Below are 113,096 nucleotides of genomic sequence, written 5' to 3' on the forward strand. Positions count from 1 at the left end.
ACCAGGGCACCGACGACGGCCGCGTACCCGATGACCGAGCCCGCGATCCACAGCGACGGCCGCTTTCCCAGCTGCCGCAACGTCGCCGCGCGGTACCCGATGTCGTACGGCCCGGCCTTCAGCCCCGGCGCGACCGCGATGTCGACCTTCGCGTGCACGTGGTCCTTGACCCGCCGCACGTACGCGACGAACTCGGTCGGGTCGTCGGGGTCGACGTCCTCGCGGTACTGCTCGCGCACCAGCACGGCCTGTGAGGCGCTGATCCCGCGCGCCCACTGGTCGTCGCGGTACCTGCCCGGGTCGACCGCGCCGAGCAGGTCGAGCGCGGCCACCGTCGGCAGGTCGCGCGGCACCAGGTCGACCAGGTCCGCGTCGGTCTCCCACGAGCCTTCCGGGTGGACCCCGGTGGCGGTGAGGAGCGAGTGCTCACCCACTCCCGAAGGGAGCACTCGCAGCTTGGACGCGCGGGACCGCAGGCGCAGGACGTCGAGGACGACGACGAGCACCACCAGCACGGTGAGGATCACCCTGCCACCACCTTTTCCAGTCGGTCGGCCGCGGCGGCTGCGCCACCCGCCTCGGAGAACGATGCGCGCACCCGTTCCGCGGCGGCCGCGTACTCCGGCTCGTCCAGCACGGATTCCAGTGCGCTGCGGATGTCTGCCGCTCTTGCGCGCGAGTACGTCAGCCGCACACCCGCGCCCGCCTCGACGACCTGGGCGGCGACGGTCGGCTGGTCGTCCCGGATCGGTGCCACGACGAGCGGCAGGCCGTGGGCGAGGGCCTCGCAGACCGTGTTGTGGCCGCCGTGCGTGACGACCGCGTCCAGGTGCGGCATGAGGGCGAGTTGGGGCACGGACGGGAGGATCAGGACGTTGGGAGGTGCGGGGCGCGGCTCACCGACCACGACGGCGCGGACGGGCAGGTCGGCCACGGCTTCGAGGGCCTGCGTGAGGAAGCGCTCCCCGGCGGGGCCGTTGAGGGTGCCGAGGGAGACCAGGACGCTCCGCTCCGCCGCCCCACCGCCCATTCGCCCCGCTACAGCGCTGTCCCGCCCCGCCCCGCGCACCAGCCACTCCCACGGGAACCCACTCCGCTCCACCCGGTGCTCCAGCGCCGGCCCGACGAACGCCACCTCGTCGCCGAACTCCCCCGCCACCAACGCCTTCGAGCTGTAGACCAGCACCAGCCGCTCCGAGAACCTGATGTCCCCACCGGCGAAGTCGTGCAGCAGGTCCCGCACCCAGGCATCGACCTTCGGCATCGTCCTCAGTGGATTCACCAGCTCCGCCGACGTCGACGCCGACGTCACCCACGGCAGCCCGGCCTCCCGCGCCACCACCGGTCCCGCGAGCGCCTGCTGGTCCGCGACGACCACGTCCGGCTGGAAGGCGCGCACCGCGTCCGCCACCCCGGGCACCATCGCGTGCCCCAGCGGGATCAGGAACTCCTCCCAGAAGAACTTCAGCACCGCCATCCCGCGCAGCGCGAGCCATCGCTCCCGCTTCGCGCGGATCTCGGCTTCCAGGTCGTCGTCGATCGCCGGGAGGATCCTCGCGTTGTCCGGCAGCAACGGCGCCAGGGTCGCGGGGTGCCCGACCCACGCCACGTCGTGCCCGCGCGCCAGCAGCTCGCCGCCCACCGAGGCGGTCGGGTTGACGTGGCCGGTCAACGGCGGCACCACGAACAGGAACCGGCTCATGACGGCAGCCAGTCGAAGAGCACGTCCAGCAGTTCGGCCGTGGCCTCGCGCAGGACCGTGTGCCCCAGCCCGGAAACCACGTGCAGGCGGCACGACGGGATGCGTTCGCGCAGCTCGGCGGCGGCGCCGATCAGTTCGGACTCGGCGCCGTAGACCCCGAGCACCGGGCACCGCACCTCGCTCAGGTCGAGCTTCGCGCCGGAGCCGAGGTCGTCGATCAACGTCGTGCCGTTCAGCAACGCGTTGGCGTTCACCGCGAGCTTCGCGATCTTGCGCTGCCCCAGCGCCATCAGCTGGTCCTGCGTGCGGTCGAACTCCAGCCCCAGCGCCGCGACCGTCAGCGTGTTGGTGATGTCCTCGAACCACGCGTCGCCGACCACACCGCCGACCGCCGACTCGACCAGCACGACACCGCCGACGCGGTCGGGTGCCTGGACGGCCGCGTGCATCGCGACGACCCCGCCGTAGCTGTTGCCCAGCAGGTAGACCGGCTCGGTCACGCCGATCTCGTCCAGCACGGCCACGAGGTCGAGGGCGCTCTCCTCCGGCGTGTAGCCGGAGGGCGGCCGTTCGGACAGGCCGTGGCCGCGCAGGTCGAAGAGCACCGTGCCGAACCCGGCCTGGGCCAGCGGCGCGGCGAGCGTGTAGTAGAAGCTCGACAGGTTGTCCATCACCAGGCCGTGCACGAACACCACGGTCGGCACTCGGTTGTTGATGTCAGCTGTCGGCCCGAGCCGCTGCACGTGGAAGCGCAGCCCTCGGGCGTGGACCTCAGACACGGGCCGTGATGTGGTCGACGAGCCGGCCGACGGACATCGCCATGATCTCGTCGATGTCCATGTCCGCCAGGAAGGCCACGAGGTCGACGCCGTAGTGGGCGTTGAGCTTGTCGGCCAGCGCGACGAACTCGATCGACTCCAGGCCCAGGTCGTCGCTGAACGTGGTGTCGCGGGTGATCTCCACGCCCAGCAGGAAGTCGGGCCCGACCACCTCGGTGATCAGCTTGCCGACCTGCTGCAGCACCTCGTCCATCAGATCTCCGTTCGCACGCGGGCCGCGGCTCGCCCTTGTTCGCTGGTCACTTCGGTGCGCGGGACGGCGAAGGCCCCGCGCACCCGTCCGTCGGCGGACACGGTCAGTTCGGCCGGGTAGACCGGCCCGGCGCCGCGTCCCCACAGCCACGACCGGACGGCGTCCTTGGTCGCGATCACGCGCAGCAGCCAGTCGCGCTGGGCGGGCACGGCCAGGCCGCCGTAGTGCAGGCGCTCGGCCGAGTTCAGGTAGCGGCGCATGATCAGGTCACGGGTGGCGCTGTCGGACCAGTTCTCGGTGACCCGCAGCCACTCACCGTCCACGACGGACAGCATCTCGGTGCCGGGCCTGAGCTTCACCTGCCAGATCCGGTCGTCGGTGGTGAAGCGGCGGGTGGTCCAGCCGGTGATCCGGCACCACAGCGCGCCGTCCACGGTCAGCTCGGCGTCCGCGACCATGGTCTGGCCGGTGACCTCGCGGATCCACGCGGTGCAGTGGACGTCGCCGGTCGGCACCGGCCCGTGGAACGTCACCTGCTCGATCCCGGTCGGCAGCACGGTCTGGTCCTCCGTGCGGCAGACCTGCATCCAGTGCCCGATCAGCTGTCCCGCGCTGTCGAGCAGCGCTCCGGGCGCGGGCAACGGCGTCAGCACGCCCGCGATTCCGTTGTCCGCCAGGCAGTCGATCTTCGTGACACCCGCGAACGCCGGTCCGTGGAACATCCAGTTGTCGCTGTACAGCTCGGCGGCGCTCACGGGTGCCTCGCGGACGCCTTCCAGCTCCTCGCCGACGCGCCGCGGTGCCTGCGGGGACATCAGCACGACGCCCTCGGCGTAGTCGCCGACCCGGACGGCCACGCGGTCCGCTGCTTCGGCACGGGCGGAGATCTTCACAGTCGTCGCGGGCAGCGCCGTGAGCCAGCGCTTGGCCCTGACCTGGGCGAACCCGTGCACGGTGCCGCCGGTGAGCCGGCGCGCGGCGTCCGCGAACACCTCCAGCAGACCGGTCGCGGGCACGATCGGGAACCCGTCCTCGCGGTCAGGCCAGCCGGGCGCCTGCGGGAACACCGAGTGGTCGACCAGTTCCGGCATGGTCCGCAACGAGAACTCGCGGGTGAACCCCACCTCGTTCGGCCGGAGCGCGCTCACGACCTCACGCGCGACGGCGTTGGTGTGCGCCAGGAGTTTGTTGACCGCGGCGGACATCGGGCTGTCGTCCGCCACCGGCACGGGTTCGGTGCCGAGCGGCTCCACCTCGATCCGGGGCGTGCCGAGCCGGAGCTTGACCCCGTGGGCGGTGCCGCGCTTGAGCCCGAACGCCCACAGCGCTTCCGGCGCTATGTCGGCGTTGACGGCGATGTGGGGCTTGCCGGACAGCGTGTCACCGATGAAACCCGGCAGGCTGCCCTGTCCGATCTGGACGAACGCGCGGAAGCCCGCGCCGTGCAGGCGTTCGAGCAGCGGCCGGAACCGGACGGGCTCGACCAGGTGGCGCAGGACCAGGTCGCGGACGTCGTCGGCGGCCATGGGTTCGAGGGAGTTGGCCGACCAGACGGGGATGTCCGACGTGCGGACCGGCAGCGCGTCCAGCACCTCCCTGGCCCGCCCCAGGTGGGGAGCGAGCGCCGGGGTGTGGAAGCCCGTGCGGAACGGCATCAGCTGCGCCATCACGCCGTCGGCCTTCAGGGTGCCCAGCACCTCTTCGAGGCGGTCGACCGGACCGCAGATCACCGACTGGTGCGGGCAGTTGTCGTGGCTGATCGTCACGCCCTCGACCAGGTACCGCTCGGCGGTGCCGGCCGAGCACCCCAGTGCGGCGTAGGCGATGTCGACCACCGCGACCGCGCCGGGACCGAGCGCTCCGACGAACTCGTCGATCGTCGGGTAGATGCCGCCGACGACCATCGCGGTCCACTCGCCCATGCTGTGCCCCGCCAGCGCTCCCGGCGTGATGCCGAGCGCCATCAGTTCGCGGGCCTGCGCCCGGCCGTCCTGCAGCAGTCCGACGGCGTGGTCGACGACCTCACCGCTGAACTCGCGCTCGAAGCCGGGGAACACGAACGCGACCTGGTCGGTGTCGGTCAGCAACGGCTGCGGGCTGAACCAGATGTCGTGGCGGCCGGGCCAGGCCTTGCTCTGCGCCAGCACGCGTTCGGCGAGCTTGAGCTTGCGGTCGTCCGGGTCGCCGATGGCCAGCCGGAACGCCCTGTCCGCGGTGGACGTCCGGCGGTCCTTCAGCGCCGTGGCCAGTTCCTCGGCGGTGTCGGCGGCGAACGTCATCACCGGCTTGCGCGGCCGGGCGATGGTGTGGCCGTCGAGCACAGCGTGGGCGTTGATCCCGCCGAACCCGAACGCGTTGACGACCGCGCGATGCCGTCCGGTCCACTCGCGAGCACTCGTCACGGGCGTGAACCTGGTGCCGGTCAAGCTGCCGTGCGGGTTCTCGACGTGCAGGGTCGGCGGAAGCGTGTTGTGGTGCAGGGCGAGCGCGGCCTTGATCAGCCCGGCCATGCCGGCGGCGGGCATCGCGTGGCCGATCATCGACTTGACCGTGCCGATGCCGATCTCGTCGCCGTCCGCGCCGAACGCGTTGATCATCGTCTGGAGTTCGGCGGCGTCACCGGCGGGGGTGGCGGTGCCGTGCGCCTCGATCAGCCCCGGCGCCTGCGTCCGTGGATCGAGACCGGCGTTGGCCCAGGCCCGGTGCACGGCGAGGAGCTGGCCCTCGGGGTTCGGCGTCATCATGCTGGTGGCGCGGCCGTCGCTCGCGGTGCCGACACCGCGGATCACCGCGTAGACGCGTTCGTCCCGGACGTCCTCCACCCGCTTCAGCACGACCATGCCGACGCCCTCGGACAGCAGGGTGCCGTCGGCCTCCGCGTCGAACGGCCGGATCCGCTGCTGCGCGCTCAACGCCCTGAGCTGCGTGAACACGCTCCACAACGTCGGGTGGTGGCAGACGTGGACGGCGCCGGCGATCATGGCGTCCGCGCGGCCCTCCTGGAGTTCGCGGACGGCGTGCTCGACGGCGACGAGTCCGGACGCGCAGGCCGCGTCGACCGTGTACGCGGTGCCCTTGAGGTCGAACCGGTTCGCGATCCGCGAGGCCGCGAGGTTCGGCACGAGCCCGATCGACGCTTCGGGCTGCTCGGGTCCGAGTCGCTCGCGAATCGCCTGGCGGACGGTGTCCAGCTCGGTCCCGGAGAGGGCCGGGAACAGGTCCTTCACCACGGACACGACCTCGTCCGCGAGCCTGACCTTCTGGTCGAGCCGCGCACACCCCGGTGTCAGGTAACCGCCGCGTCCGACTACAACGCCGACTCGGTCCCGCGACGGCAGGACGGCCTCACCTCCGGCGTCCGCAAGCGCTTCCGCGGCCGTGGCGAGGGCGAGCAGCTGATCGGGCTCCGCGCCGTCCACAGTGGACGGCATGATGCCGAAGCGGGTCGGGTCGAACTCCGCGAGGTCGTCGACGAACCCGCCGCGGCGGCAGTAGAACCGGTCGCCGGTCCTGCTGTCCTGGTCGTAGTAGGTGGCCGGGTCCCAGCGGCCGGGCGGGATCTCCCCGATCGCGTCGACACCGGCGGCGATGTTGCGCCAGAACGCCGCCGCGTCGGGGGCACCGGGGAAGACGGCGCCGATCCCGACGATCGCTATGCCTCCCATCGGTAGACCACCTGCACGTCGCGGCCGTTCGCGATCTCGTCGAGCAGCGCAGACACGCCCTGGCGCGGCTCGATCAGCGGGATGCCGCGCCGCGCGTACTCGTCCGCGAGCCCGACCGCCATGCCCGCGCCCGCCCAGGGGCCCCAGTCGACGGCGACGACCCGGCGTTGCGCGCCCCAGAACCGCGCCATCCGGTCGAGCGCGTCGTTGGCCGCCGAGTAGTCGGCCTGCCCGCGGTTGCCGAACACGCCGCTGACGCTGCCGAACAGCACGAGGAAGCCGTCACCGAACGCCTTGGCACCGTTGACCTTCGTCGCCCAGACCCGGTCGAACGACTCCTGCGTCTTGGCGTCGATCAGCTTGTCGTCCAGCACCCCGGCGCCGTGGACGACACCGTCGAGCCGGCCGAACCGGGCCTTGATGTCGTCGACCACCTTGCCCACGGCCTCCGCGTCGGTCACGTCGCACTCGTGGTACCGCACGCTGGACGCCTTGGCCCGCAACCGTTCCAGCGTGGCCCGCACCTCACGCTCCGCCAGGACCTTGCGCGCCTTGGCCGGAACGGCGTCGGTCTCCCCCAGCTCGAACAACGCCTTCACGAGCGCGGGCTCGGTCGTGGCGTGGGCGAGCCGGTGGTCCTCCGGCGCGATCGGCGTGCGGCCGATCAGCTCGACGTGGCACCCGGTCCGGTCGGCGAGCTCCTGTGCCGCCAGGGCGGTGATGCCGCGTGCGCCACCGGTCAGCAGCACCACGCTGTCGGCGTCGAGGGCGAGTGGCGAGGTCTCCTCGAGGTCCTCGGGAACCGCCTCGATGAGCTGACGCTTTCCGGCCTGGTACCCGACGACGGCCGGTCCAGGCCCGATCTCGGCGAGCAGCGCGGTGGCGATGTCGCGGTGGCTCTCCTTGGGGTTGACGTCGACCGAGCGCACCACGAGGTCCGGGTACTCGAGCGCGGCCGTGCGGATCAACCCGTGCAGGCCGATGTCCGCAGGCAGCTCGTCGGGCTGGTGGTCGAAGCCGAACGTGCCGCCGCCCGTGGTGACCACGACGAGCGCCACACCGTTCGTCACACACGCCTTGACCTCGCTGAACGCTTCCGGCAACCGGGCGCCGAGCCTGACGACGACGTCGATGCCGGTCAGGTCCGCCGGGAACGCCGGTTCGACGCGCGGGCGGGCGGTGTGGCGTTCGAGGAGGTCGGCGAGTTCGAGGCCGATGCCGTTGTCGTCGACGATGAGGACGGTCTTGCCGGTGAGGTCGGGAGGGGTGGCGGGCCCGGTGGCGACCACCCGCGGCACGAGCCTGACCAGCCTGCCCGTTCCCGCCTCGATCGCCTTCGGCTTCGGGGGTTCGGCGAGAGCCGGAGCCTCCCCGAACCAGCCCACGATGGCGTCGATCGTCTTCAGCTGCGCCAGGTCGTCCACCGACCCCGTCGCCCCCAGCTCCGCCGCCAGCTCGCCCACGATCTCCGTGCGCTTGATCGAGTCGATCGACAGATCGGCTTCCAGGTCCAGCCCCGGCAACAGCATCTCGACCGGGTAGCCGGTGCGGGTGCTGATCGTCTGGAGCACGACCGCCCGCACGTCCTTGGCCGCGGGCGTGGCCACCGGTGCCGAGCCGAACCACCCGACGATTCCCTCGATGGTCTTGAGCTGCGCCAGCTCGTCCACGGACCCGGCGGCCCCCAGTTCGGCCACCAGTTCGCCGACGATCTCGGTCCGCTTGATCGAGTCGATCGACAGGTCCGCTTCCAGGTCCAGCCCCGGCTGCAACATCTCGACGGGGTAGCCGGTGCGCGTGCTGATCGTCCGCAGCACGACCGCGCCCACGTCCTCCTGCGGCTTGACCACCGCCACCGGCTCCGCCACGACCACGGGCTGGTCGATCACCTGCGGGGGCGCTGCGGCGGGTGCGGTGCCGAGGTAGCTCAGCAGCACGTCGCGCTGCGCGCTCACCGCGTCCCGCATGCCGTCCAGGAACTTCTCGACGATCTCGTCCCGGCCGAGTCCCGAGCCCACCCGCAGCGTCGGGAACTCCGTCGCGGGTCGCAGCCCGCCGGGCAGTGCGTCGCCGTTCGCGTCGCGCACGAGTCCTCCATCCACGTACCAGCCCGGCCGTGGCGGCACCGCCGTGGCGGGTTCGGCCCTGTCCTCGAACAGCGGTGCGGTGTCGACCTCGACACCGGCGACCGCGAGTGCTGCCAGCGTGCGCAGGAACGTCACGTGGCCGTCGCAGCGCAACGCCTGGTGCGGGCGGTCGCCCAGGGTCTTGCCGACGAGCGACGTCAGCACGCCGCCGGGGCCCGCCTCGACGAAGATCCGCGCTCCCGCCGCGTACATCGACTCGACCTGCTCCACGAATCGCACCCGGCCCGCGAGTTGCGCGGAAAGCCCGTCCGCGATGTCGTGGTGCGGCTCGGCGGACACGTTCGACCACACGGGGAACCGCAGCTCTCCCACCGGAAGGTCCTCCAGCCGAGCGGCGAACCGCGACCGCGCACCGGCCATCAGCGGGCTGTGGAACGCGGCGGCGACCGGGATGTCCTTCACGGTCAGCCCGGCGCTCCTCAACGCCTCCACGGCACCGCGGACGGCCCCGGTCGGTCCGGAGATCACGACCTGGTCGGGCGCGTTGTGGTTGGCCACCACGACATCGGACGGCAGCAGCGCCTCGACCTCGGCCACCGGCGCGGTCACCGCCGCCATCGTGCCGGGGTCCTCGCCGACGGCCTCCAGCATCGCCTCGGCACGGGCGGCGCTGAGTTCCAGCAGCTCGGTGGAGCCGAACGCACCGGCCGCCGACAGCGCGACCAGCTCGCCGTAGCTGTGGCCACCGGCGAGATCCGGCCGCACGCCGACGGACTCCAGCAGCGAGGTCACCATCAGGCCCGCGATGCCGAGCGCGGGCTGGGCGTTGCGGGTGTCGGTGATCTCCGCGCGCTGGCGTGCCACGTCGTCGGCGGTCAGCGCGGCCGGTGGGTACATCACGCGCTCGTAGCGCTCGTCGAGGAAGTCCTGCAGCCGCGGGAAAGCCGTGACCAGGTCGAGCAGCATGCCCGGCCGCTGGCTGCCCTGGCCGGGGTACAGGAACGCGACCTGGGGCCGCTCCCCCGTCCGCAGCGACACCACGTCGGAAGCGCGCCAGGCTTCGACGTCCGTCAGCGCCGCCAGCAGCGCGGTGTGGTCGCTCACCACGAACGCCGCCTGCACCGTGCCCTCACCACAGGCCGCGGCCAGTGACCGCAACGGGGTCCGTTCGTCGACCAGGGCGCGGAGCCGGGCGGCTTCCCGTTGCGCGGCAACGGGGTCGTCGCCGCGGATCAGGAACAGTTCGGCGGGCCAGGCGGTCAGGCCGTGGCGAGGTTCGTCGGCGCCGGTGTACCCCGCGATCACGGTGTGGAAGTTCGTGCCGCCGAAACCGAACGCGCTCACGCCCGCGACCCGGTTCCTGCTCGCCCACGTGCGGTGGCCGAAGGTGAACGGGCTCGTGCCGGCGTCCCAGAACGCGTTGGGCCGCTGGACGTGCAGCGTGCCGGGCCGCAGTCCGGTGTGGACGGCCAGCGACGCCTTGATCAGGCCGGCGAGTCCGGCCGCGCACTTGGTGTGGCCGATCTGCGACTTGACCGAGCCGATCGTGCACGTGCCGGGTTCAACGCCGGAGAACATCTCGGTCAGCGACGCGAGCTCGGTCCGGTCTCCCACCACGGTTCCCGTGCCGTGCGCCTCGACCAGACCGACGTCGGTGACCGGCAGCCCAGCCGCCGTGTAGGCGCGGCGCAACGCGCGTTGCTGACCTTCCGGACGGGGTGCGGTCAGGCCCCTCGACCGGCCGTCGCTCGACGCGCCGATGCCCTTGATCACCGCGTAGACCCGGTCTCCGTCGCGTTCGGCGTCGGCGAGCCGCTTGAGCACGACCGCCGCCACTCCCTCACCGAGCGCGATGCCGTCCGCCGCCGAGTCGAAGGTGGCGCAACGGCCTTTGGCGGACAGGGCTTTCACCGAGGCGAACATCTGGTAGTCGTGTGCACTGTTGTGCAGGTCGACCGCGCCGCACAGCACCATGTCACTCGTGCCGCCGACGAGTTCCTTGCACGCCACGTCGAGCGCGGCGAGGCTGGACGCGCAGGCCGCGTCGACCGTGTAGTTCGCGCCACCGAGGTCGAGGCGGTTCGCGACGCGTCCGGCGATCACGTTGCCGAGCACCCCCGGGAACGAGTCCTCGGTGAGCGCCGGCAGGTGGTCGTCCAAGCCGCGAATTCCCAGCGCGGGCAACGCCGTGCGGACCGTGTAGGCGTTCGCGAGGTCGGCTCCGGCCTCGGCACCGAAGATCACCGACGTGCGCTCGCGGTCGAACACCCGCGTCGCGTAGCCCGCGTCCGCCAAAGCCTTCGCCGACACCTCCAGCGCCAGCAGCTGGGCCGGTTCGATCGAGGTCAGCGAGGCGGGCGGGATGCCGTACGCGAGCGGGTCGAAGGCCGTGCGCGGGAGGAAGCCGCCCCAGCGGAACGGGCTGCCGTAGCGCTCCGGCGACCAGCGGTCCGGCGGGACCTCGGTGACGGAGTCGGTGCCCGCCAGCACGTTCGCCCAGAACTCGGCGACGTCCCGCGCGCCGGGCATGATCGCGGCCATGCCGACGATGGCGACGTCCAGCGGCTCGGGTTCGACGGTCTCCTCGTCGACCCCCGCGACCACACCGGACACGATGTCCTCGTGCAGCGCGGCGATCGTGGTGCGCTCGGAGCGCAGCGTCGCCACCTGGCCGATCATGAACATGCCTTCGCGGCGCTGCTCGTCCTCCCCGACCTCCTTGAGCACGCCCTCCTCGCGCACGAGGCCGCGGCTCGCGAGCCGGAGCCGTCCGAGGTTGAGCTGTTCGAGCCTCTCCCAGCTCTCCTGCTTCGACAGGCCGGTCAGCTCCGCACGCGCCTGCTCGAACATGTCCACATAGGACGTCTGCGCGCAGCGGACCGCGTGGCCGGGCGAGGTCTCCAGCAGCGCGGTGTCCTCGCACGCCAGCGCGACCTGCTGGAACACCGGCTGGATCGCGCCGTGCGTCACGGCCTCCTCGGTGAACAGGTAGGCCGTGCCGACGAGAACGCCCACGGCCGCACCCCGTGCCGCGATCGACGCGGTCATGGCGGAGATCATCGCCGCGGAACGGGCGTCGTGGATGCCGCCCGCGAACAACGCGACAACGTCCTTCTCACGGCCGCGCAGCACGTCGATCTGCTGCTGCCACAACGTGAAGCTGGTGCGCGGGCCGGTGTGGCCGCCGCACTCGGAGCCCTCGAAGACGAACTTGCGCGCGCCCTCGTCGAGGAACCGGCGCAGCAACGCGGGCGACGGCACGTGCAGGAACGCCTCGATCCCGGCGTCCTCCAGCTCGCGGGCCTGCGCGGGCGCGCCACCGGCGACGATCGCGTACTTCGGACGAACGGCCAGCACGGCCTCCATCTGCCGCGCCCGCAGCTCCGCCGGCGCGAACCCGAGCAGCCCGACGCCCCACGGCCGGTCGCCGAGCTTGCCGGCGGTGGTCTCCAGCAGTTCGCGGACCGCCGGGCCCTCCATCAACGCGAGCGCGAGGAACGGCAGCGCGCCGCCCTCGGCGACGGCCGCGGCGAACGCCGGCTGGTCGCTGACACGGGTCATCGGCCCCTGCGCGATCGGGTAGCGCAGACCGGGCACGCGGTCGCAGAACGGTCCGGCCGGCCGGACCGACCGGTGCTCACCCACGAGGGTGAGATTGTCCCGAATGCCCCGCGCAATCGCGCCGACCACACCGCCGACGGTCCCGAACGAGGTACGGTAAGAATCAGCCAAGGAACCTTCTTGACCAATTTCGAGCGCGTTTTGACGAACATGCACGCGTAACCCGTCGTTCACGACGGTGTCGGCGCCGTCCATCAACCGGACCGCGTTGACAAATTCGCCGGAAATATGTTTTCGGGCCTCCGCGACGAGCGCGAGCTGGCCCTCCAGCACCACGCCGCGAGCACCGCCGGCGATAGCGGCGGCGGCCGTGTCGGGCCCGATCGAACCGGCCACCCAGACCGGCAGATCGGTCAGCGCGAGCACCTGCTGAAGCAGCACGAACGCGGGCGAGCCACCCACTCGGCCGCCCGACTCGGCACCCTTCGCGATCAGCCCCGTCGCCCCGAACTCGATCGCCGCAGCCGCTTCCGCCACCGAGGTGACGATCACGAGGACACGGCGTTCACCCAGCTCAGCGCGGCTCGGCGCGTACCGGGCGAGATCCACCACGACGGTGTCGACGACCTGCGGCAGAGGCGCCGCCAGCGGCCCGTGCAGTCTCACCCCGAACGCACGCGGGTGACGCGCGGCGACCCGCGCGAGGTCGGCGGCGGCATCGGGCCCGAGGTCGAGCACGCCGAGCCCGCCCGCCCGTTCGGCGGCGACCACGAGGGCCGGGTTGGGGGCGTTGAACGGACTCAGGCACAGCACCCGTTCTCGATCCGACAGCATCTTCACTGCGCTCACTTCCTCACCCTGCAGGGGTGGGGAGAAAGGAATTCAGCTAGGGTTCCTACTGGTCGGTACGGTTACGATGCGCTCACCGTACGCACAAACCCGAGGTGCCGTCGAGAGGGTGATGAAAATTTCTCACGTACGTAACCTGACGAATGGACCCGGATGGCGGGGCGCCTTACTCCGGATCGCGGCTAGCGCGATGTGCTATGGCCGGGCGAGCACCTCCAGGACGTCCGCCCGGACAGACATCGCCCGTTCACCGAGATCGGCGGGCACGTCCGCGTGGTCCCGGTTGATCCGCACCAACCGAGCGCTTGGCAGGGTGCGCACGAGCGACTCGACCGGTGAGCGGATGACCCCCGGAGTGCTGTACCCGGCGCCGATCTCGAGCACGAGCACACCGTCGCGCACCCAGTCGCGCATCCTCCTTCCGGCAGGAACGTAGTGGTCGGGGACGTACTCGGGCCCCTTGTGCACGTTCAGGAACACCGCTCCCCCACAACGCGGGCACGACGGCACGGCGGTGACCTCGCCCGTCGCCGCGTCGTAGGTGGCCAGCGCCGCCTCGACGACCGGCCTGCTCGGCCACGTCTCCCGCGTGCACGGTGTTTCGCACTGGTAGCGGCCGTAGTCGCCCTGAGGCGTCCAGATCCGGTCTTCGACGAACCCGTTGCGCGCGAACAACCCGTCCACATTGGACGTCACGACGAAGTGGTCGCGATCGCCGACCAGGTCTCGCAGCCCCTCGTACACCGGGTTCGGCCTCGCACCGAACCTGATGTCGTCCACGTGCACGGACCAGTAACCCCACAGCAACCGGGGCGGGAGCGGCAGCCCGATCAGCTGGTACCGCGCCCGCAGCCCCCAGGCGTGCAGGAACGGGAACAGCTCCGCGAACCGCGCCGCGTCCGAGTAGTCGTACCCGGCCGCCGCCGAGAGCCCCGCGCCCGCCGCGATCAGCACCTGATCGGCCTCGTCCAGCCACCGCCGCAGCGTCACAGCAACTCCCGGTACGCAGCCTCGTCCTCGTCACCGAAGACCACGAACACCACCCGGTCGAACCGGCAGGGGCGCAGGGCGAGCCAGTCCTCGACCGCGCCCACGGCGACGCGGGCGGCCGGTCGTTTCGGGAACCCGAAGATCCCCGTGCTGATGCCGCAGAACGCGATCGTGCGGATCCCTGGGACCTCGGCGGCGAGGTCGAGGCACGCCCGGTAGGAGTCGGCGAGCGCGGCGACGTGCGCGGGCTCCAGCTCGCCGTGCACGACCGGCCCCACGGTGTGCAGCACGAACGACGCGGGCAGGTGGTACCCGCGGGTGATCTTCGCGGTGCCGGTCGGTTCCGGCGTGCCGTGCAGGTCCACGATCCGCCGGCAGTCGGCCCGCAGCCGCGGCCCGGCGGCGTTGTGGATCGCGTTGTCGACGCAGCCGTGCATGGGTTGGAAGCACCCGAGCAGGGCGTCGTTGGCGGCGTTGACGATCGCGTCGGCCCTCAGCCGCGTGATGTCACCGCGCCACACCGCGACCGGCCCGGGCAACGTCCGCGCGTCGGCGTCCACCCGCCGTTCGCCGCCGAGCAACGCGTCCAGCACCGCCATGAGCTCGGGATCGATCGGCGCGGGCTCCCGCACGGTCAGCACCGCGCGCAGGCTCCGCCGATCGCCGCGGCCTCCGAGCATGCGCAGGGCGCGGCTCGTCAACTCCTCGAACTCCTCGGCGGGCGCGGGCGCGCCGAGCGGCCGGAACGGCTCGTCCAGCGCGACCGCGGACCGGTAGCCGAGCACGTCAGAACAGCCCGTTGGAGTGCGGCAGCGCGGCCGGGATCGGCGCGATCACGTCCCAGTGCTCGACGATCCTGCCGTCCTCGACCCGGAACAGGTCCCAGTAGGCGACCGGCTCCCCGAACTCACCCTCCGACTGCAACAGCACGAGATCACCCTCCGCCACGACCCGGTGCACGGTCTTGTAGACGAGGTTCTTGCCCTGCTGCGCCCACTGCGCCGCCGCGGCACCGAACCCGTCGAGCCCGTCGGCGGCCTCCGGGTTGTGCTGCAGGTAGGTCTCGGTGGAGATGTAGTCGGTCAGCACCGAGTAGTCGGCGTCCTGCAGGATCCGCTGCGCGAACTCCGTGACCAGCGCACGACTGCCCTCGGTACCGTCCCCGGCCGGCTGCGCCGCACCGTCCGTCTGGGACCGTCCACTCGCGGTGTCCCCGACCACGGGCGTGAGCGCGTCCCAGTGCTCGGCGAGCTTGCCGTCCTCCACCCGGAACAGGTCGAACGCGACGAGTGGCTCCGGCCCGAACCCGTGGTAGACACCGTGCAGCGCAACGAGATCACCGTCGGCGATCACCCTCGCCAGTTCGTACCGGAATCCCTCGGGCAGGCTCGCGACGAGTCCTCGCAACGCCTCGGGCCCGTCCGCGACGAGCGAGCTGTGCTGCCGGTACCCCGGCGCGACCCAGCGGTCCACAGCGGACGGGTCCCTGTCGCCGAACAGTTCCCCTGCGGCCTTGAGCACGATCTCCTTGTTTCCCATGGCGTAGACGATGCCCCGCCGGCGCCTCCGAGACGAGGTAGGATCACGCCTCACCATGGTCAAAAGTGGACAGGTCGCACACTTCGGCTTCAGCAACCCCGACCGCGGGCAGCTGGGCCTCGAAGCCCTCGACCTCGGCGTGCTCCGCCGCAGGCTCACCGAGGACACGCTCGCCAAGGTGCACCGCACCGACTTCCACCAGCTGTTCCTGTTCACCGCGGGCACCGGCACCACCATGGTCGATTTCGTGGACCACCCGTGCGCCCCCGGCACGCTGCTGCACGTCAGCCCCGGCCGCGTGCTCCGCCTCCCCACGGCCCTGCTCGACGCGTCGATGGTCCTCTTCACCCCGGCGTTCCCGGTCCTGAGCCCGTTCGGCCCGGTGCTCCACGAGGTGCCGCAGGCGGAGCGGCCCGTCTTCACCCGCGCGATGCAGGACCTCCGCCAGGAGTACCGCCGCAACCTGCTGACCGGCGAGCCGGTCAACCTGCTCCGCACCCTGCTGAACGCGCTGCTGCTGCGGATCGCCCGCCTGCCCGGCGCCACCCCGGGCCGGGACCCGCGCTTCGAACGCTTCCAGCAGGAGCTCGAGCGCTCGTTCGCCACGACCCGCAGCGCCGCCGACTACGCGGCCCGGATCGGCTACTCGACGCGCAGCCTCAACCGCATCTGCCTCGCCGCCACCGGGCAGTCCGCGAAGGCGTTGATCGACGCCCGCGTGACGCTGGAGGCCAAGCGCCTGCTGGTGCACACCGACCTGTCGTCGGCGGCGATCGGGCACCGGCTCGGGTTCAGCGAGCCGACGAACTTCACGAAGTTCTTCGCGCGGGAGACGGGGATGTCACCGGGGGCGTTCCGCGAGTAGCTGGCCGAGCGCGTGGCGGGCGATCTCGGCGACGGACGGGATGCTGTCGCCGTGCCGCGCGAGAGCGAGCACGGACAGTTCCAGCGCCCAGCCGCGCGCACGCGCCCACGTGGCGTCGTCGACCCCGCTCAGCTCGCGCCGGAACTGCGCCCGGCCCCGCTGGTCGAGGAACAGCCACGCCGTCATGAGGTCGCCGGCCGGATCACCGGCGGCCGCGCAGCCCCAGTCGATCACGCCGGACAGCTCGCCGTCCGTGAACAGCAGGTTGCCGCGGTGGAGGTCGGCGTGCAGCCAGGTCAACGGCCGATCCCAGCCGGGAGCGCTGATCGCGTCCTCCCAGATCGCCGTGAGCCCCGGGTCACCGCCCAGCTTCGCGATGGCCGCCCGGACACCCAGGTCGCTCACGGCGATGTCACGACGTCCCCGGTAGGTGGTCCACGGCTCGCCGTCCGTGCTGATTCCCTGCAACGCCTGGAGGACCTCGGCCAGACGAGCACCGGTGCGCGGGCCGACGGCGTCGATCGTGGAGATGTCGCCCTCCAGCCACCGGACGACCGACCACCGGTACGGGTAGTCGTCGGTGACCTCACCGAGTTCCAGGGGTTCCGGCAGCGCGACCGGCAGGTGCGGCGCGAGCCGCGGCACCACCTCGAAGTCGCGCTCGGCCTGGTCCCACGCTTCCTTGATCCGCGGCAACCGGACCGCGAGCTCGTCACCGAGCCGGAAGATGGCGTGATCGGTCCCACCGTGCCGGACCTCGGTCAGCGCCAATCCCTTCCACCGCGGGAACTGCGACCGGACCAGATCCTCCACAAGGGACAGGTCGATCCGCATCAGTCGTCCCACCCCGGGCACAACCCGTCCAGCGTGCGGCGCGCGATCCCCGCCAGGAACCTGTTGGTCTCGCGGTAGTACGGCAGCGCCAGCACGGCGAGGTGCAGCGCCCAGCCCCGCGCCCGTGCCCAGTCCGCGTCGTCGAACTCGGCGAGTTCGCGCTGGAACGCCTTGCGCCCACCCGAATCGAGGTACAGCCACGCCGTCATGAGGTCGGCGGCGGGATCACCGACCCCGGCGCTCCCCCAGTCGATCACGCCGGTCAGCGCGCCGCCGGTGAACAGCAGGTTGCCCTCGTGCAGGTCGGCGTGCAGCCAACGGCCCGGCCGCTCCCACCGGGGCGCGGCCAGCGACTCCTCCCAGATCGCGACCAGCCGGGGACTGCCCCCGATCTGGGCGATGCACGAGCGGACGGCCGAGTCGTCCTCGATCCCGCTCACCCGGCCACGACTCGACTTCCACGGCCTGCCCTGAGCGTCCACCGACTGCAACGCCCGGACGAACTCCGCCAGCCTGAAAGGAACGTCCTCGTCGACCGCCTCGACGGGAGCCATCACGCCGTCGATCCACCGCACCACCGACCACTGGTACGGGTAGCGGTCGGTCGGCTCGCCCAGTTCCAGCGGCTCCGGCACCGCGACCGGCAGAGAAGGCGCGACCAGCGGCACGATCAGCGCTTCCTCGGCGGCGTCGTCGGCGGACCACTCCCTGCGCGGGAGCCGCACCGCCAGCGAGTCGCCCAGCCGGTAGAGCGCGTTGCTGGTGCCGCCGTGCGCGACCTCCCGCACCGGCAAACCCCGCCAGCGCGGGAACTGCGTGCTTATCAGGTCCCGCACCAGAGCCACGTCCGTGGCGATCTCGGGCATCGATCAACTCCCCCGGGTCAGCTACGCATGCAACACCGTCCCCACGGGCTCGGCAACTCGTTTCTCGAACGGCAGCGGCCCGGAAGGCGGGACCGTCACGTCGAACAACGGCGTGTAGCCCGCCGCCAGGTAGAGACCGCGTGCCTCGGGCTGGCGCGGTCCGGTGGTCAGGAAGACGCGCCGGTAGCCGAGCCGGAACGCCTCCGCCTCCAGCACCTCCAGCACGCGCCGGGCCAGGCCCTGGCGGCGGTGCGCCGAGTGCGTCCAGATCCGCTTGAGCTCCGCGGTGTGCTCGTCGAGCCGCCGGAACGCTCCGCCCGCCACGGCGACGCCGTCTCGCAGCAACACCACCAGTCGTCCGTCGGGAGGTGTCAGCGACGAGTCCGGGAAGCGTTCCATCCGCTCGCGGGCCGCCGGGCCGTACCTGCTCACGTACTCGTGCAGCAGTTCGGCCATCATCTCGGCGACCTCGGGAGCGTCCGGGCTCGTCCAGTGGACGGAGAGGGTCATCCGGCGCGCCGGTCCGCCAGCCGCACCACGTTGGGTGGGCGTTCCACCCGGAACCGGCTGCTCGACGCGACGAGGTAGCCGACGCCGCGCACGGTCTGGATCACGTCCGCCGCGTCGCCGAGCTTCTGCCGCACCCGCCGGACGTGCACGTCGACCGTGCGGGCGCCGCTGTAGTCGTCGTTCACGCCCCACACCGCGGCCAGCAGTTCACGGCGGCGGTGCACCCGGTCGGTGTTCTCGCACAGGTGCAACAGCAGCTCGAACTCCAGCCTCGTCAGCTCGACCGCGGACTCGTGGAGCAGGACCTGGCGGGTGTCCGGCAGGATCCGGACGTCCACGTCCTCGACCTCCGCCGCCTCGACCGCGGGGACCAGGCCCGCGTCCCGCAGCGCGCCGAGCAGCCGCAGCGCGGTGTCCTCGTCCTCGGTGTCGATGGTGATGCTGAACCTCATGTCCCCCACCCCTCAGCTCTTCGGCAGACCCTGCGGGTTGACCTCCGACGTCGGCACGGCCTCGTCCTCCAGCCCCCAGCGCTTCAGGACCTCGGCGTACTTGCCGTTGGCGATCAGCTGGTTCAGCGCCTCCTGGACCGGTCCCACGAGACCGCTGTCCTTCTTGGTGGTCACCGCGATCTTGCCCTGGACGGTGGCGCCACCGGAGAAGTTGCCGATCACCTCGGTCTGCCCGGACGTCGCGGCGTGGTAGGCCGAGGTGGGGTTCGGGCCGAGGTAGGCGTCGATGCGGCCGGACTGCAGCGCGAGGTAGTAGTCCGACGAGTTCTGGAAGTACTTGATGTCCGTGGCCTTCAGGCCCGCGGCGACGTTCTTGGTGCTCCAGTCGACGAGGATCTTCTCCTGGTTGGTGCCGGACGTCACGGCGATCACCTTGCCCGCCACGTCCTTGGGCTCCTCGACCTTCCAGGTCCCGCCCTTCTTCGCCTCGAACGCCAGGGTGTCGAGGCGGTAGGTGGCGAAGTCGTACTTCTCCTTGCGCGCCTCGGTCACGGTGATGTTCGACAGACCGAGGTCGTAGGCGCCGCTGTCGAGGCCCACGAACAGGTTCTCCCACGACGAGACCTCGAGCTTGGGCTTGAGGCCCAGCACGTCGGCGACCAGCGTGGCGATGTCGGTCTCGACGCCGATCACGGTCTTGTCGTCGGTGGCGTAGAACCGCAGTGGTGGTGCTGTGCCGGCGGATCCGCCGATCGTCAGCTCACCCTTGGTTCTGAACTTCTCCGGCACCTTGGCGGCGATCTTGTCGTCCTTGGTGGCGGTGACCCGGTTCTGGTCGGGACCGAGGTTCACACTGAGGCCGGCGACCTCGGTGGGCTCCTCACCACCGGCGGTGCCGCAGGCAGCCAGACCGAACGCCAGCACGGCGAGAAGTACTTTGCGCACAACGAACTCCTTCTACAGGACCTTGGACAGGAAAGCGCGGGTGCGCTCGTGGACGGGGTGGTCGAGCAACTGGTCAGGCGGTCCCTCTTCGACGATCACGCCCTCGTCCATGAACACGATCCGGTCGGCCACCTCGCGGGCGAAGCCGATCTCGTGCGTGACGACGACCATCGTGGTGCCGGACCGGGCGAGGTCGCGGAGCACGTCCAGCACCTCGCCGACCAGTTCGGGGTCGAGCGCCGACGTCGGTTCGTCGAACAGCACGACCTTCGGCCGCGTGGCCAGGGCTCGCGCGATCGCGACCCGTTGCTGCTGGCCGCCGGAGAGCTGCCGTGGATACGCGGACGCCTTGTCCGCCAGGCCGACCCGCTCCAGGAAGTGGCGGGCGTCGGCGAGTTCCGCGACCTCCGCGACGTTCTCCAGCGCGGTCAGGTGGGGGAACAGGTTGAAGTTCTGGAAGACGAAACCGATGTCCTTGCGCTGCTTGAGGATCTCGCGTTCTTTGAGCTCGTGGAGCTTCCCGCCGCGCCGCCGGTAGCCGATCAGGTCGCCGTCGATCGTGATGTACCCGCGGTTGACCTTCTCCAGGTGGTTGATCGTGCGCAGCAACGTCGACTTGCCCGACCCGGACGGTCCGAGCACCACCACGACCTCGCCGGCGGCGACGTTCAGCGACACCCCGCGCAGCACTTCCAGCGCGCCGAAGCTCTTGTGCACGTTCAGGACCTCGATCACCGGCGGTCTCCTCGCGCGAAGTAGCGCTCGACGTAGTGCTGGCCGATCGAGAGCAGTGTGGTCAGGACGATGTACCAGATGGTCGCGACCATCAGCAGCGCGACGACCCGGGCGTTGCGGCCGTAGATGACCTGCACCTGGTAGAACAGCTCGCCGATCGCCATCACCGAGACGACCGAGGTGCCCTTGAAGAGGCTGATCACCTCGTTGGCCGCGTTGGGCAGGATCGACCGCATCGCCTGCGGCAGAACGATCCTGCGGAACTGGCGGAACCTCGGGATGCCGAGCGCGGCCGCCGCCTCCAGCTGCCCGCGGTCGACGGAGATCACGCCGGACCGGACGATCTCCGCCGCGTAGGCCGCCTGGTGCAGCGCGAGACCGAGGACGGCCGCGCCCATCGGGCTGATCAGCGAGATCGTCTCGAAGCTCACGAACTCCGGCCCGAACGGGATGCCGAGCGAAAGCCGTTGGTACAGATAGGAGATGTTGAACCAGAACAGCAACTGCACGATCAGCGGGATCGACCGGAACGCCCAGATGTAGGTCCAGCCCACCGCGCTCAGGAACGGGCTCTTCGACATCCTCAGCACCGCGACCACGATGCCGAGCGCGAAGCCCAGGACCGTGCCGAACACCGTCAGGAAGATCGTCGTGCCGACGGCGGTGAGGATCGACTGGGCGGTGAAGTACCGCGCGAACGTCGGCCAGTCCCAGGCCGGGTTCGTGACGAGGCCGTGCACGAACTGCGCGGCGAGCACCAGCACGAACGCCACCCCGACCCAGCGCCACGGGTGGCGGGCCGGCACGACGGGTAATGCGGAGAGATCATCGTCCTTTGTGGACACAAGCGTCAGCGTGCCAGAGGTCATGGCGAGTCCTTGCTGCGGCGGGGAACGTGAGACGAGCGGGAGGAGGTGTCAGCTCGTGCAGTCGGTGCGACAGCGGGAGGACGGGACCAACGCGGCGTTCATCCCGTCCTCCCTTCCCTGCGCTCTTGAGGAGAGCACTCACTCAACGACGCTCACGTTAAATACCGGAGAACCGGCCGGGCAAGGACGTCCACGTGCTGAACAACTATCGGATACCGAGATGATCCCTCAGCGTCGGACCTGAGTACTCGGACCGGAACACACCGCGTTCCTGCAGCAACGGCACGACGGTGTCCGCGAACTCGTCGAGCCCGCCCGGCGTCACGTGCGGCACGAGGATGAAGCCGTCGGCCGCGTCCTGCTGCACCAGGTCGTTGATCTGCGTGGCGACGCTGTCCGCCGACCCGATGAAGTTCTGCCGGGCGCTGACGTCGATCACGAGGTCGCGGATGGACAGGTTCTTCGCCGAGGCTTTCTCCCGCCACTGTTTCACCGTCGCGGCCGGGTCCTTGAACATCCGCACGCTCGCGCGGCCCTTCGCGATCGTGTTCTCACCGATCACCGGCTCGACCTCGGGCAGCGGACCGTCCGGGTCGTACGCGCTGAGGTCGCGGTTCCAGATCTGTTCGAGGAACCGGATCGCGGTCGCCCCGCTGACCTGCTGCCGCCTCACGACCGCGGCTTTCTCCTGGGCGTCGGCGTCGGTGTCGCCGAGCACGAACGTGGCCGCGGGCAGCACCACGAGCTGGTCGTGCGTGCGGCCGTACTTCGCGAGCCTGCCCTTCACGTCGCTGTAGAACTTCTGCCCGGCCTCCAGCGTGCCGTGCCGCGAGAAGATCGCGTCGGCGGTGGCGGCGGCGAACTCCCTGCCCTCGTCGGAGTCCCCCGCCTGCAGGATCACCGGACGGCCCTGCGGCGAGCGCGGGACGCCGAACGTCCCGCTGATGTCGAAGTGCTGGTCCTTGTGCTCGAACTGCCCCACGCCGGTGTCGAACAGCTTCCACGCCGTGCGCAGGAACGACTCCGCGCGCGTGTAGCGGTCCTCGTTCGCGAGGAACCCGCCGCGCCGGAAGTTCTCGCCGGTGAACGCGTCCCACGAGGTGACGACGTTCCAGGCCGCGCGTCCGTCCGAGAGGTGGTCGAGGGACGCGAACTGCCGCGCCACCTCGTACGGCTCGTTGAACGTCGAGTTGATCGTGCCGGCGAGACCCAGCCGTTCGGTCACGGCCGCCAGCGCGGCGAGCACCGTGAACGTGTCGGGCCTGCCGACGACGTCCAGGTCGTAGATCTTGCCACCCTGCTCGCGCAGCCGCAGGCCCTCGGCGAGGAAGAAGAAGTCGAACTTCGCCCGTTCGGCCGTCCGTGCCAAGTGGACGAACGAGTCGAACTCGATGTGGCTGCCCGCCTGCGGGTCGCTCCAGACGGTCGTGTTGTTCACGCCGGGGAAGTGCGCGGCGAGGTGGATCTGCTTGGTCATCTCGCGCTCCCTCAGGCGAACTGGTTGGCGGGCCGGGCGAGGCCGAGGTGGCCGCGCAAAGTCGTGTGCTCGTACTCGGTGCGGAACACGCCGCTCTTCCTCAGCTCCGGCACCACCTCGCGGGTGATCTGGCGGAGGTCGCCGTGCAGCCGGAACCCGGCGAAGCCCTCGGCGTGCCACGCGATCAGCTGCTCCACCGGGGTGGACGCGTCCACGTCCCGGAAGACGAGCCCGCCGGTCGCCGGGACGTCGTCGGAGAACACGATGTCGCCCACCGGTTCGGTCGCGGCGATCAACGGGTGGCCCTGCGGCGGGCGTGGCGTGATCGACGGCCCGCGGACGGAGAACCAGCGGCCCTCGAAGTCGATGTAGTGCAGCTTCTCCCGGTCGATGAACCGCCCGGTGGCCTCGTCGCGGATCTCCGCGTCGTCCTCCCACAAGCCGCCGAGGTCGTCACGACGCCCGAAGTGCCGGGCCACGGCGGGTTCCGGCGCCACGGCCAGCTGCACCCCGCCGCGGCCCTTGCTCACGTAGTCCAGCGTGGCGATCGCCTTGGACAGGTGGAACGGCTCGGTGTGCGTGACCACCGCCGTCGGCACCAGCCCGATCCGCGTGGTGAGCGGGGCGATCCGCGCCGCCGTGAGCACGGCGTCGAGCCCCGGCCGGCCGTCGAGCGAGTCGTCGAACGTGACGAAGTCGAGCTTGGCGTCCTCCGCCGCGCGCACGAGCTCGGCCCAGTGCCGCGCGCTGTACGCCTCGTCGCCGGTCGCCTGGAGTGCCGCGGCCAGGTGCAATGATGCGCCCACCGGTCCCCCTCTCGTCGTTTTCCTCGCATTCTGTTCGCGGTGACGGGCCTCGTGCTGGGGCGGCCACTGGGTGGGAATCCCGGCCGGAACGGGAATATTTCGCGGGCTTGCCTTGACGTGCGCGTGAAGGTTTAGCGTTGGGGTCCATGAGGATCGGCGAACTGGCCAAGCGAGCCGGCACCACCACCCGTGCGCTGCGGTTCTACGAGTCGGAAGGGCTCCTCGAAGCGCAGCGCACGTCGAACGGCTACCGCGAGTACGACGAGCACGACCTGCGACTGGTGCGCGAAATCCAGGCGCTCCAGTCGGTCGGCCTGTCGTTGCAGGACACCCGGCCGTTCGTCGCCTGCCTGCGCGCGGGCCACGAGTCCGGCGACTCGTGCCCGGACTCGCGGGAGGTCTACCGGCGCAGGCTCGCCGAGGTGGACGCCTGCCTGGAGCGGCTCACCACCGTCCGGGAGTTCCTGCTGGCCAGGCTCGCCTTCCAGGACCCGTGCGTCGTACCCGAGGAGATCCAGTGCACCAGTTGACCGATGCCACGTTCGCGGAGAGCACGAGGACGGGCACCGTGCTCGTCGAGTTCTGGGCGCAGTGGTGCGGGCCGTGCCACATGCTCACGCCCGTGCTGGAGGAGATCGACCGCGAACGCGACGACCTGACCGTCGTCAAGATCAACGCCGACGAGAACACCGCCACCGCCCGCGACCACCAGGTCATGTCGCTGCCCACGCTGCTGCTGTTCCGCGACGGCGAGCCGATCCGCCAGATCGTGGGAGCGCGCCCCAAGACCCGGCTGCTGGCCGAACTGGATGACGCGCTGCGGCCCTGATCGGCCTATCTTCTAGCGCATGCTCGGTCTCGAACTCGTAGTGGTGCTGGGTGTGTGCATCCTCGCGAGCAGCGTCGTGTCCGGACGGCTCCGCGTCGCCGCCCCGGTCCTGCTGGTCGCGTGCGGCGCGGTGCTCGGCTTCGTGCCCGCCCTGGAAGAGGTCAGCCTGCCGCCCGAGGCGATGCTGCTGATCTTCCTGCCGGCGTTGCTGTACTGGGAGAGCCTCAACACGTCGTTGCGGGAGATCCGCAGCAACCTGCGCCCGATCGTGCTGCTCAGCACGCTGCTCGTACTCGCGACGGCCGCCGCGGTGGCCTCCGTCGCCCACGCCCTGGGCCTCGACTGGGGCCCGGCGTGGGTGCTCGGCGCGGCACTGGCCCCCACCGACGCGACGGCGGTCTCGGCGATCGCCCGCGGCATGCCGCGCCGCACGACGACCATCCTGCGCGCCGAGTCCCTGATCAACGACGGCACGGCGCTCGTGATCTACGCGATCGCGGTGTCGATCACCATCGGCGAGCAGCAGTTCAGCACCGGCCGCGTCGGCCTGCAGCTGGTGTTGTCCTACGCGGGCGGCGCCGTGGCCGGGTTGCTCGTCGCCTGGCTCGCCGTGCAGGTCCGCAAGCGCCTCGACAGCCCGTTGCACGAGAGCGTGGTCAGCATCCTGACCCCGTTCGCCGCGTTCCTGCTGGCCGAGACGGTGCACGGCTCGGGCGTGATCGCCGTGGTCACGTGCGGCCTGGTGCTGGCCCAGGTCGGCCCGCGCATCGTGCGCGCCGACACCCGCCAGGTCAGCTACGCGTTCTGGGGCATCGCGACCTTCGTGCTGAACGGCGCCCTGTTCGTCCTGATCGGACTCCAGGCCCACAGCGCGCTGCGGTCGTTGAACGGCTCGGAGGCCCTCGCCACGCTCGGCGCCATCGGCCTGGTGTCTCTGACGGTCGTGGGCACCCGCATGCTGTGGAGCTACACGACCCCGTACGTGATCCGCGCCCTCGACCGCCGCCCGCAGCAACGGTTGCGGCGAGTGGGCGCACGCCAACGTCTCGTGTCGTCCGCCGCCGGTTTCCGCGGTGCCGTGTCGCTCGCCGCCGCACTGGCGGTGCCCGTGACCGTGGTGGACGGCGGCCCGTTCCCGTTCCGCGACGAGATCATCCTGATCACGTCCGGTGTCGTCACGCTGACGCTGATCGTGCAGGCGGTCATGCTGCCGTCGATCATCCGCTTCTCGCGACTGCCCGAGGACACCGCGCTGGACGAGGAACTCCACCTCGCCAACACGACGGCGTCCGAGGAGGCCTACGAGGCACTCCCCCGCCTGGCCGACAAGGTGGGCGTCTCGGACGTCGTGTACAAGCGCGTGCTCGCCGAGTACGAACACCACATGGAGGTCGTGCGCGGCAAGCGGGCCGGTGACGAGGAGATCGCGCAGTCGGAGCTCGAGTACACGGCGTTGCGGCTGGAGCTGATCGCGCACAAGCGGGCGACCGTCGTGCGGCTGCGCGACGAGCAGGCCATCGACGACATCGTGCTGCGCACGGTGCAGCGCAAGCTCGACGTCGAGGAGGTCCGGCTCTCCCGGCGCGAGGTGGAGGAGGACTAACGTCGATTCCATGATCACTTCGCGGGAGCACGTGCTGGGCAGGATCGCCGACCACCTCGTCGGTCTCGACCGCCCGTTGCGGGTCGCGGTCGACGGCATCACCGCCTCGGGCAAGACGACACTGGCCCGCGAGCTGACCTCCCTGGTGGCGGCGCGCGGGCGTTCGGCCGCGCACCTGTCGATGGACGGGTTCCACAACCCGCGCGCGATCCGGCACCGGCTCGGACGCTCCTCGGCCGACGGGTACTACCTGGACGCCTACGACTTCGCCTCGTTCGCGCGGCTGGTGCTGGAGCCGCTCGGTCCCGGCGGGGATCGCCGGTACCGGTCGCGGATCATCGACCTGCGCTCGGACGCGGTGGTCGACGAGCCACCCGTTCTCGCCCCGGACGACCTCGTGCTCGTGGTGGACGGCAGCTTCCTGCAGCGGGACCTGGAGTGGGACGAGGTCGTCTTCGTGGACACGCCGTTCGAGGTCGCCTTCGACCGCGGGACGCGGCGTGACGCGGAGCTGCTCGGTGGGCTGGAGGAGGCTTCGCGTGCCTTCGAGCAGCGGTACCACGCAGCTAGCCGCCGGTACCTGGAGGAGGTCGGACCGGTGGACCGGGCTTCGGTCGTGGTCGGCAACTCGGACGTCACCCGGCCCGTGTTGCGGCGGATCGGTGGATCTGCCGGGGCCGTCGTGAACCTGTTCTCGTACGGGACCTCGCAGACGGCGCCGGTGCAGATCGAGCACTTCGGGCGCACGCTCGTGGGCAAGGAGGACGTGCTGCCCGGCCACCACCGGGTGACGACGGACCGGCACCCGATCGTCTCGTTCACCGGCGACCCGGCGGACTCGGTCGCCGGGACGGTGCTGGAGGTGACGACCGCCGAACTGGCGGCGGCCGACATCCACGAGGTGGACGAGTACCGACGCACGCTGGTGACGCTCGGGTCGGGTGCGGAAGCGTGGGTGTACCTGCGGGCGTGACCACGGCGTCGCCGCCCACCCGGCCTAGCCGACCAGCGACAGGCCCCGGTTCGAGGGCTGCTCGGGCGCGACGGCCGGCACTGCCGACGGCACCTCGACCTCCTCGCCGCCGATCTCCCGCGTGATCCACGCCCCGGACTCCACCATCACCTTGAGCGTGCGGGTGTCCATGGCGTTGACGCGGCCGTAGTACCACTCGTCGGTCGCGAGCGGCCCCATCCGGTCGCCCATGCGCTTCTTGATCTCGAGCACGCGCTCGTACAGCGTCTTGACGAGGGCGGCGCGGTCGGCGGGGCCCTGGAGGCCCTCGCGGATGCGGTCCTCGATGCCCCGCGGGGTGCCCTCGGAGTCCGGCATGAGCATGGTGGTCCAGGCGCGTGACTTCTCGCGGTACTGGAGCTGCTGCATGATGCCCTCGTGCTGCGCGAAGTCGGCGGCGCGGAAGGCGTTGCCGCGCCAGCGCTTCTGGAGGTTCACGGCCAGGGAGAGCGCGCTCTTGAGGCCCGTGTTGAGGCCTCGGCCCGGCCAGAAGTGCAGCGAGTTCGCGGCGTCGCCCAGCAGGAAGCCGAACGTCGACGGGGCGAGCTGCGCGGTGAACTTCGACATCTGCTGCATGCCCAGCGTGAACGAGTTGATGCCGACGACGTCCGCCACGCCGACGCCGAAGAAGCGCAGGCCGTCGAGGATCCGGGGCCACAGGTACGAGAGCTTGTCGACGGACGGCTTGAAGACCGAGCGGTGGCGGTCGCAGACGAAGCGGCCGTTGCCGGAGGGACGCATGGTGCAGCCGAACTTGCCGATGCACGAGACCGGGCCGCTCTCGCCGAGCGCGACGATCTCGGACGCCTCCTCGGCGGTCAGGCGCATGTTGATGAAGCCGCCGCCGAGCGAGTTGAACAGGAACCTGTTCTGCGCCACGGTCAGCGGAACGGTGTGCTCGTCGGGCGACTTCGCGGTGACGCGGATGCCCAGGACGCGCTCGTCCAGCGGCGAACCGTCCACTGAGAACAGTTCGCGACTCGGGGTGCCGAACTGTGCCGAGAACGCCTCGCGGGTCGCGGAACGGGCGCCGTCGGCGATGGCGAGGACGTGCAGGCCGTCGAACTTCGCCGGCGGCGCGTAGGCGTCCGCGACGAGCTCGATGCCGTAGACGTCCTGCGCCATGTCGAGCAGGCAGTCCTCGATCCAGCGGATCTTGATGTTGCGCGGCCTGCCCTTGGACGCCGGGGAGTCCGGGCCGAGCGGCCACATCTCCGAGAACTTGCCGGGCGCGAACAGGCGCTGCTGCACGGCGAGCGGGAGCGACGCCCAGACGTTGCTCTGCAGCGTCACGACCTGCTCGCGGCGGTTGTTGCCCTCGGCATTGCCCTTCCACACGACGCGGTCGCCCTGGCGCATCCAGCGGCGGTCGTGCACGCGGATCATCACGCCGTCGCCGAGGAGCGACTTCACGGTGCAGGCGAACGCCAGACCAACCGGCCCGCCGCCCGCCACGTCCACCCGCAGAGGGGCGGCCTGGCGCAGCGGCACGACCCGGCTGCCCTGCTTGGGCAGCTTCACCGTCGGGGCAATCCTGCCCACCAGCACCGTCTTCTCATCCATGGCCACCACACGTGAGGCGGCCCGGGACGGTTCAACGGTTCTCGAGGAATTTTTCCCAGGCGGCGAAACTGAAGGTCAGGACCCCTCCGGCCGGGTTCTTCGAGTCCCGGACGAGGGCGTCGGCGCCGAGCGACACCTCGACGCAGTCGCCGTCCTCCGCCCCACCGCTGTAGCTGCTCTTACGCCAAACGCGTTCCTGCGCCATTGAGGTCCTCTCGCGGTCCGCCGACGTACTCCGCCAGCTTGCTCCGCGATTGTTCCTCATCCAAGGCGACCTCAGCCAAACGGTCGAACAGCAGTCGAGTGCGCACGATGGCACCAGGGTCCTGCACGAACACGTTGGCAAGGTCGGTCTCGATGAACGCCACCGACATCGCCTTCTCGTACTCCCACAGGGCGCAACTGGACGCGATCACCGGCGTGTCAGCCGGGATGATCCGGATCATGTGCACGTTGAACAGCAGCCGGAGGTACTGGTCCTCCATGACGTGGGCATCGCCGATCTGCGTGCGTAGCGCGTTCTCGTGGATGTAGAAGAGGCAGATCGGCCGATCGTGCCGCCGCAGGATCGCCTGACGCTCCATCCGGAGCTGGACCAGTGTCGGGATGCGCTCTTCGGTCACCAGGCCGGCCACCCGGTACACACCGTCGGCGTACTCCGGCGTCTGCACGAGGCCGGTGATGGTCTGCGAGTCGTACCGCATGATCTTCCTGGCGGTCGACTCCGCTATCGCGATCGTGCGGAGGTTGTCCGGTACCTGGACGATGTACTCCTCGAACGCGTTGCGGAAGCGGCGCTTGAAGTCCTCGAAGAAGTCGATGTCCTTACCGCACATCGACAGGTACTGGACCAGGTCGATCTCGCTGGGGCAGTACTTCCCGCGCTCCAGGGTCGAGACCTTGCTCGGGTCCCAGCCCAGGCGCAGGGCGAAGGCGGCGCCCGTGAAGTCAGTGGAGGATTCGCGTACTTTGCGGAGTTCTTCGCCGAGATCCCTGCTGTACACAGTGGAGGGAGTGCTGGTGGCCATTCCTCGACCGTAGGGCTTGCTCGAAGAGCAACAAGGGGCTCATTCGGGTGAAAACGGACGGGATGATCTTCAGCTGGCTCCCAGGAAACTCGCAGCCCCGCCACAGCTTGCCGGACGAGCATCCCGAGCCATGACTCGACGTCGCAGATCCTTGGTGATCAACGGACTGCTGGTGGTGGTGCTCCTCGGCGCCGGTGTGGCCGGCTACCTGGTGTTCTTCGGTTCCTCCGGCAGTGCCCAGCCCACCGCGGCCCGCACGGCCGCCGCCGCGAACCGCGACGTGAGCGAGGTGGTGACGGCCTCGGGGACGGTGCAGAGCTCGTTCAGCGCCGCCGCCTCGTTCGGGGCGAGCGGCACGGTCACCGAGATCAACGTCAAGGTCGGTGACGTCGTCACCAAGGGCCAGCAGCTCGCGAAGCTCGACCCCACGCAAGCGCAGCTCCAGGTCGACATCGCGCAGGGCAACCTGAACGCCGCGCTCGACAAGGGAACGGGCACCACGGCGTTGCTCACGGCGTACCGGCAGGCGCAGCTCGCGCTCCAGCAGGCGAAGGACACGCTCGCCGCCACCACGCTCACCGCGCCGGGCGACGGCACGATCACGTCGGTGACCGGCTCGGTCGGGCAGAAGGTCGGCAGCTCGAACACCACGTCCAGCAGCACGACCTCCACCACCACGACGACGTCCGGGTTCGTCGTCGTCACGGACCTCAAGAACCTGGTGCTGCACGCGAACGTCTCGGAGTCCGACGTCAGCAAGCTCAAGGCCGACCAGGCGGCGACAGTCACGGTCAACGCGATGCAGTCGCAGCCGGTCCAGGCCAAGGTCACGCAGGTCGACCTCACGCCGACGACGGCGAACAACGTCGTGCAGTACGGCGTCACGCTCACGCTGACCTCACCGCCGGAGGGCCTGCGGCCCGGTCAGTCGGCGAGCGTCGAGATCACGGTCGCGGGAGCCACCGGCGTGCTCGCGGTGCCCGCCGCGGCCGTGCAGACGGTCAACGGCGAGAGTTCCGTGCAGGTGCTGGAGAACGGCGCCGAGACGCGCAAGACCGTCGAGGTCGGCGTGCGGGGTGACCAGTACGTGGAGATCAAGTCCGGGCTGTCGGCCGGCGAGGAGGTCGTGCTGCCGCAGGTCACGACGTCCACGAACCAGAACAGGCAGCAACCGGCCGGGCAGTTCCCCGGCACCGGCGGCCAGCGCAACGGTGGCGGCTTCACCGGGACCGGTCGATGAGCCCGGTCATCGAGGTCCGCGACCTCCGCAAGACCTACGGCAGCGGCGACACGGCCGTGCACGCGTTGCGGGGCCTCGACCTGACCGTCGAGAAGGGCGAGTACATCGCGATCATGGGCGCGTCGGGGTCGGGCAAGTCGACGCTGCTCAACATCCTCGGGTGCCTCGACGTGCCGTCGGGCGGCAAGTACCTGCTCGACGGGATCGACACGGGCGAGTTCGACGAGGAGCAGTTCTCGTTGCTGCGCAACAGGAAGATCGGGTTCGTCTTCCAGTCCTTCAACCTGGTGCCGCGGACGACGGCACTCGCGAACGTCGAGCTCCCGCTGGTGTACGCGGGAGTTCGGCGTGCCCAACGTCGCGAACGGGCGCTGGCGGCGCTCGACCTCGTCGGTCTCAAGGACCGCACGCATCACCGGCCCAACGAGTTGTCGGGTGGTCAGCAGCAACGCGTCGCCATCGCCCGGGCCCTGGTGACGTCGCCCGCGATCGTGCTGGCCGACGAGCCGACCGGCAACCTGGACACGGACTCCAGCCGTGAGGTGCTCGGCATCCTCGACCGGCTCAACGCGAGCGGCCGCACGGTCGTGCTGATCACGCACGAGGACGAGGTCGCCGCGCACGCCATGCGGACCGTCCGGGTCGTGGACGGCAGAGTCGCGGGGGTGCTGGTGTGAGGATCTTCGAGATCGCCGCGTTCGCCGTGAGGGGCCTGACCGCCAACAAGATGCGGTCCGGGCTCACCACCCTCGGCATCCTGATCGGTGTCGCGTCGGTGATCCTGCTGATCGCGGTCGGCAACGGCGCGTCGAGCGCGGTGCAGCAGAGCATCGCCGGGCTCGGCACGAACATCCTGACGATCAGCCCGCAGCGCGCCCAGCCCGGCACCACCGCCAAGCCCCTGACCACGGCGGACGCGGCCGCGCTGGTGGGTGCCGACTCCCCCGACGTCAAGTACGCGTCGCCGGTGGTCTCGGCCCAGGCGACCGCGGGCTACGGCGACACCACGCACGACATCGGGCAGTTCATCGGCTCGGACCCGCGCTACTTCGACACGACGAACAGCGCCGTCGCGCAGGGGAACCTGTTCTCCGACAACGACGTCCAGCAGGCGCGCAAGGTCGTGGTGATCGGCGCGACCGTGGCGGCGGAGCTGTTCCCCGGCAGCGATCCGGTCGGGAAGTCCATGCTGGTCAACAACATCCCGTTCACCGTCGTGGGCGTGCTGGCCGCCAAGGGTTCCAGCGGGTTGCAGGACGGCGACGACCTCGCGGTGGCACCGCTGACGACGACGCAGAACGCGTTGACCGGTTACGGCAGCCTGACCCAGATCGTCGTGCAGGCCCGGTCCGCCGACGCGCTGCCGAATGCGCAGGCCCAGGTGACGACGATCCTCAACGGGCGCCATAAAATCACTGGTACGGCCGACTACCGGATCCTGAGCCAGGACCAGCTCCTGACCGCGCGGACGGCGACGACGGAGACGTTCACGGTGCTGCTGGCGTCCGTGGCGGCGATCTCGTTGCTGGTGGGCGGGATCGGCATCACGAACATCATGCTGGTGACGGTCACCGAGCGGATCCGGGAGATCGGCATCCGCAAAGCCGTTGGGGCGCCCCGTTCCTCGATCCTCGGGCAGTTCCTGATCGAGGCGACGCTGCTGAGCCTGTTCGGCGGCGCCCTGGGCGTGGCGGCGGGGATGATCGGCAGCCAGTTCACCATCGCGGGCATCCAGCCCGTGCTCGTGCCGTCGTCGGTGCTGCTCGCGTTCGCGGTGTCGGCGTTGATCGGCCTGTTCTTCGGCAGCTACCCGGCCTCCCGCGCCGCGAAGCTCCGTCCCATCGAAGCCCTCCGGCACGAATAAGGAGTCTTGGACGTGTCCAACCCACTCGACCAGCCGCTCGAGAACGACCTCTCGGCCGAGCTGCAGGAGCGCAAGACGGGCGTCGGCAAGACCACGGTCGTCCTCGGTGTCGCGGTGCTCGCCATCGTGGCGTTCGTGGGCGGGGTGTTCGTGCAGAAGTCCTTCGGTGCCAGCGAAACGCCCACGCGCCAGACCGCCTCCGGCCGCCAGTTCCCCGGCGGCGGCACTCCCCCGTCGGGCGTCAACCGGCAGGGCGGAGGTCAGTTCGGACGAGGCACCGTCGGCACGATCGACCACGTCGACGGCACCACCGTGTACGTGAAGACGCAGAACGGCCAGGTCGTCAAGGTGTCCACTTCGGACTCCACCAAGGTGGAGATCAGCTCGGAGGGCGAGCTGGCCGACCTCAAGGCGGGCCAGCAGGTCGTCGTGCAGGGCCAAGCGGGGTCCGACGGCACCGTGACCGGCCAGACGATCACCCAGCGGCCGGCGACGGGGTGAGGGGACGGCTGCTCGTCGTCGAGGACGAGCCGAGCATCCGCGAACTGCTGTGCGCGAGCCTGCGGTTCGCGGGGTTCGCCGTGTCCAGTGCGGCAACCGGTTCCGAGGCACTGGAGGCCGCCCGTTCGGGCGCTCCGGACCTGGTGCTGCTCGACGTGATGCTGCCCGACCGCGACGGGTTCGAGGTGGTGCGCCGCCTGCGTTCTTCGGGCGTGCGCGTGCCGGTGCTGTACCTGACCGCGCGGGACGGCGCCGACGACCGCGTCACCGGCCTGACGATCGGCGGCGACGGGTACATCACCAAGCCGTTCAGCCTGGAGGAGGTCATCGCGCGGGTGACGGCCGTGCTGCGCCGCACCCGCCCAGGCGAGTCCGAGCAGCTGACGTGCGGTGACCTCTCCCTGGACGTGGAGAGCCACGTGGTGAGGCGTGGTGCGCGAGTCATCGAGCTGTCGCCAACGGAGTTCCGCCTGCTCCACTGCCTGCTGCGCAACAGCGGGCGCGTGCTGTCGAAGGCGCAGATCCTGGACCAGGTGTGGTCGCACGACTTCGACGGCGACGTCGGCGTGGTCGAGTCGTACATCTCGTACCTGCGGCGCAAGGTGGACGCCTCCGAGCCCCGGCTGATCCACACGGTGCGCGGCATCGGGTACATGATCCGCCCATGACGCTGCGCGTGCGGCTGGTGGTCGTGCTCGTCGCCCTGGCGGCCGCGGGCCTGTTCGGCACGTGGCTGATCGGCTCGAAGGTGATGGAGAACTACCTCCTGCACCAACTGGACGCCCGCCTCGACCGCGCGGTCTCCTTGCCGCGCACGCTCCCGTTGCGGGACAACATGCTCCTGCGTTCCCGGGACGGAGTCGTCGCGGGCACGCCCTTGGAGGGGCTGCCGCCGTTCGGCGTCATGACCCCCGGCGAGCACATCACCGTGGGGTCGTCGCGGGTGGTGATGCGGGAGCTGGACGGCTCGGAGCTGATCGCCGCGCTCGACCAGTCGGAGGTGGACCGGGCGGTCGGCGACCTGCGGCTCGCGTTCCTGCTGATCAGCCTCGGCGCGCTGGTGTTGGTGGGCATGGCCGGGTACGCGCTGGTCAGGGCCTCGACGCGCGCCCTGGAGGAGGTCGAGCAGGTCGCCGGGGAGATCGCGGCGGGCGACCTGTCGCGCCGGGTCCCCGTGCACCGGCCCGGCTCCGAGGTAGGACGCCTGGCGTCGGCGTTGAACACGATGCTCGGCCAGATCGAGGCGTCGTTCGCGGCGCGAGTCCGTTCCGAGAGCCGGATGCGCCAGTTCGTGGCCGACGCGTCACACGAGCTGCGCACCCCGCTGACGTCGATCCGCGGCTACGCCGAGCTGTACCGGCAGGGCGCGGCTCCGGATGCCGCGGAGGTGCTGAAGCGCGTCGAGGACCACGCCCAGCGGATGGGTGTGCTGGTCGACGACCTGCTGCAACTGGCCCGCCTCGACTCTGAGCAGCCGCTGGTGTTGTCCTCTGTGGACCTGGTCGTGCTGGTGGCCGACGCGGTGCACGAGATCTGGCGCCCCGTCTCGCTGGAGCTGCCGGCCGGGCCCGTGCTGGTGGAGGCGGACGAGGCGCGGGTGCGGCAGATCCTGACGAACCTGCTGGAGAACGCCGTGGTCCACACTCCGGCCGGATCTTCGATCACGGTCCGGCTGACATCTGGTGCCGTCGAGGTGGCCGATCGCGGGCCCGGGATGACCGCCTCGCAGGCCTCGCGGGCGTTCGAGCGGTTCTACCGGGCGGATCCGGCTCGGGGGCCCGGCGGGACCGGGCTGGGGCTCGCGATCGTGGCGGCGCTGGTGGCGGCGCACGGGTGGCGGGTCGAGCTGGACACCGCGCCGGGTGAGGGCGCGGTGTTCCGCGTGCTATTCCACCCGATTCCGCCTGGTGTGCCGAAAGAGTGAGGCGGGTAACGGTTCTTCTCGCTCGCCCGAAATGCCTTCCGCAAGCGGGCACTCGCGGAAGGAGTGGTGATGAGATCACTGATCGGACTCGTCCTGCTGCTCGTCGCCGGGTGCACGGTCGCGGTGCCGGGAACGGCGCAGCGCGAGCCTTCCGCAGTGCCCATCTCCGCGTCGCGGGGTGGGACGGTGGCAGCCGGCCCCCAGTTGATGATCAGCGTGCCGGACGGTGCCGTGGACGTGGACACCACGTTGGCAGCGGTTCCGTCCTCTGTCGCGCTTCCGGAACGGCCTGGGTTCGTCAACGCGGGAAGGCCGTTCGACGTCACTGTCGGCGCGGCTTTGCGCAAGCCGGTGGCGTTGACGTTCGCCGGCGAAGGCGGTCCGGAGGGTGCGATGCCCGTGGTGTTGCGCCACGACGCGGACCTCGGGTGGTATCCCGTCGAGGTCGGAGAACCCGGACAACCCCTTGTCGCGCAACGGATGGAGCTCTCGACGTACCTGCCGGGGTGGTTCGTCGCGTCAGCCGGGTGGGTCCGCGACCGGCTCGTCGGCAAGAGCGATCCGGCGCAGTGCGGCGCGAAACCCGACTGGGCGCAGTTCACCGCGCCCAAGATCGATGTCGTCACCGGGTGCATCGGTGCGGACGGTGCGGTGGCGGCGCTCTCGGTTCGCAGCAACCGGGCGGTTCCGCTGCAGGTGGCGGTGCCTGCGGGAGACGTGCCGGCCGTGAAGGGGCGATCGGAGCCCTTGCACGGCCTGCTCACCCGGCTCGCCGGGAAGGACCGCGTCATCCTGTTCGAGGGTGAGGAGCTGACGTTGCGGTGGCAGCGGCCCGCGCAGTCCGCCACCAGGACGGTCGTGCCCCATTTCACCGTCGCCACCTCGGTGGCCCGCGCCGCCTCAGTGTTGTTCGACGTCAAGGACTACCGCAGCGCGGTCGGGTTGCTCGTCTTCGTACACGGTTGCCGAGAGGTCGTCGACGCGCGGGACGTCGCGGCCGGGCTCGACGCTCTGCAGAAGTGCGCGTCGCCGTTGATGACGGAGTCGGGGTCGCGCACCGCCGCCCTCGCGATCTTGGCCCAGGTGACCGGCCTCTCGGAGGACGTCATCGCCAGCGACAAAAACTTCCAGAGCAACGTCCTGCAGCTCAAGAGCCTGCTTCGCGTCGCGGGCAAGGTGTTCAAGTTCTACACGGGGCTGAAGCTCGCGGCGGAACTCGCGCAGGCCGTACAGGACGGCTCCGCCACCGAGACCGACCGGGCCGTGGTCGTCCGGCTCAACGGCACCGAACCCCCACCTCTGGAGGCCGCGTTCGTCGGTACGTGGAGCCAGCACGCAGGTGGTCTGGAGATCCGGGCGACACGGACCGGGCGCATCTCCTACCAGGTCCAGTCCGCGGCCCCCGCGAACTTCTACGAGATGGACCTGAAGCTGGAGCAGGCCGGTCCCGGCACGGTGAAAGCCACGGCCACGACCTCCAACGACCCGGAGAAGCCGAAGGGCACGGTGCTCACCCTCCGGCTCCAGCATCCGGGGATCGTGATCACCGGCATGCGGCACGGGAACACGCAATGGTGCAACGCGACCACCCGCGCGAACGGCTTATGCGGGGCGTGATCGGTTCGGCCAGGCGCGCTCGTAGTGTTCCTCCGGGAAGTCGCTCGGGCTCGACCCCGTCGCGTGCGCGCGTTCGATCTCCTCGACGTACCGCTCGTTCCGCGCGCACCACGGCGCGGCCGGGATGTACATGACGTTGCCCCATCCCTGCTGGTCCTGGACGGGCGCGACGCTGTGGATCATGTCGCAGTGCCACCAGACCGAGTCACCCGCGTGAACGTCTGGAATTCCTGTTAGAGCCTCTAGCAACAGTGAGTGGTACTTGCTGTTGACGGGAAACACCTGGTTGACGGTGACGCCGCACATGTCGTCGTCGGCGACGTCGTCGAGGAGTGGACGCAGCATCAGGTAGGCCATGGCGCCAGGGATCGGGACGGTGTGCAGCACGCCCTGGTCGTGGGCCATGTCGGAGAGGGCGGTCCAGCCCTGGAAGGTGCGGAAGACCGAGCACATCGTGGTGCCGGGGTACTGCGGGCCGGTCGTGCGGTGGGCGGCGTCCCACGGGTCGTACTGCTCGGGCGTGCCGTTGAAGAGGTGCCGGAACGCCTGCTGGTACTCGCGGGTCATCCACAGGTCGAGCGTGCCGGGGTCGAGGTGGCTGCCGAGGCCGTTCGAGTCGGTGCCGGGCGGGCGGCGGCGGATGCGGTCCGGGTAGCCGACGTCCCTGGCCGGGTCGAACCAGCCGTCGTGGTGCCACAGGCCGTTCAGGAACCGCTGGACGGTGGCCATGCGTTCGTGGCCTCTCGCCTCGACCTGCGCGGGCGACCAGTAGATCGGGTAGATCTCGGGCTTGGAGCCGACGCTGCCGAAGAAGTCGTCGCCGGGGCCGCGGTAGTTCTCGAAGAAGTCGTTGCTCTCGACGTAGTCGACGATGGACCTGTCCCAGGCCAGGGCCTGTTCGCGGGCGAAGTGGCCGCGCACCACCAGGCAGCCGCGGCGGCGGACGAGGTCGGTGTCCGCGGTGCCGGCCTCGATGTCGGCGTAGTCGATCACCGGCCAGGCCTGGCCGGACTTGACGTCGTCGACCTCGCGGCGGATCCGCTCTTCGACGACCGCGAACACCTCCTCGACGCTGCGGCCCGACGCCTCGATGTTCGCGCGGATCGCCTTCTTGATCTCGCGGACGGCTTTCGGCAGGTCAGTGGGCGTGGTCTCCCAGTTCGGCAGCACGGCGACTCCTTCCAGTAAGGCCTCCTAACTTGGAACCATAGGCGTGTCGCGCAGTTGTAGGCAAGGCCTCTAACTAGAATTCGCGCTCGTGACCAAGCCGTCGCAGGAGCTGCTGCGCTCGATCTCGGACGAGCACGTGCTGCGCTCGTTGATGACCGCGCGCAAGCTGACGCGCGCCGAACTGGCGATCCAGACGGGCCTGTCGAAGCCGACGGTGAGCGAGAGCGTCCGCCGCCTCGTGGAGCAGGGCCTGGTCGCGGACACCGGCGAACGCACGCCGGGCGGGCGCGGCAAGGGCCGGGTCGGCTCGTTTTACGGCCTGGCCGAGGACAGCGGCGTCGCCCTGGTCGTCACGATCGCGCCGGACGGCGTGACGGCCGAGTGCGTCGACGCCTACGGGGACGTCATCAGCCGCACCCACCGCACGATCACCGGCCCGGCCGAGGTCGCCGCCGTGTTGCCGTCGGTGGCCGCGGAAACCGTTGCGGCGCACAACGTCCGGCTCTGCACGGTGAGCGCCGCAGACCCCGTGGACCGGCGCACCGGCCGGCTCGTGCAGCTGCCGGACTCGCCGTTCCTGGTGGGAGACCTCGATCCGGTCGCGGTGCTGGGACCGTTGCTGCACGGACCGGTCGTGGTGGACAACGACGTGAACTGGGCCGCGCAGGCCGAACACGAGGCTCTGGGTGTCGCGGACTTCGCGTACCTGTTCCTGGGCGAGGGCCTGGGTTGTGCCGTCGTCTCCGACGGCGAGGTGCGGCGCGGGCACTCGGGACTCGCCGGCGAGATCTCCCACCTCATCACGGCCGGGCCGACGGGCGCGACGCCGTTCATCGAGGTGTTCGGCGAACTGGGGTTGCGGCAGGACGGCACCACGGCGATCGACGTGGCACGACTGCGCGACGCCGACCCCGCCGTGCTCGCGCGGGCGATCGGCGGGGTCGTCACGGCACTGGTGACGCTGGCCGATCCCGAGGTCGTCGTGATCGGTGGCTCGTGGGGCCCCTCGCTGCTGGACGCGATCACGGCCGAGTGCGCGCGCTCGCCGCGTCCGGTGCCGATCAGGGCCGCCTCGGTGGCGAACCCGTCGCTGACCGGGGCCCGCGCCGCCGCGCTCGACCTGCTGCGGACGGACCTCGTCAGCCGGGCAGGCCCGCGTACTCCTCGATCCGGGTGATCAGGCCGTTCTCGAAGCGGAAGTACACGGCCGCGTCGACCTTGAAGATCCCGCCGTCCTTGGTCTCGACGTTCACGACGTGCTGCTGCAGCACCTCGCCCGGCTGCTCGAACTGCCGCGTGATGTCGTAGCGCATCGACGCGATGGGCTCGATCTGCGCCTCCATGCCGGCGATGTTCTCACCGATCGTGGAGTCACCCTTGCCGTCGTTGTGCCACACCGTGGCCTCGGCCGAGCACATCGCCCTGGCCTCGGTCCACTCGCGGTTCTCCAGGTGGCGGAGGTAGGTGGTGGCCTTGGCTTTGAGGTCGTACACGAGAGCGCGTTCTCCTGCTTCGACTCGCATCGGGAGGTGGTTGCCGGACGGCGCCGTCGGGCACGTGAAGATCGCCGGGGCGATGTGGTGGTGCGACAGCGTCGCCTGGTTGAAGTCGACGGTGAACCTCGTGCCGGGCTCGTGCGGCGGCAGCACGAGCCACCGGCCGATGTCCGGCGTCCCGGTGCCGTTGGTCTCGTCGGTGAAGACGACGAGTCGTTGGCCCGGCATGGTTTCCAGCACCGTGAGCACGTATTCGGTCCCGTTGATCGTGACGGCGAGGTCGACGGGCGCGTGAACGGCTTGCGTGGTGCGCGGAGCAGTCAGATGGTCCACTTCGACGTGGCGGTCCGGCGCCGCGCGGAACTCGCCCTCGAACACCCAGTCCGGGTCGTAGGGGTAGGTGTCGATCCCTTGCAGGCCAGACCGTTCCCACGCCTTCGGGTCCGTGACGACCACCCCGAAGAACCCGTCGGCACCGCCCGCCATCGCCGTCCGCCCGCCGGGAAGGTCAATGGTGCCAACGACTTCCACTCCGTCGTAGGTAAGGGCGCCTTGCTCGGTGACGCGCCACTCCCCCGCCACGCCCGGCAGGCGCGCGGTGCCGGTCACCGTGCCCTTCGCGACGACCTTCGCCTTGTCGGCGATCTCGTTCAGCCTGGCCTCACGCCACTGTTCGTAGGTCATTTCCGGGCCGCCCAGACCGTGCGCTCGGTGCGCAGCGCCAGATCGTCGCGTCGCAACGCGGTTTCGAGTGCTTCGGGGTCTAGCTGCCTGCGCAGAACGATGTGCGCGTAGCGTTCCACGGCGGGCGACCGTTCGATGTGGACGGTGATGGCGCGCTCCGCCTCGACCGCGAACCCGGCCTGCGTGAGCTTCGGTCCCCAGTCCGCACCCCGGTGGGGCAGGCGTTCGTCGTGCCCGTCGGGCGCCTGCTCGGGGAAGAACTGCGGCATGCCGGCGAGCTCGACCACGGCCAGCAAGCCGTTCGGGGCGAGGGTCTTGTAGAGCTGGGCGAGGGTGAGGCCGGGGTCGGCCATGTGGTGCAGGGACGCCGAGGCCCAGATCAGGTCCGGGGTGCCGAGGTCGGGCCACTCGGTGTCGAGGTCGGCCAGCACGGTGTGGACGCGGTCGGCGACGCCTCGTTCACCCGCCTTGGTCCGGAGGCGCTGGAGGTGGTCGAGGGAGGAGTCGACCGCCGTGATGTGGGCTTCGGGGAACTGGGTGAGGAGGGCGAAGGTGCCCGCGCCGGTGCCGGCGCCCAGGTCGACGATGTGGCGGGGGTTGGTGGTGGGGAGCCAGGCGATGATTTCGGCGGTGTGGGTGGTGAGGAGTTCGGCGTCCAGGTCGAGGATTTCGGCCTGGTCGGCCAGGTCGGCTGGGGACAGGTGACCGTGGCCGTGGCCATGTCCGTGGCCGTGTTCGGGGTTGCTGTCATGCGCGGGGTTGTTGTGGTGTGTGTGGTGGCCGCCGTGCGCGTGGCCATGTCCGTGCGTGTGGGCACCGTCTTGCGCGTTGCTGCCGCTGTGCGCGTGGCCGTGCCCGTGCGTGTGGGCACCGTCGTGCGCGGGGCTGCCGCCGTGCGCGTGAGTGCCACCGTGCGCGTGATCGCCGCCGTGCGCGTGATCGCCAGCGTGCGCGAGGCCATCGCCGTGCGCGTGATCGCCAGCGTGCCCGAGACCGTCGCCGTGCGCGTGGGCACCACCGTGCGCGCGACTGTAACCGTGCGCGCCACCGCCGCCATGCCCGTCAGCACGGCCACCGCCATGCCCGAATCCTTGGTCGCTCATGGCACCCAACGTAGGCCCGCCATGCGCCAGATGCACGGCAACTTGCGCGATCGGCAAGACGGTCACTCGCCGGCATGCCAACAGCGCAAGATCAGGCCTTGCGGTCCGCGTTGTGGCCGCGCCGCGCCTCCCGGTCGAAGATCCCGAGGATCTCGCACGGCCCACCCGCGGTGCCGATGGCGTGCGGCAGCATCGTGGGGAACTCGGCCGCCTGGTTCGTCTCCACGCGGAACCGGCGGTTGCCCAGCAACAGCACGGCCACCCCCGACAGCACGACCAGCCACTCGCGGCCCGAGTGCGCGCGCAGCATGGCCGGGTTGTCGGGTGGCGGGCTCGTCATCCGCTGGCGCATGACGGTCATGCCCGGCTCGGCCTTGATCGGCCAGCGCATCGTGCCGTGGGCGCCGTCGAGCATCGGGCTGACGATGACGTCGTCGGTGTCGGTCTCGACCAGCTGGTCCAGCGACGTGTCGAGGGCTCGCGCCAACGTCACCAGCTGGTCCAGGGCCAGGCGGCGCTGGCCGTTCTCGATGCGGCTGAGTGACGACGGGCTGAGGCGGGCACGGCTCGCCAGTTCGTCCAGCGACCAGCCCTGGGCGACGCGGAGGGCGCGGATCCGTTTGCGCACGAGGCCGTCCAGGTCGCCGTCTTCTTGCGTCATGCGCATGATCGTATGCCTCCAAGACAAACCGTGCTTATCGTGGCGGCCATGACGAGAGCAAAAACGCTGGTCGCGGTGTGTGTCGCGCTGATGGCCGTGATCTCCTCGGTGACCGGGCTGAACGTCGCCCAGCCCCATCTCGCGGCCGAGTTCGGCGCTTCGCAGGGCACGGTTCTGTGGATCATCAACGTCTACGTGCTGACGCTGGCCGCCCTCCTCTTGCCGCTCGGGGCGGTCGGGGACCGGTGGGGGCGCAGGCCCGTGCTCCTCGCCGGGCTCGGGGTGTTCGGCGTGGCCAACGTCCTCGCGGGGCTGGCGCCGTCCGTCGAAGTGCTCCTCGCCGCGCGGGTGCTGGCCGGGGTCGGGGCGGCGACGATCATGCCCGTCACGCTCGCCGTGATCACCTCGACGTTCCCGGAGGAGGAACGCGGTCGCGCCATCGGGGTGTGGACCGGGGTCGCGGGTGGTGGCGGGCTGCTGGGGATGTTCCTGTCCGCGCTGCTGGTCGACGTGGCGGACTGGCGGTTCCTGTTCGTGCTGCCGGTCGTGCTCGTGGCCGTCGCGCTCGTCATGGCGGCCGGGCACGTGCCGGACTCGCGGGACGTGCGGCCGTTCGACCTGGGCGGGGCGCTCACCTCGAGCGTCGCGGTGGCCGGGTTGATCTACTTCCTGCACGAGGGCGACCTCGTCGGCCTCGCAGTGGGTGCGGCCGCGGCGGTCGGGTTCGTCGTGTGGGAGCTGAGGCATCGCAGTCCGCTGCTGGACGTCCGGGTGTTCCGCGACCGGCTCGCCACCGGGTCCGTGGTGCTGCTGGTGGTGTTCGGGGTGCAGGCGGGCGTGTCGATCGTGCTGTACCCGTTCTTCCAGACCGTGCTGGGCTGGTCGGGGTTGGTGTCGACGGTCGCGTTGCTGCCGATGGCCGGGCTGATGATGGTCGCGTCCGGCGCCGCCCCCGGGCTCGCCGAACGCGTCGGTGCCCGTGCGACCACGGCGGCGGGGATCGCGTTGTCCGGCATCGGACTGGTGTTGATGGCGTCGCTCGTCACCGACGACTACCTGTCCGTACTGCCCGGCATGATCGCGATGGGGGTCGGAATGGGGCTGTCGATGCCAGGCGCCACCGAGGCGATCACCAGCTCGCTGCCCCGCGAGCAGCAGGGCGTGGCCTCGGCGCTGAACGACGTCACGCGTGAGTTCGGCACTGCGCTGGGGGTCGCCTTGCTCGGGGCGGTGGTGGCGGGTGCCGTGGACTCCGGAGGGTCCTTCGTGGAGGGATGGCGGACCGCCACGTGGACCGGCGCGGCCCTCATGGCGGTCCTGCTGGCCTTCGTCGTCAGGCGTCGATGAGCAGGTCGAGCAGCTTTTGCGGCGGCTCGTCGCCGAACAGGCTCTGCAGCATCTCCTCGGACTCCTCGGCGGTCTCGACCGCGCGCACGAACATCGCCTCCTCGAACGTCGCCAGCGCGGTCTCGACGTCGTCGTGCGAGGCGAGGGCCCGGGCCAGCTCGGCGCCGTCGAGCATGGCCAGGTTGGCGCCTTCACCGTTGGGCGGCATGAGGTGCGCGGCGTCGCCGATCAGCGTGACGCCCGGCACGCGTTCCCAGCGGTGCCCGGAAGGCAGCGTGAAGTGCGGCCGGAACACCGGGGTGGTGTCGGACTCGGTGAGCAACGCGGTCAGCTCGGGCGCCCAGCCCTCGAACTCCGCGGTGATGTGGCTCAGGTCGCCGAACCACTCGACCGGGCGGGTGAACTCCACGTACGCGTGCAGGACGCCGCCCGCCTCCCGGTGCGCGAAGATCCCCTTGCCCTGGCCGGGGGCGAACATCGAGCCGCCGCCGACCGCCTTCGCCACCTCGGGGTGCCGGGTGTCGGCGTCGTGGAGGTACGTCTCGACGAACGACACGCCTGCGTACTCGGGCTTCGCGTCGGAGAGCAGCGGCCGGACGCGCGACCAGGCGCCGTCCGCGCCGACGAGCAGTTCGGCGTCCACAGTGGACCCGTCCGCGAACGTGACCGTCCTGCCGAGGACGCCGGTTACCTTGCACCCCCACCGAACGGTGCCGACGGGCACCGAGTCGAGCAGCATCTGACGCAGGTCGGCGCGCTGGACCTCGGGACGGCCACCCGTGCCGTCGTCGCCCTTCTCGAACAGGACGGCGCCGCCGGAGTCCAGCACCCGCATGGCCTCCCGGCCGGGCAGGACCAGCGCGCCGAACTCCTCCATCAGGCCGGCGGCCTCGACGGCGATCTGCCCGTTGTAGTCGTGGATGTCCAGCATGCCGCCCTGCGAGCGCGCCGTCGGCGACTCCTCCGCCTCGAAGACGGTGGACGGGATGCCGTGGACGTGCAGCACGCGGGCCAGCGTGAGACCGCCGAGTCCGGCGCCGATGATCGTGACGTGCATGAAGTGCTCCCCTGGGGATCGAGCCGCCTCCCTGACGGCACGACCAGGTTCACCCAGCTCGCTGGTACGGCCCGCACACGTCACTGACAGGGACTGGCAACCGCTGTCACCACTCGGCGAACGACCCGTCGTCGTGCCGCCAGATCGGCGAGCGCCACGCGTGCCCGGTCTCGGCCGCGCGCCGCACCGCCGCCTCGTCGACCTCGACGCCCAGTCCGGGGCCGGTCGGGCGCGCGATCCAGCCGTCCACGACCCGCACCGGTGCCATGTCGACCAGGTACGCCGGGTCGGTGCCGTTGTAGTGCATGCCCGCGCTCTGCTCCTGGATCAGGAAGTTCGGTGTGGTGAACGCGACCTGCAGCGACGCCGCCAACGAGAGCGGCCCGAGTGGGCAGTGCGGCGCGATCGACGCCCCGTACACCTCGGCCAGCGACCCGATCCGGCGCAGCTCCGAGATGCCGCCGGCGTGCGACGGGTCGGGCTGCACGACGGCGACGCCGGCGTCCAGCACCGGTTTGAACTCCCAGCGCGAGAACAGCCGCTCCCCCGTCGCGATCGGCACGGTCGACGCCTGCACGACCGACGCCAGCACCTCGTGCGGGAGTTCGGGCAACACCGGTTCCTCGACGAACATCGGCTGCACTTCTTCGAGCATCCGCACGAGCCTGCGCGCCATGGCGGGCGAGACCCGGCCGTGGAAGTCGATCGCGAGATCTCCCTGCGGGCCAAGGGCTTCCCGCGCCTCACGGGCACGAGCGAGCACCGCGACGGTGTCGGCGGGTGAGGCGATCGGGCGCATCTCCGCCGTGGCGTTCATCTTCACGGCGCTGAAGCCCGCCGCGACCTGCCGCGACACCGCCTCGAACACGCCGTCGGGGCGGTCGCCGCCCACCCACGAGTACGCGCGCACGCGGTCGCGGACGGGGCCGCCGAGCAGTTCGTGGACCGGCAGCCCGCGTGCTTTGCCCGCGATGTCCCACATCGCGTGGTCGTAGCCCGACAAGGCGGACGACAGCACCGGGCCGCCGCGGTAGAAACCGCCGCGCCGCAGGACCTGCCACAGGTCCTCGACGCGCAGCGGGTCCTGGCCGATCACCAGCTCGGACAGTTCGTGGACGGCCGCGCGGACCGTCTCGGCCCTGCCCTCCACGACCGGCTCGCCCCAGCCGCTCACCCCCTCGTCGGTGCTCACCTTGAGGAACAGCCAGCGGGGCTCGACCAGGAACGTCTCGACCGCCGTCACCTTCATGAGGAGTCCTTCGCCGCGGACCAGCCGCCGTCGACCAGAAGCTCCGCGCCCGTCACGAACGACGCCGCCGGAGACAGGAGGAAACCGATCACCGAGGCCACCTCGGCCGGGTCGCCGAGGCGTCCGGCCGGGGTGGCTCGGGCACTGCGTTCCCGGTCCTCGGGAGAAACCCGGTCCCACGCCGCCGTCAGCACGGGACCGGGCAGCACCGCGTTGACCCGGACGTCGGGCGCGTACTCGACGGCGAGCTGGCGGGTCAGCGCCACCAGCCCGCCCTTCGAGGCCGCGTAGGCGCCGTGCCCGGGGATGCCGAAGTGCGCGTGCACGGACGAGACCAGCACGACCGAGCCGCGACGTGCACGCAACGACGGCAAGAGGGTTCTCAGGCCGTGGAACGCGCCGCCGAGGTTGACCGCGAGCTGACGTTCCCACTCGTCCGGTGTCGTCTCGTCCAACGGCTTGACCGCGACCGTGAAAGCGTTGCTCACCAACGCGTCCACGGCGCCGTCGCACAGGTCGAGCGCTCGCCGCCAGGTCTCCGGGTCGCTGACGTCCCCCCGCACGGCCACGTCACCACGCAGGTCGACGCCGACGACCCGGTACCCGTCCTCCGCCAGGTACTTCGCCGTCGCGGCACCGATTCCGGCGCCCGCACCCGACACCACCGCGCACTTCATGCACGTTCTCCTAGAGCTTCTGCCGGTAGACCTTGTTGTCGGGACCGCGCACGACCGTCCACGCGGAGCCGTCCGGACCAGCAGTAGCACCGACGGCGCCGACGAGCGAGTTGCTCGGGAACTCCGGCCGGTGGAACCAGCCGCCCCAGACCCCGCCGGACGCGTTGATCTGCCACAGCGTGTAGTCGCCTGCCCGCGCGAACAGGTAGATCCGGTCCTGGAACTCGACCAGGGTCGGACTGCCGGAGATCACGCCTCCGAGTGACGTCCACTCGCCGCCCGCGACGGGGCGCACCCACACGGCGTCGGCGGCGGTCCGCACGGCCACCTGGCCGCCGGCGATGCTGGGCCTGCCGTAGATCGGGGCGTCACCCGGTGCGCCGAGCGAGGTCCAGGTGCCGTCGTAGGACCAGACCCGGCCGTCCTCACCCCGGGCGACGACCGTGCCGTCCGCTGCGACCGAGGGCGCGTCGGTGAGCTTGCCGCCCAACGACTTCCACGGGCCCCAGCGTCCGTTGTGGAGTGTCCGCTGCCAGGCGCGGTCGTCGTTGCCGCGCACCGTCACCTCGACGTCCGTGCCGGTGGTGCGGACCGCGGGCTGGCCCTGGATCGTCTTGCCGAGGCCCGACCACCTGCCGTCACGAAGCACGCGGAGCTCGCCACCCGTGCCGCGGCTGAACACCAGGGCTTCGTCGCCGACCCGGGCGATCGCGGGCGACGCAGTGGCGTCGGAACCGACCGCCTCACCGGGCACGAGGTCGGTGCCGCGCAACTTGAGCATCGCGGTGCCGTGCGGAGGAACCGTCACAGTGTACCTGCCCGTGGCCGTGCCCCGATCGGCGCGAGCGCGCAGGTCGCGCACGGAGACCGTGCCCTTCAGGCCCGCCGCGGCGAAGTCCACCGTCATCTCGGCGGGGACGTCGCGGCGGTTGAGCAGCACGACCGAGCGCTCTCCCCTGTGGGACAACACCTTGCTGTAGACGTCGGTGTCGCCGGTCGTGGCGACCCGGACGCCCTGGATCGCCAGCGGGTCCTGGTCGACCGCGAGGATCTCCGGGTTCTTGAGCGTGCTGACCATCGACGGCGGCAGCGTGCGCGGGTCCGAGCCGATGATCAGCGGCGAGGACATCTGCGCCCACATCACGAACTGCGAGGTCGACTCCTCCTCGTTGAGCTCGTAGGTGCCCTGCTGCGTCTTGCGCATGGGGATCAGGTAGTCGGGGTCGTTGTAGTGGCCGGGTCCGTTCGCCTCGGGGTGCGCGGCGTTGCGGTCCATGTTGCGCAGCACGTCGCGCCAGATGCCCTCGTACGGCGTGCCGAACGCGATGTCCGTGGAGGTGCGCCACGAGTCGCCGTGCAGCGGCCCGAACGTGTAGGAGATGTCAGCGGTCTGGTCCGGCGTGTGCGGGACGCCCCACTCGCTGGTGACCGGGTTGCAGATGTTGAGGATCATCGGCCGTCCGGCCTTCTTCACCGCCTTGCTGAAGTCCGCGTACGCCTGCGCGGGCTTGAGGTTCGCCGCGATGCCGCACAGGAAGTCGACCTTGACCGCGTCGAACTTCCACTCGGCGAACCGCTTCGTGTCCTTCTCGTAGAACCCGCCACCGCTGCCGGCCGCGCAGTTCTTGCCGTCGGAAGGACCCGCGTCGGTGTAGATGCCCGCCTTGAAGCCTTGGGCGTGCAGGTCGCCGACGAGCTTCTTGATGCCGCTGGGGAACTTCGCGGGGTCCTCCTGGAGGTCGCCCTGCGCGGTGCGCGGGGTCGGGGCGGTCCAACCGCCGTCGATCCACAGCAACCGGTACCCGGCGTCGCGCATCCCGCTGCTCACCAGGAAGTCGGCGATGCTCCGGATCTCCTTCTCGCTCGGCGCACCGAGCCCGTAATACGTGTTCCAGCCCATGTACGGGGTCTTGGCAACACCACTGTCGTAGTAGGTGGGCGCTCCCTGGTCGTCACCTGCGTATGCGGGTGTCGCCACCAAGGACATCAAGGCGATGACCAACGCGACTCTGCGAACGGACATGCCGTGAGCCTCCCCGTGCTCGTCGGCAGTGTCAAGAATAATTCCTAATTTATGTGTAGTAGGCTGGCAGGCGTGAGCTACCGGTACGAGATCACCCAGGCAGTCGTGCGGCAGGGCATCATCGCGATCGTGCGCACCGCGTCCGCCGACTCCGCCGTCCAGGCCGCCGTTCCGTTGCTGGACGCGGGCATCACGTCCCTCGAGCTGCCCCTGACCAACCCCGGTGCACTGGACGCGATCCGGCACCTGCGGGCGCACTACCCCGCCGCCACGATCGGCGCCGGGTCCGTGCTGGACGAGGCGTCCGCGGTGGCCGCGGTGCGGGCCGGGGCGCAGTTCCTGGTGGCGCCGAACCTTCAGGAGTCCGTGATCCGGGCCGGGCACCGGTACGGTGCCGCGGTGCTGCCCGGGGCCGGCTCGGTGTCCGAGGTCGTGCAGGCGCTGGAGGCCGGGGCGGACGCGGTGAAGGTGTTCCCCGCGCCGACGCCGCAGTGGGTGAAGGACGTGCTCGCGGTGCTGCCGTACGCGCCCCTGGTGCCCACTGGTGGCGTTGCTCCGGCCGATGTTCCGGCCTGGCTGGAGGCCGGGGCGGTGGCGTGCGGGGTCGGGTCGGCCCTCGCCCGCACGCCGATCGAGGAGATCAAGGCGCTCATCCGCTCCTGAGCACCACCACGTCGGCGTCGTTCGTGGCGGTCCACCCGAACGGCAGCCCGACGTGGGTCAGGTGCGCCGCCGAGTACACCTGACCCTGCTCGTCCACATAGGACTCCGCGGTCAGCCCGCGCAGCTTCACCCGGGACGACTGCCCGGGCACGACCGGCACACCGGTCAGCGAACCGGTGTTCCAGGCCAGCACGACAACCCGACCGTCACCGCAGTACTGGATGGCGTCCTCCCCGAGCAGGTGCGCCTCACCGCCGTGGACGACGTCCCGGATCTCCTTGTACCGGGCGATCAGCCCGGCGGCCTCGGCACGGTCCTCCGGCGACCACTCCCGCACGTCCGCACCGATGCCCAGCACACCGGCCATCGCGAGCACGAACCGGAACTTCAGCGAACGCGGCCGTGCGTCGAACACGCCCGGCGCGTCCGTCACCCACGACGACATCAGGTGTGGTGCATGCATGTGCAGAAAGCCATGCTGGATCTTCAGGCGGTCCAAAGGTGCCGTGTTGTCGCTGGGCCACACGACGTCCACGCGACCGGTCGTGGCGAGGTCCGTGCGGCCGCCGCCGCCCGCGCAGCCCTCGACCAGCACGTGCGGGTGCTTCGAGCGCAGGTGGTCGAGCACGCGCCAGTAGTTGCGGACGTGCGCGCCGTCCAACTCAGGGGCGCGTTCGGTGGCGGGGCGGTTCATGTCCCACTTCAGGTAGTCGATGCGGAACTCGGTCAGCAACCTGTCCAAAGTGGAGACCACGAACTCGTACACCTCCGGCAGACCCAGGTTCAGCAGCATCTGGTTGCGGATCAGCGTGGGCTCGCGGCCGGGAAGCCGGTACACCCAGTCGGGGTGGTCGGCGTAGAGCTGCGACTTCGGGCTGACGGCCTCGGGCTCGACCCACAGGCCGAACTCGAGGCCCATCGCGCGCACGTCCTCGATGAACGCGCCGAAGTCCGGTGATTCCGGGTGCCAGTCGCCGAGGCCGCCTGTGTCGTCGTGGCGGCCGGTGAACCAGCCGTCGTCCACCACGAACAGCTCGGCGCCCAGGTCGGCGGCGATGCGGGCGAGATCGCGCTGCTCGTCCAGGTCGACCTCGAAGCCCGTGGCCTCCCAGGAGTTGTAGAGCACCGGCTTGCGGGTCAGCCGGGAACGCGAGCGGTCGTAGGCGTGCCAGACGCGGGGCAGGTCGTCCGAGCAGGCGAGCGCCAGTTCAGGCGTCGTGAAGGTCTCCCCCGGTGCCACGTCGACCGGGCCGAGCATCCCGGCGCGCACGCGGGTGAGGCCGGACGGTTCCACCTCGGCCGTGATCTCCCAGGAACCGCTCCACGCCAGGGACACGCCCCACGTGTCGTCCACGGACAGCCAGGGCGCGTAGTTGTGCCCGGGAACGCCGTAGGAACTGCCGATGCGGAACCCGCCCGCCGGGAGGGTCACGTGGTCCAGCTGGAACTCGCGCGACCACTCCCCGTGCAGGAACGACAGCGTCGGCCGCCGCACCGGCAGGCACACGCCGGCCGAGCCGATCCTGGTGAGCCGGACCGGTTCGCCTCGCGTGTTCGTCACCTCGACCCAGCGGGCCAGCACGTCGACGCCCGGCTCGGGGCGGTAGCACAGGACGGTCCGCAGACCCGCGACCTCGTCCGCGAACGCCAGCCTCAGCACGCCATCTACCTCCGAGGCTCCCTCGAAGGTGGGCCACGAGTCGCCGTCCACCTCCAGGTCGGCGCCCGTGAACGGGCGCCGGCCGCGCGGCGCGTACTCGACGGGGGCCGCGTCGGCCTCGGTGATGAAGTGGATGTCGCCGAGGTTCGCGTAGGCGGACGGGCCCTGCTCGACGCCGTGCGGGCCCCAGGCCACGAGCTCGGCCCAGCGGCCGCCCGGTTCGACGGCCACCGTGTACGAGGTCGTGGCCATCCGCAGCGTCCACCGGTTCATTTCACCGCTCCCACCGCGAGTCCGGAGATGAAGTGCCGCTGGAACCGCAGGAACACCGCCACGGTCGGGATCGCCGCGATCACCGACCCCGCCGCGATCACGTTCCAGTTCGACACGTACTGGCCCTGCAACGCCAGCAGCGCCGGGGTCACCGGCATGACCGAGGAAGACCGCAGCACGGTGATCGCCCACAGCAGGTCGTTGAAGATCCAGGTGAACGCCAGGGCCGCAAGCGCCGCCAGGGCGGGCCTCGTCATCGGCAGCACGATCCGCCAGAAGATCTGCACGGGCCCGGCACCGTCGATGGTGGCGGCCTCCTGCACCTCGTTCGGCATCGCGCGCATGAAACCCTGCAGCACGAACGTGTAGAAGCCCAGCCCGAAGCCGACCTGGACGACGACCAGCGCGAACAGCGTGTCGTAGATGCCGAGCAGCTCGGTCAGCTTCGACACCGGCACGAGCAGGACCTGCGGGGGCAACAGGTTGCCCGCGAGCATCAGCAGGATGATCGTGCGCCGGCCCGGGATCGCGAAGCGGCTCAACGCGTAGGCGGCCGCCGAGCTCAGCGCGAGCGAGAGGAACACCGTCGGCACGGTGACCAGCACGCTGTTCCACATCGCGCCCGAGCCGCCGTTGGTCCACGCGTCGGCGAACCCGGCGAGGGTGAACGACCGCGGGAACGACGCGAGCCCGTTGGCGGCGATGTCGTCGAAGCCGCGCACCGCGGTGACGAGCACGGCCGCGATCGGCAGCAGCCAGAGCACGGAGATCGTGCCCGCCACGGCGTGGAAGACGCGGCCAGAAGTGCGGCTGGACATCTCAGTTCTCCCGGAACGCGCGGACGAGGTAGGTCACGATCACGCCGAACGCCAGCACGAAGATGACGACGGCCAGCGCCGAGGCGTAGCCGAGCTTCAGCGACTGGAAGGCGGTCGAGTACATGTACGTGCTGAGCAGCTCGGACGAGTGGTAGGGCCCGCCGCGCGTCATCGACCACACCACGTCGAACGACCGCAGCGAGTCGATCACGATCACCGACAGCACCACCGAGTTGACCGAGCCGAGCTGCGGCCAGGTGATGTGCCGGAACCTCTCCCAGGCGGTGGCACCGTCCAAAGTGGCCGCTTCGTACAGACCGGGGTCGATGCCCTTCAGCCCGGCCAGGTAGAGCACCATCACGTACCCGACCTGCCGCCACAGCGCCGGCACCAGCACCGCGTAGATCGCGGTGTCCGGGTCGGCCAGCGGGCTGCTGTCGAAGATCCCGCCCGGCTGGTAGAGCACCTGCCAGATCAGCGAGGTGGCGACCAGCGAGAACACGACGGGCACGAACAGCGCGGCGCGGTAGACGCCGACGCCACGTCGTTCCTTCTGCAGCAGCACGGCCAGGCCGAGGCCGCCCACCGCGGACAGCCCGCCGAAGAGCACGAGCCAGATCGCGGTGTTCGTGGCGGCGGTGTGGAAGACCGGGTCGTCGAGCATCCTGGCGTAGTTGCCGAGCCCGACGAACCGGGGCGGCGAGACACCGTCCCAGTTCGTCAGCGCGAGCCAGAAACCCTGCAGAGCGGGCCAGAAGACCCAGAAGCCCTCCACCGCCAGCGGGACGAGCACGAACAGCAGCAGGATCGGAGGGACCCTGGTGGAGCTCCTGGTCATGTCAGCTCGACCACACCTGCTGCGCGGCCTTCTGCCAGTCCGCGAGGATCGCGTCCAGCCGGTCGGGCTGCTGGAGGAACCTGATCAGCGCGGCGTCGGCGGTGGGCTGCAACGCGTCGCTGGAGTCGCGGTTGAAGAACTGGGTGATCTCCGCGGCCTCCTTGAGGTGTGCGCGTCCCTTTTGGACCAGCGGTGTGCCGGAGTCCTTCGCGCCGGGGTGCGTCGGCAGGACCGTGCCGGACGAGGCCTTGATGTAGACCTCCTGCCCCTCGGCGGTCGCCGCGTAGGTCAGGAACTCCTTGAGCTCCTTCACGTGCGGTGACTTGGCGCTCGCGAAGAACCCGTCGGTCGGGCCCTCCTCGGCCAGTGGAACGTTCGGGTCGATGATCGGGAACCGGAAGAAGTCGATGTCGTCGATCGCGTCCTTCGGCGCCGCGTCGGCGAAGAACGCGCCGGTGAGCAGCATGCCCGTGCGGCCCTGCACCATCGCGGTCGTGGCCTCCTGGAAGCCGATCGCGGTGCCGTTGGGGTCGGTGTACGGCAGCACCTCGCGCCACGGCGTGAAGATCGCCTTGACCTTCGGGTCGTCGAACCTCTTCCTGCCGGCCAGCAGTTCGCGGTGGAACGGCGCGCCGTTGACGCGGATGTTGAAGTAGTCGAACCAGGCGGCGGCCGTCCACGGCGAGTCCGAGCCCGCGCCCATGCCGAGCGGGATGACGCCCTTGCCCTGCAACGCCTCGCAGAGGTCGACGAACTCGGTCCACGTCTTCGGCGGGGTGACGCCCCACTTCGCGAAGTGGGACTTGCGGTAGAAGAAGCCCCACCAGTAGTAAGTCGTCGGCACGAACACCCTGCCGCTCAACGTCTTGAACGACTGGGGGTAGTCGCCCATCGTCTGCCAGACGTCGCTGATGTCGAGCAGCAGCCCCTTCTCCTCGTACCCCTTGAGCAGCGCACCGGGGTACCAGGTGAAGAGGTCGGGCGGGTTCGCCGAGGTGAGGTAGCTCGGCAGCTGGGTGCGGAAGGTCTCGGAGGCCACGGTGTTGACCGAGGCCTGCGCGCCCTTCTTGTCGTTGAACGCCTTCACCAGTGCGTCGATCGCCGCCTTCGCCGCGGGCGCCGACAGGTTCGACTGGATCGTGGCCGTGCCCGCGGTCTGGGCGACCGGGCCGGAGGACGCCGAGGTGGCGCAGGAAGCCGTGCCGCTGACCAGCAGCCCGGCACCCGCGGCGGCGGTGACGCGGAGGAAGTGACGCCTGTCCATGGCGGTTTAGGTTGCGCCCACGTCATGATCATGTCAAGAATAATTCATAATTTATGATGTGCCGTATGCTCTGACCCTATGAACGAGAAGCGGCTGCGCGGCGTGCACGGCCAGACCGTCGAGGCGCTGGCGGGCCGGATCCTGGCCGGCGAGATCGGCGAGGGCGACACGCTCGACCTGCCCGCGCTGCGCGAGGAGCTCGACGTCTCGCTGACGGCGCTGCGCGAGGCCCTGAAGGTGCTGTCGGCCAAGGGCATGATCGACGCGCGCCAGAAGCGCGGCACGTTCGTCCAGCCGCGCTCGTCGTGGAACCTGCTCGACACCGACGTGATGCGCTGGCAGACCCAGGCAGGCCCGGACCAGGGCCTGTTCGGCGAACTGACCGAGATGCGCGTGATCGTCGAACCCGCCGCCGCCCGCCTGGCCGCCGAGCGCGCCTCCGACGCCGACATCGAGGCGCTTTCGGCCGCTCTGGACCGCATGGACGCCGCCCGTGACCTCGCGGCGACCGTCCGCGCCGACCTCGACTTCCACCGGCTGCTGATGGCCGCCACGCACAACACGTTCCTGACCCAGGTCGAGCGGATCATCGCGATCGGTCTGGCGGAGCGGGACAAGCTGGTGCACGGGACCGTGGACGACGACCCGGTGCCGTCGCACCGCGAAGTGCTGGACGCCATCAAGGCCCGCGACCCCGAGGCGGCCTACGAGGCGATGCGGGCGCTGGTCGACAAGTCCGGCGCGGACCTCGACCGGCTGCGCTGAGTCTTGATCGATACGACACCATCGGGTACCGGTAAGACGGTTGTGAAAGACATTCACGTCCGCCAGCATCGGGCCTCATGCGCCTGATCACGCTCGCCGCCGCCGTGGCCCTGACGATCTCGGCAGCGCCCGTCGCCGTCGCGGCCCCCGCCGCGCCGAAGATCGCCACCTACAACGTGTTCATGCTGTCGCGGAACCTGTACCCGAACTGGGGTCAGGTCGCCCGCGCCGACCTGGTCGACAGCACCGGGGTGCTGAACGGCCAGGACGTCGTGGTGCTGCAGGAGGCGTTCGACAACACCGCCTCCGACCGGCTGCTCGCGAACCTGCGCGACACCTACCCGCACCAGACGCCGGTGCTCGGTCGCAGCAAGGCCGGCTGGGACGTGACGAGCGGGCGCTACAGCGACTCGACGCCGGAGGACGGCGGTGTCGCGGTGCTGAGCCGGTGGCCGATCACCACGCGCGTCCAGCACGTCTACCGGGACGGCTGCGGCGCGGACTGGTTCTCCAACAAGGGGTTCGCATACGTGCGGATCGACGCGCCGACCGGGCCGTTGCACGTGGTCGGCACGCACATGCAGGCCGAGGACTCGACGTGCACGAGCGCGCCCGGCGGCTACCGGGCCCGGCAGCGCGCGGAGATCAGGGCGTTCCTGACCGCGCGGAACATCCCGGCCCACGAGCCCGTCTACGTGGCCGGCGACATGAACGTGATCGGGGCGAGCGCCGAGTTCCAGCAGATGATCACCGATCTCGGCGCGCGGACGCCGGAGATCGGCGGGCACCCGTTCTCGTGGGACTGCGCGGACAACAGCGTCTGCCGCGACCAGTACGGGCCGCAGTACGCGTCGGAGCAGCTCGACTACGTGCTGACGGTCCAGGGACCGTTGCTGCGCAACGAGACGCGGCGCGTGAAGAGTCCGGAGTGGTCGATCTGGTCGTGGGGGCGCAAGTACACCTACAACGACCTGTCCGACCACTACCCGGTCTTCGCTAGCTGAGCGCGGACAGGAGCCGCTTCGCCTGCACCACCGCCTTGCTCGCACCCTTGCGGGCGGCCACCTCCCCGAGTCCCTCCACGGTGCCGCCCGGCCGGAGCTGCTGGGCCAGTTCGACGGCGAGCTCGACCAGGTCCGCGACCCTGTTGTGCGACCACGCCTTCGGCAGCGCGGCCGCCACGACGCCCCAGACCTGGGCCGCCGCACCGGACCGGGCGATGTCGCGCAGGCACGGCACGATCCGGTTCGGCGCCAGTCCGCCGTGCTCCAGCAGCCGGCCGATGACCTCGCCCAGTGCCCTGCCGTCGAACTGCCCGCGGGCGGCGAGGACCAGCACCGCGTCGACGGCCTGGGCGCGGCCGACGACCGATTCGGTGCCGAGGCCGTACGCGAGCGCCAGGGTGGTGGCGACACCGATCGGACCGTGGGCCCGCGCGATGCCCGGCAGCATCGCGCCGTCGTTGCCCGACGACCCGCGCCGGTGGGCGAGGTGCGGGACGAGGTGCGCGGCGACGACCTCCCGCCGGGCGGGCAGGACGAGCGGCCACCAGTCCAGCAACGACTCCCAGTCGCTGTGGCCGAACCACTCCTCCTCCGGCTCGGGAAGACCCGGTTCGACCGTGACCAGCAGCCGGACCTCTTCCCTGCGCGGCAGGACGTACGGGTCGGTGCGCCGGCGTTCGACCAGCTCCACCACCGGCTCGGTGACGTCCGCCAGCCACGCGCGCAGCACCTGCCCGGCCTTGCTCGTGAGCGAGGAGAACTCCTCCGGCCGGGTGTCGCGCGGCAGGCGGTGGTAGGCCTGCCTGAGGTCACGCGGGCCCGGTTCCCAGTCCCCCGCCTCGGCCTTCGCGAGCCGTTCGAGCAGCGTCGCGGCGTCGAGCAGGCCGGACGTCTCGGTGGGCGTCGACACCAGGGCCGGGCGCGGTGCCCTCAGCAGGTCCCTGGCGATCTCGCGCAACCGGCCGGCGAGCCGCTGGCCGGGACACCCCGGTTCGTCCCTGCCCAGGTTCTCGGCGTCCACCACCGGTTCCGGGTGGCCGGTCGGCTGCACGACGTCGGCCGCGGCGGTCACGACCGTGGTGAACACCGAGCGGCAGTTGGGCCAGGAGCGTTCGAGGAAGGCCTCGGCGTCCACACGGGTGCGGATCCACGGGTTCTTCTCCCGCAGGGGCGCGAACGCTCGCACGAGCGCTTCCCTGTCCTGCCAGGCGAACCGGACCAGGGCTTCGAGGACCCGTTCCGCGGCCACGGGCTCGATGTGGCTCGCGGTGCGGGTGAGCAGGCCGCCCACCTCGGCGGTCAGCTCGTCGAGCGTGGCGATCGGGTCCGGCCACGGACTGGGCGTGAAACCCGCGAGTTCCGGGGTCTCCCCGGCGGCGGTCTCGACGCCGAACCGGGCGGCGAGGTCGGCCGGGAGCTGCTCGGCCAGCGCCCGCAGCTCGGACCTGGTGTCCGCGCGGATCTTCGTCTGGAGCCCGGAGACCAGGTCGACGGCCTGGCCGCGCAGGTCGTCCGACTCGTGCGCGAACAGCTCCGCGACGGTCAGCACCACCTCGTCCGGCTTCTCCTGCGCGTGCCGGGCGACCCACGCCAGCTGCGCGCGGATGAGCTTCTTCTCCGTGCGGCCGAACACCGACCGGCTCGCCTCCGCGACCAGGTCGAAGTCGAGTTCTCCCGCCTCGTCCACGGACTTCAGCCGCTCCTGGGCGAGTGCCGCCACGGTCGATCGCGAGTCCGGCAGCATCGCGAGGTAGTCCCGGGCGTGCTCGGTGGTCTCCTCGGGCGTGACCCTGATGGCCGCGTGCAGGTCCAGGATCCCCTTCACGTCCGCCTGCACACCGCCCTGCTGCAGGCGCGCCAGGCAGCCGTCGAGGAGCACCCGCCGGTCCGTCCGGGAGCACAGGAACTCCCGCACCGACCTGTCGAAGTGCACGCCGGCGCCCGGAACTTCCAGCAGGCGCGGAAGCAGCACGTCGAACCCCGGACGCCACCGCTCGTGCCCGTCGAACGCCAGCAGGTGCAGCAGGAAACCGTCGGAGTCCGGCGGGTTCTCCCCGCAGAGCTCCATGATCACGCTGTACAGGTCGTGCCGGTCGAGGTCCCGTGTCGGCATCCTGGACGCGAGCCTCGTGACGAGGTCCGCCTTCCAGGGGACGTCGCGGTGGCGCAGCACGTCCAGCAGCACGCCGATGCCGTCGTCCGGGAACAGGCGGTGGTACCAGATGCGGTACCGGACGAGCCACGGCGTGAGCGTGGCGGCACCGGGCAGCAGCCCGGCGCCGGTGATCGCCATCGCGGTGGGGTGCTCCCAGTTCCGGCTTGCCGCGCGGAGCTGCTTCTCGTACGCCACCAGGTCCTTCGCGCGTTCGGCGCGTTCCTCCGGCGTGAGGCTCTTGAGCACCTCGCCGAGCGCGAGCACCTGACGGGACTCGATCAGCGCCCGGATGCGGTCGAAGCTCATGCCGTGCTCCCGAGCGCGCTCGCCAGCCTCTTCGCCTGCACCACGGTCTTGCTGGAACCCTTGCGGGCGGCCACTTCGGCGAGCCCCTCCACGTCCCCGCCTGGCTGGAGCAGCTGGGCCAGTTCGACGGCGAGCTCGACGACCTCGGAAGCCCTGTTGTGGGACCACAGGCGCGGCAACAGGACCGTCAGCGCCTCCCAGACCTGCTGCGCCGCACCGGAACGCGCCGCGTCGCGCACGCCGGGCACGACCCGGTTCAGCGAGACGTCGCCCTGGTCGAGCACCCGTCCCACGAGATCGCCGAGCGTGCTGCCGTCGAGCTGGCCGCGTGCGGCGAGGACCAGCATCGCGTCGACCGCGTACGCCCGGTTGACGGTCAGCTCGGCGCCGAGCCCGAGGACGAGGGCGAGGTGCAGGGCGGGACCCGCCGGGCCGTGCGCCTCCGCGAGCATCGGCAACAGCGGGCCGTCGCTGCCCTTCGACGCCGTGCGCGCACGGAAGTGCGGGATCAGGTGAGCGGCGGTGATCTCGCGTTGGGCCGGCAGCAGCGACGGCCACCACTCGAGCTGCAGACCCCACTCGTCGTGGTGGCGCAGGCTCAGTTCCGGCTCCTCCAGGCCGGGGACGACCACGGCGTACAGGCCGGTGTCGGTGGGCGGTGGTGACTGCCAGCTGTAGTCGTAGGTGTAGGTCCGCTCGGTGATGCTGATCTCGGGCTCGGTCCTGGCCGCGAGCCACTCGCGGACCTTCACCGCCGCCTCGCTCGGGAGAGCCGAGAACAGGGCGGGATCGGTGTCGCGGGGCAGGCGCGCGACGGCCTGCCGCAGGTCCCGCCGCCACGGTTCCCAGCCCTCGGTCTTGGCGCGGGACAACCGTTCGACGAGGGTGGCGGGCTCGAGCAGACCGGACATCTCGGTGGGCGTGGAGACCAGTGCCGGCTTCGGCAGGTGCACGAGCCCCTGGGCGATCTCGTACAGCCGCTTCGCGAGGTCGTCCGCCGGCACCGGCTGGGGGTGTTCCGCCTTCCGGTTGCGGGCGAAGTCCAGCTCCGAACTCACCTGCTGCCGCAGAGGCTTCGGCTTGCGACGCGCGGCGATGATCACGTTGATGAACTCCGACCGCGGGTCGTGGTCGTCGTCGGGGTGTTGCTCGCGGTACTCGAACCACGGGTGCTTGTCGTAGAGCGGCTGGATCGCCTTGGAGAGCGCATCACGGTCCCGCCAGGCGAACCGGACGAGAGCCTCGACGATCCGTTCCGCGGTGGACGGCACGAGGTGGCCGGAGCTGCGCGCGAACGACCCCATCAGCTCGGCGGTCAGTTCGTCGAGCGTCGCGATCGGCTCGGGGAACGGGGCGGGTGCGAACGCAGCCAGTTCCACGGCCTCGTCCTGGACCGCGGTGCCTCCCAGCTGGCGGGCGAGGTCACCCGGAAGCCGTTCGGCCAGCGCGCGGATCTCGGCCCTGGTCGCCTCGCCGACGTCCCCGAGGTGCTTCACGATCAGCTTGACCGCTTGGCCGCGCAGGTCGTCCGACTCGTGCGCGAACAGCTCCGCGACGGTCAGCACCACCTCGTCGGGACGGGCCCCGGCGTGCTTGCCGAGCCACGTGAGCTGGGAGCGGACGAGCTTCTTCTCGGTGCGGCCGAACACCCACCGGCTCGCGTCGCACAGCAGCTCGAAGTCGAGCCTTCCGGTGTCGTCACAGCGCTTCAGCTGGTGCTGCGCGAGGTTCGCGACGGTCGACCGCGAGTCCGGCAGCATCGCCACGTAGTCCCGCGCGTGCTCGACCGCCTCGTCCACCGTCACCTGGAGGACGTCGTGCAGCGCGAGGAAACCTTCCATCTCCTTCGCCGCACCACCCTGCTGGAGGCGGGCGAGGCAACCGTCGAGCAGCACCTCGCGCTCGGCACGGTCCCGCAGGAACGACTGCCAGGGAGGACTGCCGGCGAGGATCGCCCCGGAACCGACCGCGTCCAGCATCCGCGGGATCAGCGCGTCGAACGCGGGCCTCCACCTGGCCTGGTCGCGGAAGTCCAGGAAGTGCAACAGGAACCCGTCGGAGTCCGGAGGGGCGTCCCCGCAGAACTCCAGCACCACCTGCAGCAGGTCGCGGCGCCAACGCTCCCGTGACGGCATCTTCGCGGCAAGTCTCGTGACGAGATCGGGCAGCCACGGGAGGTCCCGGCTCCGCAGCACGCCGATCAGCACACCGATCTCGTCGGTGGCGTAGAACGCCGAGGTCCGGTAGCGGACGAGCCACGGAGTGAGCGCGGACGCGTTGGGCAGCAGGCCGGCACCCGCGATGGCGAGCGTCGACCCGTGGTGCCAGGGATCGTCCCCTGCCCGGTGCGCCTTCTCGTACGCGATCAGGTCCTTGGCCAGAACCTTCCGCTGCTCGGGAGTGAGCGCCCTCAGCGCTGCGCCGAGCGGGGCGCAGTCGTCGGCCTCGATCAGCGCCTGGATCTCCTCGAAGCTCACGCCCTGCCCCTGACCATGTCCGCCGCCAGCACGTGCTTGCACTTGCCGCGGCCACCGCGGTACTCGGCCCACCACTGGCAGGTGCAGGCCTCGCCGTTCACGCGGTAGGAACCGACCACGGCGGTGTCGCCGTCCCAGCTCACCGCGTTCTGCGCGACGAGCGCCTTCGCGTTGCGCAGCCGGGGGTTCATGGCCTCGACGTCGATGCCGCCGTAGGGCAGTTCGCGGTGGAAGTACGAGGCTTCGGCGAGGTCGTAGCCCACCCGTCCCGCCGTGCCGAGCTGCGCCAGGGCGTCCTTGACCCTGGCGGTGGTGAGGCCGGAGCGGTCGACCAGGTCGGCGACGTCCACGCGGGGCTCGAAGTCGAGCAGCGCGCCGACGAGTTCGGCGTCGGTGTCGGCGTCCCCGGCCGCGAGTCCGTCGAGGACGGCGCCCTCACCGGACAGGCCGCGCGTCACCTCGGGTGAGAGGACGAGCGTCAGGCGCTGCGAGCCGAGGTCGACCTCCCAGCCGCTCGCGACGGGTTTGCCGTCGGTGGGCGGGCCGTAGAGGCGGACGGCCTTCGCGAAGCGCAGCAACGGGAGCAGCGTCTCGAGGCGGTTCGGGCCGGCGAGGCACACGGCGTTCGCGGAGGCCGTTCCACTGAGCCGCAACGACTTCCCGGCCGGCACCGCCCACACCGCCGCACGGCCCTTGGGCAGCGTCTTGAGGAACCGCTGGGCGTCCATCGGCGACAGTTCGGCCCTGAGGTCGAACTGCGAGGTGAGGACCTGGGTCTCGGCGAACCCGCGCAACCAGCGCGGGGGCAGCGGGACCTTCTTCTCGACGACGGCACCGTCGAGCGTACCGACCTCGACCTGGTCGGGCCCGACCGTGAGGTGCAACGGATCGCCCTTGGTGACGCGGGCGAGCGCGCGCCGCAGCGGTTCGTTGACGTCGACGTTCGTGGTGCCGCGGTCGTGCACCTCGCCGTCGAGCGCGTCCCCCAGCACGTCCAGCCGCGCGTAAACGCCGCAGCAGCCCGAGAACGACTCGAAGCGCAACCGGTCGCCGTTGCAGGTGACGACCGGGTCGCGGAGGCGTTCACCGGTGGGCTGGAAGTACCGGGTGCCCGCGATCTTCGCGATGGCGAGCAACGCCGTGGCGGCCTGCTGCGAGTCGCCGAGGAACCCGGTGAAGAAGCGCGGGTTCGGCGCCCTGCCGCCGGAGGTCTGGAGTCCCAGGGCGCGCCGCGTCTCGTCGAGCCGCGAGTCCGCCACGTAGGCGTACGAGTGCATCGCGCCACTTTAAGGAACACACGTTCGACTCGGCAGGTGTTTGATCAAACGTACCGGCGCAGCAGGTCCTCCTCGGTCTCCCGGCGCACGACCGGCCGTGCCACCCCGTCCTTCACGGCCACGACGGGCGGCCGGCACACCTGGTTGTAGTTCGAGGCCAGGGCGTGGTGGTAGGCGCCCGTCACGGGCACGGCGAGCAGGTCCCCCGCGTGCACGTCGTGTGGCAGCAACACGTCTTCAGCCAGCACATCGCCTGCCTCACAATGCCTTCCGACCACCGTCACCGGCTTCGGTTTCCCGCCCCGGCCGACCAACCGAACGGAGTACTTGGCGCCGTACAGGGCGGGCCGCGGGTTGTCGCTCATGCCACCGTCGACGGCGACGAACGTGCGCGTGAGGCCGTGCTTGACCGCGCACACCCGGTACAGCGTGACGCCGGCGTTCGCGACGATCGACCGCCCGGGCTCGACGAGCAGCCGCGGCGGCGGCACGCGGTGGACACCGCACTCGTAGTTCAGCGTGCCGGTGACGCGGTGCGCGAACCCGGCGAGGTCGAAGGCCGTGTCCCCGGCGAGGTAGGGGGCCTGGAAGCCACCGCCGAGGTCGAGCTGCCCGATCCTGGTGCCGCAGGAGGCGATCAGGCCGACCATGCGCCGCACCGCCTCCTCGTAGCTCGCGACGTGCCGGACCTGCGACCCGATGTGGCAGTGCAGGCCCACGAGCTCGAGCGACGGCTGGTCGACGACGCGCAGGACCGCTTCGAGCGCGGCGCCGGAGGCCAGCGAGAAGCCGAACTTCTGGTCCTCGACCCCGGTCGCGATCTTGGCGTGCGTGTGGGCGTCGACGCCGGGCGTCACGCGGATCATGACCTGCTGGCCGCGCGTGGCCAGTGCGCCGAGCTGGGCGATCTCGTCGAGCGAGTCGACGACGATCCGGGAGACGCCGTGCTCCAGCGCGGCCTTGAGGTCCTCTGCCGTTTTCACGTTCCCGTGCAGGATGATCCGCTCCGCCGGGAAGCCCGCGGCCCTGGCCAGCGCGAGTTCCCCGGCCGACGAGACGTCGAGGGACAGGCCCTCCTGCGCCATCCACCGGTAGACCTCGGGGCAGGGCAACGACTTGCCCGCGAACACCACCTCCGCGCCGGGAAGTGCCGCGCGGAAGGCCTGCGCCCTGGCGCGGACCGTCCGCTCGTCCAGGACCTGGCACGGGGTGCCGAAGCGGGCAGCCAGTTCCGTGGCGGGGACTCCACCGAGGACCAGGTCCTGTCCGGCGAGGCGGGTGCCGTCCGGCCAGAGACCCTCTTCCAGCACCGGTTCGGTGGAACATCCGATGCTGGGCAACAACTCCGCGAGTGTCATGCGTTCAGCACACGCCCGGCGGGTGTGTGCTGGACAGGCCCCGGACGAGACCCTGACACGCGCGGCGGTGACCTTGACGGGATTCTGACGGACGGGGTGGCGGGGGCCACAGCACAGCGCACCCCGGTCGGCGGGACCACTGCGGGTTCCCGGCCGCTGCCTGCGCGATCCCGGCGAGGAGTTCGCGTTCCCCGGCGTCGGTCACACCTCGAAGCGGTACCCCATGCCCGGCTCGGTGATCAGGTGCCGCGGGTGCGCGGGGTCGTCCTCCAGCTTGCGGCGCAGCTGGGCGAAGTAGACGCGCAGGTACTGCGACTCGTTCACGTGCATCGGCCCCCACACCTCCTGCAGCAGCTGCTTCTGCGACACGAGCCGGCCCGGGTTGCGCGCGAGGATCTCGACCAGGCCCCACTCGGTCGGCGTCAGGTGCACCTCGTGGCCGTCGCGCCGCACCTTCTTCGCCGCCAGGTCGACCACGAACGACGCCGTCTCGACCACCGGGTCGCCCGCCTCGCGCGCGACGTTGCGGCGCACGGCCGCGCGCAGCCTGGCCAGCAGTTCGTCCATGCCGAACGGCTTGGTGACGTAGTCGTCCGCGCCCGCGTCCAGGGCCTCGACCTTGGCCGACGAGTCGGTGCGCGCCGACAGCACGATGATCGGGATCGTGGACCAGCCGCGCAGGCCGGCGATCACGTCCACGCCGTCGATGTCGGGCAGGCCGAGGTCGAGCACGACCACGTCGGGTTTGCCCTCGACGGCCACGCCCAGCGCGGATTTGCCGTCATAGGCCGTCATCACGTCGTAGCCCCGTGCGCTGAGGTTGATCCTCAGCGCACGCACGATCTGCGGTTCGTCGTCAACCACCAGTACGGAGGTCATGTGCTCTCCTCGTAGGCGGGCAGCGAGATGACCACGGTCAGCCCGCCTCCCGGTGTGTCCTCGGCGCTGATCTCGCCGCCCATGGCGGCGATGAAGCCCTTCGCGACGCTCAGCCCCAGGCCGATGCCCGGACCCGTGCGGTCGCCGAGCCGCTGGAACGGCGCGAACACCTTGTGCGCCGCCTTCTTCGGCAGACCGGGCCCGTGGTCCACGATCCGCAGTTCGACGGACGAGCCGTGGCGGCTGGCGCGGATCACGACCGGTGACGGGCTCCCGTGGCGCACGGCGTTGTCGACCACGTTCGCGATCACGCGCTCCAGCAGCCCCAGGTCGGCGAGCACGGGCGGCAGGTCCTCGGCCACCACCACCGACACCTCTCCCCCGACCCCGGTGAGCGCCCGCGCGACGACCTCGTAGTACCCGACCGGCCGCAGCACCGGCTCGACCGACCCGGTGGCGAGCCGCGACGAGTCCAGCAGGTTGTCCACCAGGCCGGTCAGCCGGTCCGCCGACTCCTCCACGGTCGCCATCAACTCCGAGACGTCCTCTTCGGACAGTGGCAGCGAGTCGTCCCGCAGGCTCCCGATCGCCGCCTTGATCGACGTCAGCGGGGTGCGCAGGTCGTGTCCCACCGCCGAGAGCAACGCCGTGCGCAGCTCCGACGTCTCCGCTTTGCGTTGCGCCTTCAGGGCATCCGCGGCCATGCGCTGCTGGCGCAGTGCGACGAACGCCTGTCCCGCCGCCGCTTCCAGCACGCGCTGGTCGCTCGCGGGCAGCACGCGCCCGCTCAGCCTCAGCCGCACGTCGCCGGTGACCGTCACCTCGGTCACCGGACCGGAGTCCCGTCCCGCGTGCTCGGCGCACGTCCACGCCCCGTCCTGGCGCTCGACCAGCTCGACTGACTCCAGCCCGAAGTTCTCCCGGATCTTCTCCAGCAGGCGCGTGAGCGGATAGGGCGACGTGAGCACGGTCCGCGAGTAGGAGGCGAGCAACGCGGCTTCGGTCCGCGCCCGCGCGCCCTGCTCCGCCAGCCGCGCGGCCCGGTCGACGGTCAACGCCACCACGGTCGCGACGACCACCATGGCCACCAGCGTGATCACGTTCTCCGGCGTCTGCACGGCGAGGCTGTAGTAGGGCTCGGTGAAGAAGTAGTTGAGCATCCCGGCGCCCAGAACCGCGCAGAACAACGCCGGTCCCAGCCCGCCCGCGATCGCCACCACGCACGTGACCAGCAGGAACGCCACCAGGTCGGTCGAGAAGTCCAGCTCGTCGCGCCACAGCATGCCCAGCGCCGTGACGGCGGCGGGCAGCAGCAGCGACAGGGCCCAGCCGGCCGCACGCCGTTTCCACGACAGCGGGTCCACGCCGATCTTCCACCGCAGACCGCGCCGCGACTCGTCGTGCGTGACCATGTGCACGTCGATCGCGCCGGACTCCTGCACGACGGCCGCGCCGATGCCCTCGTCGAACGCCCGTGCCACGCGGGACCGGCGCGAGGTGCCGAGCACGAGCTGGGTCGCGTTGACCCCGCGGGCGAACTCCAGCAACGCCGTCGGCACGTCGTCGCCGACCACCGTGTGGAACGTCGCGCCGACGTCCTCGGTGATCTTGCGGGACCGGGCGACGTGCTCGGGCGTCACGCCGGACAGCCCGTCCCCTCGCATCACGTGCACCACCAGGAGTTCCGCGCCCGCCCGGGTCGCGATCCGGCGCGCCCGGCGGATCAGCGTCTCGCTCTCCGGTCCGCCGGTGATCGAGACGACGACCCGTTCCCTGGTCTCCCAGGTGTCGGTGATGTCCTTCTCGCTGCGGTACCGCTGCAACGCGACGTCCACCTGGTCCGCCACCCACAGCAACGCGAGCTCGCGCAACGCCGTCAGGTTGCCGAGCCGGAAGTAGTTGCCCAGCGCGGCGTCTATCCGGTGCGCGGGGTAGACGTTGCCGTGCGCCAGGCGCCGCCGCAACGCCTCGGGCGTGATGTCGATCAGCTCGACCTGCTCGGCGCGGCGGACCACCTCGTCCGGCACGGTCTCCCGCTGCCGCACCCCGGTGATCCGCTCCACGACGTCGTTCAGCGACTCCAGGTGCTGCACGTTCACGGTCGACAGGACGTCGATGCCCGCCTCCAGCAGTTCCTCGACGTCCTGCCAGCGCTTCTCGTTGCGCGAACCCGGCGCGTTGGTGTGCGCGAGCTCGTCGACCACGACGACCTCGGGCCTGCGGGCGAGCACCGCGTCGACGTCCATTTCGGACACTTCGAGGTCGCGGTGCCGCACCGCCCTGCGCGGCACCACTTCGAGGCCGTCGAGCAGGGAGGCGGTCTTGTCCCGGCCGTGGGTCTCCACGAGTCCGACGACCACCTCCGTGCCGCGCTCCCGGCGCCGGTGGGCCTCGCCGAGCACGGCGAAGGTCTTGCCGACGCCGGGAGCGGCGCCGAGGTAGATCCTCAGCTCACCCCGGCGACCGTCAACGGGCACTGTCGAGGGCACGGTTCAGCGCGGTCACGTTGACGGTGGTGGTGAAGGTGCCCGAGGTCGCGGCGGCGACCAGCTCGCGCACCCTCTCCACCGGCAGCCCGGACGCGCGCGCCACGCGGGGCACCTGCAACGCCGCGTACTCCGGGCTGATGTGCGGGTCGAGGCCGGACGCGGACGCCGTCACGGCGTCCTGCGGGACCTGGCTCTCGGGCACGCCCTCGCGTTGCGCCACAGCCGTCCGGCGCTCGGCGACGACCTTCGTGTAGTCCTCGTTGATCTCGCTCTTGTTGGAGCCGCCGGACGCGGGCAGCGTGGCGGCGGACGGGCGGGGCACGAAGTACCGGTCGCCCTCCCGCGGCACCGCGACCAGCGTGGTGTCCACGGCCTCGGCGTTGGCGTGCAGGCCGGGGATCCGCGAGACGCCCCACACCGACAGCGGGTAGAGCACGCCGAGGAGCACCGTGAGGGCGAGCAGGATCCGCAGACCCGCCCACGACTGCTTGAGGAAGTTGTTCATGGTTCAGCCGATCCCGGGGACGAGTCGCACGAGCAGGTCGATCAGCCAGATCCCGGCGAACGGCGTCACGACGCCGCCCAGTCCGTAGATCAGCAGGTTGCGCCGCAACAGCGCCGAGGCGCTGGACGGCCGGTACTTCACGCCCTTGAGGGCCAGCGGGATCAGCGCCACGATCACCAGGGCGTTGAAGATCACCGCCGACAGGATCGCGGACTGCGGCGTGGCCAGGCGCATGATGTTGAGCTGGCCGAGCGCCGGGTAGATCGCCGCGAACATCGCGGGCAGGATCGCGAAGTACTTCGCGAGGTCGTTGGCCACCGAGAACGTCGTCAGCGCACCGCGGGTGATCAGCAACTGCTTGCCGATCTCCACGATCTCGATGAGCTTCGTCGGGTCCGAGTCGAGGTCGACCATGTTGCCGGCCTCCTTCGCGGCCGACGTGCCGGTGTTCATCGCGACGCCGACGTCCGCCTGGGCCAGCGCGGGCGCGTCGTTCGTGCCGTCCCCGGTCATCGCGACGAGGCGGCCGCCCTCCTGCTCCTTGCGGATCAGGGCCATCTTGTCCTCGGGCTTGGCCTCGGCGAGGAAGTCGTCGACCCCGGCCTCGTCCGCGATCGCCTTGGCGGTCAACGGGTTGTCGCCCGTGACCATGACCGTCCGGATGCCCATGGACCGCAGCTCGGCGAAGCGTTCCTTCATGCCGGGCTTCACGACGTCCGAGAGCCGGATGATCCCGAGCACGCGGCCGTTCTCGGCGACGACGAGCGGGGTCCCGCCCTGCGCGCTGATCTCGTCGACGACCTCGCGGGCCGTGTCGGTCAGCTCGAACGCGGACGCGGCGCCCTTGCGGATCACCCGCTCCCCGAGGTCGATGCCGGACATGCGGGTCTGCGCGGTGAACGGCACGAACTCGCCGGTCTTCTCCTGCTCGGTGGCGGGCCTGCCACCCGCGAGCTCCAGGATGCTGCGGCCCTCGGGGGTGTCGTCGGCGAGGCTCGCGAGCCGCGCGGCGGCCACCAGTTCCTCCTCGGACGTCGGGCCGACCGGGATGAACTCGGTCGCGCGCCGGTTGCCCCAGGTGATCGTGCCGGTCTTGTCGAGCAGCAGCGTGTCGATGTCGCCCGCGGCCTCGACCGCCTTGCCGGAGGTCGCGAGGACGTTGCGCTGCACCAGCCGGTCCATGCCGGCGATGCCGATCGCGGACAGCAGCGCGCCGATCGTCGTGGGGATCAGGCAGACCAGCAGCGCGGTCAGCACGACCACCGACTGCTCGCCGCCGGAGTAGATCGCGAACGGCTGCAGCGCCACGACCGCGAGCAGGAAGATGATCGTCAGCGTCGACAGCAGGATCGTCAGCGCGATCTCGTTCGGCGTCTTCTGCCGTTCCGCGCCCTCGACCAGCGCGATCATGCGGTCCACGAAGGACTCGCCGGGCCTGGTCGTGATCCGGACGACGATCCGGTCGGACAACACCGTCGTGCCACCCGTGACAGCGCACCGGTCGCCGCCGGACTCGCGGATGACGGGCGCCGACTCCCCGGTGATCGCCGACTCGTCGACGGTCGCGATGCCCTCGACGACGTCACCGTCACCGGGGATCACCTCGCCCGCCTCGACGACCACGAGGTCACCGATCTTGAGCTCGGTGCCGGGCACGACGTCGCCGTCGACGAGCCGGGCGACGGCGTCCTTCTTGGTCTTGCGCAGCGAGTCCGCCTGCGCCTTGCCACGGCCTTCCGCGACGGCTTCGGCGAGGTTCGCGAACAGCACGGTGAACCCCAGCCACAGCGCCACCGCGACGGTGAACACGCTCGGCTCGATCACCGCGAACACGGTGACCAGCAGCGATCCGACCCAGACGACGAACATGACGGGGCTGCGCAGCTGGTGGCGCGGGTGGAGCTTGCGCAGCGCCTCGGGGATCGCCGCGACGATGCCCGGCTTGGCCTGCGCCTTCGCCTGTGCGGCAGCCGGTTTCTGCAAGGTGCTGGTCACAGCAGTGCCTCCGCGATGGGACCGAGGGCGAGAGCGGGTACGAACGTGAGCGCGGCGACCAGGACGATCGAGCCGGTGAGCAGCGTCGCGAACAGCGGGCCGGTGGTGGGCAGCGTGCCCGCCGTGACCGGCACCTTCTTCTGCGCCGCCAGGGATCCGGCGAGCGCCAGCACCGCGATGATCGGGATGAACCGGCCGAACAGCATGCACAGCCCCAGCGACGACTGGAACCAGTCGCTCGTCACCGTGATCCCCGCGAACGCGGACCCGTTGTTGTTGGAGGCCGACGCGTAGGCGTAGAGGATCTCCGACAGGCCGTGCTCGCCCGGGTTGTTCAGCGCGGCCTGCGTGCTCGGCAGGATCGCCGCGATCCCCGCGCCGATCAGCAGCACGGTCGGCATGGCGAGGATCGAGACCGCCGCGGCCGTGACCTCCCTGCGCCCCAGCTTCTTGCCGAGGTACTCGGGGGTGCGGCCGACCATGAGGCCCGCGAGGAACATCGCGATGATCGCCATCACCAGGATGCTGTAGAGACCCGTGCCGACACCGCCCGGCGTCATCTCGCCGAAGAGCATGTTCAGCAACGTCGCGCCGCCGCCGAGTCCGGTGTAGCTGTCGTGCAGCGAGTTCACCGCGCCGGTGGACGTACCGGTGGTGGCGTCGGCGAAGATCGCGCTGCCGGGGATGCCGAACCGGAGCTCCTTTCCCTCCAACGGCCTGATGCCGTTCGCCTCGGCGGCCCAGATCACGCCGAGCATCGCCGTCCAGATGACGCCCATGACGCCCAGCAGGACGTACCCCTGCTTCTTGTCGCCGACGAGCTGACCGAACGTGCGGGTGAGCGCGACCGGGATCACCAGGATCAGGAAGATCTCGATCAGGTTGGTCCACTCGTTCGGGTTCTCGAACGGGTGGGCCGAGTTTGCGTTGAGGACACCGCCACCGTTGGTGCCAAGCTCCTTGATGACCTCCTGGCCGGCCACGGGCGCGTTCGCCACGGTCTGGCCGTCGACGTCCACACCGGACTTGAGCGACATCGTGACACCGAACGCGATCAGCACGATCGCACCGAGGAACGCGATGGGCAGCAGGATCCTCGTGACGCCGCGGACGAGGTCGACCCAGAAGTTGCCGAGCCGGTCGGTCTGGTGCCGGACGAAGCCGCGGACCAGGGCGATCGCCACGGCCAGGCCGACCGCGGCCGACACGAAGTTCTGCACGGTCAGGCCGATCATCTGAACCGCGTGGCCCATCACGACCTCGGGCACGTACGACTGCCAGTTCGTGTTGGCCACGAAGCTGATCGCGGTGTTGAACGCCATGCCCTCGGGCACGTTCCCGCGGCCGAAGTCGAACGGCAGCAACGACTGCGCGCGCTGGATCACGTAAAGCAACACGATGCCGACGAACGAGAAGCCCAGCACGCCGTAGGCGTAGGTGCTCCACTTCTGCTCGGAGTCGGGGTTGATCCGCCCGATCCGGTAGATGACGCGCTCGACCCTTAAGTGGCGCTTCGCGGTGAACACGCGGGCCATGTGGTCGCCGAGGGGCCGGTACACGACCGAGAGGGCCGCGACGAGGATGCCGACCTGCAGGAGGCCGGCGGCGAGAGGTGACATCAGAACTTCTCCGGCCTGACGAGTGCGACGAACAGGTAGACGATCAGCGCGAGCGCGATCACACCGGCGACGGCGTTCGCGACGAGTCCCGTGCTCACAACTTCTCCAGTCCGCGGACCGTCAGGCCCAGCACGACGAAACTCCCGATCAGCAGCAACGCGTAGGCCAGGTCGGCCATGACGCCGCTCCCTTCAACGACAAGGTTTCTTGATGACGCCCGGAAGCGTGCATCACGAAATGCCTGATCAGGGGGTGCCTGACAACGTCCTTACGGGGGTGGGTCCGGCCTTTACGCGTTCTTGAGGCCGGGGAGACCCAGGTCTCATCCGTTAGGGCCTGCGGCGGTCACGATGTGTGAAATCGTCGGCGTCATGACGCTCGACGAGGTGGCCGACCTGCTCCCCGCCCGCGGTCTGGTGGCGGTCGACGGCGTGGACGGCGCGGGCAAGACGACGTTCTGCGACGACCTGACGCGGGTGCTGCGGGCACGGGGGCGTGAGGTGGTCCGCGCGTCCGTGGACGACTTCCACCACCCACGCGCGATTCGCTGGGCACGCGGCAAGGCGTCCCCCGAGGGCTTCTTCCTGGACAGCTACGACTACGAGCGGTTCGTCTCGCACCTGCTGGTGCCGTTCGCCGCCGGGGAGCCGTTCCGGCGCGCGAGCCACGACCTGGCGACCGACGAGTACGTGGACGCGCCCGCCGAGGTCGCCCCGCCGTCCGCGCTGCTGCTGGTCGACGGCATCTTCCTGCACCGCGACGAACTGGTGGGGCGCTGGGACTTCTCGGTGTTCCTGCACGTCGAGTTCGCGGTGTCCGTCGCGCGCATGGCGAAGCGCGACGGCAGCCCGCCCGACCCGGACGACCCGCGCAACCGCCGCTACGTCGAAGGCCAGCGCCTCTACCTGGCGCGGTGCGACCCGGCCGCGCGGGCCGATCTCGTGATCGACCACAACGCGCACCGGTCCCCGCTCAGCTCGCCGTGAGCGTGCGGCCGAAGAACTCCGAGACCCGGCCGGCCACCTCGGGCACGCGCTTGTCGTACAGGTCGACGTGGCTCGCGCCGTCGACCCAGTGGATCTCCTTGGGGCCACCGGCCTTCTGGTAGGCCTCCACGGTCATCCACGCCGTGACGGCGTCGCGACCGGCCACGAGCAGCAGCGGCCGCGGCGCGATCAGGTCGACCGCGCGGAACGCGTCGAACGCGGCGATCCGTCCCACGCTGCTCCACGTCAGCGTCGTCGCCGAGCGCGGGTGCTCACCTCGTGGGGTGCGGTAGTACTCCCAGCCCTCGTAGGCGTGCGGTCCGCCCGCGAGGGCCTGTTCCCCCGTCTCCGGGAACAGCGGGAAGCTCCCCTGCTGTCCCTGGTCCAGCAGTCCCCGCAGCACGGAGGGGTCCTGGGTGCCGTCGGCGCCGAACCGGAACTGGCGCGCGATGTCGGCCAGGCTGACCGCGGCGACCGCCTTGACGCGGTGGTCGGTGCCGGCCGCGGCGAGGCCGTAGCCGCCGGAGGCGCAGATGCCGAGCACGCCGACCTCGTCGGTGTCGAGGAACGTCACGGCCGCGCGGATGTCCTCGACGCGCTGGAACGGGTCCTCGAGACCGCGCGGCAGGCCGCCGCTCTCGCCCTGGTGGGCGGCGTCGAACGCGAGCGCGAGAAAGCCCTGGTCGGCGAGATGGCGTGCGTACAGGCCCGCCGTCTGCTCCTTGACACCCGTACCGGGGTGTCCGACGACGACCGCGCCGCGCGGGGTGCCCTCTGGGCGGTACAGGTGGCCGGCGATGTCGATCCCGTTGCTGGGGAAGGTCACGTTGTCCATGACCACGACACTCGTCGCACGGGGACCGGGCGACCAGGGAAAGCTCAGCCTATGCATGCCAGTACCAGGCACATGACCGGGAGAACGCCGAGACTGGGGGCATGACCGACCTGGGCGAGTTCCTCCGCACCCGCCGCGCCGCGCTCGACCCGCACCGCGCGGGCCTGCCCGACGACGGCCGCCACCGCCGCGTGCCGGGCCTGCGCCGCGAGGAGCTGGCCCAGCTCGCCCACGTGAGCATCGACTACGTCGTGCGGCTGGAACAGGGCCGCACCAGACGGGTGTCGCGCACCGTCCTCGACGCGCTGGCCGACGCGCTCCAGTTGGCGCCGGACGAGCGCGAGTACCTGTTCACGCTGGCGGACGTCGCCCCCGCACGGCAGGAGGCCGCGCCGGAGGTCGCGCCACGGCTCCAGCTGCTGCTCGACGGCATGCCGGACATCCCGGCGATGGTGTTGCACCGCCGCATGGACGTGCTGGCGTGGAACCGCGGCGCGTCAGCCCTGCTGACCGACTTCGCGGCCCTTCCCGCGCCGGAGCGCAACCTGATCCGGCTGACGTTCCTCGACCCGGTGTTCCGCGCGCTCTACGGCGACTGGGAGCGCTCGGCCCGGGAATGCGTCGCGGTCCTCCGGATGGAGGCCGGGCGCACGCCGCACGACCCCGCGCTGGCGTCGCTCGTCGGCGAGCTGAGCCTGCGGGACGCCGACTTCCGCACGTGGTGGGCGACGCACCAGGTGCGCGGCCCGCGCCAGCTCGTGAAGACCTACCACCACCCGGTGGCCGGGTCGCTCACGCTCGACGTGCAGCAGTTCACCGTGGACACCCACCCGGACCAGCTGCTCGTCGCCTACACCGCGGCGGACGAGGCGGCGCGGGAGGGATTGCGCTTCCTGCTGCTGTCGGCGCAAGCCCTCCCGTCGGACCACCTGCCGGCGCGGTAGGCCGGCGACGTGCTCACACGGTGCGCACCTCGTGCGCCGGAAGCCCGTTCCACCACCGCGCGTACCGCCGGTACACCTGCGGCTCCCTGTCCCCCAACAGCTTCCGCAACGCCGCCGCCTCCTCGGCGAGACCGGCCCACTCCTCGTCCCGGAGCGCGTGGAACGCCGTCGCCTCGATCCCGCCGTCCTCGGTGGGACGCCACACCCCGGCCACGTGCCCGTCCACGAGGAGGGTGGGCAACGTGTCGCCGTTGTTGCGGATGACGACCTTCCGGTACTGCTCGGGGATGATCCGGCTGCGGTCGGCGTACGCGAGCAACGTGCTGTCCCACATGGCCATCAGCCGTGGTGGCGCGGGAACGTCCTCGTCCGGCACCGTCCGGCCGGGAACGTCGTAGAGGCCACCGGACTCGGTGACGTCGAGCAGTGCCAGCGCTTCCCGGATCGTCGTGCGCGGCAGCATGGTGAACTGGTTCATGTCGAGCACGGTCGCGGGCCCGAAACCATTGAGGTAGCGGCGCAGCAGCTCGGCGACCGCCGCCGTCCGTTCGCGCGGCTCGGTCGCCACGGCCTGGTAGGACGGCCGCAGCCCGAACGACCACGGCCCGCCCGTGGGCGCGTGCACGAGTCCGCCGTAGGTCCGCAACGCCCACCAGACGCCGGGCTCGCCGACGTCACCGACGTGCGAGTGCAGCAGTTCCTCGATCTCCGCCTTCTGCCGGGACGTCGCCGCGAACTCCAGCAGGTGCTTCAGCAAGGCGTCCGCCTGCTCGATCGTCACGTCCATCGCCTTGAACCGCTTGTCGTACAACCGGGAGGCGCGCAACGCGGGCAGCATCGCGTGGTGGAACACCTCGTGGTCCGCGGCCGCCACCGCGTGCAGGGTGATCCGCATCAGCGACGCCTTGCGGACCACCCCGGTCGCGAACGCCTCGTCCAGGCCGGCCGGGTCGAAGCCCTCGACCCGGTTCCACAGCGCGATGTACGGCGACGCGGGTTCCTGCGCCTGGATCGCCACGACCCGCTCCACGGCCGTCAGCACGTCCACCGGTTCCCGCCGCAGCAGCATCTGCCGGTCCAGCGTGGCGCGGTTGAGCTGACGAGCCGTGAAGGTCATGCCGGTGATCCTCGCTCACCTCAGCTTCGAGGGCCACCAGATCCGGCCGCCGATGTCCACCGACAGCGCCGGCACGAGCAACGACCGCACCAGCAACGTGTCCAGCAGGACGCCGAACGCCACGATGAACGCGATCTGCGTCAGGAACAGGATCGGCAGCACGGCGAGCGCCGCGAACGTCGCCGCCAGCACCACACCCGCGGACGTGATCACGCCACCGGTCAGGCTGAGCCCCCGGATCGTCCCCTCGACCGTGCCGAGCCGCTGGGTCTCCTCGCGAACGCGGGTCATCAGGAAGATGTTGTAGTCGATGCCCAGCGCCACCAGGAACACGAACCCGAACAGCGGCACCACGGGATCGGCCCCCGGGAAGTCGAAGACGTGGTTGAACACCAGCGCCGACACGCCCATCGTCGCCGCGAACGACAGCACCACGGTCCCGATCAGCAGCAACGGCGCGAGCAACGACCGCAGCAGCAACGCGAGGATCAGGAAGATCACGGCCAGCACGATCGGGATGATCAGCGTCCGGTCGTGTTCGGAGGTCGTCCGGGTGTCGAGCAACGTCGCCGTCGGCCCGCCGACTTTCGCGTCACTGCCGTGCACGGCCTCGCGGATGCGTTCGACGGTCGCCACGGCCGCGTCGGAGTCCGGCGCGTCCTCCAGCACGGCCTCGATGCGCACGAGCCCGTCGGCGGTACCGGTCGGCCGCACGGTCGCGACACCGTCCACCTCGGACTTCTGCACCACCTCGGCCGTCTTGGCCTCGGGCGCGATGATCACGGTCGGGGAGCCGGTGCCGCCCGGGAAGTGCCGCGACAGCAACTCCTGGCCCGCGACGGACTCCACCTCGGTCAGGAACACGTCGGACTGCGCGGTGCCGGACGCCTTGAGCTGCGGCAGGAACGCGGCACCGGCGAGCAGCACCAGCGTCGTGACGATCCAGATGGCACGCGGCTTGCGGCGCACGAAGTTCGCCGTGCGGCCCCAGAGACCGCTGGTCTCGGGGTGCTCGGAGCCGAACTTCGGTGCGAACGGCCAGAAGGCGCCGCGACCGAGCAGGGCCAGCGCGGCGGGCAGGAACGTCATCGTGGTCAGCAGCGCGGCGGCGATGCCGATCGCCGCGACCGGCCCGAGGCCCTTGTTGGAGTCGAGGTCGCTGAACAGCAGGCACAGCACGCCGAGGATCACCGTGCCGGCGGAGGCGGTGATGGGTTCGATGGTGCCGCGCCACGCCGCCTTGACCGCCGCCACCTTGTCCTGCGTGTCGCGCAGTTCCTCGCGGAACCGGGACACGAGGAGCAACGCGTAGTCCGTCGCGGCGCCGAAGACCAGGATCGACAGGATGCCCTGGCTCTGGCCGTTCAACGCCAGCACGTCGTTCTTCGCGAGCAGGTACACGACGAAACTGGCCAGGCCGAGCGCGAACACCGCCGACACCAGCACGACGACCGGCAGCAGCGGACTGCGGTAGACGACGAGCAGGATCAGCGCGACCACGGCACCGGCGACGACCAGCAGCAGCCCGTCGATCCCGCCGAACGCCTCGACGAGGTCCGCGACCTGGGCCGCCGGGCCGGTGACCAGCACCGTCAGCCCGTCCGGCGCGCCGCGGGTGCCGTCGCGGATCTGGAACACCGAGTCCTTGACGTCCTTCGCCGGGTCGAGCAGCAGGACGACCTGGGCGGCCTCGTCGCCGTCCGGGGCGGGGATCACCGGCGACGCCTGGAAGCCCTTGGTCTGGTCGGCGAGGTAGCGGCGATCCTCCTCGGTCAGTCCGCCCTTGCGCTCGACCACGACGATGGCCGGGATGGCGTTCTCCTGCTGGAACTTCTTCTGCAGCTCGGCGACCTGCGTGGACTCGGCCGAGTTGGGCAGGAAGGCGCTGCTGTCGTTCTCGGAGACCTCGGACAGCTTGCCCGCGTACGGCCCGGTGAAGCCGCCCAGGGCCAACCAGACGACGAGCAGTACTCCGGCCAGGACACGCATCAGATTTTCCTTCGATCGCCGAACGTTTCGATGGCCGAAACAGTAAGCTGTGATCGTGAGCGATGCAACCGACTACGAACTGAGCATGCTGCTGCGGGCGCTGGTGATGGAGTCGAACCGGTTCCTCGAGATCTTCAGCGCGGCCCACGAGTTGCATCCCACGGACATGACAGCGCTGAACCTCATCATGACGACACCCATGACACCCGGCACGCTGGCGAAGGCCCTGAACCTCAGCGCGTCGGCGACGACGTCCGTGCTCGACCGCCTGGAGAGGGCGGGTCACGTGACGCGGGAGCGCGACCCGCAGGACCGCCGCCGCGTGGAACTGCGGGTGCTCGACGCGGCGACGGCGCTGGCCTCGACGTTCTTCCAGCCGCTGGCCCGCGAGTACGCCTCGGCGTGGGAGCGGCTGAGCCCGCAGGACCGCCAGGTCGTCGCCCGGTTCCTGGCGGCGACGACCGCGGCGACCTCGCGGGTGCGCGAGTCGGTCAGCTGAGCCTTCCCGGCGGCAGCGTCCGTCCGCAGACGAGGAGCAGCAGGTCCTGGGCCTGCCCCCGGACGGGCACGCCGTCACCGAACGTCCAGTCGAGATCGGTGGCCTCCAGGCGCTTGCCCACCAGGTCGGCCCCGAAGTACCGGACGCTCGCCGGGGTCATGCCGTCGAGGACGAGCCTCAGCCGGTCGTGCGGCACCACCCGGTCCAGGCCGAGCGCGACCGTGATGTCGAGGCCGTGGATGACCTCGTGGCTCAACGCGCCGGCCGGTCCGCCGCCGGGTGGCGTCCACGGGTGGTCGATGTTGGTCTTCAGGGCGTTGAGCAGGTCTTCCGCCGGGAGTCGCGCGTCCTTGCGGGCCATCCGGTCGGAGGCGTGGTTGAAGCGGCCGCCCGACTTGAGGACCTCCAGGAGGACCCTCGTGCCCCTGGAGCGGAACGGCAGGGTCGTGTGGGCGACGACGTGGCGGGTGGTCCAGCCCGCGCACAGGCTGGGCGCGTCCCACTGCTCCCCGGTGAGGCCCTCGAGCAGTTCCACCTGGTCACGTCGTTCCGCCCTGATCGCGGCGCGGATGTCTTCGGTCATGTCCCGGTGTACGGACCGGCCGACGGGAACTCATCGGTCCGCGTAGGGTCCCAGGCGTGATCGAGGCGCTGGAGCCGTTCCGGGTCGAGCTGACCGGCTACTGCTACCGCATGCTCGGCTCCGGTTTCGAGGCCGAGGACGCCGTGCAGGAGACACTCGTGCGCGCGTGGAAGGCGTACGACAGCTACGACTCCTCACGCGCGTCGCTGCGGACGTGGCTCTACCGCATCGCCACGAACATCTGCATCGACATGCAGCGCAGCGCCCAGCGGCGCGCGTTGGCCGTCGACCTGGGACCGTCCGGTGGGGAGCTCGGCGCTCCTCTGCTGGAGAACGCCTTCGTGCAGCCGGTGCCCGACGAGCGGGTGCTGCCGGAGGACCAGGCGATCCGGCGCGAGACCGTGCGGCTGGCGTTCGTCGCGGCCCTCCAGCACCTGCCGGCACGCCAGCGGGCCGTGCTGATCCTGCGGGACGTGCTCGCGTGGCAGGCCTCCGAGGTGGCCGCGCTGCTGTCGGCGTCAGTCGCGTCGGTGAACAGCGCTCTGCAACGGGCGCGGGCGACGCTGGAGGTCGTGGACGTCGGCACCCCGCTGGACGTGGCCGATCCGGTCCAGAAGTCGCTCCTGGAGCGCTACTGCGAGGCGTTCGACCGGCACGACGTCCAGACGCTGGTCGCGTTGCTGCACGAGGACGCGACGATGTCGATGCCGCCGTTCAGCTGGTGGCTGCGCGGACGGGATGCGATCTCCCTGGCGTTGCACGACCCCGGCGCCGCCTGTGCCGGTGCGTGGCTGGTTCCGGTGCGCGCCAACGCGTCGCCGGCGTTCTGGCAGATGCGGCCCGGTCTCGACCGGCCGTTCGGGCTGGTGTTCCTCGACGTGCGGGACGGGCTGGTCACGGGCACCACGACCTACCTCAACGTCGACGAGCTGGTGCCGGTCTTCGGGTCACCGATGAGTTCCGGCGTCCCGTCCCGTATCCCCTCCGACGACTAGTTCTGGAGGAAGTGCATGGCGGTCCAGCCGATCATCGTGACGCCCGATCTGGACCGGGTGCAGGAGTTCTACGCGCAGGTGTTCGGCGCTGCCGAGGTCTTCCGGCAGCCCGCCGAGGGCCCGGTCTTCTACAAGACCCTGCGCGTCGGGGACGCGGAGCTGGGCCTCGTGGCCGAGGAGGTGGACGTGTCGGCGCCGCCGCGGATCACGCTCAGCTTCTACGTCGAGGACGTGGACGCGCTGCTGCCGCTGGTCGAGCCGGCCGGCGGGACGGTGCGGGGGCCGGCGAACGACATGCCGTGGGGCCATCGCGTGGCGCACGTGTTCGATCCGGACGGAAACCCGGTCAACCTCACCCAGCAGCTCTAGTGGTGTGGCGCAGGAGGTTGCCGGGGGGAATTCGCGGTCAGACGGGTGCATCGTGGTGCCGCCAGGCGCCCTGCTGAGCGTGGATTACCTCGCCAACCTCCTGGGACGCGCCACTAGTCTGGCTCCATGATCCGGATCGTGCCGTCGGACGAGGTGCCGTGGGAGGACGTCGACGCGATCTTCGACGGCTCCGAGCCCGGCAAGTGCCACTGCCAGCGCTACAAGGTGAAGGGCTGGATCTGGCGCGACTCGACGCTCGGCGACCGCGTCGCCGCCCACGAGGAGCAGTCGGCGCGCGGCAGCGGGCTGGTCGCCTACGTGGACGACCAGCCCGCCGGGTGGGTGGCCGTCGAGCCGCGGTGCGACTACCCGAAGCTGCTCGGCATGCCCGTCCCGTGGAAGGGTCGTGCCGAGGACAAGGACGACGACGGCGTGTGGGCCGTGACGTGTTTCGTGGTGCGCAAGGGGTTTCGCCGGCAGGGGCTCACCTACGAGCTGGCGGCGGCGACCGTCGAGCACGCGCGGTCGCACGGGGCGCGTGCCGTCGAGGCGTATCCGATGTTCGCCCCCGCGGGGCAGAACGTGACGTGGGGTGAGATGCACGTCGGTGCGCGGCAGGTGTTCGAGGAGGCGGGGTTCGTGCAGGTGACGCATCCGACCAAGCGGCGGTTCGTGATGAGGGTGGACTTCTGATGCGGTTCGACGAGATCGTCATCCGGACCGACCGGCTCGACTTCCCCGCGCTGGCCGCGGGCGACGGGCCGGTCGTCGTGTGCTGGCACGGCTTCCCCGACCACCCGGCGTCGTTCGGGCCTCTGGCCGAACGACTGGTCGCCGCGGGCAGGCGGGTGGTCGCGCCGTTCCTGCGCGGGCACCACCCGTCCACTGTGGACCAGCTGCCGTTCGGTGACGGGCTGACGCTGGCCGCGGACGCCGCCGCCGTGAACGCGGCGCTGTCCTCCGAGCCGCTGGACGTGATCGGGCACGACATCGGCGCCGGGATGGCCGGTCGGCTCGCCGCGACCCGGACCGACCTGGTCCGCCGGGTGGTCACGATGTCGGTGCCGCCGCCCGCGGCGCTGAGCCGGATCTTCGCCGATCCCGCGCAGCAGCAACGCTTCTTCTACCTCTTCATGTTCCAGGTGCCCGGCGTGGCCGAGGCGCTGCTGAACGACACGTTGATCGAGTACCTGTGGCGCACGTGGTCGCCAGGACTCACGGTGCCTGACCACGTCAGGGAGATGTACGCGGACCCGGCGGTCAGGGCCAACGCCCTGAAGCTGTACCGGGCGAACTTCGACCGGTCCCTGCACGACCCGGCACTGGCCCACCTCGCCCAGGTCTCCGAGAAGCCCGCGGAGATCCCGATGCTGGTCCTCGCCGGGGCGGACGACGGCTGCGTCACGCCCGAGAACTACGCCGGCGCCGCCACGGCCCTCGCCCCCGGTTCACGAGTCGAGGTCGTGGCGGGCGGCGGGCACTTCCTACAGCTGGACCGCCCCGACGAGGTCGCGGCGCTGGCGCTCGACTGGTTCCGCTGACCGGCGGATCCGTCCCCACGGCTTGAACACCGACAGCACGTAGGCCAGCAGCAGCAACGTCGGTGCGACCACGACCGGGTGCAGGATCCCGGAGGGGATCACCGCAACCGGGTCGCCCGCGAGCATCCGCCTACCGATCTCGGCGGCCTCCCGCACACCCGGCCGGAGCGCGAACGCGATCAGCAGCGACATGCCGACGTTCAGGACCAGCTTGACGGCCACCCACCAGTACCGCACCAGGCCGTACTTGCCGCCGAGGCCGAGCACGGCGCCGGAGACCAGGCAGACGACGCTGGCGCCGAACATCGGCCAGATCGCGAAGAGGTCGACTGCCTGGATCGCGATGCCCACGGTGTTCGAGTCGTTCGTGGACAGTGCGACGACGACGAGGACGCCCAGCGCGAGGTCGATGCCGAGCCACGCCGCCGCGGACAGGACGTGCACGAGCAGCACGGCCTTGCGGGTGCGGCCGCTGAGCTTGCGGGTGGTGGCCATCGCGATGCACTCTCCTTCTCCCGTGGTGGCTCCTACTCTTGCGGTCGGGAGGGGCGGCATCATCCGCTCACGTTCTGATCTCGCGTACGTCAGATCGCGTACGCGTCTGTGCGACCGTCATCGCGGCGAGGACGACGACGGCACCGACGAGTTGCAGGGCCGTGAGCTCCTGGCCGAGCGCCGCCCACCCGACCACCGCCGCGACCACGGGCGTGAGCAGGCCGAGGAACGTCACCTGCGTCGCCTTCAGCAGCCTGATGCCGTTGAACCACACGACGTACGCGACCGCTCCCCCGAAGATCGCCAGGTAGGTGTACCCGGCGGCGTTGCGCGCGGTGATCGCGGGCACATCCTCCAGCGCGAACGTCAACGGCACCAACAGGATCCCGCCCGCCACCAGCTGCCACCCGGTCGTGGCGAGCGAGGACGCGGGCGACACCCACCGCTTGGTCAGCACGATCGCCACGGCCGTCACCGCGGCCCCTCCCAGCGCCGCGGCGACGCCGGGCCCGTCCAGCCGCGCGCCGGCCCTGAGCACGAGCAGGCCGACCCCGGCCAGTCCGGCGGCACCGGCCACCACGATCCGGAAGGTCAGGCGCTGGTGCAGCACCCGGCTCGCCAGCAACGCCACGAACAGCGGCTGAACGGCGAGCACCGTCGCCGCCACACCGCCGGGGAGCCGGTACGCGGCGACGAAGAGGAGCGGGGTGAAGGCCGCGAAGTTCAGCACGCCGAGGACCAGCGACCGCCACCACCAGTCCCCGTGCGGCAGTCGACGGGTGATCGCGACCAGGACCAGTCCCGCGGGCAAGGCCCTGAGCGTCGACGCCAGAAGCGGGCGGTCCGGCGGGAGGTACTCGGTCGTGACGTAGAAGGTCGTGCCCCAGATGGCCGGCGCGAGAGCGGCGACGACCACACGATGGTTGATCACCTCGCCCAAGCTAACCGCCCGGTGTGACGATCCCTCTCTCGTAGGCGAACACCACGGCGTGCGTGCGGTCGCGCAGACCGAGCTTCGTGAGCACCCTCGAGACGTGCGTCTTCACCGTCGTCTCGCCCAGGAACAGCGCCGCCGCGATCTCCGCGTTCGATGCGCCCTTGGCGAGTTCGACCAGCACTTCGAACTCACGGTCGGTGAGCTCCGGCGGCCTCGTGCGCTCCCTTGGCGCCGTGCTGAAGCGCGCGATCACACGTCGCGTCACCTCCGGCGAGAGCAACGCATCTCCGCGCGCCACGACGCGCACGGACTCCACGAGGTCTTCGGGCGAGGCGTTCTTGAGGAGGAACCCGCTGGCTCCCGCCTGCAGCGCCTCGAAGAGGTAGTCCTCGCGGTCGAACGTGGTCAGGATGACCACCCGAGTGCCGTGACCCGCGGAAAGGATGTGACGGGTGGCTTCGAGGCCGTCCATGCGCGGCATCTGGACGTCCATCAGCACGACGTCGGGGCGCAGTTCGGCGACGAGGTCGACGGCCTCGGCACCGTCACCGGCCTCCCCGACCACCTCGATGCCGGGCTCGGTGCCGAGGATGACCCGGAAGCCGGCACGGACCAGGTCCTGGTCGTCGGCCAGCACCACTCGCAAGCTCACGCCTTCTCCTCCGTTGCCGTAGGCAGCGACGCACGGACCAGATAGCCCGCCTCGCGCCGTGGCCCCACCTCCAGCGATCCGCCGTGCACAGCCAACCTCTCTCGCATGCCGACAAGGCCGAAACCCGAGTTCGTGGTCGCCACTCGACCACGGCCGTCATCGGCGATCTCCAGCTCCAATGCGCTGTCGAGATAACGCATCCGCACGTCAACGTGTTGCGCGTCGGCGTGCTTCACCACGTTCGTGAGTGCCTCCTGCACGACGCGATAGGCCGACAACGCGACACCGGACGGCACATCGCGCACGTCGCCGTACACGCCGTGCGACACCTTGAGCCCCGCCGCCCGTGCGTTGTCGAACAACTCCGTGAGGTCGTCCAGGTTCGGTGACGCCTTCAGGTCCGTGTCCGCGTCGGCCCTGAGCACACCGAGCAACCCGCGCAGTTCGCTGATCGCGGTGCGCGCCGTCTGCTCCACGGTCTGCAGGGCGTCACGGGCCAACGCGGGATCGGAGTCGAGGACCCGGCGCGCGGCACCGGCCTGAATCCCCATGACGGACACATGGTGTGCCACGACGTCATGCAGGTCACGCGCGATGCGCATGCGCTCAGCCGCGATGGCGCCCCGCGTGTTCTGCTCCTGCGAAAGCCTGAGCTCCTCGGCCTGGAACTCGAGCTGAGCGCGCCGCCGAGCCCCGGCCCACGCCATCTCCCCCACGACGTAGGCGAAGAGGAAGAAGAAGAGGTTGAACTCCAGTCCGTAGAGGACGGACGCGAGCACCGGATCGATGGGCCCGGCCGCGTTCTCGAACTCGCCCTTCGGCCCGAGCAACGCGCGCACGAGGCTGAACCCGAGCCACAGGAACATGGCGGCGATCACGCCGATGCGCGACCACCGCGCCACAAGCCGGTTCTTCTCCCACGCGCCGACGGTGAAGATCGCGAGGAACAGGATCGCGGACGGCACCAGCGTGTCGCCCGACTTGTTCGCCTGCGCGGCGATGAACAGCGCCGACACCACCAGCATCACGGCCAGCGGATACCGCCGCCGCACGACCAGCGGCACCGACAGCGCGACCACCCACGCGAGCTGCACGGCCAGCCCGGGCGGGTCCTGGAAGACGTAGGCGCCCACGCTGTTGACCAGTGCCGTCACCTCGACCGCGCACAGCAGCACGATCACGGCGATGCCGATGTCGCGCCGCCGCTGGGCGGGGGTCGGGCCTGGCCGCCGCCACTCGTTCCACACGGGCTCTTCCACGCGGTCAAGGTACCTGCCGGGGAGGTGGGGCACGGGCGGATCGTGCGGGTGTGGGGTGGGTCGCGAAGTTGCTCGTGGCAGGCAACACGGGCCCGCCGCAGCCCAACCTCCGCCACAGCCGACACCCACCGCGCACCAAACCGCGAGACGCCCGCCCACCCCCTCACCTACGGTGGCCCGATGGACCTCGGCCTCACCGTCCTCGGCTGCGCCACCCCCTACCCCACGGCGGACATCCCGTGCTCCGGCTACCTCCTCACCCACGACGACACTCGCGTGTGGATGGACGCCGGCACCGGCACCCTGGGCCCGCTCCAACGCCACACACGCCTGGAGGACCTGGACGCCATCTGGATCTCGCACCTGCACGCCGACCACAGCGCCGACCTGCTCACGACCTACTACGCGCTGCTGTTCGCGGACGTCTCGCGCCCGCCGGTGCCGCTCTACGGCCCGCCCGGCATCGCCGAACGCCTGGCGGGGTTCCTCACCAACGGGCCCGTGCGCAGCCCGGTCGAGGACGCGTTCGCCATCACCGAGCTGCGGGACGGGCACGAGGTGGCCGTCGGGTCGATGGTGCTGACCACCGCGGCGGTCGAGCACGGGATGCCCGCGTTCGGGGTGCGGGTCGAGGCGGGTGGGCGGTCGCTGACCTACTCCGGCGACACCGCGCCGTGCCCAAGGCTCACAGCGCTGGCCGAACGGACCGACGTGCTGGTGTGCGAGGCCGAGAGCACGACACCCAACGCCGTGCACCACACGCCTGAGGACGCGGGCGAGACGGCTGCGACGGCCGGGGTGAAGCGGTTGGTCGTCACGCACGTGGGCCGCTCCCTGACGCCGGAGGAAGCGGCCGTTCGTGCGTCCGCGCGGTACGCGGGGCCGATCGACCACGCGGTGCCGGGGGCGACCTTCACAGCTGGTTGATGCGCACCAGGTTGCCGGCCGGGTCGCGGAACGAGCAGTCGCGCACGCCCCACGGCTGGTCCTCGGGCTCCTGCAGCACCTCGCCCGCGCCGGAGGACTCGACCCACGCCCGCGCGCGGTCGAACGTGCCCTGCAGGTCCTTGGTGGCGAGTGACAACGCCGTGTAGACGCCCTTGGCCATCAGGACCGCGATGGTGCGGCGTTCCTCGTCGCTCACGCCGGGGTCCGCGGCGGGCGGGTGCAGGACGATGCCCGTCTCGGGCTGGTCGGGCGGGCCGACGGTGATCCAGCGCATGGTGCCCTGGCCGACGTCCTGGCGGACCTCGAAGCCGAGCGCGTCGCGGAAGAAGCCCAGTGACTTCTCGGGGTCGTCTGCGGGGAGGAAGGCCGCGGCGATGATGACTGACATGGCGGTCAACCTAATCCGACGGGCCGGTGGCCGCTTCTCGATTCCTGATCGGCCGCATCACGGCCTTGGCCTGGCAGTTCGGGATGCCCTGACCATCTGAGGCGGCGACCCTGCGGTACTGGCTCGGGGACATGCCGACCAGTTCGGAGAAGCGGGTGCTGAACGTGCCGAGCGAGGTGCAGCCGACCTCGAAGCAGACGTCGGTGACCGACATGTCGCCCCGGCGGAGCAGGGTCATGGCCCGCTCGATGCGGCGGGTCATGAGGTAGCTGTACGGCGACTCGCCGAAGGCCGCGCGGAAGGCGCGGGAGAGGTGGCCCGCGGACAGGTGGACGCCGCGGGCCAGCGCCGCCACGTCGAGCGGCTGCCGGTACTCGCGGTCGATCCTGTCGCGCACCTTGCGGAGCAGGACCAGTTCCTGCAGGCGCGGGTCTTGGGCGGTCACGAGGGACAGCCTAAGGCCCGCGCCTGACAGATCACTGACAGAAAATCAGCAGGCGCCCTGGTCGCGCCAGACGCCCCACTCACCGGTGGTGCCGGGCTCCTCGCCCTGCGTCCACCACTGGGCCCGCCACTTGCGGCCCTTGTGCGACACCTCGTTGCCGCCGGTGTAGACCTTGCCGCGGTCCCAGGCGGGCAGCGAACAGGTCTGCGGCGTCGTGGTGGTGGTCGTCGTCGTCGTGGTCGTAGTGGTGGTGGTCGTCGAAGTAGTGGTGGAAGTGGTCGTGGAGGTCGGCGTGGTGCCGCCCCCGATCCGCGGGTGGTCGGCCGAGATCGCGTACGACTGGCCGCCGAAGGTGAACACGAAGTTCGACGGCGTCGAGATCGGCAGCTGGTAGCTGACGGTCACCTCGATCGACGCGCCCGGTGCGAGAGACTGCCACGACGGCAGCGTGAGCTCCGCCTTCTGGAAGTCGCCCTTCAGACCGCCGACGTTCGGGCCGCTGTGTCCCTTCGACACGACCTTCAGCCCGAAGCCCGACTGGTCTCCCATGCTGCCGGGAGCGCTGGTGCCGTAGTCGAACGCGATCTTCGTGCCACCCGGGATGGTGACCGTCGAGCGGTTCGTGAACTTGATCTTCGGCGTGATCGGGTAGTTGTTGTCCCCCAGCGCGAAGCCGTACACGTCGACGTCCACGGCCAGCGACTGCGTCTGCTGCGCGGAGGCCTTCAGGTTGCCGTACGGGGCGGCGCCGTTGAGACCGGTGTTGATGGTCGACAGCAGCGTGTCACCGATGAAGTACTCGTTCTTCGCGGAGTCGAACCCGTAGTCGCCGGCGAGCTCCCAGATCATGATGCCGCCGAGGCCCTTGTCCTTGACGTACTTGGCCTTCTCCGCGATCGACTGCTCGGTCTCGGTGGAGAGGAACACCTTCTTGTCGTTGTTCCACAGCCACGGCGACTTCAGGGTCGAGTCGTAGTACGGCGCGTAGGTGCCGGTGAGGCGGTCGGTCGGGTCGTTGACCGGGTCGAGGCCGTACTGCGAGCCGTAGGAGCCGGTGATCTTGGCTTCCAGGTTCTTCGTGTGCCACAACGGGTTCACGCCGGACGGGACCTCGGCGCCACCCGCGGTGACGTCGTGCCACAGGTTGTCGATGCCCGACGCGCCGTTGCCGCACGGGGTGGTCGAGCCGACCGACGACCCGGTGCCGGGCGGGCACTGGGACTGGTTCGGCAGGGGCGCCTTGCCCCACAGGCCGTTCGTGCCCCCGGTGACGCCCTGCCAGCCGCGCGAGTAGAACGGCACGCCGATGTTGATGCGTCCGGCCTGCATGGCGCCGCGGTAGTAGTGGTACGACCAGTCGGTGTTCAGGTAGCCCATGCCCTCGTACTGCGGGGCCGTGTACACGCCACCCGCCGCGAGCTCGCCGTCCTTGCCGTCGTCGTAGAGAGCGGCGTTCGGGCCGACGAACTGGTTCCACGAGCCGTGCAGGTCGTAGCTCATGACGTTCAGGTAGTCGAGGTACTTGACGACCTGGTAGGCCTCCTGGCCGCGCAGCAGCCAGCCCGAGGCGGGCACGGCGGCGGTCAGCATGTAGTGCTTGCCGTCGGCGGCACCGGCGCGGTCGAGCTTCTCGCGCAGCGTCTTCATGATCGCCTGGTAGCCGGCCCACAGCGTGCCGCGGTTGGCGTTGGAGATCCAGAAGTCGTCGGGGTTGCCGGCGTGGTTGTTCGACGTCGCGTACTCGTAGTCGATGTCGGCGCCGTTGAAGCCGTACTTGCGCAGGAACTCGACGGTGCTGTCGGCGAACGTGTCGATCGCCGCCTGGTTCTGGCCGAGCTTGTAGAAGCCGCCCGACGCGTTGCGCGTGCCGTCGGCGTTGAAGAAGCCGCCGGTCTCAGCCCAGCCGCCGACCGAGATCAGGGTCTTGACGTTCGGGTACTGCTTCTTGAACTTGGTGAGCTGGTTGAAGTGCCCCTTGTAGGACAGCGACGGGTCCATCTCGGCGCCGGCGACACCGGGCCACTCCATGCCGATGGACGAGTTGTTCGCGTTGTTGTCACCGACCGAGATCTTGTTGTCCGCGCCGATGTGCGCGAACGCGTAGTTCAGGTGGGTGACCTTGTTCCAGGGGATGTCCTTGGCGAGGTACCCGGGCTGACCGTTCTTGCCGGTCCGCCAGCTGGTGAAGTACCCGATGACGCGTCTGGACTTGTCCCCCATGGTCTCGCGCCCGGCGGTGTCGTAGACGGTGCAGTACGGCACCTCGACACCCGGCGTCTTGTAGAGGCCGTCCGGCCGGCAGTCCTCGTGGGCTGCGGCTGCGGTCGGCGCGTTGGTCACAGCGATGACGGTCCCGGCTAGCAGAGCTAACACCGGGACCACTCTGGCGAGCAGTCGCAAGGGAAGGACCTCCTGGCTAGGGCGGCGGCCACTGCCGGGAACCGTAAAATGGTCCAGACCTTTGCGTCAATACTCGATCACTGACGAAAGGTGTCAGTGAATCGGTTTAGCGTCCCGTTCCATGAGCGAGAACGATTTCGACTTCCTCCACGGACGGTGGCGCGTGGCCCACCGCAAGATCGCCGACATCCCCGGCCGCGGCACGGAGTGGGTCGAGTTCGAGACCGACGGCGAGGCCAGACCCGTCCTGGGGGGCGCGGCGAACGTCGACACGATCCGAGCCGCCGACTGGGAGGGCCTGACGTTGCGTCAGTACGACCCGGTCGACGGCGTCTGGCGCATCTGGTGGGCCTCCACCCGCGCTCCGGGCAGGCTCGACCCGCCGCTGGAGGGCAGGTTCACCGACGGGCACGGCGTGTTCTTCGGCGACGACGTGGTCGGCGGGCACGAGGTGAAGCTCCGGTTCGACTGGACCGCCGGCGCCGAGCCCGTGTGGGAGCAGCGGTTCTCCTACGACGGCGGCGAGACCTGGGAGACGAACTGGGTCATGCGCTTCACCCGCGCCTGAGGCACCAGCCGTCAGTGGTGGTGCTGGTGGACGACCGCGTGGCCCTTGCCGCGCGAGATCATCCAGCGGTTCACCGGCACCGTCACCACGAACGCGACGGCCAGCGAGAACACGAGCGCCGCCCAGAACACCCAGTTGCCCAGGCCCGCGTCCATCGCGCCGGGCACGAGCAGCATGACACCGTTGTCGACGACCTCCATCACGGCGATCGAGACCGTGTCCGCCGCCAGCGCCACCCCGAGCGCCGCCTTGAACGCGAGGCCGGAGCGCAGCACCGGGCGGATCGTCAGCGAGTAGCCGAACACGAACGCGAGCACCACGGCGAGCACGATCGTGGCGAGGTTGCCCCAGCCGAGCGCCGTGCCGATGACCATGCCGAGCACCTCGCCGATCGCACAGCCGGTGAGGCAGTGCAGCGTCGCGGAGATCGCCTGCCTGGTCAGGCTCGCGGGAGCGTGGTGGTCCATGTCGTCCTCCTCGAAGTCGAGCCGAACAATACCCCTAGGGGGTACCCGTATCAAGCGATGCCGTCGTAGGGTGGGGCGCATGACGAGACGACGGCTCACCCAGTGGGTGCTGCTGTGCGCGCTCGTCCTCGCCGTCGTCGGGATGCACCACGTCGCGGCGGCGGAAACCCCGCACGCCGCGCACACGGTCTCCCACCAGCAGGAACAGCCGCACGAGCACGACCTGCTGCATCTGTGCCTAGCGGTCCTGGTCGCCGCGGCCGTCGTGCTGCTCGGCTGGTTCCTGGTGCGCACGGCGCTCCCCCTGCTCGCGGCCACCCGGTCCGAAGCGCCGCTGAGCACCCCGCAACGTCCGCCGCCGGGCGGAAGACAACTGCTCACGACTCTCTGCGTGCTGCGGAACTGAGTTCGTCAGTCCACTCAGCACTGTCCACAAACGCAGAGAGAAGAAGAATCCTGTGAAGAAGTCCCTCATCGGGGCTGTCATCGGCATGCTCGTTCTGAGCGCCTGTGGTGGTCCCGCGAACAACGCTGCCGACGTCACGTTCGCGCAGAGCATGGTCCCGCACCACGAACAGGCGCTGGACATGGCGAAGCTCGTGCCGTCCCGCAGCAGCGACGAGAAGGTGCGCGACCTGGCCGCGCGCATCGAGAAGGCCCAGGGCCCGGAGATCGCCCAGATGAACGAGTGGCTCCAGCAGTGGGGTGCCGAGCAGCACCAGAGCCACGAAGGTCACGACATGGCCGGGATGATGAGCGACGACGACATGGCACGGCTGGAGAAGGCGACCGGTCAGGAGTTCGACCGGCTCTGGCTCGACATGATGGTCAAGCACCACGAGGGTGCCGTCGAGATGGCGAGGACCGAGCTCGCCGAGGGCGAGGACGAGGGCGCCAAGAAGCTCGCCCAGGCCATCGTGGACGGTCAGCAGAAGGAGATCGCTGAGATGAAGGATCTCCTGAAGGGCTAACCGATCTGGGTCAGCGCGAGCCCGCCCGCCATCAGCACGGCGCACGCCAGGCCGTGCACGACGGGATTGCGCACCAGGAGCGCCACGAACTCCCGCAGGAACGCGCTCGGCACGAAGTACCAGGCCGTGGGCGCGCCGATCACCTGCAGCCGCAGGCCCTGCTTGCGGGAGAGCACGGCGGTGCGGAACACGTGGTAGTTGTTCGTGACCGCGACGACCCGGCCGTTGAGACCCCGCTCGGCGAGCAACGCCTTGCTGTAGCGGAGGTTCTCCTCGGTCGTGGTCGCCTGGTCCTCCATCACGACGTCCTCGTCCGGTACGCCGCGCTCGAGGAGGTACCGGCGCATCGCGAACGCCTCGGACACCTGCTCGTCCGAGCCCTGGCCGCCGGACACGACGATCACCGGCGTCCGGCCTGCCTCGCGGTCGCGCCGGTACAGCCGCATCGCGCGGTCGAGGCGGTTCGCGAGGAGCTTCGGCACGCGGTCGCCGATCAGGCCGGCGCCGAGCACCACGATGCCGTCGAACCCGTGGCGGCGGCCCGTCCGGCCGTAGATCACCGAGTAGAGCAGCAGGCTCACGAACAGGAACGCGATGTAGGCCGACACCAGGAACAGGCCGATGGCGGAGCCGCGGACCCAGTCGTTGGGCTGGGTGATGCCCCACGCGAAGTAGACCATCTCCGCCAGCAGGGCCAGGCCCGCGAGCAACGACAGCAGGTTGCCCAGCGAGCGGCCCTCGCGGCGGACCATCACCACGCCGTTGGCGAGCAACGCCAGCGGGAGCAGCAGCAGGCCCAGCACCGCCACCACGAACGCGAGCAGCAGCGGCAGGCTGACCAGGGGGTTGTCCTGCCCGGCCTCCGCCAGCAGGAGCAGCAGCATCACCAGCGTGATGCCGAGCCAGACGGCGTTGCTCAGGCGGCGGCGGTCGCGCGCCACCCCGTAGACGAAGAAGGCGGCGGGGATCAGGAACAGCAGGCCGGCGAGCACCGGCCAAGGATAGTGCCGGTGATCACCCGGTGCTGTCGGTGTTCTCCGGTTCGGTGTTCTCCGGCTTCGGGGCGGGCTTCGGCCGGGGCCTCAACGTGACCGCGCCCTTGGTGAGGTCGAGCGGACCGGTCTCCTCGTAGTCCTCGCCGGTGCCCGCGTCCGTCGCCTCACGCCGGACCTTGGGGCCCGGGAACAACTCACCCAACTGTCCCATGGCCCCGACCCTACCCTCAGAAGATGGCGATGAGCAGCACGATCAGGGCGATCGCGATGACGATCGGGATCCACATCGCACCCTGCGGCCTGCGGTAGTGCCTGCGGACCCGCTGCGTGCGGAACCAGCTGTAGGGGGCGCTGCGGCGGTGTTCGCGAACCCAGGGCATCTCATCCTCCTGACGAGTGGCTGTTAGCGCGGGGTTACCCGGATTCCGAGGCGCTCCTGTACTCCAGCCAGACCAATTTCCGCGATCTCGGGATCACCGATGTCGTTGCCGTACAGGACTTCGTGCCACGGCCCCAGCTGGTGCCAGATCAACGCCCGCGCGCGCAGCTCGTCCGTGACCCCGTACGTCTCGGCCACCGCGCCCGCGAACTCCGGCGGGGTGGAGTGCAGTGCCCACGCGAGGTCGATCGCCGCGTCGCCGACGTGCAGGTCGCCGAAGTCGATCACGCCGGTGAGCACGCCGTCGCGGCCCAGCACGTGTTCGGGCCCGAGATCGCCGTGGACGAGCGTGTCCGCCGGCAGGCCGTCGACCTTCGCCAGCAGCTCCTCACCGCCGGGAACCCGCACCTCGGCCCGGAACCGCTCCACGGGCAACGCCCTCGGCTCAACGCCCAGCGCGACCGCCTCGGAGACCGGGCACGCGTGCAGGGCGAGCAGGAACTCCCCCAGCTCACGGCCTTGGACTGCGTTGAGCGACTCCGGTTCGGCTCCCGGCACGAGCTCGTGCCGCACCACCACGGGATCGCGGGACACGACCACCGGCACCGGGACGGGCAGCGGCAGCCGGGGCGCGAGCCACGGCATCACCACCGACTCGCGCACGAGCTGCGGCCCGATCTCGGGGCGGCGCGGCCGCCGTTCCACCCAGCGCCCGCCGACCAGGACGGCCGTGCTGTCCCAGCCCTCACCGAGGTACGTCACGCGACCAGTGTGGACCGTGCAGAATCACCGGGGTGGCCGCCACCGTCTCCTCCAAGCTGCTGTCACTGCTCGGCACGTTCGACAGCGGGCACCGCCGCCAGACCCTGAGCGGCATCGCGCGGCGCTGCGGGCTCCCGGTCAGCACCACGCACCGGTTGCTCGCCGAGCTGACCGAGTGGGGCGCGGTGCGCAGGCTGGAGTCCGGCGAGTACGTGATCGGGCGGCGGATCTGGCGGCTCGGACTGCTGGCGGTCGGCGAGGTCGACCTCAGCCGGGTCGCCGAGCCGTTCCTGCACGACATCCACGCGGCCACGCGGGCGGTCGTCCACCTGGCCGTGCGCGAGGGGACGGAGGTGCTGTACCTGGACCGGGTGTCGGGGCACGCGTCGGTGCCGATCGTGAGCACGACCGGCAGCAGGTTGCCGTTGCACTCGACCGGCGTGGGGAAGGTGTTGCTCGCGCACGCGCCCGCGGAGGTGCAGGAGGAGGTCCTCGCGCACGGGCTGACGCGGATGACGGCCTTCACGGTCACCGAGCCGGGGCGGATGCGCGCGCAGCTGCACCGGATCCGGCGGGACGGGTACGCGCAGACGTTCGAGGAGATGACGCTCGGGGCGTGCAGCGTGGCCGTGCCGGTCGAGGTGGAGGGGCACGTCGTCGCGGCGCTCGGGATCGTCGTGCCGGACCTGCGCAACGTGCGGGCGCGGCTGGTGGCGGCGCTGCAGGTGGCGTCCAGGGGCATCGCGCGGATGCTGGAGCCGAGTTTCCACCCACCGGAAGCCGGGCTTGGATGAACTTTCACCCACCGCTTGAATCTCGGACGTGGCCAGCGACACTCGTGCACTTCTGATCGGCGGCGACAGCGTTCCGGCGCTGGACGGCCGCACCACCGACGACCTCAACCCCTTCACCGGTGAAGTCCACGCCGTCGTCGCGGCGGCGTCGCCCGCCGACGTCACGCGGGCCGTCGACGCGGCCGAGCGGGCCTTCCCCGAGTGGGCGGCCACGTCGCCGTCGGTGAAGCGCGGGATCCTGCTGCGCGCCGCGGACGCGTTGGAGGCGAGGACGCCGGAGGTCGTCGCGCTGATGGCGGCCGAGGTCGGTGGTGTCGGCGGCTGGGCCGGGTTCAACGTGATGCTGGCGGCGAACGTCCTGCGCGAGGCCGCCGCCGCGGTCACCCAGCCCGTCGGCGAGGTGCTGACTACGGAGGTGCCGGGCCAGCTGTCGCTCGCGGTCCGCGAACCGCTCGGCGTGGTCGCGGCCTTCGCGCCGTGGAACGCGCCGGTCATCCTGAGCACGCGGGCCGTCGCCGCGCCGCTCGCCGCCGGGAACACCGTGGTGCTCAAGCCCAGCGAGGACGCGCCGATCGCGGCCGGGCTGCTGATCGCCGAGGTGCTGCACGAGGCCGGACTGCCCGCGGGCGTGCTGAACGTCGTGACGAACGCGCCCGAGGACGCCGCCGCCGTCGCCGAGGCGCTGATCACCGACCCCCGCGTGCGCGCCGTGAACTTCACCGGGTCCACCGAGGTCGGCCGGATCGTCGGAACCCTTGCCGCGCACCACCTCAAGCCCGCCGTGCTGGAACTCGGTGGCAAGAACTCGTTGCTGGTGCTGGACGACGCGGACCTCGACCACGCCGTCGACGCGGCCACGTTCGGCGCCTTCCACAACGCGGGCCAGATCTGCATGTCGACGGACCGCGTCCTGGTGCACCGCTCGGTGGCCGAGGAGTTCACCGCGAAGCTCGCCGCCAAGGTGGGCTCGCTGCCGCACGGCGACCCGGCCGACCCCGGCACCGTGATCGGCCCGGTGATCAACCCGCGCGCCGCCTCCCGCGTCGCCGCGCTGGTGGCCGAGGCGGTCGAGTCGGGCGCTCGGGTCCGTGCGGGCGGCAACGGTGGTGCGACGGTGCTGGACGAGGTCACGCCGCAGATGCGGGTGTTCCGGGAGGAGATCTTCGGCCCCGCCGTGGTCGTCGTGCCCGTCGCGGACGACGACGAGGCCGTGGCCATCGCGAACGACACCGAGCACGGCCTCACCGCGGGCATCCTCACCGAGGACTCGCGGCGCGGACTCGGTCTCGCTCAACGGATCCGCACCGGCATCGTGCACGTCGGCAACCAGACCGTGGACGACGAGCCGCAGGCGCCGTTCGGGGGCGTGAAGTCCAGCGGCTACGGCAGGTTCGGCGGCCGGTGGGGCATCGAGGCGTTCTCCGCGACCCGCTGGGTGACGGTCGCGAGCCGGCACGGCCACTTCCCGTTCTAGGGGTACGGGCGAGGCCCCCGACCACGGAGGTCGGGGGCCTCGGCACACCAGCGGATCAGTGGCCCGCGGCCATCTCCGCCGCCAGCCTGTCGTCACCGCTCGTCTCCTTGAGCGGCTTCTCCTTGATGAACAGCACCGCCAGCAGCGCGAGCACCGCGAAAGGCACGCCCACCAGGAAGATCTCCGCGGTCGCCGTCGCGTAGATCTCGGCGATCACGGCCTTGATCTCGGGCGGCAGCACCGAGAGGTCCGGCACGGCGTGGCCGGACGCCTCGCCACCGGGCATCGCGCCGAACTTCTCCTCGCTCAGCGACGTGACCTTGTTGGCGAGCACGGCACCCAGGGCCGAGACACCGATCGCGCCGCCCAGGGAGCGGAAGAACGTCAGCGTCGAGGTGGTGGCGCCGAGGTCCTTGGCGGGCACGTCGTTCTGGGCGGCCAGGACCAGGTTCTGCATCATGAGACCCACGCCGACGCCGAGCACGAACATGTGCACGGACACCATGAACACCGACGTCTGCGCGGTGATCGTGGACAGCAGCAGCATGCCGCCGATCATGAACACGCCGCCGGAGACCAGGAAGGCCTTCCACTTGCCGTACTTCGTGATCAGCTGACCGGCCACGGTGGACGAGACCAGCAGGCCGAAGATCAACGGCAGGCCGAGCAGACCGGCCTGGGTCGGTGTCTTGCCCAGCGAGAGCTGGAAGTACTGCGACAGGAAGACCGTGCCGCCGAACATCGCGATGCCGACCAGGGCGCTGGCGACGGTCGCGAGGGAGACGGTGCGGTTGCGGAAGATCGACAGCGGCACGATCGGGTCGTGCGCCTTGGCCTCGACGCGGACGGCGGCCACGAGCAGCAGCACGCCGAGCGTGACCAGGCCGGCGGTCCAGGCGGACGCCCACTCGAACTTCTGACCGGCGAGCGACGACCAGATCAGCAGGGTCGAGACGCCGGACACGATCAGGAACGCACCCAGGTAGTCGATCTTCGTCTTCTCGTTGCGCACGACCGGCAGGTTCAGGGTGCGCTGCAGCATGTAGATCGCGGCGAGGGTGAACGGGATGCCGATGAAGAAGCACCAGCGCCAGCCGAGCCACGACGTGTCGACCAGCAGGCCGCCGATCAGCGGGCCCGCGACGGTGCCGACGCCGAACACCGCGCCGAACATGCCGGAGTACTTGCCGAGCTCGCGCGGCGGGATCATCGCCGCCATCACGATCGTCGCGAGCGCCGTGACGCCACCGGCGCCGAGGCCCTGCACGACGCGGCTGACGATGAGCATCTCGACGTTCTGCGAGAAGCCCGCGATCAGCGAGCCGGCGACGAAGAGGCTCAGCGACGCCTGGATCAGCAGCTTGCGGCTGTAGAGGTCGGCGAGCTTGCCCCACAACGGCACGGTCGCGGTCATCGCGAGCAGTTCGGCCGTGACGATCCACGCGAAGATCGACTGCGAGCCCTTGAGCTCGGCGACGATGCGCGGCAGCGCGTTGGACACGATCGTGCTGGCCAGGATCGACACGAACATGCCCATCATCAGGCCCCACATGGCCTGGACGACGTCGCGTCTGCTGTGGACCGGCGTCGCTTCAACGTCGGTGGTGGTCATGATCCCCCTTCGCGGTGGTGCGGTACGTGAGCCAGTCCGGCGCCGAACAGGTCGAACGCCTCCGTGACGAGGTCGCCGAGCGCGAGGCTGTCGTCGAGGGCCCAGCGCGTCACCGCGCACCGGAACGCGACGCTCCCGGCGGAGACCAGCAGCCGCGGGTACAGGTGGTCCTCGGGCAGCTCCGCCCGCCTGGCCACCGCGCTCGCGAGCAACTGCTCGGACTCCGCGCCGCTGGCGAACGCCCTGACCAGCAGGTCGGGGCGCTGCATCAGGACCTCCTTGCGCAGCAGCCACAGCTCACGGGCGCTGTCCAGCTCCTCGGTGATCTCCGCGAGCACCGAACACCGGTACGCCTCGAACGGCGTCACGGTGTCGGGGAAGGCGAGGACGCGCTCGGCCATGCGGGGGCCCACCTCGGGGTCCGCGCCGATCAGCGCCTCGTCCTTGCTGGCGAAGTAGTTGAAGAACGTGCGCACCGAGACGTCGGCCTCGGCCGCGATCTCCTCCACGGTGACGTGGTCGTAGCCCTTCACGGCGGCGAGACGCACGGTCGCCCGCTCGAGCGCGGCACGCGTCCGTCGCTTCTTGCGGTCGCGCAAGCTCTCCCCCGGCTGGTTCACCGGACCAGCGTACGAACTTTTTTGCAGTCACTGCAAGTTTGCAGAGTGTGAAGTAGACCTCGTCCGCGACGCCTACGACCAGGGGCTCTTCGGCCTCTCCTGGAGCTCGCCGTCGACGAACAGGTCGACCTTCTCACTGAAGAAGCACGCCATTCCAGCGACTTTCTGGCTCTCCGGCAGCGGCGAGCGGTAGATCCACACGAGGTCCTCGTGCAGCACGCCGTTCACCTCGACGGACCAGTAGTCGGCCGTCCCCTTGTAGGGGCACCGCGTCTGCGTGGCCGAAGGCCTGAGGAGATCGAATCGAACGTCGCTCAAGGGGAGGTAGAACCGCGGTGGAAGGCTCGTCTCGAACAGGATCCGCGGCTGCGCCGACGCCGCCAGCGTCACCCCGTCCAGCGCGATCCGCACGTGCCGCGAGCTGTTCAGGACGTCGACCCGCTTGTACGGGTCGCGCGGGTGGACGTAGATCGGCTCGTCCTCCTCGAGCCACTCGTCCATGGCGGCGAAGTCGAACCGCACGAGGTCACGCAGCTCCGGCGAGCCGGGGTAGGTCAGGGCCGCGCCCTCCGCCGTGCCGCCCCGCGTGACGACGTCGTGCACCACGGCGTCGTCCCTCGTCTCACCCGTCGGCTTCAGCTCGACGCGCACCGAGGACAGGGGCAGGTAGTAGGCGGGGTAGTGCGGCACCTCCCAGACCAGCCGCGGCGCGGTCGCGTCCGCGACCAGTTCGCCACCGAAGTACGCACGGACACGCTTCGCCGAGGTCTCCACTCGCAAGTCGCCCATGCCCCATGGCAACACGGGACGAGCCGGAAGGCTTCCCGGACGGCTAGGCGTCGCCGTCGAACAGGCTCGTCACCGAGCCGTCCTCGAAGACCTCCTGGATCGCCCGCGCCAGGAGCGGCGCGATGCCCAGGACCGTTATGCCGGGGAACCGCTTCTCGTGCGGGATCGGCAGGGTGTCGGTGAGGATCACCTCGCGCGCCTTGCTCGCCTTCAGCCGGTCGTAGGCGTCGCCGGACAGCACGCCGTGCGTCGCCACCAGGACGACGTCCTTCGCGCCCTGCTCCAGCAGCTGCCGCGCGGCCGTGGTGCTCGTCAGCGCCGTGTCGATCATGTCGTCCACCACGACGCAGGTGCGGCCCTCGACGTCGCCGACGACCCGGTTGGACGTGACCTCGTTGGGGCGCACCGGGTCGCGCGTCTTGTGGATGAACGCGATCGGGCAGCCGCCGAGCAGGTCGGCCCACTTCTCGGCGAGCCTCGTGCGGCCGGCGTCCGGGGAGACGATCGTCAGGTCCTCGTCGCGGTAGCGGGCACCGACGTGCTCGCTGAGCAGCCACATGGCGTGCAGGTGGTCGACCGGCCCGTCGAAGAAGCCCTGGGCCTGCGCGGTGTGCAGGTCGACCGTCACGATCCGGTCGGCGCCCGCGGTGGAGAACATGTCCGCGACCAGGCGGGCCGACACCGGTTCGCGGCCGGCGTACTTGCGGTCCTGGCGCGCGTACGGGTACGAGGGCACGACGGCGGTGATGCGCTTGGCCGAGGCGCGCTTCAGGGCGTCGACCACGAGCAGCTGCTCCACCAGCCTGTCGTTGACCGGCGCGCAGTGGCTCTGCAGGACGAACGCGTCCGCGCCGCGCACCGACTCCTCGAAGCGGACGAAGATCTCGCCGTTCGCGAAGTCGTAGGCGGCCTGCGGGGTGATCGCCACGCCCAGCTCGCCGGCCACGGCCTCCGCGAGCTCCGGGTGCGCCCTGCCGGTGAGCAGGATGAGCTGCCGCTTGGCGATGCCCTGCTTGCCGCTGACCATCGTCACGCTCCACGCTCGTCCGGCCCCGGCCCGATCGTTCAGCACGCGCGCGAGATCACGCAAACGACGTGTCCGTCCGATGAGATTCCACGTTGCTGAGCATTTCGGGTTAACCCCATCGGGGGCACCCACAGGGGGCCCAATAGCAGGGGCGAGTTCCCACGCTGGGTATAGATCGGGGGATCGGGATTCACCTCTTGGGGTAGAGCCGGTGTGATTTCTTGATCAGCGTGCTTGAGGGCTCAATGACCATCCCTACGCTCCTCCCATGCCGGAAAACCAGGACACACCTGGCACAACGACCCAAGCCCCTCCGACGACCCCGGTCGTGATGAGCACTCCCATCCACGACCAGATCGCCGACAGCCTCGGAGTTCGCCAGAAGCACCGACGCCCGGACTGACCGCCGCGGGGAAGACATCACGCGTCGGCTCGTCGCTCTCGGACCCTTCGCGTCCCAGTTGGCCGATCACGACTTTCGGCGGTCGACGGGGCCTGCCGGGAGCAGGTAGGAAGAGCGCTCCTGCGGACAAGAGGGGGAGCTTGCCGATGCGCATCACCGTGCTGGCCGCCGCGGCCGTGCTCATGATCACCGGCACGCCCGCGGTGCAGGCCTCGGGCGGTCCCGCCGTTCCGAAGATAGCCTGGACCGCCTGCGGCGCCGAACACCCCGGCTTCGAGTGCGCCTCCGTGAAGGTGCCGCTCGACTACGACGACCCGCGCGGCGCCACGACCACCATCGCGCTGGCGCGCAAGCCCGCGACGGACAAGGCGCGCCGGATCGGCTCGCTGTTCCTCAACCCCGGCGGTCCCGGTGGATCCGGCGTGAACTTCGCACTGGGGGCGGGCGACACCCTGTCGGAGAACCTGAGGGGCCGGTTCGACATCGTCGGGTTCGACCCGCGTGGCATCGGCAGGTCCGACCCGCTGCACTGCTTCTCGAGCGAGGCCGAGCTCGACGCGTTCTTCGAGGGAATCCCCGGCTTCCCCTACCAGGCCTCGCAGGAAAGGCCGTACTTCGAGCGCTACCGCTCACTCGGCCCGGAGTGCCGCGACGACCAGAAGATCACCCGGCACATGAGCACCGCCGACGTCGCACGGGACATGGACCTGCTGCGCCGCGCCGTGGGCGACCGCAAGATCAGCTACCTCGGCTTCTCCTACGGCTCGTTCCTCGGCACGACGTACGCGAACCTGTTCCCGGACAACATCCGCGCGCTCGTCATCGACGGTGTGCTCGACCCCGAGCTGTGGTCGAGCGGCCGGCAGATCCAGTCGGACCGGATCGCGACCGAGGAGGAGTTCGGAGAGTTCCTGCGCACCTGCGACGAGGCCGCCTGCGCGTTCGGCCCGCAGTCGGGGAAACGCTGGGACGCGTTGCTGAAGTCGGTGCGCGCCAAGCCGATCCAGCTCGGTGACGAGACCTTCACCTACGACGCCGTGATCGGCGCGGCGGTCGGCGCGATGTACTCGCCGAGCGACTGGCCGGCCACCGCCGAGCTCTTCGACCAGTTGTCGGACGCGGCCGCCGGCACGCTCTCCGCGGCAGCGGAACCGGACTACCCCAACGGCTTCGACGCCTACAACGGCAACGTGTGCGCGGACATCGAGTTCCCGCGCGCGTTCGAGGCGTACAGGGCGACTGCTCGTTACGCCGCAGCAGGTTCCGAGTTCGGCCCGTACTGGTGGTGGGGCAACGCGGCGTGCGCGGACTGGCCGACCAACCCCGACCGCTACACCGGACCGTGGCGCACCCGCACCTCCGCACCGGTCCTGGTGGTGGGCAACCACTTCGACGGCGTCACGGACTTCCGCGGCGCGCAGGCGGCCAACCGCCAGCTCGTGGGCAGCCGGTTGCTGGCCTACGCGGGTTGGGGGCACACGGCGTACGGGGTGAGCCGGTGCGCCACCGAGCACACGAACGCGTACCTGCTGGAGGGCACGTTGCCGCCGGTCGGGACGGTGTGCCCGGCGAACCCGAACCCGTTCCTGCCGACGGCGGCGGCCGCGGAGCCGCTGTTCAAGCCGGCGCGGAGGTAACCGACCGGGTTCAGGGCCGACGGGACGGGAAGTCCCGTCCCGTCAGTTCCTGGGCCAGTTCCACCGCCGCCCGCGCCGGGTCGTCCCCGAACCGGCTCCCGAACGCGTCGTGCACCCTCCACCCGGCATGGGTGAGCGCCCGCCACCGCGCGAGGTGCGCGTCCACGCCGGACGGGTGCGGGCGCGTCTCCACCGCCACGGCGGACTCCTTCTCCCCCACCACGAGGTCCACCCGCCACCGCCCCACCGGGTACCCCGTCCGCACGGTCAGCCCCGCCGCCCGCAGTTCCGCGGCCAGGCTCGCGGTCCAGGCGTCCTCGGGCTCGACGCCGGCGGTCTCCACGGGCGCCACGTCGGCGTGCCGCAGGTACTCACCGATCAGGCCGGGCGGCTCGGGCGCCGACGTGATGACGTGCACCTGCCTGCGCGCGCGAGTGGTCAGCACGGCGAGGAGGTTGCGGTCGTTCACGAAGCGCCACGCGCCGGGCTTCGCGTCCGCGGCGAGGCTGATCACGACCTCGTCGAACTCGCTGCCCTGCACGCCGTGCACGGTGCCGACGCGCACGCCGCCGGTGGTGATCTCGTCCAGCGTCAGCTCTGCGAGCAGCGCCTCTTCGAGCGCGTCGGCCTGGGCGCGGAACGGGGTCACGACGCCGATCGACCGCACGCCCGCGGCGATCCGCTTGCGGACGTGGGCGAGCACGGCGGCGACCTCGGCCTGGTTGACGCCCTTCGCGGTGCGGTCGCCTTCGACGCGTTCGGTGTCGATGCAGTCGACGTCCGCGATCGACGGGTGCGTGGTCAGCAGCGCGATCTTGCCGTCGTAGAAGCGCTGCGCCGCGAAGCCGATCAGGTGCGGCGCGCAGCGGTGGTGCTCGTCGAGCCAGTGCACGCCCGCCGTCGCCGCGCCCGCGTCGAACAGGCTCACCTTCGGCACGTCCAGCCGGTCGCGCAGGTCCTGGGTGCCCTCCGCGTCCACCGCCGCCTGCACCGCCTGGTCGCTCACGAACGACACGTGCCGCAGTTGCCGGGGGTCGCCGCCGATCACCGCGGAACGGCCGCGCAGCAACGCCGGTGCGGCGAGCGGCTGGTCGACGTGGCTCGCCTCGTCGATGACCACCAGGTCGAACATGCCGGGCACGGGCGGCAGGATGTCCTCGACGTCGGACAGCGTGCCCACCCACAACGGCAGTGCCGCCACCAGGTCCGCGCTGTCGATCTCGGCCAGTCCGCGCCGCCGCGCCGCCCGGCCGGACCGCAACGCCTTCGCCAGCGCCGCCACGGCCCGTCGCGCGCCCGCTCCCCGGCGGCTGACCGCGTACTCGCGCAGCCACGCGGCCGTCGCGGTGCGGCTCGCTCCGTCGTGCTCGCTCAGCAACGGCCGCAGCTCACCGAACGTGGTGCCGCCGTTCGTGCCGATCCGGACGGCGGCCGCGGTCTGCGAGGCCGCGTCGACGGCGGCGGCGAGGTCCTCGACGGAGACGTCGTCCGCTCCGGCCAGTCCGCGTGCCTTCCTCAGCGCCCACGACGTCCGCAGTCCACTGAGGAATCCGGTGCGAGGCGTGAGAAGTCCGCGTAACGCAACCAGATCCACGCCCGCCTCGAACGCTTTCGGTGCCACGGCCCGATGCGCCGGCATCAACGCCTGGTGCTTGCGCGCCTCGGCGGCCAGTTGTTCGTCGGAGAGCGAGCCACCGGCCGTGCGTTCGACGCGCTGCGCGGCCGCCGCGGCCGCACGGCGCACGCGGTCGAGCTCCCTCACCTGGTCGGGGTTGCTCGTCGCGGTCAGCCCGTCGCTGAGTTCGCGCGCCATCTCCTGCCGCAGCTCGGAGTCGCCGAACAGCACCGGAACCGGCCCGCCCGCCTTGCGCAGCGCCCCGCCGAGCACGTCGGCGGCGTTGCGGGTGCGGCTCGCGAGGAGCACGGACTTCCCCGCCGCCACAGCGTCGAGGGCCAACGCCGCGAGAGTGTGGGTCTTGCCCGCGCCGGGAGGCCCGCCCACGACCGTGATCCGCGCACGGCGGGCGTGCTCGACGGCCCGCATCTGGCTGTGGCTCAACGGCAACGCGGAACTGATCGGCTCGTCGTGCGCGTCCGGTTCCGACACGGCCCCGTCGTACAGCGCCGCGAACGCCGTGCCGTCGAGCCCCTTCCTGGCCGACCAGTCGAACAGGGCCGTGCCCTGCTCGGTCTTCACGACGGGCTCGCCCGCGTGCAGCCCGGCGCCCATCGCCACGACGAGCTCGTCGCCGGAGATCAGCCTCTTGGGGTCGTCGCGCACGACCGGCACGCCCTCGAACCCGGCCAGCCGGAGCGTCTCGGTGATCCACTCCTCGGTCGGGGCGAGCGCGGCCTCCCGTTCCGCGGTCCGCGCCCAGTCGTCGATCAGCGGGAACACCCCGGCGTCACCGGCGACGTGGTAGGCGTAGTTCAGCCCGCTGGAGTGGTGCAGCCGGACCGGCCGGGACACCAGCGGGAGGCAGACCCGCCGCCGTTGCCCGCCGATCTGCGCGGGCCCGGTGAGGAACGCCCAGCCGAGCCGCAGCACCCTGTCCTCCTGGTGCAGCGCGTCGTACGCGGCCAGGTGCTCGACCTCGGCGCGGGCCTGCCTGAGGGCCGTCCACCACACCGGCGTCCACTGCGGACCCTCCTGCTCCAGCGTGATCGCCCGCCACGACGGCTCGTGGTCGCCCTGCCACAGCAGACCGGCCGCCTTGGTGAGGTCGAGCTGGAGCTTCTGGGGCTGCTCGGCGGCACTCAGCCGGGCCAGGGTGCGCAACACGGCCGAAACGTTCACGCGGGACATCGTGCCATTCGAGGCGGTAGCTTCGTGGACCGTGGAAGACCCCCCGGCCGGACTGCCCGACCACGACCTGCGAGCCGGACTGGCCCGGTACGGCATCACCGGGAGACCGGTCTACGCCCCCGTGGGCTTCGGCGACTACCACTGGACCGTCTACGACCGGTGGTTCACCTCGGTCTCCGACCTCACCACCAAGCCGCTGGCGGACCTGCGGCGGGCGATGGAGACGGCGGCGGGCCTCGCCGAGCAGCTGCCCTTCGTGGTCGCTCCGGTGCGCTCGGAGGACGGCGAGGTCGTGGTGCTGCTCAACGACCGGTACGCGATGAGCGTCTTCCCCTACGTCACGGGGAAATCCGGCTCTTTCGGCGATCCCGTGCACCCCGGCGTGAGCGAGCTGCTGGCCGCGCTGCACGCGTGCGAGCCACCGGAGGGCTGCCCGGTCGTGCCGATCGGCGTGCCGGGCAGGGCGGAGCTGACGGCGTTGCTCGACGAGCCCGGCGAGTGGTTCTCCGCCGCGGCGCGCGAGGTGTTCGTGGCACACGCCGACACGGTCCGCGCCAAGCTGGCCGAACTGGACGAGCTCGCCGCCGGGCTCACGGAGGTGCTGGTCGTCACGCACGGGGAACCGCACGCGGGCAACGTGATCAACAGCCCGCGCGGCCTGTGCCTGGTCGACTGGGACGCGGTCGGGCTGGCCCCGCCGGAGCGCGACCACTGGCTGGTCGACGGCGACAGCCCGTTCTACGCGCTGCGCTGGGCGATCGACGACGTCGTCGCCTTCACCGGAAAGCTCCGCGCCCCGCACGAACGGTCGCAGGACGCGGAGCTCGCGTTGCACTACTTCACCGAGACGCTCAAAAGCCTTTAGAGCGAGAGCGTCCAGGTGTCGATGGTGCCGACGTCGGCGGTGGCCGCGTCACGGACCCGGAGCGTCCAGGTGCCGTTGCGGGTCTCCGACGACAGGTTGACCGTGTAGGTCTGGTCGATGTTGTCGGCACTGCCACCGGCACGGTTGTGCAGGTTGTAGGCGGAGCCGTCCGGCGCGACCAGGTCGACCACGAGGTCACCCTTGTAGGTGTGCTTGATGTGCACCTCGACCGTGCTGCTCGCCGACGCCGTGCCGGTGCAGCCGCTGAACACGACCGTCGACGTCACGGTCGCGTTGTCGCGGATCGCGACGTCCGTGCCGTTGGTCTGCGGGGCGCAGGTGGCCGAGCCGACCGTCCACGTGAAGGACGTGCTGCCCGAACCGCCCGCGGACGCGGTGGCCGTGACGGTCACGTTGTACGTGCCGGCGGTGGTCGCCGTGCCGGTGACGAGACCGTTCGAGGAACCGATCGACAGGCCGGTCGGCAGACCGGTCGCGGACCACGTGTACGGCGCGGTGCCGCCGGACGCGGACAGCTGCAGGTTCGCCGAGCCGTTCAGCGCGGTGCTCTGGTTGCCCGGGTTGGTGACCGAGACGCCGGGAACGCCGCCGGTGTTGGTGCGCAGCAAGAGGTTCGCCGAGCCCGAGCCGGGGTTGGTGATCTTGCCGGTGGTGGCCTGGGCGAGGATCGCCGCGTGCACCTCGGCCGGGGTCTTGGCCGGGTTGTCCGCGAGGTACAGCGCCGCCGCGCCCGCGACGTGCGGGGACGCCATCGACGTGCCGCTCATCGTGGCCGTGCCGGTGTTGTTGCTGTACGAGGCGGAGACGATGTTCTCGCCCGGCGCGAACAGGTCGCTGCACGTGCCGTAGGACGAGAACGACGCACGCGCGTCGGTGCGGGCCGACGCCATGACGTTGATCGTCTCGGTGACGCGCTGCGGCGAGTACTTGCAGCTGTCGTCGTTGAAGTTGCCCGCCGCCACGACGTACGTGACGCCACGGCCGATGGACGCGCGCACGGCGTCGTCGAGCACACGGCTCGGCTCGTTCGCCACACCCGTGTAGAGGCTCATGTTCGCGACGGCCGGGAGCACGGCGTTCGCGGTGACCCAGTCGACGCCCGCCGCCTCGGTCGCGACGGAGCCGCCGCCGGAGCAGTTGAGCACGCGGACGGCCTTGAGCTTGACGTTCTTCGCCACGCCGTAGCTCGCGCCGCCGACGGTGCCGGCGACGTGCGTGCCGTGGCCCTGGCAGTCCTTGCCGTTGCGGCCGTCGGTGAACGCGTCGAAGCCGAACGACGCGCGGCCGCCGAAGTCGGCGTGGTCGTAGTTGATGCCGGTGTCGATCACGTACGCCGTCACGTTCGGGGCGCCCGTGCTGTAGCTGTACTTGCTGTCGAGCGGCAGACTCGCCTGGTCGACGCGGTCGAGACCCCACGACGGCGGGTTGAGCTGGTCGGTCAGGACCTGCACAGTGCGGTCCTGCTCCACGTAGGCCACGGCCGGGTCGGCGGCGAGGCGCTTGGCCTGCTGCTTCGACAGCGTGGCCGAGAAGCCCTTGAACGCGGCCTTGTAGGTGAAGCCGAGCTTCGCGCTGTACCGGGACGCGAGGTCACCGGCGCGGCCGCTCACCTCCGACGCCGCCGTGGAGCTCTTCAGCACCACGATGTAGCTGTCCTGGACCGCGTTCGGCGCGTTCTCGGCGACGATCGGGCCCTCGGGCTGTGCGGCCACGGCCTGGGGAAGCGCGAGCACGGTTCCGGCGACGGCGATGGCCGCCACCCCGAGCGTGCGCAGGGTGCGTTGTCTCATCACTGCTCCTCATTCGCAGGGAACCGCGTGCGACCGCGGGCCGGCCCTCGACGGCCCTACTGCGTTGCGGTCACACGCGGTTGCGAAACAGCGTTAGTCCGTTATCGGACGTGATGAGTCTTTAGTTGCGACAACAGGTTGGACAAGCGACTTTCGTACGGTCTCAGCCGGCGAGCGCGAAGAGGTCGTCCCGGTCGCCCGACTGCTTCAGCTGGGCGAGCGACTGCTTCTCGAGCTGGCGGATCCGCTCCCGGGTCAGGCCGAGCTCCTCCGCGACCTCCTGCAGGGTGCGGGCACGCCCGTCCTCCAGGCCGTAGCGCAGGCGCATGATCCGGCCCTGCCGCTCGGGCAGGACGTCCAGCAGGGACCGGACGCCCTCGGTGAACTCCTGCTGCTCCACCAGATCCGGCGCCGACATGCCGTCGGTGTCCTGGATCAGGTCGCCCAGGACCGAGTCGCCCTCGTCGCCGACCGGCGTCTCCAGCGACACGCACGTGCGCGCCGCGTCACGCAGGTCCTGCACGCGCTGCGGCGAACACTTGGCCTCGGCGGCGATCTCCTCGACCGTCGCCTCGCGCCCGAGCGCCGCGGACAGCTTCTGGCCGATCTTCTTGAGCTTGTTGACCTCTTCGACCACGTGCACCGGCAGGCGCACGGTGCGGGTCTGCTCGGCCAGGCCGCGCTCGATCGCCTGGCGGATCCACCACATGGCGTAGGTGGAGAACTTGTAGCCCTTGGCGTAGTCGAACTTCTCGACCGCGCGGATCAGGCCGAGGTTGCCCTCCTGGACCACGTCGCCGAACGGCAGGCCGCGGAACGAGTGCTTCTTCGCGACCGACACGACCAGGCGCAGGTTCGCGCGGATCATGTGGTCCTTGGCGCGCTCGCCGTCCAGCACGAGCCTGCGGAGCAGGCGGCGGTCGTGCTTCGTCTCACCGGTCTCCAGCAGGTGCGCGGCGTAGACGCCGGCCTCGATGCGCCGGGACAGGTCGACCTCCTCCGACGCGGTGAGCAGCGGCGTGCGGCCCACCTCGCGCAGGTACTGGCCGACCGAGTCCCCGTCCTGCTGTCCGGACGCGCGGCTCTTCAGATCTGCGGGCATGACAAATCCCCCTTGTCCGTTGGCAGGAGTGACAGCTGGAAGCAGCTGCACTGTTGTGTAACGGTTAAGAGGGCTTGGTCATTCCGCGGTTTCGGCTGTGACCTCGCCCTCATCCTTTTGCTGACGTTTCAACCGCACCTGCGTGATCGCGTGGTGCTCGACCTCCAGCACCTCGATCGACCACCCGGAGACGTGCACCACGTCGCCGGGTTCCTCCGGGATGCGGCCCAGCAGCAACAGCACGAGCCCGGCGACCGTCGAATACGGACCCTGCGGCGCGTCGCGCAGTTCGACGCCGACGTCCACCAGGTCGTGGACCGGGAACGTGCCCAGCAGCTCGATCGAACCGTCCGGTTCGGTCTTCACCGCCACCACGTCGGAGTCGGTCTCGTCGTAGATCTCACCGACGATCTCCTCCAGCAGGTCCTCGAGCGTCACGATCCCGTCGACGGCGCCGTGCTCGTCCACGACCAGGGCCAGCTGCTCGTGTTCGGCCTTCATGCGCCGCAACGCGTCGGTGACGCGCACGGAGTCCGGCAGCACCATCGGGGCGCGTGCCACGTCCAGGACGGCCACCGAGTCGTCGAGCAGGTCGCGCAGGTGCACGACGCCGACCACGTCGTCCAGGTGACCGTCCTTGGTCACCGGGGCCCTCGAATGTCCCGATCCCGCCAAGATTTCCCGTGCGGTGGCGGTGTCCAAACCTGCTTCGAGGACGGTCACCTGACGGCGGGGCACCAGGACCTCGCGCAGCCGCCGTTCGTGGATCTCCAGCGCGCCGGTCATGATCGTGCGTTGTTCCTGGTTGAGATGTTGTTGCACCTCAACGAGATCGCGCAGTTCCTCCGCCGACATCTGCTCTTCGTCCGCGTTCGGGTCACCACCCAGGACCCGCACCACGAGGTCCGTCGACTTGCTGAGCAACCACACCGCCGGGCGGGAGATCGTCGAGAGCAGGTCGAGCGTGCTCGCGACGATCTTCGCCCAGCGCACGGCGTACTGCATCGCCAGGCGCTTGGGCGCCAGCTCGCCGAAGACGAGCGTGACGAACGTCAGCACCACGGTCACGAGCGCGATCGCGACACCGCTCGCGGCTCCTCCGAGGAAGCTCAGCAGCGGCATGATCGGTTCGGCGAGGGAGACCGCCGCCGTCGCCGAGGCGAGGAACCCGGAGAGCGTGATGCCGATTTGAATCGTCGCGAAGTACCTGTTCGGATCGCGGGCGAGCCGCACCAGCCGGCGGTGCCCTTCCCTTTCCAGGGAGCGCAGCTGCCCCTCCCGCAGGGACACGAACGCCATTTCGCTGCCCGCGAATGCCGCGTTCAGCAGAACCAGTACCGCGACCAGCGCGAGGTTGAAGCCATAGCCGTCCACACGTTTGGGGTAGCACGCACGGTGGTATTTCGCACCCTGACGGCCGTCTTGAGCAGCCAGGAGGGCCTCAGCCGAACTGAGGTGGGATGGAAATGGACACCCCTGAGGTGCTGGACGCCTCCGTGAGGACCTTGCACACCCTGCCGGAGGACGAACCCGACCTCGCCGCCATGCGGGTGTGGGTCGGATCCCTGCTGAGGGACATGTCCGAGGACGTCAGGCTCGACGTCCTGCTCGTGTGCACGGAACTCGCCAGCAACGCGTACGAGCACGCCGAAGGGCCACGTGCCGTGCGGGTGCAACGACACACTGACTTCGTACGGGTGGAGGTCGACGACCACACACCCGGCGAACTGCCGCAGCTGGGTCAGTCCCGGCTCGGCGACTCGCGCGGCCGCGGGCTGTTGCTCATCTCACAACTCGCCCGGTGCTGGGGCACACGCGAGTTCAGCGGCGGCAAGACCATTTGGGCCGAGGTGGACGCATAGGCCGTCTGTGCGTTTCGCACGGACAAGACATGACATCGCACGGATAGGCCTTGCGTCGTAGTTCTCCGATTCTCGGAACATGACGACAACGGTTTCTCCGGCGGTTCGGCCGCTGGTGCGCCACGGGGCCGAGATGCTCGTGGCGATGCTGGTCGGGATGGCCCTGCTGGGGCCCCTGTGGACGCCTGAACGCGTCGAGTTCGCCGCCCTGTGGATGGCGGTGTCGATGTCCGTGCCGATGGCGTTGTGGATGCGCTACCGCGGGCACGGCCGGATCCTCGAGATGTGCGCGGCGATGGTCGTGCCGTACGCCGTGCTGCTCGTGCCGCACTGGATCGGATGGCTGGATGCCGACACCGTGCTGATGGGCGGGCATCTGCTGATGCTGCCCGCGATGGCGCTGGTGGTGGTCCTGTTCCGGCACGAGCACGGGGTGCCGAGCACCAACCCGGTGGTCCGGGCGCTCGGTGACCGCTGGCCGGCCCTGATCGCGCTCGCGGTCACGTTCGACTTCTGGCAGTCGGCGCTGGTGCCCCCGGTGTGGACTTTGCTGCTGTGCCAGGCGGCGTACCTGTTCTGGGGACGGCGGACGCCGCGGGTGCAGCTCGCGGTGTTCAGCCTCTACGCGGCGCTGGCGGTCGTCGTGATCGTGGTGTCGGCGTCGGCAGGCGTGCTGCTGATCGCCCTCGGGTGGGGCGCGCACGCCGTGTGGGACCTCGTGCACCACGTGCGCGACGCCGTCGTGCCGCGCTGGTGGTCGGAGTTCTGCGGGGTGTTCGACCTGGTCATCGCGGTCACGATCCTGATCGCGTGGTTCTAGTCTGATGGCGATGACCGACCTCCCGCACACCGCGCTGCGCGGTGCCCTGCACCTGCTGTGGGTCAGCTCGCTCGTCGTGCCGCTGGTCGCGGTGCTGCGCGAGCCGTCCGCCCTGCGCTGGCTCGGCGTGCTGGGCCTGCTGGTCTTGGCCGTGGCGTTCGCGACGACGTTGCGGGGCGGACCGCTGTGGGTGCTGGGCGCGGCGATCCTGCTGTCGATGCCGCTGGTGGCCCCCGCCGGGCCGGACGAGCTCTTCACGTGGGCGTGGATCGGCGGTGCGGCCGCCGGGTTCGCCCCGTTGCTGCTGACCGGGCCGTGGAGGTGGCTGGGCGCCATCGGCGCCGTGGTGGTGTCCGGCGTCGTCGGGCAGGTCGTCGACCACCACTACTCCGCCTACCAGATGATCGCGGCCTCGGTCGGGCTGACGATCATCGCGATGGCCGGGCTGCCGATGTGGTTCGCGGGGTTGCTCGGGCAGGCGCGGGCCGGGCGTGAGGCGCAGGCCGAGCTCGCGGTGAGCGAGGAACGGCTGCGGTTCGCCCGCGACGTGCACGACCTGCTGGGACACCGGCTGACGGTGATCGCGCTGAAGTCCGAACTGGCCGGACGCCTGGCCTCGTCGGACCCGGAGAGGTCGGCCGCGGAGGCGTTCGAGGCGCAACGGCTGGCGTCCTCGGCGTTGGAGGAGGTGCGTGACGCTGTGCACGGCTATCGCGCCGTGAACCTGCCCGAGCAGCTTGAGGCCGTGCGAAATGTGCTTCAGGACGCCGGTATCCGGTGCAGCGTGTCCTCGGTTCCCGTGGAGGGTGAGCGTGCGACGCAGCTGGCTTTGGCGTTGCGCGAGGCGTGCACCAACGTGTTGCGGCACAGCCACGCGACGTGGTGCATGATCGACGTCGCTGTCGCCGACGAGGAGGTGCGGATGACCGTCACGAACGACGGCGCCGAGAAGCCTTCCAAGGAGGGCAACGGGTTGCGGGGCCTGCGCGAGCGGCTCGCCGCCGTGGGCGGTCAGGTGTCGGTGGAGAAGTCGGGCGACGTGTTCACGCTGCAGGTCGTGGTGCCGGCGTGATCAGGGTGCTGCTGGCCGACGACGAGGAGCTGATCCGCGACGCCCTCGCGGCGCTGCTCGACCTGGAGCCGGACCTGGAGGTGGTGGCCCGCGCGGGGGACGGCCGGGCCGCCGTGGAGGCGGCGCGGGCGCACCGCCCGGACGTGGCCGTGGTCGACCTGCAGATGCCGTCGCTGGACGGTCTGGAGGTGACGGCGGAGCTAGCGCGCGTGCTGCCCTCGTGCGCCGTGGTGATCCTGACGGGACGCGGCCGCCCGCCCCACCTGCAACAGGCACTGCACGCGGGCGCGAAGGGCTTCCTGCCCAAGGGATCGCCCGGCGGCACGCTGGCCGACGTGATCCGCCGCGTGCACGCCGGCTCCCGCTGGGTCGACCCGGCACTGGCCGCCGACGCGCTGGCCGCTCCCCCGTGCCCGCTGACGCAGCGGGAGCTGGAGGTGTTGCGGCTCAGCGAGTTCGGCACGCCGGTCACCGAGATCGCGGCGCGCACGTCGTTGTCCGCGGGGACCGTGCGCAACCACCTGGCGGCCGCGGTCGCGAAGCTCGGGGCGGGCAGCCGCGCGGAGGCGTTCTCCTCGGCGCACGAGCACGGCTGGCTCTGAGCTCCCCGCGGTGTCGCTTGTGGACTGTCTCGCGCGGCCGCCGTCACCGGTCCGGGTCAGCGGGTTCGTGCGGTGACCGCCCGGACGTGAGGAGCTCGAAGGCGTGCGCGCGGTGCTCCGCGAACAGCTTCAGCGCACCCTCCACGTTGCCCAGCCGCAGTGCCGCCACCAGGTCCCGGTGCTCGTCGCGGATCTGCTCCAGGTAGCCGTCCGTGCTCACCTCGACCCGCGTGATCAGGAACAGGTGCACCTGCGACCGGATCGCCTCCCACGCCTGCACCAGCCGCGAATGCCCGGCGGCGGCGTACACGGCGTCGTGGAACGCGATGTCGCACCGCACCATCTCGTGCGGCGTCGCAGCACGCTCCATCGCCGCCGCGGCAGCCGCAATGTCCTCCATCGAGGCCCCCGTGGCCACAACGCGCTGCACCGCGAGCACCTCGAGCGCACCCCGCAGACTGTCCAGCTCGGCAACGTCCTGCAACGACAAGACGGCCACCGTGGCCCCACGGTGCCACTCGGCGCGCACCAGCCCTTCGCCCGCCAGCGACCGCAGCGCGTCCCGGACCGGCCCGCGCGACACCTCGAGCGCCTCGGCCAGCTCCACCTCGCGCAAGGCACTGCCCGGCGGGTAACGGCCGTCGAAGATCGCCTCGCGGATCATGTCCGCGACCTCGCTGCCCAACCCTCGCCGCCGTGCCGGCCCCACCGTCATGTGAGCGATGTTAACAAGTGACATCTTGTCCGAATGTTAACATTCCTACATGCCGAACATCCCACGCTTCCACCTCGCTATGCCCGTCGACGATCTCGCCGCCGCCCGCCGCTTCTACGGCGAGACCCTCGGCCTCGAACAGGGCCGCAGCTCCGACACGTGGATCGACTGGAACCTGCACGGCCACCAGTTCGTCACCCACCTCGCCCCGCCGAAGGCGGAGCGCGTCAGCAACCCGGTCGACGGCCACGACGTGCCCGTCCCCCACTTCGGCCTGGTGCTGACCGTCGACGAGTTCCAGGTGCTCGCCGACAAGCTGAAGGCCGCCGGCACGAAGTTCGTCATCGAGCCTTACGTGCGGTTCAAGGGGGAGCCGGGCGAGCAGTGGACGATGTTCCTGCTGGACCCGGCGGGCAACGCGCTGGAGTTCAAGGCTTTCGCGGACGACGCGCAGGTGTTCGCGGTCTGACTCGGCGGCGCCTCCCGGAGGCGCCGCCTCAGGGGCCGCTCAAGAGGCCCGCGGCGGCGAAGGCTCTGCGGCGGCAGGTCTGAGGTGGCGGCCTCGAAGTGGCAGATCCGGCAGGCCTGCCACAGCCGCCGCCCCTCAGCGTCCGCCGTCGCGGAGCGGCCTTGGCCCCACCCACTCCGGCGCGCCGCCACAAGGCCCGCCCCGCCCGCACCCCAGCCCCCAGACCCGCCAACGCCGCACGTCGCCCACACCACCCCGACGCTCACGACACCCGCACCACCCGCGCTCGCCACCCGCGCTCACGCTCGCCTCCCC

General features: G+C 70.6%; 105 protein-coding genes (1 of these 105 running past the window's edge). 37 read left to right on the forward strand and 68 right to left on the reverse strand.

From position 1 onward, the window contains the following. The 9 genes from BMY74_RS05930 to BMY74_RS05970 form a co-directional block, all read right to left on the reverse strand. Positions 1-527, reverse strand: partial view of a methyltransferase domain-containing protein gene (locus tag BMY74_RS05930; protein ID WP_089910835.1) — the 5' portion only. The gene continues 1,222 nt to the left of window position 1, outside the view; the window shows 527 of its 1,749 coding nt (coding positions 1-527); the start codon lies at positions 525-527; its stop codon lies off the left edge, out of view. Beyond that, the gene (locus BMY74_RS05935) at positions 524-1,702 is read right to left on the reverse strand and encodes a glycosyltransferase (protein ID WP_089910837.1); all 1,179 of its coding nucleotides are present in this window, start codon (positions 1,700-1,702) and stop codon (positions 524-526) included. The genes BMY74_RS05930 and BMY74_RS05935 overlap by 4 nt, the downstream gene beginning before the upstream one ends. Further along, a complete protein-coding gene (locus tag BMY74_RS05940; RefSeq protein ID WP_143091459.1) occupies positions 1,699-2,481 on the reverse strand; it encodes an alpha/beta fold hydrolase in 783 nt (260 codons plus the stop codon). The genes BMY74_RS05935 and BMY74_RS05940 overlap by 4 nt, the downstream gene beginning before the upstream one ends. Next, entirely contained in the window at positions 2,474-2,734 is a 261-nt protein-coding gene (locus tag BMY74_RS05945; RefSeq protein WP_089910843.1) for an acyl carrier protein, read from the reverse strand. Before BMY74_RS05945 ends, BMY74_RS05940 begins: the two co-directional genes overlap by 8 nt. Further along, positions 2,734-6,399: a type I polyketide synthase gene (locus BMY74_RS05950; protein WP_089910846.1), complete on the reverse strand. Its 3,666-nt coding sequence runs from the start codon at positions 6,397-6,399 to the stop codon at positions 2,734-2,736. Before BMY74_RS05950 ends, BMY74_RS05945 begins: the two co-directional genes overlap by 1 nt. Further along, positions 6,387-12,896 (reverse strand): type I polyketide synthase, encoded by a 6,510-nt coding sequence (locus BMY74_RS05955; RefSeq protein WP_245785925.1) that lies wholly within the window; start codon positions 12,894-12,896, stop codon positions 6,387-6,389. Before BMY74_RS05955 ends, BMY74_RS05950 begins: the two co-directional genes overlap by 13 nt. A 195-nt stretch (positions 12,897-13,091) precedes the next feature. Continuing rightward, on the reverse strand, positions 13,092-13,886 hold the full coding sequence (locus tag BMY74_RS05960) for an SIR2 family NAD-dependent protein deacylase (RefSeq protein WP_089910850.1): 795 nt from the start codon (positions 13,884-13,886) through the stop codon (positions 13,092-13,094). After that, positions 13,883-14,671: a macro domain-containing protein gene (locus BMY74_RS05965; RefSeq protein ID WP_218159534.1), complete on the reverse strand. Its 789-nt coding sequence runs from the start codon at positions 14,669-14,671 to the stop codon at positions 13,883-13,885. Before BMY74_RS05965 ends, BMY74_RS05960 begins: the two co-directional genes overlap by 4 nt. 1 nt (position 14,672) lies before the next feature. Beyond that, positions 14,673-15,425 carry a nuclear transport factor 2 family protein gene (locus BMY74_RS05970; RefSeq protein WP_089910854.1) on the reverse strand — a complete coding sequence of 251 codons (753 nt, stop codon included), beginning with the start codon at positions 15,423-15,425 and terminating at the stop codon, positions 14,673-14,675. A 55-nt stretch (positions 15,426-15,480) separates the two neighbouring features. Between BMY74_RS05970 and BMY74_RS05975 the strand changes: the two genes are divergently transcribed. Further along, positions 15,481-16,290, forward strand: coding sequence for a helix-turn-helix domain-containing protein (locus tag BMY74_RS05975; RefSeq protein ID WP_143091460.1), 810 nt, complete (start codon positions 15,481-15,483; stop codon positions 16,288-16,290). Here the strand turns inward: BMY74_RS05975 and BMY74_RS05980 are convergent. From BMY74_RS05980 to BMY74_RS06020, 9 genes are all read right to left on the reverse strand, one after another. Beyond that, entirely contained in the window at positions 16,267-17,124 is an 858-nt protein-coding gene (locus BMY74_RS05980; protein ID WP_089910861.1) for an aminoglycoside phosphotransferase family protein, read from the reverse strand. The two genes, BMY74_RS05975 and BMY74_RS05980, sit on opposite strands and share 24 nt — an antisense overlap. Continuing rightward, a complete protein-coding gene (locus tag BMY74_RS05985) occupies positions 17,124-17,990 on the reverse strand; it encodes an aminoglycoside phosphotransferase family protein (RefSeq protein WP_089910865.1) in 867 nt (288 codons plus the stop codon). The genes BMY74_RS05980 and BMY74_RS05985 overlap by 1 nt, the downstream gene beginning before the upstream one ends. A gap of 21 nt (positions 17,991-18,011) precedes the next feature. Next, complete coding sequence (locus BMY74_RS05990) at positions 18,012-18,500, reverse strand: GNAT family N-acetyltransferase (RefSeq protein WP_089910869.1); 489 nt, start codon at positions 18,498-18,500, stop codon at positions 18,012-18,014. After that, positions 18,497-18,952 (reverse strand): winged helix-turn-helix domain-containing protein, encoded by a 456-nt coding sequence (locus BMY74_RS05995; RefSeq protein WP_089910872.1) that lies wholly within the window; start codon positions 18,950-18,952, stop codon positions 18,497-18,499. The genes BMY74_RS05990 and BMY74_RS05995 overlap by 4 nt, the downstream gene beginning before the upstream one ends. Before the next feature lie 12 nt (positions 18,953-18,964). Beyond that, positions 18,965-19,897 carry an ABC transporter substrate-binding protein gene (locus BMY74_RS06000; protein WP_089910875.1) on the reverse strand — a complete coding sequence of 311 codons (933 nt, stop codon included), beginning with the start codon at positions 19,895-19,897 and terminating at the stop codon, positions 18,965-18,967. Positions 19,898-19,909: 12 nt separating this feature from the next. Further along, positions 19,910-20,632: an amino acid ABC transporter ATP-binding protein gene (locus tag BMY74_RS06005; protein ID WP_089910878.1), complete on the reverse strand. Its 723-nt coding sequence runs from the start codon at positions 20,630-20,632 to the stop codon at positions 19,910-19,912. After that, the gene (locus BMY74_RS06010; protein WP_089910881.1) at positions 20,629-21,501 is read right to left on the reverse strand and encodes an amino acid ABC transporter permease; all 873 of its coding nucleotides are present in this window, start codon (positions 21,499-21,501) and stop codon (positions 20,629-20,631) included. Before BMY74_RS06010 ends, BMY74_RS06005 begins: the two co-directional genes overlap by 4 nt. A gap of 205 nt (positions 21,502-21,706) precedes the next feature. After that, positions 21,707-22,978, reverse strand: a complete 1,272-nt coding sequence (locus BMY74_RS06015) for an LLM class flavin-dependent oxidoreductase (protein WP_089910885.1) — start codon at positions 22,976-22,978, stop codon at positions 21,707-21,709. Between the two features lie 11 nt (positions 22,979-22,989). After that, a complete protein-coding gene (locus BMY74_RS06020) occupies positions 22,990-23,784 on the reverse strand; it encodes an LLM class flavin-dependent oxidoreductase (protein ID WP_089910889.1) in 795 nt (264 codons plus the stop codon). Positions 23,785-23,930: 146 nt separating this feature from the next. On the opposite strand from BMY74_RS06020, the gene BMY74_RS06025 reads away from it, so the two are divergent. The 4 genes from BMY74_RS06025 to BMY74_RS06040 are packed head-to-tail and all read left to right on the forward strand — an operon-like array spanning position 23,931 to position 27,189. Then, positions 23,931-24,314 (forward strand): MerR family transcriptional regulator, encoded by a 384-nt coding sequence (locus BMY74_RS06025; protein ID WP_089910892.1) that lies wholly within the window; start codon positions 23,931-23,933, stop codon positions 24,312-24,314. Then, positions 24,302-24,613: a thioredoxin gene (gene trxA / locus BMY74_RS06030; protein ID WP_089910895.1), complete on the forward strand. Its 312-nt coding sequence runs from the start codon at positions 24,302-24,304 to the stop codon at positions 24,611-24,613. Before BMY74_RS06025 ends, trxA begins: the two co-directional genes overlap by 13 nt. 19 nt (positions 24,614-24,632) lie before the next feature. Continuing rightward, on the forward strand, positions 24,633-26,216 hold the full coding sequence (locus BMY74_RS06035) for a Na+/H+ antiporter (protein WP_089910898.1): 1,584 nt from the start codon (positions 24,633-24,635) through the stop codon (positions 26,214-26,216). A gap of 10 nt (positions 26,217-26,226) precedes the next feature. Beyond that, positions 26,227-27,189 (forward strand): gamma-glutamylcyclotransferase, encoded by a 963-nt coding sequence (locus BMY74_RS06040; protein WP_089910901.1) that lies wholly within the window; start codon positions 26,227-26,229, stop codon positions 27,187-27,189. Between the two features lie 24 nt (positions 27,190-27,213). Here BMY74_RS06040 and BMY74_RS06045 read toward each other — a convergent pair whose 3' ends face one another. Genes BMY74_RS06045 through BMY74_RS06055 form a run of 3 tightly spaced genes read right to left on the reverse strand, consistent with a single transcriptional unit; the run spans position 27,214 to position 29,819 of the window. Beyond that, positions 27,214-28,791 (reverse strand): FHA domain-containing protein, encoded by a 1,578-nt coding sequence (locus tag BMY74_RS06045; RefSeq protein WP_143091461.1) that lies wholly within the window; start codon positions 28,789-28,791, stop codon positions 27,214-27,216. Positions 28,792-28,822: 31 nt separating this feature from the next. Further along, the gene (locus BMY74_RS06050) at positions 28,823-28,996 is read right to left on the reverse strand and encodes a DUF397 domain-containing protein (RefSeq protein WP_177229600.1); all 174 of its coding nucleotides are present in this window, start codon (positions 28,994-28,996) and stop codon (positions 28,823-28,825) included. Beyond that, positions 28,971-29,819 (reverse strand): helix-turn-helix domain-containing protein, encoded by an 849-nt coding sequence (locus BMY74_RS06055; RefSeq protein WP_143091462.1) that lies wholly within the window; start codon positions 29,817-29,819, stop codon positions 28,971-28,973. Before BMY74_RS06055 ends, BMY74_RS06050 begins: the two co-directional genes overlap by 26 nt. 130 nt (positions 29,820-29,949) lie before the next feature. On the opposite strand from BMY74_RS06055, the gene BMY74_RS06060 reads away from it, so the two are divergent. The 7 genes from BMY74_RS06060 (at position 29,950) to BMY74_RS06090 (ending at position 36,965) form a co-directional block, all read left to right on the forward strand. After that, positions 29,950-31,059, forward strand: a complete 1,110-nt coding sequence (locus tag BMY74_RS06060) for an efflux RND transporter periplasmic adaptor subunit (protein WP_089910911.1) — start codon at positions 29,950-29,952, stop codon at positions 31,057-31,059. Next, the gene (locus BMY74_RS06065) at positions 31,056-31,736 is read left to right on the forward strand and encodes an ABC transporter ATP-binding protein (RefSeq protein WP_089910914.1); all 681 of its coding nucleotides are present in this window, start codon (positions 31,056-31,058) and stop codon (positions 31,734-31,736) included. Before BMY74_RS06060 ends, BMY74_RS06065 begins: the two co-directional genes overlap by 4 nt. Further along, complete coding sequence (locus BMY74_RS06070) at positions 31,733-32,923, forward strand: ABC transporter permease (protein WP_089910918.1); 1,191 nt, start codon at positions 31,733-31,735, stop codon at positions 32,921-32,923. The genes BMY74_RS06065 and BMY74_RS06070 overlap by 4 nt, the downstream gene beginning before the upstream one ends. A 12-nt stretch (positions 32,924-32,935) precedes the next feature. Next, positions 32,936-33,424 (forward strand): hypothetical protein, encoded by a 489-nt coding sequence (locus BMY74_RS06075; protein ID WP_245785926.1) that lies wholly within the window; start codon positions 32,936-32,938, stop codon positions 33,422-33,424. Continuing rightward, a complete protein-coding gene (locus BMY74_RS06080) occupies positions 33,421-34,092 on the forward strand; it encodes a response regulator transcription factor (protein WP_089910926.1) in 672 nt (223 codons plus the stop codon). Before BMY74_RS06075 ends, BMY74_RS06080 begins: the two co-directional genes overlap by 4 nt. After that, positions 34,089-35,348: a sensor histidine kinase gene (locus BMY74_RS06085; protein ID WP_089910929.1), complete on the forward strand. Its 1,260-nt coding sequence runs from the start codon at positions 34,089-34,091 to the stop codon at positions 35,346-35,348. The genes BMY74_RS06080 and BMY74_RS06085 overlap by 4 nt, the downstream gene beginning before the upstream one ends. A gap of 69 nt (positions 35,349-35,417) precedes the next feature. Next, a complete protein-coding gene (locus BMY74_RS06090) occupies positions 35,418-36,965 on the forward strand; it encodes a hypothetical protein (RefSeq protein WP_143091463.1) in 1,548 nt (515 codons plus the stop codon). Here the strand turns inward: BMY74_RS06090 and BMY74_RS06095 are convergent. Beyond that, positions 36,951-38,135, reverse strand: a complete 1,185-nt coding sequence (locus tag BMY74_RS06095; protein WP_245785927.1) for a YbiU family protein — start codon at positions 38,133-38,135, stop codon at positions 36,951-36,953. The genes BMY74_RS06090 and BMY74_RS06095 overlap by 15 nt on opposite strands. Before the next feature lie 88 nt (positions 38,136-38,223). Between BMY74_RS06095 and BMY74_RS06100 the strand changes: the two genes are divergently transcribed. After that, positions 38,224-39,312, forward strand: coding sequence for an ROK family transcriptional regulator (locus BMY74_RS06100; protein ID WP_245785928.1), 1,089 nt, complete (start codon positions 38,224-38,226; stop codon positions 39,310-39,312). Here the strand turns inward: BMY74_RS06100 and BMY74_RS44825 are convergent. The 3 genes from BMY74_RS44825 to BMY74_RS06115 are packed head-to-tail and all read right to left on the reverse strand — an operon-like array spanning position 39,275 to position 42,079. After that, positions 39,275-40,315: a DUF1684 domain-containing protein gene (locus tag BMY74_RS44825; protein ID WP_177229601.1), complete on the reverse strand. Its 1,041-nt coding sequence runs from the start codon at positions 40,313-40,315 to the stop codon at positions 39,275-39,277. The two genes, BMY74_RS06100 and BMY74_RS44825, sit on opposite strands and share 38 nt — an antisense overlap. Next, positions 40,312-41,484, reverse strand: a complete 1,173-nt coding sequence (locus BMY74_RS44830) for a class I SAM-dependent methyltransferase (RefSeq protein WP_245785929.1) — start codon at positions 41,482-41,484, stop codon at positions 40,312-40,314. The genes BMY74_RS44825 and BMY74_RS44830 overlap by 4 nt, the downstream gene beginning before the upstream one ends. Before the next feature lie 25 nt (positions 41,485-41,509). Beyond that, positions 41,510-42,079 carry a helix-turn-helix transcriptional regulator gene (locus BMY74_RS06115; protein WP_177229602.1) on the reverse strand — a complete coding sequence of 190 codons (570 nt, stop codon included), beginning with the start codon at positions 42,077-42,079 and terminating at the stop codon, positions 41,510-41,512. Between the two features lie 48 nt (positions 42,080-42,127). Between BMY74_RS06115 and BMY74_RS06120 the strand changes: the two genes are divergently transcribed. After that, the gene (locus tag BMY74_RS06120) at positions 42,128-43,426 is read left to right on the forward strand and encodes an MFS transporter (protein WP_245785930.1); all 1,299 of its coding nucleotides are present in this window, start codon (positions 42,128-42,130) and stop codon (positions 43,424-43,426) included. On the opposite strand, the gene BMY74_RS06125 is transcribed toward BMY74_RS06120, so the two are convergent. The 4 genes from BMY74_RS06125 to BMY74_RS06140 form a co-directional block, all read right to left on the reverse strand. Next, on the reverse strand, positions 43,413-44,483 hold the full coding sequence (locus BMY74_RS06125) for an FAD-dependent oxidoreductase (protein WP_089910945.1): 1,071 nt from the start codon (positions 44,481-44,483) through the stop codon (positions 43,413-43,415). The two genes, BMY74_RS06120 and BMY74_RS06125, sit on opposite strands and share 14 nt — an antisense overlap. A gap of 106 nt (positions 44,484-44,589) precedes the next feature. Then, a complete protein-coding gene (dgoD, locus tag BMY74_RS06130) occupies positions 44,590-45,732 on the reverse strand; it encodes a galactonate dehydratase (RefSeq protein WP_089910948.1) in 1,143 nt (380 codons plus the stop codon). Continuing rightward, positions 45,729-46,409 carry an SDR family NAD(P)-dependent oxidoreductase gene (locus tag BMY74_RS06135; protein WP_089910951.1) on the reverse strand — a complete coding sequence of 227 codons (681 nt, stop codon included), beginning with the start codon at positions 46,407-46,409 and terminating at the stop codon, positions 45,729-45,731. Before BMY74_RS06135 ends, dgoD begins: the two co-directional genes overlap by 4 nt. A 10-nt stretch (positions 46,410-46,419) precedes the next feature. Beyond that, positions 46,420-48,432 carry a DUF8189 domain-containing protein gene (locus BMY74_RS06140; RefSeq protein WP_089910956.1) on the reverse strand — a complete coding sequence of 671 codons (2,013 nt, stop codon included), beginning with the start codon at positions 48,430-48,432 and terminating at the stop codon, positions 46,420-46,422. Between the two features lie 72 nt (positions 48,433-48,504). Here BMY74_RS06140 and BMY74_RS06145 point away from each other — a divergent pair, with 72 nt between their 5' ends. Next, positions 48,505-49,095, forward strand: a complete 591-nt coding sequence (locus tag BMY74_RS06145) for a bifunctional 4-hydroxy-2-oxoglutarate aldolase/2-dehydro-3-deoxy-phosphogluconate aldolase (protein ID WP_089910959.1) — start codon at positions 48,505-48,507, stop codon at positions 49,093-49,095. On the opposite strand, the gene BMY74_RS06150 is transcribed toward BMY74_RS06145, so the two are convergent. From BMY74_RS06150 to BMY74_RS06165, 4 genes are read right to left on the reverse strand one after another with little or no spacing between them, the layout of a single operon-like run. After that, the gene (locus BMY74_RS06150; protein WP_089910962.1) at positions 49,082-51,028 is read right to left on the reverse strand and encodes an alpha-galactosidase; all 1,947 of its coding nucleotides are present in this window, start codon (positions 51,026-51,028) and stop codon (positions 49,082-49,084) included. The genes BMY74_RS06145 and BMY74_RS06150 overlap by 14 nt on opposite strands. Beyond that, positions 51,025-51,846 (reverse strand): carbohydrate ABC transporter permease, encoded by an 822-nt coding sequence (locus BMY74_RS06155; protein WP_089910966.1) that lies wholly within the window; start codon positions 51,844-51,846, stop codon positions 51,025-51,027. Before BMY74_RS06155 ends, BMY74_RS06150 begins: the two co-directional genes overlap by 4 nt. Before the next feature lies 1 nt (position 51,847). Next, positions 51,848-52,684, reverse strand: coding sequence for a carbohydrate ABC transporter permease (locus BMY74_RS06160; RefSeq protein WP_089910969.1), 837 nt, complete (start codon positions 52,682-52,684; stop codon positions 51,848-51,850). Between the two features lies 1 nt (position 52,685). Then, complete coding sequence (locus BMY74_RS06165) at positions 52,686-53,948, reverse strand: ABC transporter substrate-binding protein (RefSeq protein WP_089910972.1); 1,263 nt, start codon at positions 53,946-53,948, stop codon at positions 52,686-52,688. A gap of 78 nt (positions 53,949-54,026) precedes the next feature. Between BMY74_RS06165 and BMY74_RS06170 the strand changes: the two genes are divergently transcribed. Next, positions 54,027-54,713: a FadR/GntR family transcriptional regulator gene (locus tag BMY74_RS06170; RefSeq protein ID WP_089910975.1), complete on the forward strand. Its 687-nt coding sequence runs from the start codon at positions 54,027-54,029 to the stop codon at positions 54,711-54,713. Positions 54,714-54,790: 77 nt separating this feature from the next. Then, the gene (sph, locus tag BMY74_RS06175) at positions 54,791-55,717 is read left to right on the forward strand and encodes a sphingomyelin phosphodiesterase (protein WP_089910978.1); all 927 of its coding nucleotides are present in this window, start codon (positions 54,791-54,793) and stop codon (positions 55,715-55,717) included. On the opposite strand, the gene BMY74_RS06180 is transcribed toward sph, so the two are convergent. From BMY74_RS06180 to kdpF, 10 genes are all read right to left on the reverse strand, one after another. Then, positions 55,710-58,178, reverse strand: a complete 2,469-nt coding sequence (locus BMY74_RS06180) for a hypothetical protein (protein ID WP_089910981.1) — start codon at positions 58,176-58,178, stop codon at positions 55,710-55,712. The two genes, sph and BMY74_RS06180, sit on opposite strands and share 8 nt — an antisense overlap. Beyond that, positions 58,175-60,655, reverse strand: coding sequence for a DUF6493 family protein (locus tag BMY74_RS06185; RefSeq protein WP_089910984.1), 2,481 nt, complete (start codon positions 60,653-60,655; stop codon positions 58,175-58,177). The genes BMY74_RS06180 and BMY74_RS06185 overlap by 4 nt, the downstream gene beginning before the upstream one ends. Then, complete coding sequence (locus tag BMY74_RS06190) at positions 60,652-61,932, reverse strand: SWIM zinc finger family protein (RefSeq protein ID WP_089910987.1); 1,281 nt, start codon at positions 61,930-61,932, stop codon at positions 60,652-60,654. Before BMY74_RS06190 ends, BMY74_RS06185 begins: the two co-directional genes overlap by 4 nt. A 44-nt stretch (positions 61,933-61,976) precedes the next feature. Next, positions 61,977-63,290, reverse strand: coding sequence for a diaminopimelate decarboxylase (gene lysA / locus BMY74_RS06195; protein WP_089910989.1), 1,314 nt, complete (start codon positions 63,288-63,290; stop codon positions 61,977-61,979). Between the two features lie 201 nt (positions 63,291-63,491). Further along, on the reverse strand, positions 63,492-64,169 hold the full coding sequence (locus tag BMY74_RS06200; RefSeq protein ID WP_089910991.1) for a response regulator: 678 nt from the start codon (positions 64,167-64,169) through the stop codon (positions 63,492-63,494). Next, on the reverse strand, positions 64,166-66,646 hold the full coding sequence (locus tag BMY74_RS06205; RefSeq protein WP_245785931.1) for a sensor histidine kinase: 2,481 nt from the start codon (positions 66,644-66,646) through the stop codon (positions 64,166-64,168). The genes BMY74_RS06200 and BMY74_RS06205 overlap by 4 nt, the downstream gene beginning before the upstream one ends. Further along, entirely contained in the window at positions 66,636-67,163 is a 528-nt protein-coding gene (locus BMY74_RS06210) for a potassium-transporting ATPase subunit C (RefSeq protein ID WP_089910997.1), read from the reverse strand. Before BMY74_RS06210 ends, BMY74_RS06205 begins: the two co-directional genes overlap by 11 nt. A gap of 3 nt (positions 67,164-67,166) precedes the next feature. Next, complete coding sequence (gene kdpB, locus BMY74_RS06215) at positions 67,167-69,098, reverse strand: potassium-transporting ATPase subunit KdpB (protein ID WP_425434820.1); 1,932 nt, start codon at positions 69,096-69,098, stop codon at positions 67,167-67,169. A 56-nt stretch (positions 69,099-69,154) separates the two neighbouring features. Then, complete coding sequence (kdpA, locus tag BMY74_RS06220) at positions 69,155-70,777, reverse strand: potassium-transporting ATPase subunit KdpA (protein ID WP_089911003.1); 1,623 nt, start codon at positions 70,775-70,777, stop codon at positions 69,155-69,157. After that, on the reverse strand, positions 70,777-70,875 hold the full coding sequence (gene kdpF, locus BMY74_RS06225) for a K(+)-transporting ATPase subunit F (protein ID WP_089911006.1): 99 nt from the start codon (positions 70,873-70,875) through the stop codon (positions 70,777-70,779). Before kdpF ends, kdpA begins: the two co-directional genes overlap by 1 nt. A gap of 273 nt (positions 70,876-71,148) precedes the next feature. On the opposite strand from kdpF, the gene BMY74_RS06230 reads away from it, so the two are divergent. Then, positions 71,149-71,763, forward strand: coding sequence for a nucleoside/nucleotide kinase family protein (locus tag BMY74_RS06230; protein ID WP_089911009.1), 615 nt, complete (start codon positions 71,149-71,151; stop codon positions 71,761-71,763). Here the strand turns inward: BMY74_RS06230 and BMY74_RS06235 are convergent. Continuing rightward, positions 71,750-72,598, reverse strand: a complete 849-nt coding sequence (locus BMY74_RS06235) for an alpha/beta hydrolase (protein ID WP_089911012.1) — start codon at positions 72,596-72,598, stop codon at positions 71,750-71,752. The two genes, BMY74_RS06230 and BMY74_RS06235, sit on opposite strands and share 14 nt — an antisense overlap. A gap of 101 nt (positions 72,599-72,699) precedes the next feature. Here BMY74_RS06235 and BMY74_RS06240 point away from each other — a divergent pair, with 101 nt between their 5' ends. Beyond that, the gene (locus tag BMY74_RS06240) at positions 72,700-73,542 is read left to right on the forward strand and encodes a helix-turn-helix transcriptional regulator (RefSeq protein ID WP_089911015.1); all 843 of its coding nucleotides are present in this window, start codon (positions 72,700-72,702) and stop codon (positions 73,540-73,542) included. 13 nt (positions 73,543-73,555) lie between these two features. On the opposite strand, the gene BMY74_RS06245 is transcribed toward BMY74_RS06240, so the two are convergent. Then, positions 73,556-74,659 (reverse strand): winged helix DNA-binding domain-containing protein, encoded by a 1,104-nt coding sequence (locus BMY74_RS06245; protein ID WP_089911018.1) that lies wholly within the window; start codon positions 74,657-74,659, stop codon positions 73,556-73,558. Between the two features lie 15 nt (positions 74,660-74,674). Next, positions 74,675-76,648 carry an MMPL family transporter gene (locus BMY74_RS06250; protein WP_089911021.1) on the reverse strand — a complete coding sequence of 658 codons (1,974 nt, stop codon included), beginning with the start codon at positions 76,646-76,648 and terminating at the stop codon, positions 74,675-74,677. A gap of 55 nt (positions 76,649-76,703) precedes the next feature. On the opposite strand from BMY74_RS06250, the gene BMY74_RS06255 reads away from it, so the two are divergent. Continuing rightward, positions 76,704-77,147, forward strand: coding sequence for a MarR family winged helix-turn-helix transcriptional regulator (locus BMY74_RS06255; protein WP_245785932.1), 444 nt, complete (start codon positions 76,704-76,706; stop codon positions 77,145-77,147). On the opposite strand, the gene BMY74_RS06260 is transcribed toward BMY74_RS06255, so the two are convergent. Next, positions 77,140-77,730: a maleylpyruvate isomerase family mycothiol-dependent enzyme gene (locus tag BMY74_RS06260; RefSeq protein ID WP_089911023.1), complete on the reverse strand. Its 591-nt coding sequence runs from the start codon at positions 77,728-77,730 to the stop codon at positions 77,140-77,142. The two genes, BMY74_RS06255 and BMY74_RS06260, sit on opposite strands and share 8 nt — an antisense overlap. Before the next feature lie 56 nt (positions 77,731-77,786). Between BMY74_RS06260 and BMY74_RS06265 the strand changes: the two genes are divergently transcribed. The 4 genes from BMY74_RS06265 to BMY74_RS06280 all read left to right on the forward strand — a co-directional run bounded on the left by BMY74_RS06265 (position 77,787) and on the right by BMY74_RS06280 (position 80,635). Continuing rightward, the gene (locus tag BMY74_RS06265) at positions 77,787-78,725 is read left to right on the forward strand and encodes a sigma-70 family RNA polymerase sigma factor (protein ID WP_089911026.1); all 939 of its coding nucleotides are present in this window, start codon (positions 77,787-77,789) and stop codon (positions 78,723-78,725) included. A gap of 15 nt (positions 78,726-78,740) precedes the next feature. Further along, a complete protein-coding gene (locus tag BMY74_RS06270) occupies positions 78,741-79,094 on the forward strand; it encodes a VOC family protein (protein ID WP_089911029.1) in 354 nt (117 codons plus the stop codon). 126 nt (positions 79,095-79,220) lie between these two features. Beyond that, positions 79,221-79,787 carry a GNAT family N-acetyltransferase gene (locus BMY74_RS06275; RefSeq protein WP_089911033.1) on the forward strand — a complete coding sequence of 189 codons (567 nt, stop codon included), beginning with the start codon at positions 79,221-79,223 and terminating at the stop codon, positions 79,785-79,787. Then, positions 79,787-80,635, forward strand: coding sequence for an alpha/beta fold hydrolase (locus tag BMY74_RS06280; protein ID WP_089911036.1), 849 nt, complete (start codon positions 79,787-79,789; stop codon positions 80,633-80,635). The genes BMY74_RS06275 and BMY74_RS06280 overlap by 1 nt, the downstream gene beginning before the upstream one ends. Here BMY74_RS06280 and BMY74_RS06285 read toward each other — a convergent pair. From BMY74_RS06285 to BMY74_RS06300, 4 genes are all read right to left on the reverse strand, one after another. Beyond that, positions 80,579-81,130 (reverse strand): hypothetical protein, encoded by a 552-nt coding sequence (locus tag BMY74_RS06285; protein WP_089911039.1) that lies wholly within the window; start codon positions 81,128-81,130, stop codon positions 80,579-80,581. The two genes, BMY74_RS06280 and BMY74_RS06285, sit on opposite strands and share 57 nt — an antisense overlap. Positions 81,131-81,197: 67 nt before the next feature. Then, positions 81,198-82,061, reverse strand: coding sequence for an EamA family transporter (locus tag BMY74_RS06290; protein WP_089912479.1), 864 nt, complete (start codon positions 82,059-82,061; stop codon positions 81,198-81,200). 10 nt (positions 82,062-82,071) lie between these two features. Continuing rightward, positions 82,072-82,719, reverse strand: coding sequence for a response regulator (locus BMY74_RS06295; protein ID WP_089911041.1), 648 nt, complete (start codon positions 82,717-82,719; stop codon positions 82,072-82,074). Next, the gene (locus BMY74_RS06300; protein ID WP_245785933.1) at positions 82,716-83,978 is read right to left on the reverse strand and encodes a sensor histidine kinase; all 1,263 of its coding nucleotides are present in this window, start codon (positions 83,976-83,978) and stop codon (positions 82,716-82,718) included. The genes BMY74_RS06295 and BMY74_RS06300 overlap by 4 nt, the downstream gene beginning before the upstream one ends. A gap of 180 nt (positions 83,979-84,158) precedes the next feature. Here BMY74_RS06300 and BMY74_RS06305 point away from each other — a divergent pair, with 180 nt between their 5' ends. Further along, a complete protein-coding gene (locus BMY74_RS06305) occupies positions 84,159-84,905 on the forward strand; it encodes an MBL fold metallo-hydrolase (protein ID WP_089911044.1) in 747 nt (248 codons plus the stop codon). Here BMY74_RS06305 and BMY74_RS06310 read toward each other — a convergent pair. Genes BMY74_RS06310 through BMY74_RS06320 form a run of 3 tightly spaced genes read right to left on the reverse strand, consistent with a single transcriptional unit; the run spans position 84,892 to position 88,105 of the window. Continuing rightward, positions 84,892-85,314, reverse strand: coding sequence for a VOC family protein (locus tag BMY74_RS06310; RefSeq protein WP_089912485.1), 423 nt, complete (start codon positions 85,312-85,314; stop codon positions 84,892-84,894). The two genes, BMY74_RS06305 and BMY74_RS06310, sit on opposite strands and share 14 nt — an antisense overlap. A gap of 10 nt (positions 85,315-85,324) precedes the next feature. Continuing rightward, positions 85,325-85,759: a helix-turn-helix transcriptional regulator gene (locus tag BMY74_RS06315; protein ID WP_371927705.1), complete on the reverse strand. Its 435-nt coding sequence runs from the start codon at positions 85,757-85,759 to the stop codon at positions 85,325-85,327. Between the two features lie 45 nt (positions 85,760-85,804). Further along, positions 85,805-88,105, reverse strand: a complete 2,301-nt coding sequence (locus BMY74_RS06320; protein WP_425434821.1) for a glycosyl hydrolase family 18 protein — start codon at positions 88,103-88,105, stop codon at positions 85,805-85,807. 175 nt (positions 88,106-88,280) lie between these two features. Here BMY74_RS06320 and BMY74_RS06325 point away from each other — a divergent pair, with 175 nt between their 5' ends. Next, positions 88,281-88,727: a hypothetical protein gene (locus BMY74_RS06325; RefSeq protein WP_089911050.1), complete on the forward strand. Its 447-nt coding sequence runs from the start codon at positions 88,281-88,283 to the stop codon at positions 88,725-88,727. An 11-nt stretch (positions 88,728-88,738) separates the two neighbouring features. Here the strand turns inward: BMY74_RS06325 and BMY74_RS06330 are convergent, their stop codons facing one another. Continuing rightward, on the reverse strand, positions 88,739-89,194 hold the full coding sequence (locus BMY74_RS06330; RefSeq protein WP_089911053.1) for a DUF4396 domain-containing protein: 456 nt from the start codon (positions 89,192-89,194) through the stop codon (positions 88,739-88,741). Between the two features lie 79 nt (positions 89,195-89,273). Between BMY74_RS06330 and BMY74_RS06335 the strand changes: the two genes are divergently transcribed. Both BMY74_RS06335 and BMY74_RS06340 read left to right on the forward strand, forming a co-directional pair. After that, entirely contained in the window at positions 89,274-89,600 is a 327-nt protein-coding gene (locus tag BMY74_RS06335) for a hypothetical protein (RefSeq protein WP_245785935.1), read from the forward strand. Positions 89,601-89,652: 52 nt separating this feature from the next. Continuing rightward, a complete protein-coding gene (locus BMY74_RS06340; RefSeq protein ID WP_342716612.1) occupies positions 89,653-90,165 on the forward strand; it encodes a DUF305 domain-containing protein in 513 nt (170 codons plus the stop codon). Here BMY74_RS06340 and BMY74_RS06345 read toward each other — a convergent pair. The 4 genes from BMY74_RS06345 to BMY74_RS06355 are packed head-to-tail and all read right to left on the reverse strand — an operon-like array spanning position 90,162 to position 92,301. Further along, positions 90,162-91,157, reverse strand: coding sequence for a YdcF family protein (locus BMY74_RS06345; RefSeq protein WP_245785936.1), 996 nt, complete (start codon positions 91,155-91,157; stop codon positions 90,162-90,164). The genes BMY74_RS06340 and BMY74_RS06345 overlap by 4 nt on opposite strands. 22 nt (positions 91,158-91,179) lie before the next feature. Next, positions 91,180-91,371 carry a hypothetical protein gene (locus BMY74_RS06350; protein ID WP_089911059.1) on the reverse strand — a complete coding sequence of 64 codons (192 nt, stop codon included), beginning with the start codon at positions 91,369-91,371 and terminating at the stop codon, positions 91,180-91,182. Between the two features lie 16 nt (positions 91,372-91,387). Continuing rightward, on the reverse strand, positions 91,388-91,540 hold the full coding sequence (locus BMY74_RS44835) for a hypothetical protein (RefSeq protein ID WP_177229603.1): 153 nt from the start codon (positions 91,538-91,540) through the stop codon (positions 91,388-91,390). 23 nt (positions 91,541-91,563) lie between these two features. Beyond that, complete coding sequence (locus tag BMY74_RS06355; RefSeq protein ID WP_089911062.1) at positions 91,564-92,301, reverse strand: aminoglycoside phosphotransferase family protein; 738 nt, start codon at positions 92,299-92,301, stop codon at positions 91,564-91,566. Positions 92,302-92,324: 23 nt separating this feature from the next. Here BMY74_RS06355 and BMY74_RS06360 point away from each other — a divergent pair, with 23 nt between their 5' ends. After that, a complete protein-coding gene (locus BMY74_RS06360) occupies positions 92,325-93,095 on the forward strand; it encodes an IclR family transcriptional regulator (RefSeq protein ID WP_218159563.1) in 771 nt (256 codons plus the stop codon). Positions 93,096-93,123: 28 nt separating this feature from the next. Further along, positions 93,124-94,569: an aldehyde dehydrogenase family protein gene (locus BMY74_RS06365; RefSeq protein WP_089911068.1), complete on the forward strand. Its 1,446-nt coding sequence runs from the start codon at positions 93,124-93,126 to the stop codon at positions 94,567-94,569. Between the two features lie 55 nt (positions 94,570-94,624). On the opposite strand, the gene BMY74_RS06370 is transcribed toward BMY74_RS06365, so the two are convergent. The 4 genes from BMY74_RS06370 to BMY74_RS06385 form a co-directional block, all read right to left on the reverse strand. Then, positions 94,625-96,181 carry an MDR family MFS transporter gene (locus BMY74_RS06370; RefSeq protein WP_089911071.1) on the reverse strand — a complete coding sequence of 519 codons (1,557 nt, stop codon included), beginning with the start codon at positions 96,179-96,181 and terminating at the stop codon, positions 94,625-94,627. After that, positions 96,178-96,801, reverse strand: a complete 624-nt coding sequence (locus BMY74_RS06375) for a TetR/AcrR family transcriptional regulator (protein WP_177229604.1) — start codon at positions 96,799-96,801, stop codon at positions 96,178-96,180. Before BMY74_RS06375 ends, BMY74_RS06370 begins: the two co-directional genes overlap by 4 nt. Positions 96,802-96,873: 72 nt before the next feature. Then, complete coding sequence (locus BMY74_RS06380; protein WP_089911077.1) at positions 96,874-97,590, reverse strand: DUF427 domain-containing protein; 717 nt, start codon at positions 97,588-97,590, stop codon at positions 96,874-96,876. Positions 97,591-97,633: 43 nt separating this feature from the next. After that, positions 97,634-98,617, reverse strand: coding sequence for a ribose-phosphate diphosphokinase (locus BMY74_RS06385; protein ID WP_089912498.1), 984 nt, complete (start codon positions 98,615-98,617; stop codon positions 97,634-97,636). A gap of 549 nt (positions 98,618-99,166) precedes the next feature. Between BMY74_RS06385 and BMY74_RS06390 the strand changes: the two genes are divergently transcribed. Continuing rightward, entirely contained in the window at positions 99,167-100,657 is a 1,491-nt protein-coding gene (locus BMY74_RS06390) for an alpha/beta hydrolase (protein WP_089911080.1), read from the forward strand. A 10-nt stretch (positions 100,658-100,667) separates the two neighbouring features. Here BMY74_RS06390 and BMY74_RS06395 read toward each other — a convergent pair whose 3' ends face one another. Next, positions 100,668-103,454: an AAA domain-containing protein gene (locus tag BMY74_RS06395; protein WP_143091466.1), complete on the reverse strand. Its 2,787-nt coding sequence runs from the start codon at positions 103,452-103,454 to the stop codon at positions 100,668-100,670. A gap of 40 nt (positions 103,455-103,494) precedes the next feature. Between BMY74_RS06395 and BMY74_RS06400 the strand changes: the two genes are divergently transcribed. After that, a complete protein-coding gene (locus BMY74_RS06400) occupies positions 103,495-104,328 on the forward strand; it encodes a protein kinase family protein (protein ID WP_245785937.1) in 834 nt (277 codons plus the stop codon). Here the strand turns inward: BMY74_RS06400 and BMY74_RS06405 are convergent. From BMY74_RS06405 to BMY74_RS06415, 3 genes are all read right to left on the reverse strand, one after another. Then, positions 104,325-106,139, reverse strand: a complete 1,815-nt coding sequence (locus BMY74_RS06405; RefSeq protein ID WP_089911085.1) for a S8 family peptidase — start codon at positions 106,137-106,139, stop codon at positions 104,325-104,327. The genes BMY74_RS06400 and BMY74_RS06405 overlap by 4 nt on opposite strands. A gap of 163 nt (positions 106,140-106,302) precedes the next feature. Next, positions 106,303-107,241 carry a sigma-70 family RNA polymerase sigma factor gene (locus BMY74_RS06410; protein ID WP_089911088.1) on the reverse strand — a complete coding sequence of 313 codons (939 nt, stop codon included), beginning with the start codon at positions 107,239-107,241 and terminating at the stop codon, positions 106,303-106,305. Between the two features lie 78 nt (positions 107,242-107,319). Beyond that, entirely contained in the window at positions 107,320-108,615 is a 1,296-nt protein-coding gene (locus BMY74_RS06415) for a hemolysin family protein (protein WP_089911091.1), read from the reverse strand. Positions 108,616-108,707: 92 nt separating this feature from the next. Here BMY74_RS06415 and BMY74_RS06420 point away from each other — a divergent pair, with 92 nt between their 5' ends. From BMY74_RS06420 to BMY74_RS06435, 4 genes are all read left to right on the forward strand, one after another. Continuing rightward, a complete protein-coding gene (locus tag BMY74_RS06420; RefSeq protein WP_177229605.1) occupies positions 108,708-109,103 on the forward strand; it encodes an ATP-binding protein in 396 nt (131 codons plus the stop codon). 79 nt (positions 109,104-109,182) lie between these two features. Next, a complete protein-coding gene (locus tag BMY74_RS06425) occupies positions 109,183-109,923 on the forward strand; it encodes a hypothetical protein (RefSeq protein WP_089911098.1) in 741 nt (246 codons plus the stop codon). Positions 109,924-109,933: 10 nt separating this feature from the next. Beyond that, positions 109,934-110,995, forward strand: coding sequence for a sensor histidine kinase (locus tag BMY74_RS06430; RefSeq protein ID WP_218159535.1), 1,062 nt, complete (start codon positions 109,934-109,936; stop codon positions 110,993-110,995). After that, positions 110,992-111,597 carry a response regulator transcription factor gene (locus BMY74_RS06435; protein WP_089911104.1) on the forward strand — a complete coding sequence of 202 codons (606 nt, stop codon included), beginning with the start codon at positions 110,992-110,994 and terminating at the stop codon, positions 111,595-111,597. Before BMY74_RS06430 ends, BMY74_RS06435 begins: the two co-directional genes overlap by 4 nt. Before the next feature lie 43 nt (positions 111,598-111,640). On the opposite strand, the gene BMY74_RS06440 is transcribed toward BMY74_RS06435, so the two are convergent. Further along, entirely contained in the window at positions 111,641-112,312 is a 672-nt protein-coding gene (locus BMY74_RS06440) for a GntR family transcriptional regulator (protein WP_089911107.1), read from the reverse strand. Between the two features lie 49 nt (positions 112,313-112,361). Here BMY74_RS06440 and BMY74_RS06445 point away from each other — a divergent pair, with 49 nt between their 5' ends. Further along, the gene (locus BMY74_RS06445; protein WP_089911110.1) at positions 112,362-112,781 is read left to right on the forward strand and encodes a VOC family protein; all 420 of its coding nucleotides are present in this window, start codon (positions 112,362-112,364) and stop codon (positions 112,779-112,781) included. The last annotated feature ends 315 nt before the right edge of the window (positions 112,782-113,096 follow it).

Source organism: Lentzea albida (genome assembly GCF_900111005.1).
Taxonomy (GTDB): Bacteria; Actinomycetota; Actinomycetes; order Mycobacteriales; family Pseudonocardiaceae; genus Lentzea; species Lentzea albida.

Excerpts from the sequence above, each read along its gene's own strand:
- BMY74_RS06135 (WP_089910951.1), bottom strand. The coding sequence starts at position 46,409 with ATGAAGTGCGCGGTGGTGTCGGGTGCGGGCGCCGGAATCGGTGCCGCG.
- BMY74_RS06250 (WP_089911021.1), bottom strand. The coding sequence starts at position 76,648 with ATGCGTGTCCTGGCCGGAGTACTGCTCGTCGTCTGGTTGGCCCTGGGC.
- BMY74_RS06270 (WP_089911029.1), top strand. The coding sequence starts at position 78,741 with ATGGCGGTCCAGCCGATCATCGTGACGCCCGATCTGGACCGGGTGCAG.
- BMY74_RS06150 (WP_089910962.1), bottom strand. The coding sequence starts at position 51,028 with ATGAACCGGTGGACGCTGCGGATGGCCACGACCTCGTACACGGTGGCC.
- BMY74_RS05990 (WP_089910869.1), bottom strand. The coding sequence starts at position 18,500 with ATGACCCTCTCCGTCCACTGGACGAGCCCGGACGCTCCCGAGGTCGCC.
- BMY74_RS06050 (WP_177229600.1), bottom strand. The coding sequence starts at position 28,996 with ATGGCGCAGGAACGCGTTTGGCGTAAGAGCAGCTACAGCGGTGGGGCG.
- BMY74_RS06275 (WP_089911033.1), top strand. The coding sequence starts at position 79,221 with ATGATCCGGATCGTGCCGTCGGACGAGGTGCCGTGGGAGGACGTCGAC.
- BMY74_RS06330 (WP_089911053.1), bottom strand. The coding sequence starts at position 89,194 with ATGGACCACCACGCTCCCGCGAGCCTGACCAGGCAGGCGATCTCCGCG.
- BMY74_RS06335 (WP_245785935.1), top strand. The coding sequence starts at position 89,274 with ATGACGAGACGACGGCTCACCCAGTGGGTGCTGCTGTGCGCGCTCGTC.
- BMY74_RS06155 (WP_089910966.1), bottom strand. The coding sequence starts at position 51,846 with ATGTCCAGCCGCACTTCTGGCCGCGTCTTCCACGCCGTGGCGGGCACG.
- BMY74_RS06025 (WP_089910892.1), top strand. The coding sequence starts at position 23,931 with ATGAGGATCGGCGAACTGGCCAAGCGAGCCGGCACCACCACCCGTGCG.
- BMY74_RS06230 (WP_089911009.1), top strand. The coding sequence starts at position 71,149 with ATGACGCTCGACGAGGTGGCCGACCTGCTCCCCGCCCGCGGTCTGGTG.
- BMY74_RS44825 (WP_177229601.1), bottom strand. The coding sequence starts at position 40,315 with ATGACCTACGAACAGTGGCGTGAGGCCAGGCTGAACGAGATCGCCGAC.
- BMY74_RS06425 (WP_089911098.1), top strand. The coding sequence starts at position 109,183 with ATGACGACAACGGTTTCTCCGGCGGTTCGGCCGCTGGTGCGCCACGGG.
- BMY74_RS06260 (WP_089911023.1), bottom strand. The coding sequence starts at position 77,730 with ATGACCGAAGACATCCGCGCCGCGATCAGGGCGGAACGACGTGACCAG.
- BMY74_RS06200 (WP_089910991.1), bottom strand. The coding sequence starts at position 64,169 with ATGACCTCCGTACTGGTGGTTGACGACGAACCGCAGATCGTGCGTGCG.
- BMY74_RS06060 (WP_089910911.1), top strand. The coding sequence starts at position 29,950 with ATGACTCGACGTCGCAGATCCTTGGTGATCAACGGACTGCTGGTGGTG.
- BMY74_RS06160 (WP_089910969.1), bottom strand. The coding sequence starts at position 52,684 with ATGACCAGGAGCTCCACCAGGGTCCCTCCGATCCTGCTGCTGTTCGTG.
- BMY74_RS06245 (WP_089911018.1), bottom strand. The coding sequence starts at position 74,659 with ATGACCTTCACGGCTCGTCAGCTCAACCGCGCCACGCTGGACCGGCAG.
- BMY74_RS44835 (WP_177229603.1), bottom strand. The coding sequence starts at position 91,540 with ATGCCCTGGGTTCGCGAACACCGCCGCAGCGCCCCCTACAGCTGGTTC.
- BMY74_RS05975 (WP_143091460.1), top strand. The coding sequence starts at position 15,481 with ATGGTCAAAAGTGGACAGGTCGCACACTTCGGCTTCAGCAACCCCGAC.
- BMY74_RS06140 (WP_089910956.1), bottom strand. The coding sequence starts at position 48,432 with ATGTCCGTTCGCAGAGTCGCGTTGGTCATCGCCTTGATGTCCTTGGTG.
- BMY74_RS06390 (WP_089911080.1), top strand. The coding sequence starts at position 99,167 with ATGCGCATCACCGTGCTGGCCGCCGCGGCCGTGCTCATGATCACCGGC.
- BMY74_RS06430 (WP_218159535.1), top strand. The coding sequence starts at position 109,934 with ATGACCGACCTCCCGCACACCGCGCTGCGCGGTGCCCTGCACCTGCTG.
- BMY74_RS05985 (WP_089910865.1), bottom strand. The coding sequence starts at position 17,990 with ATGCCCGAGATCGCCACGGACGTGGCTCTGGTGCGGGACCTGATAAGC.
- BMY74_RS06420 (WP_177229605.1), top strand. The coding sequence starts at position 108,708 with ATGGACACCCCTGAGGTGCTGGACGCCTCCGTGAGGACCTTGCACACC.
- BMY74_RS05980 (WP_089910861.1), bottom strand. The coding sequence starts at position 17,124 with ATGCGGATCGACCTGTCCCTTGTGGAGGATCTGGTCCGGTCGCAGTTC.
- BMY74_RS06305 (WP_089911044.1), top strand. The coding sequence starts at position 84,159 with ATGGACCTCGGCCTCACCGTCCTCGGCTGCGCCACCCCCTACCCCACG.
- BMY74_RS06350 (WP_089911059.1), bottom strand. The coding sequence starts at position 91,371 with ATGGGACAGTTGGGTGAGTTGTTCCCGGGCCCCAAGGTCCGGCGTGAG.
- BMY74_RS06170 (WP_089910975.1), top strand. The coding sequence starts at position 54,027 with ATGAACGAGAAGCGGCTGCGCGGCGTGCACGGCCAGACCGTCGAGGCG.
- BMY74_RS06210 (WP_089910997.1), bottom strand. The coding sequence starts at position 67,163 with ATGAACAACTTCCTCAAGCAGTCGTGGGCGGGTCTGCGGATCCTGCTC.
- lysA (WP_089910989.1), bottom strand. The coding sequence starts at position 63,290 with ATGACACTCGCGGAGTTGTTGCCCAGCATCGGATGTTCCACCGAACCG.
- BMY74_RS06235 (WP_089911012.1), bottom strand. The coding sequence starts at position 72,598 with ATGGACAACGTGACCTTCCCCAGCAACGGGATCGACATCGCCGGCCAC.
- BMY74_RS06440 (WP_089911107.1), bottom strand. The coding sequence starts at position 112,312 with ATGACGGTGGGGCCGGCACGGCGGCGAGGGTTGGGCAGCGAGGTCGCG.
- BMY74_RS06190 (WP_089910987.1), bottom strand. The coding sequence starts at position 61,932 with ATGCACTCGTACGCCTACGTGGCGGACTCGCGGCTCGACGAGACGCGG.
- BMY74_RS06325 (WP_089911050.1), top strand. The coding sequence starts at position 88,281 with ATGAGCGAGAACGATTTCGACTTCCTCCACGGACGGTGGCGCGTGGCC.
- BMY74_RS06120 (WP_245785930.1), top strand. The coding sequence starts at position 42,128 with ATGACGAGAGCAAAAACGCTGGTCGCGGTGTGTGTCGCGCTGATGGCC.
- BMY74_RS06015 (WP_089910885.1), bottom strand. The coding sequence starts at position 22,978 with ATGACCAAGCAGATCCACCTCGCCGCGCACTTCCCCGGCGTGAACAAC.
- BMY74_RS06090 (WP_143091463.1), top strand. The coding sequence starts at position 35,418 with ATGAGATCACTGATCGGACTCGTCCTGCTGCTCGTCGCCGGGTGCACG.
- BMY74_RS06310 (WP_089912485.1), bottom strand. The coding sequence starts at position 85,314 with ATGTCAGTCATCATCGCCGCGGCCTTCCTCCCCGCAGACGACCCCGAG.
- BMY74_RS06370 (WP_089911071.1), bottom strand. The coding sequence starts at position 96,181 with ATGACCACCACCGACGTTGAAGCGACGCCGGTCCACAGCAGACGCGAC.
- BMY74_RS05945 (WP_089910843.1), bottom strand. The coding sequence starts at position 2,734 with ATGGACGAGGTGCTGCAGCAGGTCGGCAAGCTGATCACCGAGGTGGTC.
- BMY74_RS06385 (WP_089912498.1), bottom strand. The coding sequence starts at position 98,617 with ATGGTCAGCGGCAAGCAGGGCATCGCCAAGCGGCAGCTCATCCTGCTC.
- BMY74_RS06405 (WP_089911085.1), bottom strand. The coding sequence starts at position 106,139 with ATGAGACAACGCACCCTGCGCACGCTCGGGGTGGCGGCCATCGCCGTC.
- BMY74_RS06165 (WP_089910972.1), bottom strand. The coding sequence starts at position 53,948 with ATGGACAGGCGTCACTTCCTCCGCGTCACCGCCGCCGCGGGTGCCGGG.
- BMY74_RS05935 (WP_089910837.1), bottom strand. The coding sequence starts at position 1,702 with ATGAGCCGGTTCCTGTTCGTGGTGCCGCCGTTGACCGGCCACGTCAAC.
- BMY74_RS05950 (WP_089910846.1), bottom strand. The coding sequence starts at position 6,399 with ATGGGAGGCATAGCGATCGTCGGGATCGGCGCCGTCTTCCCCGGTGCC.
- BMY74_RS06010 (WP_089910881.1), bottom strand. The coding sequence starts at position 21,501 with ATGACCTCTGGCACGCTGACGCTTGTGTCCACAAAGGACGATGATCTC.
- BMY74_RS06180 (WP_089910981.1), bottom strand. The coding sequence starts at position 58,178 with ATGAGCTTCGACCGCATCCGGGCGCTGATCGAGTCCCGTCAGGTGCTC.
- BMY74_RS06115 (WP_177229602.1), bottom strand. The coding sequence starts at position 42,079 with ATGACGCAAGAAGACGGCGACCTGGACGGCCTCGTGCGCAAACGGATC.
- BMY74_RS05995 (WP_089910872.1), bottom strand. The coding sequence starts at position 18,952 with ATGAGGTTCAGCATCACCATCGACACCGAGGACGAGGACACCGCGCTG.
- BMY74_RS06445 (WP_089911110.1), top strand. The coding sequence starts at position 112,362 with ATGCCGAACATCCCACGCTTCCACCTCGCTATGCCCGTCGACGATCTC.
- BMY74_RS06065 (WP_089910914.1), top strand. The coding sequence starts at position 31,056 with ATGAGCCCGGTCATCGAGGTCCGCGACCTCCGCAAGACCTACGGCAGC.
- BMY74_RS06035 (WP_089910898.1), top strand. The coding sequence starts at position 24,633 with ATGCTCGGTCTCGAACTCGTAGTGGTGCTGGGTGTGTGCATCCTCGCG.
- BMY74_RS06285 (WP_089911039.1), bottom strand. The coding sequence starts at position 81,130 with ATGGCCACCACCCGCAAGCTCAGCGGCCGCACCCGCAAGGCCGTGCTG.
- BMY74_RS06380 (WP_089911077.1), bottom strand. The coding sequence starts at position 97,590 with ATGGGCGACTTGCGAGTGGAGACCTCGGCGAAGCGTGTCCGTGCGTAC.
- BMY74_RS06125 (WP_089910945.1), bottom strand. The coding sequence starts at position 44,483 with ATGCACGTCACGATCATCGGCGCCGGACTCGGCGGTCTCACGCTGGCC.
- BMY74_RS06410 (WP_089911088.1), bottom strand. The coding sequence starts at position 107,241 with ATGCCCGCAGATCTGAAGAGCCGCGCGTCCGGACAGCAGGACGGGGAC.
- BMY74_RS06040 (WP_089910901.1), top strand. The coding sequence starts at position 26,227 with ATGATCACTTCGCGGGAGCACGTGCTGGGCAGGATCGCCGACCACCTC.
- BMY74_RS06240 (WP_089911015.1), top strand. The coding sequence starts at position 72,700 with ATGACCGACCTGGGCGAGTTCCTCCGCACCCGCCGCGCCGCGCTCGAC.
- kdpA (WP_089911003.1), bottom strand. The coding sequence starts at position 70,777 with ATGTCACCTCTCGCCGCCGGCCTCCTGCAGGTCGGCATCCTCGTCGCG.
- BMY74_RS06280 (WP_089911036.1), top strand. The coding sequence starts at position 79,787 with ATGCGGTTCGACGAGATCGTCATCCGGACCGACCGGCTCGACTTCCCC.
- BMY74_RS06085 (WP_089910929.1), top strand. The coding sequence starts at position 34,089 with ATGACGCTGCGCGTGCGGCTGGTGGTCGTGCTCGTCGCCCTGGCGGCC.
- sph (WP_089910978.1), top strand. The coding sequence starts at position 54,791 with ATGCGCCTGATCACGCTCGCCGCCGCCGTGGCCCTGACGATCTCGGCA.
- BMY74_RS06045 (WP_143091461.1), bottom strand. The coding sequence starts at position 28,791 with ATGGATGAGAAGACGGTGCTGGTGGGCAGGATTGCCCCGACGGTGAAG.
- BMY74_RS06055 (WP_143091462.1), bottom strand. The coding sequence starts at position 29,819 with ATGGCCACCAGCACTCCCTCCACTGTGTACAGCAGGGATCTCGGCGAA.
- BMY74_RS05970 (WP_089910854.1), bottom strand. The coding sequence starts at position 15,425 with ATGGGAAACAAGGAGATCGTGCTCAAGGCCGCAGGGGAACTGTTCGGC.
- dgoD (WP_089910948.1), bottom strand. The coding sequence starts at position 45,732 with ATGAAGGTGACGGCGGTCGAGACGTTCCTGGTCGAGCCCCGCTGGCTG.